Raw genomic sequence first — 113,471 nt, 5'->3', positions numbered from 1 at the left:
GCGATGTGCCAGTCAACCGTGACATGCCCATGTCGCCCACCGTGCGCGAAAAAGAACCTGTGTTGAAGCAGATCTTCATTGGCCGCGGCGCCGATGTGATTGTGCAAGACGCTTTAGAGCGCAAACTGTACGTCATCCGCAAAACAGCCAGTGCCGCCATTCAAAACCTGCAACTCAAGCACAGCGACGAGTACTACATCCCTAGCATGTCTAGCCGGACCGTGGTGTACAAAGGCTTGCTGTTGGCCGATCAAGTTGGCACCTACTATCTTGACTTGCAAGACGAACGCTGCGTGTCTGCACTCGGTTTGGTCCACCAACGTTTCTCCACCAACACCTTCCCAGAGTGGCCTTTGGCTCACCCCTACCGCTATGTGGCGCACAACGGTGAGATCAACACCGTCAAGGGCAACTACAACTGGATGAAGGCGCGCGAAGGCGTGATGTCTTCTCCCGTGCTCGGCCCCGATTTGCAAAAGCTCTACCCCATCAGCTTTGCGGGTCAATCTGATACTGCTACGTTTGACAACTGCTTAGAGTTGCTCACCATGGCCGGTTACCCCATCAGCCAAGCTGTGATGATGATGATTCCCGAGCCCTGGGAAAACCACAACACCATGGACGAGCGCCGCAAGGCCTTCTATGAATATCACGCCGCCATGCTTGAGCCATGGGACGGTCCCGCCTCGATTGTGTTTACCGATGGCCGCCAAATTGGCGCTACTTTGGACCGCAATGGTTTGCGTCCTTCACGCTATTGCATCACCGACGATGACATGGTCATCATGGGTTCAGAAACTGGCGTGCTTCCCATTCCAGAAAGCAAAATTGTTCGCAAATGGCGCCTGCAGCCCGGCAAGATGTTCCTGATCGATTTGGAACAAGGCCGCATGATCGACGACGAAGAACTCAAGTCGAACTTGGCCAGCAGCAAGCCTTACAAGCAGTGGATTGAAAACTTGCGCATCAAGTTGGATGACGTCAAAGAAACCACAGCCAACGCGCCTGCTTCCAGCGAAAACTTGCTCGACTTGCAACAAGCCTTTGGCACCACCCAAGAAGACATCAAATTCTTGTTGGCCCCTATGGCCCAAGCCGGCGAAGAAGCTTTGGGCTCCATGGGCAACGACAGCCCATTGGCTGTTTTGTCCGACAGAAACAAGCCGCTGTACAACTACTTCAAGCAGTTGTTTGCGCAGGTGACCAACCCACCGATCGACCCCATTCGCGAAGCCATCGTGATGTCCTTGGTGTCCTTCATTGGTCCCAAGCCCAACTTGCTCGACATCAACCAAGTCAACCCGCCCATGCGCTTGGAAGTAAGCCAGCCTGTGCTGGACTTTGCAGACATGGCCAAGTTGCGCAACATTGAACAGTCCACACAGGGCAAGTTCAAGAGCGCTACTTTAGACATCACTTACCCAGCCGCATGGGGCCGTGAAGGTGTTGAAGCCAAGTTGGCATCACTCTGCGCTGAAGCTGTTGACGCCATCAAAGGCGGCAACAACATTTTGATCATCAGCGACCGCGGTGTCACGCCCACTCAGGTGGCCATCCCCGCATTGCTGGCGCTGTCGGCCATTCACCAACACTTGGTGCGCGAAGGCTTGCGCACCACTGCTGGCTTGGTGGTGGAAACCGGCACAGCCCGCGAAGTGCATCACTTTGCCGTGTTGGCGGGTTACGGCGCAGAAGCCGTTCACCCCTACCTGGCCATGGAAACTTTGCAAGCTTTGCACAAAGAGTTGCCAGGTGATTTGTCGGCCGACAAAGCCATCTACAACTACATCAAAGCGGTGGGCAAGGGCCTGTCCAAGATCATGTCCAAGATGGGTGTCAGCACCTACATGTCGTATTGCGGTGCACAGTTGTTTGAAGCCATTGGCGTCAACACTGAAACCGTGAACAAGTACTTCACTGGCACACCTAGCCGAGTGCAAGGTATTGGTATTTTTGAAATTGCCGAAGAAGCTTTGCGCATGCACAAAGCAGCGTTTGGCAACGACCCTGTGTTGGCCAATATGCTCGACGCCGGTGGTGAATACGCATGGCGCGCTCGCGGTGAAGAGCACATGTGGACACCCGATGCCATTGCCAAGTTGCAGCACAGCACCCGTGCCAACAACTGGAACACTTACAAAGAATACGCACAGATCATCAACGATCAAACCAAGCGACAAATGACATTGCGTGGTTTGTTCGAATTCAAGATCGATCCTGCCAAAGCCATTCCTGTTGAAGAAGTAGAACCCGCCAGCGAAATCGTCAAACGTTTTGCTACAGGTGCTATGTCTTTGGGCTCTATTTCCACAGAAGCACACGCCACCTTGGCCGTTGCCATGAACCGCATTGGCGGCAAGAGCAACACCGGTGAAGGTGGTGAAGACTCTGCGCGTTATCGCAACGAACTCAAAGGTATCCCCATCAAAAAGGGCGAGACTTTGAAGAGCGTGATTGGTGCCAAAGAAGTGGAAGTCGATATGCCTCTTGAGGCTGGCGATTCCCTCCGCTCCAAGATCAAGCAAGTGGCTTCTGGCCGCTTCGGTGTCACCGCTGAGTACCTGCACAGTGCTGATCAAATTCAGATCAAGATGGCGCAAGGTGCCAAGCCGGGTGAAGGCGGTCAATTGCCAGGTGGCAAAGTGTCCGACTACATCGGCAAGTTGCGTCACTCTGTGCCAGGCGTGGGTTTGATTTCTCCTCCCCCACACCATGACATTTATTCCATTGAAGATTTGGCCCAACTCATTCACGACTTGAAAAACGTGGCGCCGCACAGCGACATCAGCGTCAAGTTGGTGTCTGAAATTGGCGTGGGCACCATTGCCGCAGGCGTGGCCAAGTGCAAGAGCGATCACTTGGTGATTGCCGGTCACGACGGTGGCACTGGCGCATCGCCTTGGTCTTCGATCAAGCACGCTGGCAGCCCCTGGGAAATTGGTCTGGCTGAAACACAGCAAACCTTGGTGCTCAACCGCTTGCGCGGCCGCATTCGGGTGCAAGCCGACGGTCAAATGAAGACCGGCCGCGACGTGGCCATTGGCGCGTTGCTGGGCGCAGACGAGTTTGGTTTTGCTACCGCACCGCTGGTGGTCGAAGGTTGCATCATGATGCGCAAATGCCACTTGAACACTTGCCCCGTGGGCGTGGCCACACAAGATCCAACTTTGCGTAAAAAGTTCTCTGGCAAGCCAGAGCACGTGGTCAACTATTTCTTCTTCATTGCCGAAGAAGTGCGTCAAATCATGGCGCAGTTGGGCATCAAGAAGTTTGACGACATGGTGGGTCGTGCCGATTTGCTCGACACGCGCAAAGGCATTGAACACTGGAAATCCAGCGGCCTTGATTTCAGCCGTTTGTTGGCTGTGCCCGATGTGCCCGCCGACGTGCCCCGTCGCCACATCGATGTGCAAGACCACGGTTTAGACAAAGCCTTGGACAACGTGCTGATTGCCAAGAGCCGGGCCGCCATCGACAAAGGTGAGAAGGTGCAGTTCATGGAAGTGGCGCGCAACGTCAACCGTTCTGTGGGCGCCATGCTCTCAGGTGCCGTCACCAAAGTGCATCCAGAAGGTTTGCCAGACGACACCATTCGCATTCAACTCGAAGGCACCGGTGGTCAATCCTTTGGCGCGTTTGTGGCCAAGGGCATCACGCTGTACCTGATTGGTGAAGCCAACGATTACACCGGCAAAGGCTTGTCGGGCGGTCGCATTGTGGTGCGTCCTAGCCTCGAGTTCCGCGGTGTGGCCAGCCAAAACATCATTGTGGGCAACACCGTGATGTACGGCGCCACCACAGGTGAAGCTTTCTTCGCCGGTGTGGGCGGCGAGCGTTTTGCGGTTCGTTTGTCTGGCGCCACCGCAGTGGTGGAAGGCACCGGGGACCACGGTTGTGAATACATGACCGGCGGTACCGTGGCGGTGCTGGGCAAAACAGGTCGCAACTTTGCGGCCGGTATGAGCGGCGGCATTGCTTATGTGTACGACGAAGACGGTCAGTTTGCTTCGCGCTGCAACACTGCCATGGTCAGCATGGAAAAAGTACTGACAGTGGCCGAGCAAGAAGCGTCAGTGGACCGCAAAGTGTGGCACCGCGACCAAGCCGACGAAACACAGTTGAAGAAATTGCTGGAAGACCACCATAAGTGGACCGGCAGCCAACGCGCTCGTGAGTTGCTGGACAACTGGGCGCAAGCTCGCTTGAAGTTTGTGAAAGTATTCCCGAACGAGTACAAGCGCGCCTTGGGTGAAATCAACGCACGCAAAGCCGCAGCCAAGTCCACAGATTCTGTGGCTGCCAGCTAATTGAGCACAAAGAAATAACAAGGATTGATCATGGGAAAAATCACTGGTTTCATGGAATTTGAGCGCGTCGAAGAGGGCTACAAGCCCGTCGGCGAACGCGTCAAAAACTACAAAGAGTTCGTCATCGGATTGGACGACGCGCAAGCCAAAGCACAAAGCGCTCGCTGCATGGACTGCGGCACACCGTTTTGCAACAACGGCTGCCCTGTCAACAACATCATTCCGGACTTCAACGAGTTGGTGTACCAAGGCGATTGGAAAAACGCCATTGACGTACTGCACAGCACCAACAACTTCCCAGAGTTCACGGGCCGCATTTGCCCCGCACCTTGCGAAGCTGCTTGCACACTGAATGTGGCCGACGATGCCGTGGGCATCAAGTCCATTGAGCACGCCATCATTGACCGTGCGTGGCAAGAAGGCTGGGTCAAGCCCCGTCCTGCAGCGCACAAGACTGGCAAAAAAGTCGCCGTGGTGGGCTCTGGCCCTGCCGGTATGGCTGCTGCCCAGCAATTGGCTCGCGTGGGTCATGACGTGACCTTGTTCGAAAAGAACGACCGCATCGGTGGCTTGCTGCGTTATGGCATTCCCGATTTCAAAATGGAAAAGTCACACATCGACCGCCGTGCAGAGCAGTTGGTGGCCGAAGGCGTGACCATCAAAACGGGTGTCATGGTGGGCGAGTTGCCTGCAGGTTCCAAAGTGACCAACTGGTCGCAAGAAACCATCAGCCCCAAGCAATTGCAAAAAGACTTTGATGCCGTGCTGCTGACGGGTGGTTCTGAGCAATCCCGCGACTTGAACGTGCCTGGCCGTGATTTGGCAGGCATTCACTTCGCGATGGAATTTTTGCCACAGCAAAACAAGGTCAATGCGGGCGACAAGCTCAAAGACCAATTGCGCGCTGACGGCAAGCATGTCATTGTGATTGGCGGCGGCGACACCGGCAGCGATTGCGTCGGTACCTCCAACCGCCATGGCGCCAAGAGCGTCACTCAATTCGAAGTGATGCCCCAGCCCCCCGAAGAAGAAAACCGTCCTTTGACATGGCCTTACTGGCCCCTCAAATTGCGCACCAGCTCCAGCCACGAAGAAGGTTGCACCCGCGAATTTGCCATTTCCACCCAAGAATTCATTGGCGAAAAAGGCAAAGTGACGGGTCTTAAAACTGTTGAAGTGGAGTTCAAAGACGGCAAATTGGTCAACGTCGCAGGCACCGAAAAGACTTACCCCGCCGACATGGTCTTCTTGGCCATGGGCTTTGTGAACCCTGTTGCCACCATCTTGGACGCCTTTGGCGTGGACAAAGATAACCGCGGCAACGCCAAAGCCACCACCGACTTCACAGGCGGCTATGCCACCAACGTGCCCAAGGTGTTTGCGGCTGGCGACATGCGCCGTGGCCAGTCCTTGGTGGTCTGGGCCATTCGGGAAGGCCGCCAAGCAGCACGCTCTATTGATGAGTTCTTAATGGGAACCAGCGACTTACCCCGTTAAAATGACCGCAGACAGGTTTTGTGATTGAAACGGCAACGCTTCACACAAACTTAACCTGAACGCCTTATCCTTCAAAAGCCGGCGACCCCGGCTTTTGTTATTTCACACATGACCCTGCCCAACTCTCCACTGCTGGTTGAACTCAAGAACCTCAGCTTCGGCTATGGGGATCGGGTCATCTTGAACGACATCTCATTTGGTATTCCGCGCGGCAAAGTGACGGCCCTCATGGGTGTGTCGGGTGGCGGCAAGACCACTGTCTTGCGTTTGATCGGTGGCCAATACACAGCTCAGCAGGGGCAGCTGACCTTTGATGGTCATGATGTGGGCCAAATGAACACGGAACAACTCTATGCCGCGCGCAGACGCATGGGCATGTTGTTTCAGTTTGGTGCTTTGTTCACCGACATGAATGTGTTTGACAATGTGGCGTTTCCCTTAAGAGAGCACACCAAAATGTCTGAGCAGATGATTCGCGACATTGTGCTCATGAAGCTTGATGCCGTGGGCTTGCGCGGTGCTAGAAATTTAAAGCCTTCCGAAATTTCAGGGGGCATGGGCCGCCGTGTGGCTTTGGCACGCGCCATTGCGCTTGACCCTGATCTCATGATGTACGACGAACCCTTTGCGGGTCTTGATCCAATTTCTTTGGGCACGGCAGCACGCCTGATTAGAAGACTGAACGACAGCTTGGGCATCACCAGCGTGGTGGTGTCTCACGATGTCGATGAAACCTTTCAAATTTCAGACCATGTGGTGGTCTTGGCCAATGGCAAAGTGGCAGCGCAAGGCACACCTGAAGAGTTGCGCCAAACCACAGATCCGCTCATTCACCAATTTGTCAACGGCTTGAGCGATGGCCCTGTGCACTTTCATTACCCAGCAACGTCTGTTGCAGAAGACTTTTGCAGGGGGCACGCATGATCTTTTTGCACCCTGCTGAACTTGGTTATTTGGTTCGAAAAAAATTAGCCGATTGGGGCTACGGCGCACGTTTGTTGGCCCAGTTGGTGCTGCTGTCTGGCGCTTGTTTAAAACGCTTTAGCTTGGTTCGCGATCAAGTTCATTTTTTGGGCAATTACTCGCTGGCCATCATTACCGTTTCGGGTTTGTTTGTTGGTTTTGTATTGGGCCTCCAAGGTTATTACACCTTGCAACGCTACGGATCTGCTGAAGCTCTTGGCTTGTTGGTCGCGCTCAGTTTGGTTCGCGAACTGGGACCCGTTGTGGCGGCGCTTTTGTTTGCTGGTCGCGCTGGCGCCTCTATCACGGCTGAAATTGGTTTGATGCGTGCTGGTGAGCAGCTCACGGCATTGGAGATGATGGCAGTCGACCCCAAGTTGCGTGTTTTGGCGCCTCGTTTTTGGGGTGGCATCATTGCCTTGCCTATTTTGACGGCGGTCTTCAGCGCAGTTGGTATTTTGGGTGGTTATGCCGTGGGCGTGCTGCTGATTGGTGTTGATGCAGGCGCGTTTTGGAGCCAAATGCAAAGTGGCGTTGATGTGTTCAAAGACGTTGGCAATGGCATGATCAAAAGTGTGGTGTTTGGCGTTGCTGTGACCTTCATTGCTTTGCTGCAAGGTTATGTGGCCAAGCCCACGCCAGATGGTGTGGCTGCGGCAACAACCCGCAGTGTTGTGATTTCTTCATTGTCTGTTTTGGGCCTGGACTTCATCCTCACTGTGATGATGTTCAGTATTTAAGGAGGACGTCATGCAACGTTCAAAAAATGATTTGTGGGTCGGTTTGTTTGTGTTGATAGGCTTGGTGGCGGTGTTCTTCTTGGCACTCAAATCGGCCAATTTGCTACAATACAGTTGGGCCAAGGACTACACCGTGACTGCCAAATTTGACAACATTGGCGGCCTTAAAAAAGGTGCTGCGGTCAAAAGTGCTGGTGTGGTGGTGGGCCGCGTTGAGTCCATTCAGTTTGATGACGAGAGTTATCAGGCCAAGGTCAGCTTGGCATTGCAAAATAAATATGCCTTCCCCAAAGACAGCTCACTCAAAATTCTGACCAGCGGTTTGTTGGGCGAGCAATATGTGGGTATTTTGGCGGGTGCCGATGAGAAAAATTTGGTGGCTGGTGACAACATTGGCTCCACGCAGTCGGCCGTGGTTTTGGAAAACTTAATCAGCCAATTTTTGTACAGCAAAGCGGCCGACTCAAGTACACCTTCAACAGGAACTAAGTAATGAATTTCAAGGGGTTTCGGGCGTCATGGCGCCTGGCATGCATGGTTGTAGCAGTCCTGTTGTTGCAGGGCTGTACTTCCTTGCGCGGCCCCGATCCTGCCGATCCCTTAGAGCCACTCAACCGCAAGGTAACTGCTTTCAACGACGTGGCTGACGATTTGGTGTTGCGCCCTGTTGCGGTCGTTTATGGCGAGTACCTGCCGACTGTGGTTAAAAAAGGCATCAGCAACTTTTTCAGCAACCAAAGTGATGTCATGTCCTTTTTCAATAGCTTGGCACAGTTGAAATTGGATGCGGCAATGAAAAACTTGGCGCGGGTGGGCATCAACACCAGCATTGGCATTGGCGGCATCATCGATTGGGCCACCGAGTTCAAAATTGACAAGCAAAAAGAAGATTTTGGGCAGACGATGGCCTATTGGGGCGTGTCTTCGGGCCCTTACGTGGTCTTGCCGTTCTTCGGTCCTTCCACTGTGCGAGACAGCTTTGGCCTCTGGGTTGACACCAAAACCGATGTGAATCAGCAGTTGACGGATGTCAGTTCGCGCAACGTCCTAACCGTGCTTCGGTTGACGGACAAGCGTGAGCGGTATTTAAGTCTGTCGGATGCTGTCAAGCAGGCTTCTCTCGACCCTTACTCCTTTACCCGAGATGCCTATTTACAAAAGCGAGTGAACGATATTTACGATGGCAATCCCCCTTTGGTGGATGACCTCGAAGAATCTGACGAGCCGACCAAGATGGTGGCGCCCAATCAGATTCCCCCGCCTTGGAAGCAGAAATACAAATAATCCTACAATTCGGACATCATGAACTTATTCATCCGATTTTTTCTAGCCCTCAACCTGGCCCTGGGTTTTTCGATCGCTTGGGCTGCAGACGAAGCACCTGATGCGTTTGTAAAACGCATCACCAACGAAACCTTGGATGCCGTTCGCACCGACAAGTCCCTCAAAGCAGGCGACATCAACAAAATCATGCAGTTGGTCGACAACAAGCTCATGCAGCATGTCAATTTCAGGCGAATGACAGCGTTGGCAACTGGTCCCGGCTGGCGCAAGGCCACCCCCGAACAACAAGAACGCCTTCAAGAAGAGTTCAAGCTCTTGCTCATCAGAACTTACTCTGGCGCATTGACTCAGATCAGCGATCAAACCATCGAAGTGAAGCCCCTGCGCGGCGCCTCTGACGACAAAAACTTGGTCGTTCAAACCGAAGTCAGAGGCAAGGGCGACCCGATCCAGCTTGACTACCGTTTGGAAAAAACGCCAGGCGAGGGCTCTGGCTGGAAGATTTTTGACCTGAATGTCATGGGCATTTGGTTGGTCGAAAACTACCGCTCGCAGTTTTCCAAAGAAATTAATGCTGGCGGCATGGATGGCTTGATCAAAAGCCTGTCAGAGCGCAACAAGTCCAACGCCAAAAAGTCTTAAAACCATGAGCATTGCGCTGTTGACCCTGCCTGCAGACTTGCGTCACAGCAACGCCGCAGCATGCTTGGCGCAATTGCAATCTCAAATTCGCAGCAGTACCGACAAGCAAATAGAAATTCAAGCTGGCGCCTTGTCCGACTTCGATTCTTCGGCGCTGGCCGTGCTCTTAGGTTGCCGCCGCGAAGCCGAAAGTTTGTCCAAATCTTTGCAATTCAAGCAATTCCCGGCCAAATTGCGTGAATTGGCCCTGCTTTATGGGGTCTCCGAGCTCTTGGTCGAAAGCGCTTGACCGTAAAATAGGGGGCTCATGCCCGCCATCTCTTTTCAATCTGTTTCCAAAACATACCCTGCCAAATCTTCTGGCGGTCAGCCTTTCAAGGCGCTCAACGATGTCAGTTTTGACATCGCGGAAGGGGAATTCTTTGGTTTGCTCGGCCCCAATGGCGCCGGCAAAACCACGCTCATCAGTATTTTGGCGGGTTTAAGCAAGGCCACCCAAGGTCGTGTCTTGGTTCACGGCCACGATGTGCAAACCGACTACGTACAAGCCCGTCGCATGTTGGGCGTGGTGCCGCAAGAGCTGGTCTTTGATCCTTTCTTTTCTGTGCGAGAAGCCCTGCGGTTTCAGTCTGGTTATTTTGGTGTGCAAAAGAACGACGCGTGGATCGATGAGCTTTTAGAGCACTTGGGTTTGACAGACAAAGCCAATGCCAACATGCGCCAACTCTCAGGCGGCATGAAGCGACGTGTTTTGGTGGCGCAGGCTTTGGTGCACAAACCGCGTGTCATTGTGTTGGACGAGCCGACAGCAGGCGTCGATGTGGAACTTCGCCAAACGTTGTGGCAGTTCATTGCCAAGCTCAATCGCGAAGGTCACACGGTTTTGCTCACCACCCATTATTTGGAAGAGGCTGAAGCTTTGTGCGGCCGCTTGGCCATGCTCAAGCAGGGCCGCGTCTTGGCATTGGCCAGCACTTCCGAGTTGCTCAAATCTGCTTCTAGCAATGTGCTGCGCTTCAAGTTGGATGGCCAGCTGCCGCCCGAGTTGGCCGCCAAAGCGCGTATCACGGGGCGCATTGTTCAGTTTCCTGCCAACGACGCTTTGGAAATTGAAACCTATTTGGCTGCGGTTCGACAGGCCGGCTTGACGGCCGAAGACATCGAAATTCGCAAGGCCGATTTAGAAGACGTGTTTTTGGATGTGATGGCCGAGGGCAAATCATGAACGGATGGCGCATGCTGTTGTACAAAGAAGTGCTGCGCTTTTGGAAGGTGGCCTTCCAAACCATTGCCGCGCCGGTGCTTACCTCCGTGCTGTACATGATGATTTTTGGCCATGTGCTCGAAGACCATGTGAAGGTCTACGACGCCGTGCCTTACACCGCGTTTTTGTTGCCAGGCCTCATCATGATGAGCGTCTTACAAAATGCCTTTGCCAACAGCTCGTCCAGCTTGGTGCAAAGCAAGATCATGGGCAACTTGGTTTTTCTGTTGCTCACCCCCTTGTCGCACTGGCACTGGTATGTGGCCTATGTAGGCTCGTCGATGCTGCGCGGCTTGGCCGTTGGTTTTGGTGTGTTTGCGGTTACTGTTTGGTTTGCGCCGCTTCAGTACCAAGCGCCCTTATGGATTTTGGTGTTTGCTATTTTGTGCGCAGGTTTGCTGGGCGCCCTAGGACTGGTGGCTGGTTTGTGGTCAGAAAAATTTGACCAAATGGCGGCCTTCCAAAGTTTTGTGATCATGCCCATGACGTTTTTGTCGGGCGTGTTTTATTCCATTCATTCCTTGCCCATTTTTTGGCAAAAACTCAGTCACCTGAATCCCTTCTTCTACATGATTGATGGTTTCAGATACGGTTTCTTTGGCCAAAGCGACGTTTCCCCTTGGATCAGTTTGACGGTGGTCTCAGTCGCATTTTTGGGCGTCAGCACCTTGGCAATTCAATTGCTCAAGACGGGCTACAAAATCAGAGGCTGAGCCTAGAAAGTACACACACCATGACAGCCGAACAAATACAAGCCATGATTGCCGCAGGACTGGCCTGCGACCACCTCGAAGTCAGCGGCGATGGCCGGCATTGGCAAGCCGTGGTGGTGTCTGCCCACTTTGAAGGCCTGCGCCTTATTGGTCGTCACCAAAAGGTGTACGCCACCTTGGGCAACAAAATGCACAACGACGAAGTTCACGCTTTGTCGATGAAAACTTTCACGCCCGCTGAATGGGCCAAAGCCTAAGCCTGATTGGCGCTACAGATTTAACAGCCATGGACAAACTCATTATTCGCGGTGGCCATTCTTTGAATGGCGAGATCGAAATTTCTGGCGCCAAAAACGCGGCCCTGCCAGAACTCTGCGCTGCTTTGCTAACCGATCAAGAAGTGGTGCTGCGCAACGTACCTAAGTTGCAAGACGTCAGCACCATGCTCAAACTCATTCGCAACATGGGCGTGACTTGCGCACATGAAGAAGACGGGACCGTTCGTTTGAATGCAGGTGCGTTGAATAAACCTGAAGCGCCTTACGAAATGGTTAAAACCATGCGGGCTTCGGTGTTGGCGCTGGGCCCCTTGTTGGCCAGGTTTGGCCAAGCACGTGTTTCTTTACCGGGTGGTTGTGCCATTGGGTCTCGCCCTGTCGACCAGCACATCAAAGGTTTGCAAGCCATGGGTGCGCAAATCAATGTAGAGCACGGTTATATGGTGGCCAGTTTGGTCAATGGCCGCACACGTCTCAAAGGCGCGCGCATTGCCACCGACATGGTGACTGTCACAGGCACGGAAAACTTTTTGATGGCAGCCGCTTTGGCTGAAGGCGAAACTATTTTGGAAAACGCCGCCCAAGAGCCTGAAATCCCTGACTTGGCCGAAATGCTCATTCGCATGGGCGCCAAAATTGAAGGCCACGGGACCAGTCGCATCCACATTCAAGGCGTTGAAAAACTGCACGGGTGTGAGCATGCGGTGGTGGCCGATCGCATTGAAGCCGGCACATTTTTATGCGCGGTGGCTGCCACAGGCGGCGATGTCGTTTTGAAACATGCGCGCGGCGATCACCTCGACGCGGTCATTGAAAAACTGCGTGATGCGGGTGCCACCATTGAAGTGGGCGCTGGTTTTGTGCGCGTGAAGGCCTTGGGCCGCATGAAAGCGCAAAGCTTCAGAACCACCGAGTACCCCGGTTTTCCAACCGACATGCAAGCCCAATTCATGGCATTGAACTGCATTGCCGAAGGCACCAGCAAAGTCACAGAAACCATTTTTGAAAATCGTTTCATGCACGTCAATGAATTGGTGCGCTTGGGTGCCAACATTCAAATTGACGGCAAGGTGTCAGTGGTTCAGGGTGTGAAGCAACTCTCGGGCGCCACCGTCATGGCCACCGACTTGCGCGCATCGGCCAGTTTGGTCATTGCCGGCTTGGTCGCAGAAGGCGAGACTGTGGTCGATCGCATTTATCACCTCGACCGTGGCTACGACCGCATGGAAGCCAAGTTGCGCAAGGTGGGTGCGCAAATTGAACGCGCCAAATGAACATTGTGAAATAACAGAAAAGAATCGCAGGAATTGACATGATCACCTTGGCCTTGTCCAAAGGACGAATTTTTGATGAGACGCTGCCCTTATTGAAGGCGGCAGGCATTGAGGTTTTGGAAGATCCCGAAACATCGCGCAAACTCATCTTGCCCACCAACCAAGCCGGCGTGCGTGTGGTCTTGGTCCGCGCCACCGATGTGCCCACCTATGTTGAATACGGCGGTGCCGATTTGGGCGTGACAGGCAAAGACACTCTCATTGAGCATGGCGGCCAAGGCTTGTACCAGCCGCTCGATTTGCAAATTGCCAAGTGCCGCATGAGCGTGGCGGTACGTGCTGACTACGATTACGCGTCGGCCGTTCGTTCTGGTTCGCGACTTAAAGTGGCCACCAAGTACACCAGCATTGCGCGCGAATTTTTTGCGCAAAAAGGCGTGCACGTTGACCTGATCAAACTCTACGGCAGCATGGAGTTGGCGCCGCTCACAGGTTTGGCCGATGCCATCGTTGACTTGGTGTCAACTGGCAGCACGCTCAAAGCCAATCACCTCATTGAAGTCGAACGCATCATGGACATCAGCTCTCGCTTAGTGGTCAATCAAGCTTCGCTCAAATTGAAGCAAGCTTCTATTCGCGCCATCATCGAGGCCTTTGCTGGCGCTGTTGCAGCAGGTGAAGCGGCCAAAGCTGCAAAACCGGCCAAGGCTTGAATCAAGTCACAACCTTAAATAGAGTTCAGCCATGACTGCCCTGCTTGCCAAAGCGCTGCGTTTAAACACCACCGATGCCAATTTTGAAGCCGCGTTTCAACAACGCTTGCATTGGTCCGCCGATGCCGATTCGGCCATTGAGTCGCGCGTAGCAGACATCTTGGCTGACGTTCAAAAACGCGGCGATGCAGCGGTTTTGGAATACACCCAGCGCTTTGATGGCCTCAGTGCCCAAAGCATGCAGCAGTTGGTGCTAACCCAAGCAGAATTGAAAGCCGCCTTTGACGGCTTGCCTGCGGTTCAAAAAGACGCCTTGCAAGCTGCTGCCAAACGTGTGCGCAGCTACCACGAAGCGCAGAAAAAAGCCTCTGGCGAAAGCTGGTCTTACCAAGACGAAGACGGCACGCTGCTGGGGCAAAAGGTCACGCCCCTAGACCGTGTTGGCATTTATGTACCAGGCGGCAAAGCAGCCTATCCTTCCTCCGTTTTGATGAACGCCATTCCTGCGCACGTGGCAGGTGTTGAAGAAATCATCATGGTGGTGCCTACCCCGCAAGGTGTCAAAAATCCTTTGGTGTTGGCCGCAGCGTATGTGGCTGGCGTGTCTCGCGCTTTCACCATTGGCGGCGCTCAGGCTGTGGCTGCATTGGCTTTCGGCACCGACACCGTGCCCAAGGTCGACAAAATTACAGGCCCCGGCAATGCCTATGTGGCCAGTGCCAAGAAGCGTGTTTTTGGCACAGTCGGTATCGACATGATTGCAGGACCTAGCGAAATTTTGGTCTTGGCCGATGGCAGCACACCCGCAGAATGGGTGGCCATGGATTTGTTCTCACAAGCCGAGCACGACGAATTGGCGCAAAGCATTTTGCTGTGCCCCGACGCCGCCTACATCGACAAAGTTCAAGCGGCCATTGACCAGTTGCTGCCCACCATGCCGCGCGCGGCCATCATCGCCAAGTCATTGAACGATCGGGGTGCGCTCATTCAAACGCGCAGCATGGAAGAAGCCTGTGCCATCAGCAACCGCATTGCGCCTGAGCACTTAGAAGTGTCCAGCGCCAACCCGCATGCGTGGGAACCGCTACTCAAACATGCGGGTGCTATTTTCTTGGGGGCCTTTACCAGCGAATCCTTGGGCGATTACTGCGCAGGCCCCAACCACGTGCTGCCCACCAGCGGCACCGCGCGCTTCTCATCGCCCTTGGGCGTATACGATTTTCAAAAGCGTTCAAGCCTCATTGAGGTCAGTGAAAAGGGCGCGCAAAGCCTGGGCAAAATTGCGGCCGAATTGGCTTATGGCGAAGGTTTACAAGCCCATGCGCGCGCCGCCGAGTTGCGCTTGAACCCCGTGCCGCCGCAAAGAGAAACACCATGAGTGCCAATCAACATTCAGACGCCGCAGCCAAGCCCTTAGCTTGGCGCCAACACATTCGCCAAGATGTGCAGTCTATGCATGCCTATGCCATTCAAGATGCAACGGGCATGGTCAAACTGGACGCTATGGAAAATCCATTTGGTTTGTCAGCAGAGCTGCAGACCGAGTTGGGTCAACGCTTGGGTGCTGTGGCACTGAATCGCTATCCCGGAGAGCGCGTCAATACATTGCGCCATGCCTTGGCGAAGTACGCGCAAATGCCGGAAGGCTTTGACATCATGCTGGGCAATGGTTCTGACGAACTCATCACACTGGTGTCGATGGCTTGTGATGTGCCAGGCACCACTTTCTTGGCGCCTGTGCCTGGCTTTGTGATGTACGCCATGAGCGCCCAATTGCAAGGCATTCAGTTTCAGGGCGTACCCCTAACGGCCAACTTTGAGTTGGATGAAGCCGCCATGTTGGCCGCCATTGCTCAGCACAAGCCAGCGGTGGTTTATTTGGCCTACCCCAACAACCCCACCGGCACCCTGTGGAATGCCGATGTCATTGAACGCATTGTGGTGGCACAAGGCCAACAAGGCGGGCTGGTTGTGATGGACGAGGCGTATCAGCCTTTTGCCAGCCAAACCTACATGGACCGCATTGCCCAACATGGCCACGTGCTCTTGATGCGCACCTTGTCCAAGTTTGGTTTGGCGGGTGTGCGCTTGGGCTACATGGTCGGCCCCAAAGCCCTCATTGCCGAAATTGACAAAGTCAGACCGCCCTACAACATCAGCGTGCTGAACTGTGAGTGCGCTTTGTTCGCCCTTGAGCATGCCGATGTTTTTGCTGAACAAGCGGCCCAAATTCGACAAGAACGCCAAAAGCTGACGGATGCTTTGGCAGCTTTGCCAGGTGTTCATGTGTTCCCTAGCCAAGCCAATATGTTGTTGGTTCGTATGCCTGACGCCACAAAGTGCTTCGAAGGTATGAAAACGAAAGGCATTTTGGTCAAGAACGTTTCTAAAATGCACACATTGCTGCACAACTGTTTGCGTCTCACGGTGGGAACCCCCGCCGAAAACGCCCAAATGTTGGCAGCACTCAAGGAATCTTTATGAGCTCACCCCGCGTTGCAGAAGTCACGCGCAAAACTGCAGAGACTCAAATCAGAGTCAAAGTCAACTTGGATGGCACTGGCCAGGCCAAGCTGTCTACGGGCATTGGCTTTTTCGATCACATGCTCGATCAAATTGCACGCCACGGCCTCATCGACTTAGAAATCGATGCCAAGGGCGACCTGCACATTGACGGCCACCACACCGTCGAAGATGTGGGCATCACTTTGGGTCAAGCTGTAGCCCAAGCCGTGGGCGACAAAAAAGGTTTGCGCCGTTATGGTCATGCCTATGTGCCATTGGATGAAGCTTTGTCGCGTGTGGTCATCGATTTTTCAGGCCGCCCAGGCTTGGTCAACCATGTGCCCTTCACCAGCGGCATGGTGGGCGGTTTTGACACGCAGCTCATGCACGAATTTTTCCAAGGCTTTGTCAATCACGCTTTGGTCACTTTGCACATTGACAACTTGCGGGGCGACAACGCGCACCACCAAGCCGAGACCGTTTTCAAGGCTTTTGCGCGCGCTTTGCGTGCTGCCCTCGAAATCGATCCCCGCTCTGTGGGCGTCATTCCTTCTACCAAGGGTTCGCTCTAAGCATGTCTCCCAACTCGGTGGCAGTGGTGGATTACGGCATGGGCAACCTCCGATCGGTAGCCCAAGCCGTCATTCATGCGGCCCAAGATACTGGCGTGGAAGTCAAAATCACGTCCAATCCGCAAGACGTTAGAGATGCCACGCGTGTCGTGTTACCAGGGCAGGGCGCCATGCCCGATTGCATGCGCGAACTGCGTGATTCGGGCCTCATGGAAGCCGTACTAGACGCAGCCGCCAAAAAACCATTGTTTGGCGTGTGTGTGGGCATGCAAATGTTGCTCGACCACAGCGCTGAAGGCAACACGCCAGGCTTGGGACTCATTCCTGGCAATGTGGTCAAGTTTGATTTGGCGGGCAAGCTGCAAGCCGATGGCAGCCGATTCAAGGTGCCCCAAATGGGCTGGAATCAGGTCAAATTTAGCCAACATTCTGGCGCGCAACACCCGGTTTGGGGCGATATTCCCAACGGCAGCTATTTCTATTTTGTACACAGCTTTTTCGCAAAACCCCATAATGCTGGGCATGTAGCGGCCGAAACCGATTACGGTGGCTCCTTTGCCTGCGCCGTTGCCAGAGATAATTTGTTTGCCACGCAGTTCCATCCAGAAAAAAGCGCCGATCAAGGCTTGGCCTTGTATAGAAACTTTTTGCACTGGCAACCTTGATTTTTTTGTGTCACTTTTCTTCCACCCTAGCGCTACCAATTAGCCATGATTCTGATTCCTGCCATTGATCTCAAAGACGGCCATTGTGTTCGCCTCAAACAAGGCGACATGGACCAAGCCACCACATTTGGTGAAGACCCCGCCGCCATGGCGCGGGCCTGGCTTGAAAAGGGCGCAAGGCGTTTGCACTTGGTCGATTTGAATGGCGCTTTTGCCGGCAAGCCCCAAAACTTTGCGGCCATCAAATCCATCCTCAATGCTGTGGGCGACGACATCCCCGTGCAATTGGGTGGCGGTATTCGCGATCTAGACACCATCGAAAAATACATCGATGGCGGTTTGCGCTACGTCATCATTGGTACGGCCGCGGTCAAAAACCCGGGCTTCTTGCGCGATGCCTGCAGTGCTTTTGGCGGTCACATCATTGTGGGCCTCGACGCCAAAGACGGCAAAGTGGCTACCGATGGTTGGAGCAAACTCACAGGTCACGAAGTGGTTGACCTAGCCAAAAAGTTTGAAGACTGGGGCGTTGAGTCCATCATCTACACAGACATTGGCCGAGACGGCATGCTGAGCGGCATCAACATCGATGCAACCGTCAAGCTGGCCCAAGCCCTGACCATTCCCGTCATCGCTTCAGGCGGCTTATCCAACATGGCCGACATTGAGCAACTGTGTGCTGTAGAAGACGAAGGTGTTGAAGGCGTTATTTGCGGCCGTGCCATATACTCTGGCGATCTCGATTTCCAAGCTGCCCAGGCGCGGGCCGATGAACTCAACGACTGATGTTTGGCAAGGCCATGCCGGCTGGCATTGGTCTTTGCCTAATGGCGACAGCGTGTTTGTGGCCCAACAAGGCGCGCATGTTTTGTCGTGGCAAGCGCAAGGCAAAGAACGCCTGTTCTTAAGCCCTCAATCTGTCTGCGATGGCACGACGGCCATTCGCGGCGGCATTCCCGTTTGCTTTCCACAATTCAATCAGCGTGGCAATTTGCCCAAGCATGGCTTTGCGCGCAATATGCCTTGGCGTTTGGTGCCAGAGCGCAGCCAAGGCGCTTCAAAAATTTTTGAGTTATCAGCCAACGAGCACACACTGACTTTGTGGCCCTTTCAGTTCAAAGCTTTTTTGACTGTCAACTTGTCACCCAACAGTTTGCAAATTAGTTTGAGTGTTGAAAACCAAGGCCCGCAAAGCTTGTCATTCACGGGCGCACTGCACACCTACTTTGCGGTGGACCACATTGCGCAAGTGAGTTTGCAAGGCCAAGCCAGTCAGCCCGAATGGGATGCCGTCAAGGACACCCATCAAACCTGCGCCGATCAACTTCGTTTTGAGGCTGAGTTTGACCGGGTCTACGATGCCAACACACAGACGCAACCCACTTGGACTTTGCAAGACGGCAATGCGTCTTTGCAAATTTCTCAAAGCGAGTCTTGGGGCCAAAGTGTGGTCTGGAATCCTGGCGCAGATAAATGTGCCCAACTCAATGACATGCCTGCCAACGGCTACCAGCACATGCTGTGCGTTGAAGCGGCGCGTGTCACGTCTTCTATCGAGGTGCCGCCCGCGCAGACTTGGGTCGGCTGGCAACTTTTGAAAATCTAATCACCATGCTTGCCAAACGAATCATTCCTTGCCTTGACGTCACCGGCGGCCGTGTGGTCAAGGGCGTCAATTTTGTTGAACTGCGCGACGCTGGCGATCCCGTCGAAATTGCGGCCCGTTACAACGAACAAGGTGCCGACGAACTGACGTTCTTGGACATCACTGCCACCAGCGATGGTCGCGATCTCATTCTTCACATCATTGAAGCTGTGGCCTCGCAGGTCTTCATTCCTCTGACGGTGGGCGGCGGTGTGCGCACGGTAGACGATGTTCGCCGTTTGCTCAATGCGGGTGCCGATAAAACCAGTTTCAATTCAGCGGCCATTGCCAATCCCCAAGTCATTCGCGAAGCTTCCCAAAAATATGGCGCCCAATGCATCGTGGTGGCCATCGATGCCAAGCGTCGTCAAGGCGAAGACCTTCAAACCCGCGGTGAAGGCTGGGATGTCTACAGCCACGGGGGCCGCAAAAACACAGGACTTGATGCTGTGCAGTGGGCCGCCCAAATGGCCGAACATGGTGCAGGCGAAATTTTGCTGACCAGCATGGACCGCGACGGCACCAAATCAGGTTTTGATTTGGCCCTTACCAAAGCGGTCAGCGATGCCGTTCAGGTGCCTGTCATCGCCTCGGGCGGCGTGGGCAACTTGGATCATTTGGCCGACGGCGTGCAACAAGGCGGCGCCGATGCCGTATTGGCTGCCAGCATTTTTCACTATGGCGAGTACACCGTTCAGGAGGCCAAGCAGCGCATGCGCGAGCGAGGCATTCCGGTTCGTTTGTAAAAGTGTCATCAGCAAGTGGTAGATTCACCTCATGACATGGCTTGATCAAATTAAGTGGGACGCACAGGGCTTGGTGCCCGTGATTGCGCAAGAGGCCAGCACCGGCGATGTGCTGATGTTTGCCTGGATGAACCGCGAAGCCCTTGAAAAAACCGCAGAACTCAAACGCGCGGTGTACTTCAGCCGTTCGCGCAACAAGCTGTGGTTCAAGGGAGAAGAGTCGGGTCATGTGCAAACTGTGCACGACATGCGCCTCGATTGCGACAACGACGTGGTGCTGCTTAAAGTCACGCAGTTGGGCCACGAACCTGGTATTGCTTGTCACACCGGCCGTCACAGTTGTTTCTTCCAGCAGTACCAAAATGGTGAGTGGACTGCCACCGAACCGGTCTTGAAAGACCCCGAATCTATTTACAAGTGAGCACTCGTTGCCAAGATCATGAGTTCAACCGATGCTTTGGCCCGCTTAGCGGCCGTGATTGAAAGTCGCAAACCGGCCAACGGCGGCGACCCCGAAAAAAGCTATGTCGCGCGCCTGCTGCACAAAGGCCCCGACGCCTTTTTGAAGAAAATTGGCGAAGAAGCCACCGAAACGGTGATGGCGGCCAAAGACATGGACCATGGCGGCGAAGCCCACAAATTGGTGGGTGAAGTGGCCGATTTGTGGTTTCACAGCATGATTGCCTTGGCCCACTATGGCCTAACGCCAGCCGATGTGGTGGCCGAACTCAGCCGCCGTGAAGGCCTCAGTGGTCTGGAGGAAAAAGCCCTCCGCAAAGCCGAACAACGTGAACGATCAGGTGAATGATGCACGACCCAAACTGCCTTTTTTGCAAAATCATTGCCGGAAAAATTCCTTCCAAGAAGGTTTATGAAGACGAGCATGTGTTTGCTTTTCACGACATTGCCCCTTGGGCGCCGGTGCATTTTTTGATGGTGCCCAAGCTGCACATTCCGTCGATGGCGCAAATTACCCCAGAGCATTCGGCCTTAATTGGGCATCTAATGTCCTTAGCGCCTAAACTGGCTTTGGAGCAGGGTTGTCGCCCTTATCCTGAAGGTGGCTACAGAATTGTCACTAACACGGGGGCAGAGGGTGGCCAAGAAATTCACCATTTGCATTTCCATGTCATGGGCGGTCCCCGCCCTTGGCTGCGTGGTTAAGCGCTTAGAATCCGAATTAATTGTTAGGAGATATTCATGGGATCGTTCTCAATTTGGCATTGGCTCATCGTCTTGCTCATCGTGGTCATGGTGTTTGGCACCAAGAAGCTGAAAAACATTGGCTCTGACCTGGGTGGCGCGGTTAAAGGCTTTAAAGATGGCATGAAAGATGCCAACGGCAACCCCGTGACAGAAGAAAAGCCTGCTGGCCAAGTAGCCGCTTCGGCCACGGCAGAAAAAACCACGATCGACGTGGAAGCTAAGACAAAGTCCTGATTTGATCGATCTTGGAATTTCAAAAATTGCCCTGATCGGGGTGGTGGCGTTGATCGTCATCGGTCCCGAGAAGTTGCCGCGCGTGGCGCGGACCATGGGCAACCTCTTGGGCAAGGCCCAGCGTTACATCTCGGATGTCAAGGCTGAGGTCAATCGTTCCATGGATTTGGAAGAGCTCAAGAAAATGAAAGAGTCGGTAGAGGGCGCTGCCAGAGATGTTGAAAGCTCTGTTCAAAGCACGGCCATCGACTTTGAGAAGCAATGGGAAGAGACCACGGCCGGCCTTGCCAACGACCCCAATACGCCTAGGTGGGAGCCGCCACCGCCCACGTACAAACATCCGGGTAAAAAGTTTCGTTTGAAACAAGCCGCGGTACCGCAGTGGTACAAAGCCCGCGCAGGGGTAAGAACCAAAACATTGTCGGGTGCTGCCAGAGTGGCCCGTTACCGCCCCACCAAATTAGGTAGTTACTAAGTGTCCGACCCCTCTCCAAAGCCCGAAGACGAATTGGCGGGCACTGAACAACCTTTTGTCACGCACCTCATGGAATTGCGCGACCGCTTGGTTCGCGCCATGGCCGCCATTGGCGTGGCGGCTGGCGTTTTGGCCCTGTTTCCTGGCCCTGGCGAACTCTACGATTTGTTGGCGGCACCTTTGGTATCGCATTTGCCGGCTGGCACCACCCTGATTGCCACATCGGTCATCTCGCCGTTCATGGTGCCGCTCAAAATCTTGTTGATGGCTGCATTTTTGTTGGCTTTGCCAGTGGTTTTGTACCAAGTGTGGGCCTTCATTGCCCCGGGCTTGTACACGCACGAAAAACGGTTGGTCATGCCCTTGGTCATTTCCAGCACCTTGTTGTTTTTCATTGGCGTGGCCTTTTGTTACTTCTTTGTGTTTGGCCAGGTCTTTGCCTTCATCCAAAGCTTTGCGCCCAAAAGCATCACGGCCGCACCTGACATTGAGGCCTATTTGGGCTTTGTGCTGAACATGTTCTTGGCATTTGGTTTGGCTTTTGAAGTGCCTATTGCTGTGGTGGTCTTGGCTCGTTTGGGCATTGTGACCATCGAAAAACTCAGAGATTTTCGCGGTTATTTTGTGGTCTTGGCCTTTGTCATTGCCGCCATCGTGACACCCCCTGATGTGGTGTCTCAATTGGCGCTGGCCATTCCCATGTGCTTGCTCTATGAGCTGGGCATTTGGGCGGCTCAAATTTTCATCAAGCACACCCAAGCGCCCAAAGAAGACGCTTCAGAAGACGAAGCCTCCAAATCGGCTTAATTTCTACAGGGTCTCATCACGGTCTAATGGGGCGAGTGCCTGGTGTCACTCGCAGTTCTAAAGTTTTGCCGTTTCTCAAGACCAACAAATTGGCCGTTTCTCCTGGCTTTAACCCCGCTACACCAGACAACATCTCGGGCACATCGGACACAGCTTGCCCCGCCACTTGCATGATCAAATCGCCTGGCTGAATACCGGCTTTGGCGGCAGGGCTGTTTTGCAACACGCCGTGAATCAAAACCCCTTTGGGCAAGGCGCCCGTTGTTTTGTCTTTGGGAATGCCAAAGCTCTCGGCCAGTTCGGAATTCAAGGGGCGCGGCTCTACGCCAATCCAACCGCGTGTCACTTTGCCGTCTTTAATGAGCGCGGCCATGATTTGGGTGGCGGTGGACACCGGCACGGCAAAGCCAATGCCCATGTTGCCGCCTGAGCGGGAATATATGGCGGTGTTGATGCCCATCAACAAGCCATTGGCATCCACCAACGCGCCACCCGAATTGCCGGGGTTGATGGCAGCATCGGTTTGAATGAAATTCTCAAAGGTGTTGATGCCCAACTGTTTGCGGCCCAGCGCGCTCACAATGCCCGAGGTGACGGTTTGGCCGACGCCAAAGGGATTGCCAATGGCCAAAACGGCATCGCCCACTTGCAAGGTTTCCATTTGACCCAAGACAATGACGGGCAGCTTGGGTAGGTCTATTTTGAGCAGTGCCAAATCGGTGTCAGGGTCGGTGCCAATGACCTTGGCCAAGGCATTGCGACCGTCGTGCAAATTGACCTCAATGGCTTCTGCGCCTTCAATCACATGGTGGTTGGTGAGGATGTAGCCTTCGGGGCTGACAATGACGCCGCTGCCCATGCCGCCGCTGGGTGAGTCTTCCTCGGGCTCATCAAAAAATCGAAACCAAGGGTCTGCACGCCTGGCTTTGGCGCGTGACTTTTGTTGCACCGTGATGCTAACCACGGCAGGCGAAGCCTTTTGCGCAGCTTGCCTGAAGCTGCCGCCAGGTGATGCACTTGAATTGCCGTCCAAAATGGCCTGCGTGAAAGAAACTTTTTGAGGGTTGTTGGTGCCGCGCAGCCATGTGGGTTGAAGGGTGGCCACGACAAACCAAACGGCCAGCAGCACCGTGACGGTTTGGGAAAAAAGAATCCAGATTTTTTTCATACTTTCTATTGTGGCGTATTCAACTCAATGCTGCGCAAGTCATCGCAGAATCCGTTTGAATCGTTGACAATAGCGTCATCTACCAACGAGATTGACATGACAGATTTCAAGACGCTGCTTCAGGCGTTTGACCAACTGCTGCAAGCCGAAAAATTCAAGGATTACGGCCCCAATGGGCTGCAGGTCGAGGGCAAGCGTCAAATTCAAAAAATTGTGTCGGGTGTCACCGCCAGTCGTGAATTGATTGACGCCGCCATTGCCGCCAAAGCCGATGCCGTGTTTGTTCACCATGGTTTGTTTTGGCGCGGCCAAGATGGCCGCGTGGTGGGCTGGATGAAAGAGCGCCTGCAAAGGCTATTGGCACACGACATCAATTTGTATGCCTATCACTTGCCTTTGGATGCACACCCCGAGTTGGGCAACAACGCCCAATTGGGCAAGGTGTTGGGTCTGAAGGCCGATGCTTGGTGCGGCGATCAAAACTTGGTGTGTGTGGGTCAACCGCAAGGCGCGTTGGCATTTGAAAATGCAGCCGCATTGTCGGCGCACTTAGAGGCTTGTTTGGGCAGAGCCGTTACCTGCATCGCGCCGCAAGACAAACCCCTCAAGCGCATCGCTTGGTGCAGCGGCGGCGCGCAGTCTTATTTTGAATCGGCCATTGCACAGGGTGTTGATGCTTTCATTACGGGCGAAATTTCAGAACCTCAAGCGCATATTGCCAAAGAAACTGGCGTGGCTTTTTTAGCATGTGGTCACCATGCCACTGAGCGTTATGGAGCGCCTGCTGTGGCTGCACATGTGGCCGCTTCTTTGGGCTTGGTGCACGAGTTCATCGACATCGATAACCCGGCTTGAAAGTTTTTCAAATCAAGATCAACCCAATGTCCCAGTCCAGAGTCATTGCCATCACACCAGGAGATCCTTGCGGCATCGGACCGGAAATCATTGCGCGCGCTTTCTTGGATGATTTCAAGGCGACCTCGCAGCGCAAGGCAGATGAACAGATCACGCGCCATTGTTTTGTGGCGGGCGATGTTGGCTTGATGCAAAAGGCGGCACTGTTGGTGGACCCGGGTGGTCTTCAACTGAAAGTGGTCCAAATTGCAAAAGCTTCAGAGGCTTTGACGCAACCCCCAGGTGTTTTGCCGGTATTGCAGGTGGCCAGCCTTGAGGCCAATTTGCCTTGGGGACAAGTTGATGCGCGGGCAGGTCGTTTTGCGGGTGAATGTGTCATGTGGGCCACTCAAGCCGCCTTGAAGAAACAAATTGCGGCGCTGGTCACAGCCCCGCTTCATAAAGAAGCTTTGTCGGCAGCTGGCGCTCCCTTCGATGCATTTCCGGGTCATACAGAACTGTTGCAATCGGAGGCGGCGCGCCATGTCGGGGTGCCCTTGGCGCAAATGCCCGTTCGCATGATGTTGGCCAATGACGAGCTGCGCACCGTGTTGGTCAGTATTCACGTGTCCCTGCGCCAAGCACTGGACGCCGTCACTTACAACAATGTGCTGGAAAGTTTGCGAATTACCCACCAATCTTTGAGCTTGGTCTTGGACCGACCGCCAAAAATAGGCGTGGCGGGTCTCAACCCCCATGCCGGAGAGGGCGGTTTGTTTGGTCGCGAAGAAATTGAAATCATCGAGCCCGCCCTGCAAACTGCGCGGGCAGAAGGCATTTTGGCCATGGGGCCCTATGCACCAGACACCGTTTTCATGCGGGCCCGCAAAAAATCCGATGGCGCGGCAGAATTTGACGTAGTTTTGGCCATGTACCACGACCAAGGGCTGATTCCGGTCAAATACATGGGCTTGGACCAGGGGGTCAACGTCACTTTGGGCCTGCCTTTGGTCAGAACCAGCCCCGACCATGGCACCGCCTTTGACATTGCCGGGCAAGGCGTGGCCGACGCCGCCAGCATCAGAGCTGCCATTCGCATGGCAAGACAACTCTCCGACTAAGGAGACTTTAAAAAGCCCCTCGCAGTCGGCTACAATCGGCGGTTAACCCTGATACCGATTCGCTAGAGGATTCTCATGAGTGATACCCCAGTCGACAGCAGCAAAAGGACGTGGCTGATTGCCTCTACTTGTGCTGGCGCCGTAGGCGCAGGCTTCGTCGCCACCCCCTTCGTCAGCACTTTCCAGCCTTCCGAGCGCGCCAAAGCCGCCGGTGCCGCTGTTGAAGTCGATATTTCCGACGTCAAACCCGGTGAAAAACTCACCGTCGAATGGCGCGGCAAGCCCGTGTGGATCATGCGCCGCACCACTGAACAAGTGGAAGCCTTGAAGAAATTAGATGGTCAACTGGCCGATCCAGCGTCTGACCGCCAGGCCTATCCCACCCCCGAATACGCCAAAAACCCCCACCGCTCTATCAAACCAGAGTTCATGGTGGCGGTTGGCATTTGCACCCACTTGGGTTGCTCGCCAGGCGACAAATTCCAAACCGGCGCTCAGCCTTCTTTGCCTGACGATTGGCAAGGCGGCTTCTTGTGCGCTTGCCACGGTTCAACTTTCGATTTGGCCGGCCGCGTGTTCAAAAACAAACCCGCCCCCGACAACTTGGAAGTGCCACCGCACATGTACCTGTCCGACAGCAAGTTGCTGATCGGTGAAGACAAGAAGGCTTGAGGCAAACCACCATGGCTGAATTCAAGGAAATTTCCCCTAACGCCTCTGCTGGCGAAAAGCTTTTGAACTGGGTTGACAACCGTTTCCCAGCTTCCAAGCTCTACAAAGAGCATTTGAGCGAGTATTACGCGCCCAAAAACTTCAACATGTGGTACATCTTCGGATCCTTGTCACTGTTGGTTTTGGTGATCCAAATCGTCACCGGTATTTTCTTGGTGATGCATTACAAACCTGATGCCAATCTGGCGTTTGCCTCCGTTGAGTACATCATGCGCGATGTGCCTTGGGGTTGGCTTATTCGTTACATGCACTCCACTGGCGCATCTGCGTTTTTCATTGTGGTGTATTTGCACATGTTCCGTGGCCTCATGTACGGCAGCTACCGCAAGCCTCGCGAGTTGGTCTGGATTTTTGGTTGCGCCATCTTCTTGTGCCTGATGGCTGAAGCCTTCATGGGTTACTTGTTGCCTTGGGGCCAGATGTCCTACTGGGGCGCCCAGGTGATCGTGAACTTGTTCTCTGCCATTCCCTTCATTGGCCCTGATTTGGCTTTGCTCATTCGCGGCGACTTCGTGGTCGGCGATGCCACCTTGAACCGCTTCTTCAGCTTCCACGTCATTGCAGTGCCTTTGGTTCTTTTGGGCTTGGTTGTGGCGCACATCATTGCGTTGCACGAAGTGGGCTCTAACAACCCAGATGGCATCGAAATCAAAGGCCCCAATGCGCCTAAAGATGCACAAGGTCATCCTTTGGATGGTGTGCCATTCCACCCTTACTACTCAGTTCACGACGTTTTTGCGGTCAGCTTGTTCTTGATGGTTTTCTCAGCCATTATTTTCTTCGCACCCGAGTTTGGTGGTTACTTCTTGGAATACAACAATTTCATTCCAGCTGACCCCCTCAAAACGCCTTTGCACATTGCACCTGTTTGGTACTTCACACCTTACTACTCTATGTTGCGTGCCATCACCAGCGAGATGATGTACGTCCTCATCGTTTGCGTGTTGTTGGGTGCTGTTTTGGCTGTCAAAAACAACACCTTGCCTAGCATGCTCAAAATGGGTGTCATCGGCGGTGCTGTGGTGATCTCTGCACTCATGCTTGGCATTGATGCCAAGTTCTGGGGCGTGGTGGTCATGGGCGGCGCAGTGGTCATCATGTTCTTCTTGCCTTGGCTCGACAACAGCCCCGTCAAGTCCATCCGATACCGTCCCGACTGGCACAAGTATGTGTACGCCGTGTTCGTGATCAACTTCTTGATCTTGGGCTACTTGGGCGTTCAGCCACCTTCACCCATCGGTGAGCGTGTTTCACAAGTGGGCACATTGTTTTACTTTGGCTTCTTCTTGTTGATGCCATGGTGGAGCAAGTTGGGTACACCAAAGCCTGTACCTGACCGCGTTACTTTCGTTGCGCACTAAGCCCAGGAGTATTTGAAAATGAAATCAATTCAAAAATTTGCACTGGGTTTGTGTGTTGCTTTGGCGGCTGTCACTGGTGTTCAAGCAGCCGGTGGCAACACCATTGCATGGGACAAAGCCCCAATTAAAACCAACGACCTCGGCTCTTTGCAAAACGGCGCCAAGTTGTTTGTCAACTATTGCTTGAATTGCCACTCTGCGGCATTCATGCGTTACAACCGTTTGCAAGACATCGGTTTAACCAACCAACAGATCAAAGACAACCTCTTGTTCACCACTGACAAAGTGGGCGACACCATGAAGGCCAACATTGATCCCAAGCAAGCCAAAGACTGGTTTGGTGCTGTGCCACCCGATTTGACATTGGTGGCTCGTTCACGTTCAGGTCATGGCGGTACCGGTGCAGACTATCTGTACACCTACCTGCGCACCTACTACCGCGACGAAACCAAGCCAACTGGCTGGAACAACTTGGCTTTCCCTAACGTGGGTATGCCCAACCCCCTGTGGGAATTGCAAGGTGAGCGCGCGCCCGTTTATGAAGAACGTCAAGAGCACGGTCACGCTGTCCAAGTCTTCACAGGTTGGAAGCAAGTCAAGCCTGGCGCTATGACACCTTTGCAATACGATCAAGCCGTTGGCGATTTGGTCAACTACTTGCAATGGATGGCCGAGCCTGCGCAAAATACCCGCGTTCGCATTGGCGTGTGGGTCTTGATTTTCTTGTCTATCTTTACTTTCATTGCTTGGCGCTTGAACGCTGCTTACTGGAAAGATGTCAAGTAAGAACTCGTGATTCGGACACCTGTCCGAATTGATGGAGTGGGCAGGCCAGCCAACCCGGTGGCTTCCCACTCTTTTTGATTTTTAGGAGCCTTCACCATGATGGTGCTTTACTCAGGAACTACCTGCCCTTTCTCTCACCGCTGCCGCTTTGTGCTGTTTGAAAAAGGCATGGATTTTGAAATCCGCGATGTCGATTTGTACAACAAGCCCGAAGACATCAACGTCATGAACCCCTACGGCCAAGTGCCGATCTTGGTTGAACGTGATCTGATTTTGTACGAATCAAACATCATCAATGAATACATCGATGAGCGTTTCCCACATCCTCAACTGATGCCTGGCGATCCTGTTGACCGCGCACGTGTTCGCTTGTTCTTGCTCAACTTCGAAAAAGAGTTGTTCACGCATGTGGCCACTTTGGAAAATCGCACGCTCAAGGGCAACGACAAAGCTTTGGAAAAAGCCCGTTCACACATTCGTGATCGCTTGACCCAATTGGCGCCTGTGTTCTTGAAAAACAAGTTCATGTTGGGTGACAACTTCTCCATGCTCGACGTGGCCATTGCGCCATTGCTTTGGCGCCTCGACTTTTATGGCATTGACCTCAGCAAAAATGCTGCGCCTTTGCTCAAGTACGCAGAGCGCATCTTCTCGCGTCCTGCTTACATTGAAGCACTCACGCCTTCAGAGAAGGTCATGCGCAAGTAATTGCCAAGCCAAAAGGCAAACGCGAAATACATTCTCATGGTGATGAACGCACTGGAATCTCCCTCTACACGCCCGTACCTGATTCGGGCGATGTACGAGTGGTGTACCGATCACTCTTTCACGCCCTACGTGGCGGTCAAAGTGGACGGCTCCGTGCAAGTGCCCCGTGAATTTGTGCAAGGTGGTGAGATTGTTCTCAACATCAGTTTTGATGCCACCAGTTCTTTGCAATTGGGCAATGAGTTCATCGAATTCAAAGCCCGATTTGGCGGCAAGCCGCGTGACATCATGGTGCCCATCCACCGAGTGATGGCCATCTATGCGCGCGAAAATGGTCAAGGCATGTCATTCCCCGTCACCGACTCACCCTTGGGTCAAACGGTGATGGGCATGGACAAGCTGGCCAGTGTGCCTTCTTCATCGGCTTCATCACCAACTGCCTCGGAGCAGGACGATCAGCCTGTGCCACCCACGCCCACACGCCCCACACTCACTCGAATTAAATAAGCAGTATCAAAAACTGCTTGAGTTGCTGAAAAGCACCCAATTTTGATTTAAAATTCAGCCCGTGCCGCTTTAGCTCAGTTGGTAGAGCACTCGCCTTGTAAGCGATAGGTCGTCAGTTCGAATCCGACAAGCGGCACCATTTTGAAAACCAGCCTCAGTTCACATTGGGTTGGTTTTTTTTCGTCTGTACTTTGCCGATGAAGTGGCCTGCGAGCTCTCAGCCTTGCAAGATCTTGAGGCGAATTTTTTCCACCGCATGGCCGTGGCTGTTTAGGTGGGCCAGAAGTGCGGGCAGCATTTGACGCAATTTGGCGGCAGCAGCGTTGGAGCTGACCAACAAACACCATTCTGTGCCATCGATGGGGCCGGCTTGGATGGCATTTCGAAGGGGGCCAGGAATGAGCGTGTGGAGGGTTTTCAGTCGAAGAGTGGATTCACGCGTCAGCTGCGTCAGTTGGGCCAAACTGGGCGACGCCTGAGCTGCTTCCATGAGGGTGACTGCCTGATTGATTTTTGCCATGCCGCCATTATGCGAGAGCCCCGAACGAATGGGGGAATTTGGCCCAAACTAAGGCCGCGCAGCAGTTAAAATGGCGCGTTCACTTGCGCCTTGTGCGCTCGTACTTTTGAATCCACTTTAAGACAGGATTTTCGGGCTAGTCTTTGCAATTTTTGGCAATCTCAGACCCGTGTCACTATGGCGATCAATTTTCTGACCAAACTCTTCGGCAGTCGCAATGACCGCTTGATCAAGCAATACCGCAAAACCGTGGTGCAAATCAACGCGCTTGAAGCCGAATACGAAGCCCTGAGCGACGAACAACTGCGCGCAAAAACCGATGAGTTTCGCCAACGTGTGGCGCAAGGCGAGACCTTAGACCAAATTCTGCCTGAAGCTTTTGCGGTGGTTCGTGAGGGCTCAAAGCGCGTCATGAAGATGCGTCACTTTGATGTGCAAATGTTGGGTGGTATTTCGTTGCACAACGGCAAAATTTCTGAAATGCGCACGGGTGAGGGTAAGACCCTCACAGCAACGTTGGCGGTTTACCTCAATGCCTTGGCCAACAAGGGCGTGCATGTGGTCACGGTCAATGACTACTTGGCCAGCCGCGATGCGCAGTGGATGGGCAAGCTCTACAACTTCCTGGGCATGAGCGTTGGCATCAACTTGCCCCAACTTTCACGCGAAGAAAAACAAGCCGCTTACAACTCGGATATCACGTACGGTACCAACAACGAATTTGGTTTTGACTACCTGCGCGACAACATGGTGTACGAAGCCAAAGACCGCGTGCAGCGTGGCCTTAACTACGCCATCGTTGACGAGGTCGACTCCATCTTGATTGACGAAGCGCGCACACCGCTCATCATCAGTGGTCAAGCCGACGATCACACGGCCCAGTACCAAGCCATGAACCAAGTGGTGCCCATGTTGACCCGTCAAGAAGGCGAAGCCGATCCCCGCACAGGCGAAGGCATCACCAAGCCTGGCGACTTCACGGTGGACGAAAAATCCAGTCAAGTGTTTTTGACCGAACAAGGTCACGAAAACGCTGAACGCATTTTGGCCAGTGCGGGCCTAATTCCTGAAGGCGCTAGCCTTTATGACCCCGCCAACATTGCGCTCATGCACCACCTCACGGCTGCTTTGCGCGCCAACCACATCTATCACCGCGATCAACATTACGTGGTGCAAGAAGGCGAGATTGTGATTGTTGACGAATTCACTGGCCGCCTCATGACAGGTCGCCGTTGGAGCGATGGTTTGCATCAAGCCGTGGAAGCCAAGGAAGGCGTGGCCATTCAGGCAGAAAACCAAACCATGGCCTCCATCACCTTCCAAAATTACTTCCGTTTGTACGGCAAGCTGGGTGGTATGACGGGTACGGCCGATACCGAGGCCTACGAGTTCCAAGAAATTTATGGTTTGGAAACGGTGGTCATTCCGCCCAATCGCATCAGCCGCCGCGAAGACCAACTCGACCGCGTCTACAAATCAAGTCCTGAAAAATACAACGCAGCCATTGCGGACATTCGGGAATGCTACGAACGCGGCCAGCCCGTGTTGGTCGGCACCACCTCCATTGAAAATTCAGAACTCATTTCTGAAATGCTGACCAAGGCTCAGTTGCCGCACCAAGTGCTCAATGCCAAACAGCACGCACGCGAAGCCGACATCGTGGCCCAAGCAGGTAGCCCTGGCATGATCACCATTGCCACCAACATGGCCGGTCGCGGTACTGACATTGTGCTGGGTGGCAACATTGAAAAAGACATTCAAGCCATTGAGGCCGACGAATCTTTGGATGAGCAAGCGCGCCAAGACAAAGTCGCGGCCAAGCGAACTGAATGGTTGGCTGTGCACGAAAAGGTCAAGGCCTTGGGTGGCTTGCGCATCATTGCCACCGAGCGCCATGAATCACGCCGCATCGACAATCAATTGCGTGGCCGTTCAGGCCGTCAGGGCGATCCTGGTTCTTCCCGTTTCTACTTGAGCTTGGACGATCCGCTCATGCGCATTTTTGCGGGCGATCGCGTGCGGGCCATCATGGACCGCCTCAAGATGCCTGAGGGTGAAGCCATTGAAGCGGGCATGGTCACGCGCAGCATTGAAAGCGCCCAGCGTAAAGTTGAAGCGCGCAACTTTGACATGCGCAAGCAATTGCTCGAGTACGACGATGTGTCCAACGATCAGCGCAAGGTGATTTACCAACAGCGCAATGACATTTTGGATGCGACCGAAATGGATGCCCAAATTAAGGCTTTGCGTGAGGGCAGCTTTACCGATTTGGTTCGCCAATACGTGCCAGAAGAAACCGTCGAAGAGCAATGGGACTTGGCGGCTTTAGAGCGCATTCTGAAAGACGAATGGCAAATTGAATTGCCATTGCGCGAAAAAGTCGCTGCAGCCACAGCCATCACCGACGATGAAATTCTGGAGATGGTCTTGCATGCTGCCAACGAATCATTCAAGGTCAAGCTCGATGCCGTAGGCGTAGAAAACTTTGTGCCGTTTGAGCGAGTCGTGTTGCTGCAGAGCATCGACACCCACTGGCGCGAGCACCTCAGTGCTTTGGACTATTTGCGTCAAGGTATTCACTTGCGCGGCTATGCCCAAAAGCAACCCAAGCAAGAATACAAACGCGAAGCCTTTGAGTTGTTTGGTCAATTGCTCGACTCTGTCAAAAACGAAGTCACACGCGTTTTGATGAACGTCAAAATTGAGTCAACCCAGCAAATTGAAGAAGCGGCCCAAGTGTTGGAAGAGCGCGCTGAAAATATCAGCAACGTGACCTACACCGCACCCGATGAGCAAGGTCAAGCGCAACAAACTCAACCAACGCCTGGTGAATTCCAAAGCACCTTGATTGCGCCTGTGGGTCGCAACGATCCCTGCCCTTGTGGCAGTGGCAAAAAATACAAGTTCTGCCACGGCAAGTTGGCATAAGAGGTTCACATGACGGTTAATCTTCAAGCCCCCAACCCTGCCAACATTTTGCCGGTGCCAGGTGTTCGTTTAGGCATCACGGAAGCTGGCGTTCGCAAAGTAGGCCGCAAAGATTTAACCGTTATTTTGTTGGACGAGGACTCGGCGGTTGCTGGGGTGTTCACGCAAAACAGATACTGCGCTGCACCTGTGCAAGTTTGCAGAGAGCATTTGTCACACGTTCAAGCTTCTCAAGTCGACACCCAAATTAGGGCCTTGGTGATTAACACGGGCAATGCCAATGCAGGCACTGGTGCCAAAGGCTTGGCCGATGCGCGTGCCACTGCGGACGCCATGGCTGCCTTGCTTAAAGTGAAGCCGCAGCAAGTTTTGCCTTTCTCCACTGGCGTCATCATGGAGAACTTGCCTGTCGATCGCATTGTGGCTGGCATGCCTGCCGCCATTGCCGATGCGCAAACCGCTCACTGGGCAAAAGCCGCAGAAGGCATCATGACCACCGACACGGTGCCCAAGGCCTTCAGTGCGCAAGTGGTGTTGTCTGGCCAAACCGTTACCATCACTGGCATCAGCAAAGGCGCGGGCATGATTCGCCCCAACATGGCCACCATGCTGGGTTTCTTGGCCACCGATGCCAACATCGACGCCAGTTTGTTGCCTGCCTTGGCCACCGATTTGGCCAACTCGTCTTTCAATCGCATCACCATCGATGGCGATACCTCCACCAATGACTCGTTCATGGTGATGGCCACGCGCAAAGCCGCGCATCCAGTTATTTCTAACTGGGACTCAGTCGATGGCAAAGCCTTGCGCGCAGCCATGATGTCCGTAGCTCAGCAATTGGCCCACGCCATTGTTCGCGACGGCGAAGGCGCTACCAAGTTCATCACCATTCGCATTGACGGTGGCAAGACTTCAGAAGAATGCCGTTTAGCGGCATACGCCATTGCGCATTCACCCCTGGTTAAAACCGCTTTCTTTGCCAGTGACCCCAACTTGGGCCGCATCTTGGCGGCGGTGGGATATGCCGGCATCAACGATCTAGATCAAGACCTCATTGCCATGTACTTGGACGATGTGTGCGTGGTTCAAAACGGCGGTCGCAATCCTGCTTATCAAGAAGCCGATGGTCAGCGGGTCATGAAGCAAAGCGAAATTACCATTCGCATTGACTTGGGCCGCGGCACAGCCACAGACACCGTCTGGACGTGCGACCTCAGCCACGACTACGTGTCCATCAACGCAGACTACCGCTCATGAGTACTCAAATTGAAAAACTCTTAGAGCGCGCCGTGCTCATGCTGGAGCGCCTCGAGCGTGTGCTGCCCCAGCCCCTGAGTCAGCCCGAATGGCATGAGGCCATTGCATGGCGCTACAGAAAGCGTGCCTCTGGCCATGGTGTGCTGGAGGGTGTTCGCCATGTGTCCGACATGGGCCTTCAAGACTTGCAAGAAATTGACGGTCAAAAAGAAAAGCTCCAACAAAACACTTTGCAGTTTGTGCAAGGCTTGCCCGCCAACAACGTGCTGCTAACGGGTTCACGCGGTACGGGCAAATCGTCCCTTATTAAGGCCTGCTTGAATGCTTATGCATCGCAAGGCTTGCGCCTCATTGAAGTGGACAAAGAAGACCTGACCGATTTGCCAGACATCGTCGATGTGGTGGCCGGTCGCCCAGAGAAATTCATCATTTTTTGTGACGACCTGAGCTTTGAAGATGGCGAAGGTGGTTACAAAGCTTTGAAGTCGATTCTGGATGGCTCGGTGGCAGCTTCTACGCCCAATGTGTTGATTTACGCTACCAGTAACCGACGTCATCTGTTACCAGAGCACATGAAAGACAACCTCACCTACACGCACACCGAAGACGGTGAAGTGCACCCTGGTGAAGTGATTGAAGAAAAAATTTCTTTGTCTGAACGTTTTGGTTTGTGGATCAGTTTTTATCCGTTCTCGCAAGACGAATACCTCAGCATCGTGGCGCAGTGGTTGCGGTCTTTGGGTGCCAGTGAGGCTGTCATTCAAGCCTCTGGCCCTGAGGCCTTGGTTTGGGCCTTAGAACGCGGTTCACGCAGTGGCCGAGTGGCGTATCAATTTGCGCGCGATTATGTGGGCCGCATGGGTCAAGGCGCCACCACACAACGTTCACTATGAGTTCAGCTTCAGCAGGTCCATCCCTGCTGGTGGCCGACGCCCATCTGCAGCGTGAAGGTGGACAAGATCGCAAAACGGTGGACGTAGCGGTTGGCATTTTGATCAATGCCGAGCAGCAATTCTTGCTGACCTCCAGACCCCCAGGCAAAGTCTACGAAGGCTATTGGGAATTTCCTGGCGGCAAACTAGAGGCCAACGAAACGGTCGCGCAGGCTTTGGCTCGCGAACTCGAAGAAGAGATTGGCTTGAAGATTGAAGACGTTCAACTTTGGCGTCAGCAATTGGTCGACTATCCGCATGCCTTGGTTCGTTTGAACTTTTGCAAAGTGACGCGTTGGCAGGGCGACTTACAAATGCGAGAAGGTCAAAACTTTGCTTGGCAAAGCTTGCCTGTGCAAGTGGTGCCGGTATTGCCTGGTACCATTCCCGTTTTGACTTGGTTGGCTGAGGAACAAGGTTTTGTAGGGCCTACGCACCAGACGCCCTCTGCACATCCAACTCAGCCCTAAGCGCTGTTCAATGCCACTTATTGCAACTTATTGCAATTTGGGATCGCCAAAATTGTCTTGATCGGGCGGTGTCTCTTCAGGCACCCTGAAGCTCTCGTTGGCCCATGCGCCCAGATCGATACCCTTACAGCGCGCGCTGCAAAAAGGGCGGTAGGTGTTTTGGGGGCTGAATAAACTGGGGCCGCCGCAGGTGGGGCACTTGACTTGTTTGGGTTTGACCAAAGGCTCGCTCATCTCACACCCCAAATTAAGCGCAAAGCGTCATTTCAAAGGGGGTGTCGTCTTTGCTGGCAATGAGCTTGCCATCAGCCTGTTGTTGCATCAGGCGAATGACCACCAGCAGGCGGTTGCAACTGATTTCGGGCGTGAGGTTTAAGCTGTCGTCAATGCGCAAGCGCAGCAGTTGAAAGTTGCGACCCTGTGGCAGGTTTTGTTGCAACTGTCCGGCCGTGGCCATGACTTTTTGGGTGCTGCCCGATTCACGCATCATTTTTAGCATGAGTTGAATGGAGTTGGCCAGGGGGCCAAAGTGCTGCGACCATTCGAACAAGTTGGCTTGTCTGGCCGCTGGCTCGTGATGTTGCCAGGCATGGTAAGCGGGCAGGTCAAACTCACAAGTGCCGCCTGGAATAGCCGAGCGGCTTTTGATGCTGTTTAAAAATTCGCTCTCGCCCAAGGCGCTGCCCAATTTGCCAGCCATGGTGTTGAGGGCTTCAAAGCGTTGGTCCAATTGCTCAATGATGAGGTCGAGGGCTTTTTCTGAAATAGAAGGATTGCCGCGATAGCCATTGAGCATTTGTTTGTGGCGCTCGATGTCTTTGAGAATTTCAGACTTGAGCTCAGACCGCGACGCCACTTCCATGATTTCAAAGATGGTGGTCAGGGCGTAATGGTGATCGATGGCATCGGAGCGCTGGGTGAGCTTGTTGAAGCGCGCAAACAAATGCTGCAGGCGCAAATAAGTCCGGATGCGTTCGTTGAGGGGGTATTCGTAAAGTATCACGCTGCGTCTTTCATTGGCAAGATCATAGCCCGAAGCTGGCCCACATTTCACGCACTTTGGTTTGGAGTTGGGTCAAATCAATACCGTCGTTCAAAATGACCACATCGGCGCAGGCTATTCTTTGTTGGCGAGTGGCTTGTTGCGACATGATGCGTTCAATTTCTGGACGGCTGAGCTGGCTGCGTGCCATGACCCTTTGGATTTGAGTTTCGGGCGTGCAGTCGACCACACAGATCTTGTCCACTTGGGGCCGCCACCGCTCAATGCCTTCTACCAACAAGGGCACATCAAAGACCAAGCAAGGTGCGCCTTGTTGAATGGCAGTTTGGGCTTGCTCTTGAAGCACCAAGCTGACCAAGGGGTGAATGATGCTTTCGAGCTGGCGCTTGCTGTCGGGGTTGGTAAAAACCAAGCTGCGCATGGCGTCGCGGTTGAGCGCGCCTTCGGGGGTGATCATGGTTTCGCCAAACTGAGCAAGTAAGGCGGGGATAGCCCGCCCGCCCACTTGGGTAAGCGATCTGGAGATGGCGTCGGCGTCTAGAACAGCTGCACCGGCGTCAGCCAAAAAGCTGGCAACGGTGCTTTTGCCGCTGCCAATGCCGCCTGTCAGGCCCAGTCGAAGAGGCTTGTGCATCAACGGCTTAGGCTCCCATGGAAATTCCTAAAAAGAAACATGCGAATCCAGAAAGGGCTAAAAAAGGTCCAAAAGCGAAGTGTCCATTGTGACCCAGTTGACCCCGAAATTTTTGGACGATACCAAAAATCAGTCCAGAAATAGAAGCCAACAAAATCAAGGGCAGCAAGCTCCAGACACCCACCCACGCACCCAAACCTGCCAGCAGTTTGAGATCGCCTTGGCCCATGCCCTCTTTGCCAGCCAACTTTTCAAAGCCCCAACTGACCAGCCACAAAAGCCCATAACCCAAGACCGCGCCACCGAGTGACTGCAACAGCGGGGTGTGAGTCAATGACAGCGCACTGCCAATGAGGCCCACCCACAAGAGCGCTTGGGTGAGGATGTCTGGCAGCAGAAAAGTTTCTGCATCGATCCAAGCCAAGGCCAGCAAGGTGGCGCAGAAAAAACAAGCCGCCAAGGCTTGAAGCGTGAAACCATATTGATGCAAGCACAAGAGGAACAAGGCCGCGGTGACCAGTTCAACCACTGGGTAACGCATTGAAATGCTTTGTGCGCAGTGACGGCAGCGACCTTTTAAAAAAACATAAGAAAACAAAGGAATGAGTTCGAACCATTGCAAGCGGTGGTGGCAGTGAGGGCAATGCGAACGCGGCGTCATTAAGTTGAATTCAGAGGCGGGGTTGTCCTCTGATGCCAGGATCATGACAGGCAGGCGATGGATGAGTACATTTATAAAGCTGCCCACAATGAGTCCCAACAGGGCAAACACAAGGATGGCTTCAAAGCTCAGTGAGCTTAGATGTGTGAAAGACATTAAAAAACCTGACCAATGTTGAAAATGGGCAAATACAGCGCGATCAAAATACCGCCGATGAGTGTGCCCAGCACCACCATCAGAATGGGTTCTAGCAAAGTAGACAAGTTACCAAGGCCTTGGTTCACATCGGATTCCATGAGTTGAGCTGCGCGCAGCAGCATGTTGTCGAGTGATCCGGTTTCTTCGCCAATGGCACACATTTGAACCAGCATGGGTGAAAACAAGCCCGATTTTGACATGGCCTTGTGCAAACTGTTGCCCTCTTGAAGTTGTTTGGCCAAAAGAGGCGTGAAGGACTGAATGTTGGGCGATAGGGTGGCGCCGCCAGCAGGAAATACTGCATCGGCCAAAGGCATGCCGGCCTCTAGCAAAGCAGACAAACTGTGAGCCCACCGGACATTCATGGCTGCTTGGCAGAGGGGGCCTAAAACAGGCAATGCAAACATGGCTTGCTCGGAGGCCATTTGAAATGCCAACCATCGGGTGTGCAATTGTTGGCTCAATAAAGCCAGCAGAGCCATGGCTAAACCAATGGCCCAAGCCCATTCTGAAACAAGGTGACTGGCATCGACCAAACACTGTGTTGCCCATGGCAAGCTAGCGCCCATGCTTTTGAAAACTTCTTCAAAAATGGGAATGACCCACAGCATGATGACCGTGATAACCCCACATGAAACGACCAAAATGCTGAACGGGTAAATGATGGCGTTTTTGAGTTTGGCTTTGAGCAATGCTTGGGCTTCTAGGGTGTCTGCCAAACGGCTCAGTACTTTTTCTAAAATGCCTGCGCTTTCGCCTGCGTGCAATAGGTTGCAATAAAGTGCATCAAATACCTTCGGGTGTTTTTGAAAAGCCTTGTGAAGCGATTGACCCGATAAGACATCGGTGCGCAGACCTTGCAAAGTGCTAGCAAAGTGTTTGCGTACGCTGCTTGAACCTACCGCGCTTTGACTCAAGAGATCGAAAGCTTGGGCCAATGGAATACCTGCTCGCATGAGGGCAGCCCATTGACGGGTGAAGACATTGAGGGTCTTGCTAGGCACTTTTTTGGAGGACGCGATTTGCGCTTGCAATGGCTGGCGCCTTGCCAAGGCTCGTCGCATGGCCAAGTCGTTGGAAGCCATGACCTTGGAAGTCAAACTCGGCGTTGCCAAGGCGCTGGCGTTTTTAATGGACATCTGTGTGCGCCAATACTTCAGAAATAGAAGTGATACCCAATGCCGCTTGTACCAAACCGCCATGCCGAAGTGACATGACCCCCTCTTTGTCAGCTTGAGCAGCCAGGGCGCTGCGGCTGGCGTCTTGCAAAATGAGGTGTTGGATGACGGGTGAGATGGGCATCAATTGAAAGATGCCAATGCGGCCCCAATAGCCTTTGTGACATTGCGTACAACCCTGCGCTGAATAAAACTGGCGCGGTTTTTCTGTATGAACATGTTGTGCTTGCCACCCTAAATCTTTGAGCAAGGTGCTGGAGACCATGATGGGTACTTTGCAATGACTGCACAGGCGGCGAACCAGTCGTTGGGCCGATATCAAACTGATACTAGAGGCTAAGTTGTAGGTGGCAATGCCCATGTTTCTGAGTCTGACCAAGGCGCTTGGCGCATCTTGTGTGTGCAAAGTAGACAAGACCAAGTGGCCTGTTTGAGATGCTTTGATGGCCATGTCGGCGGTTTCGTGATCGCGAATTTCGCCCACCATGAGCACATCGGGGTCTTGCCTTAAGAAAGCCCTCAAGGTGGTGGCAAAGTTAAGGCCAATTTTTTCTTTGACATTGACTTGATTGACACCTGGCAGTTGAATTTCTGAAGGGTCTTCAACTGAGGCAATGTTAATTTCGGTTTTGTTGAGCAAATTGAGGCAGGCATACAAAGACTGCGACTTGCCTGAGCCTGTTGGCCCCGTGACCAAAATCATGCCGTGGGGCTTTTGCAGCGACTCGCGCAATTGATGCTGATCAGAAGTTGCATAACCCAAGCGGTCAAAATTGAGTTTGTCGAGGTCGCTGGACAAAATGCGAACCACCAATTTTTCGCCAAACAGGGTGGGTAGGGTGCTGATGCGCAAATTGAGACGGGTTGCATTTTGAAGGCCGATGCTCATGCGGCCATCTTGGGGCAGGCGTTTTTCGGCAATGTCTAAGCTGGCCAAAACCTTGATGCGTGATGCAATGTGCTCCCGAAACTCAAAGGGAGGTGGCGTTATTTCTTGCAGAACGCCGTCGATGCGCAAGCGTACTCTGTAAAAATGCTCAAAGGGCTCGAAATGAATGTCGGAAGCACGCAGTTCTGAGGCAGTTTCAAAGGTTTGCTGCAAGTAATGAACTGCAGGGGCCTCTGAATGCGCAGGGCGAGTGCTTGTAGAAATTGTTGCCATTGATGCGCCCCAGGATGGAAGAAAGGACTTCCATGATGAACTTGATTGGCGCGGAAATACGGCGGAGATTGATTTGCAAGTACTTGTGAGTCTTATTCGAATTCGCTTTTCCAGTGGGCTTGATCTTCTGTGTCTTTGAGCACGGCCAAACTCTTGCGGCTTGCTGATGCGCCATTGCCAAGCCAATGCACAGGCGACCTGCATCGGATATCAAAACTTGATTAATTTGTTAATTATTATTGACATAATGTTAAAGAAAATTAACATTAAGTGCTTTAGACAGCTTGCTTTGAGGATTTGAGAATGCATTCAAATGAGAGAACTGCTTGGGCTTGGCTCATTTGCCTGTTGACTGCCCCTTTGATTTATTTTTCTAAACTCAATCACTTTGAATGGGTTCAGGGCAATAGTGAACTGAGTCGTCTGGCTGCCTTGTCCATGCCATTGATCGTCATGGCTTTGGTGGCCTTGGGGGTTCGCACTTACAACATGATTCAGGCACGACAGCGGGGACATGACTTGGTGGATGAACGCGATCAATTGATTGAGTTGAAATCCTCATCCGTTGCCTATCAAGTGATGATGGTGGGCATGATTGTGGTGGGCATGGTGATGCCATTTAGTGCCACGCGCTGGGAATTGATTGACACCGCGTTTTTCGTCATTGTGCTGGCAGAGGTGGTCCACAGTTCTTTAACGATTCGTGCCTACCGCAAAGGCACTGATGCTTAAGCGGCGCTTGACAAACAAGGTCAAGACCTTTCGCTTCTTGGCCAATGAAATGACGCAGTCTGACTTGGGAGAGCAAGTAGGTGTAACCCGTCAAACTATTGCTGCCATTGAGGCCGGCAAATATTCACCTAGCCTGGAATGCGCCTTTAGAATTGCAGAAGTTTTAGGTCAACCCCTACAAGAAGTTTTTCACTGGGAAGACTGAGCAATTTTTAAAGAAATGCTCAATTAATCCGATTTGTTTTGATTCGGCATTCAGAACAAAATCGAATGTGGTTCAATGCATCAACTGTGAGGCGTCCATGAAATTCATCTTTATCTTGGCCATGCTGTTGGTGTTCAACGCGCAGGCCAGCGATCCACCCAAGGGCGATGGCAAAAAGCCTGAAAGATCGGCAGTGCCCGAGCGCATCACACGCCCCAAGCCGAAGCCCTCTGATTTGCCGCAAGCCGTAGAAAAGGACAGCACCCCTGGTGCTTGCCCCAAATTTGAGTACAAAGAGAAGCCCGCAAAGATTGTGTGCATGGAGAAAGCGACAGGCCCTGAAAAGCCTAAGCCTGCGGCGAAGTAACTCAAATTAAGTTTACTTTCGTCGTTGAAGCGTGAGATTGATGTCAGCCCACCTAAAGAAGTGAAAAAATAAAAGCTGGCACTTTGGGGTCATCCTCCCAAAGTGCCAGCTTTTTTATGGCTGTTAAGTCTGGTAGTTATCTAATAAAGTACAAGTTGTCCATGTAAACAGTTGTACCAGGGGTTGGAGAAACGAGTTTGATCTGAATGATTGCGGACTTGTCGCCAGCGGTATAACTTGAAAGTGGAATATTGATACTCTTCCATGTTGATGCGGTCAAAGGAACTCGCACAGAAGACTCAGCGCCGCCACCTATGATGTAAACATCGACAGCTGTTGCATCGTCTGACCACAAGTCGATGTGCAGTGAAGTAAATGTAGAAACGTTGACTGGACTGCTTGCAAAGTCAATGCCTTGGTAGTTGAAGTTTGTATATTTCTGGGTCAAATTACCAGCAACAGTTGCGGTTGTTGTCAGAGTATTTTGTCCCCAATTTGGGTTTGTATCTAAACCAACTTTACCTGGATAAGAGTCGCTGTATATTGAAATAACATTGGCTGCCAAATCTGTTGGCGTAGGCGCTGCTGTTGATGGCACCCCAGCGACCGGTGCGTCTGGACAATTCAGTGAAACACTTGATGAACCAATGAATTTCAAGTCGTCAACATAGAAAATTCTGGCCGTTGAAACAGTTGTTCCAAAGTTAGGAAATACGCTGGCTTTATTGAATGTGTAACTTGTGTTTAGTGCAGCAGTTCCGGAGACCTGATTTGAAAAATCAAATGTTAAAGTTTCCCATGTATTGGCCGCAGTAACATTAACTTCAGCTTCAACACTGTGCGTGGAGTCTGAGGCATCTTCAAGTTTCATGCGGACTGGTATACCGGCAACGGGTGAATAGACACGCAATGATACTTTTTTGTTGGTAGTGCTCAACGGCAAAGTAGGAATAGTACCAATTTTGCCTGCTCCGCAAGTGTTGATAGTACCGCCGGCCCAAGTCTCGCCATTCGTTGGTTTGACTAACTGAAGTACCTTATTGGTCGACACATTAGGATCTGTAATGACAGCAGCATCCATGTTTCCAAAGCCAGTCGCTGTTACTCCAGTTTCGCTGAAGCTTGCAATAGTTGTGGCAGGCAAGCTGACTGTAATCTCTCTAGAAACTTGTGGGGCTGCCGCGTAGCTTGAATTGCCAGCCTGATCTGCTTTGACCGAGCAAGTGCCAGCAGCTAACAAAGTCAATGAATTGCTGCTGATAGTGCAAATACTTGTAGTGGAAGAAGTAAAGCTAACAGTTAAACCTGAACTGGCTGTCGCAGACAGCGTGATAGGTGTCCCCACATTCCCGGTAGTTTCAGGTGAAAAAGTGATTGTTTGATTTGTAAGTGCTGGTGCACTGGACCCACCACCGCAGGCTGCTAAAAAAACTGCAGTACTTATGGTTCCAATGGCAAGGCAAATCCGTTTAGGGCTAAATTGCATGGTTATCTCCTTTGTGAAATTATTGAGAAAGCGTTTTCTGAAAGCGCTTTCATTTGAAAATATTCTATTGAATGCGATTTATATCGGACACTAGGATTTACCCTTTGTCTTATATGTTTTGAAAAATCAGAGTGCTTGGTAGACCCGCACATGCTCAATCTGCATCTCTACAGGGAAAATGCTGTCGTCCACAGCGCCCCCCAAATCGCCTCCAATGGCAATATTGAGTAAGAGATACTGCGGCCGATCAAAAGGCCAAGCGCTTAGGTCACTATTTTTAGGATTGAGATATTCAAAATAGATACGATCGTCGACTCCAATGCTGATCTTGTCAGCAGTCCAAGTCAGTTGGTAATTATGGAATGCAGTACATGCATCGGGTACAGAGGCAATGCGCGTTGTTGGCTGAATGCCTCCCCGCCAGTTGTATTTGCCGTTGTGGACTGTTGCAGATACTTCGTTGGGTTTGCTGCCAACAAATTCCATGATGTCAATTTCGCCATCGTCTGGCCAAACCATGCCCCCAGGTCCACCAACGCCAAGCGTCCAAATTGCGGGCCATGTACCGCGTCCACAAGGCATCTTGGCTCTAATTTCAAAAAATCCATACGTCCAACTGGCTCGTCCACGAGTGACAAGTCGAGTTGACGTGTAGTTTTGACCGCCAAAATCAGAAGCGGACGTCAACCGCTCTTTCCGAGCAGTCAAAATTAATTTTCCATTTTCAACTCGCGAATTTTCTAAACGATTTGCAGCGTAGTACTGTTTCTCGTTGTTGAACCAACCACTTCGGTTGTGGTCAGTGTCATAGGCCCACTTGCTAGGATTGGGTAGCCCATTGGCGTCAAATTCATCAGACCATACGAGATCCCAGCCTGGCTTGGTGTTGGAGGTGTTGACTTGCACGGTGTTTTCCGTTGTGTTGAAGTTAGTCGGTGTGGGGCTAGAAGAGCCGCCACCGCATGATGCCAATGGCAGAATGAAAAGTGCCATCCATAGTGTGTAAATCTTAGAATTCACGCAACAATTTTCCAGGTTTCACTGTCATGCTTTTGCCATCACTGAATTGAACTTTAAGGTCAGATTGGCCGGCATTGAAAGCCAAGTAAGTTTTGACGCCTTTAGCGTTTTTAAAGACTGAATAAAAAGTTGTATTGGCCGTGACACTGAAATCGGGTGTGCCCATTGAGTTCAGGCTGTAAAGCCAATGCAGGGCATGTGTGCGTGTCTCACCCAGCTCAAAGGAACCCCATCTTTTCCAACTTGCAAGGCCTTGCTGCGGGTCGGCCAGGGCCAGGTACTTGGCAAAGATGTCTTGCCAAATATCAGGCGGATTTGCATATTTGCCACGTGATGCAAATATTGCAGTTTCTGGCCCCAACGTTGCCACGCTGCGACGAACATGATCGGGCGCGCGTCCGAGATACAGAGAGGATGTGGTGATAGGCAGCAAATTGATCCCCTTAATTTGCCGGGGTTCATCGGTCCACCAAGTGTTGTGAGCGTATTTGCCACCAAACAACATGCTCACTTCAGCGTTCTTATAGGCCTTGGGTAAAACGATACCGTGGCTGTCAAACCAATAGTGATGAATCGCTTCAATTTCTGTGGTGTAAAGGTACAAACCCAAATCACGAAGTGGGGTGTTGCCCGTAATTTCAGCCCATTGAATGATGCCCGCCCACGCATTGATAGCTTCAGAGGAAGACTCTTGATTGTTGCCGTGTGCACCCAGGCCAACACCGGATGCCCAAGAGTGACCTTCGTAGGGATCAAAGTTTCTCAAGAAAGGAAAATCAGGGCGTCCTCTTTCACCTGTAGCAATGTCTGAAATCAGCAGATTCACCATGCCCCCCCATTGCTCAGCACTGGCCCATTTGGGATCTCGCAAAGCAATATCGGCCATGGTTCTAATCCAGTAGCCATAATGAAAATGGTGATCATTCATTTGCTCAATGCTGAAATATTCTTCAGGGTAAGCAATGACCGTTCCCAATGTGCGATCTAGATGAAAGTATGTCTTATTGTCTTTTCCAGAAAACCATTGTTCAATGCGAGTTTTAAGCAATGTCAACAAGGCGTCTCTGGCCTCGATGTCGCCTTGTTGCTCGGCCACATCCATCAATTTGCTGATGCGCTGTAAACCTTTGCCTTGCCAGTAGGGTCCGACGCCAATCTCAAGCATCATCCTTCTGGCATTACGAAGGTCGGTTTTGTAAATGTCGCGCAGTTCCTTGGCTTGAGTTTCGTCTGAAATACCAGGCCAAAAAGGCACATAGCCGTTGTATGTTGCAGTTGTTTTGAATGTATCCGAGGCCAGCAGTTTGATGGGTCCTCTGAGTGTTTGATAAGCGCCTGTTAATTTGCCTGTAACGTCAGAATTTTGATGCCAATGGTGCGGGTACAAGCCTAAAAGGGGCGGAACTCTCGGGCCCTCCATCACCTTGCTGCTGGCTTTGAATTGCGTCACAACTTGGCTTTTTGTTTGATTGAATTGCCAGTCTACTTTTGTGTCTGTGATGAAGGCGTATGCGTGTTCTTTGATGCGATTGAAAGCTACTAAGGAGTTTTCAGGTAATACAGAGGCAGACAAAAAACCTTTTCCGTCTGGCAGGCGAGCGGTCCATTTTTTGTCGTTCAGTTTCTCCCAGACGACTCCTGTAGGCCCAAAAAATACAAAAATTTGTCCCTGCGAATCCAATACCAAATGCCGAGGATCAGAGGGCAATGGCGTACCCGCTATTTCATACAAACGCGATGCAGCTGCAGGCGTTACGATGTGCAAATTGCCACGATTCACTTGGAAATAAACATAGGGGCTGCCATGCGAAACGGTTGTTAACAACTGGTCCTGTGCAATGGCTTGGCTAATGTCAATGGACCAATCACTTATTCTGGCTAATTTGGCTTTGCCGGTTTCAAATGTTGCGCTTGAAATCAGGACTGGATTTTTGTGGGCGTAATGAATCTCAACATCTTGCCTTTCGGTCGGAATTACCTCTTGCTGCGGTAGTGCCACTTCGATACCCGTCGATGTGGCTTTAACGCTTAGTGGATGTGCAAAAAGAGCTTCAGGTTTCTCATGAAAAATGAGTGTGGAATACCACTGGTTGGTAGGTGCGGCTTGGTTCAGTAAGTTTGCTGTTCTGAAAGGCGCAGCAGGAGGGCGGGGATCTCTGCCTTTAGGTTGTTGCGTATAACTTCCTGCCCCCAATGCAATATTTTGTGCCTCGGATTGTGCAGGCATCAGAAAGCCAACCAACAGCACAGCGCTGAAGGCGATATTTGAGATGTGGATAAAGAACTTCATGGCGTCGCAGACCGTTGGTCCAAAATGAAAGTAGACAGATGATAATGAAAGCGCTTTCAAAAAACCAGCGCGGGTTTTCCCATGCATTGATTTTTTTAAAATTAGGGTAAACCAGAATCACTGATCCTTGACCATTTGTTACCGACTATTTAAGATTATGAAAGCGCTTTCAAATAAATGCCATTATGAAAAAATTTACAACTTCACCTGCTATTCGATTGACCTCAGTGTTCAAAGCAGGCGCGTTCGCCATTTTGCTGAGCTCGCAAGCGGTCAGCCACGCCATTGATTTTGGTCCTGATGGCATGTTCAGCTTGACCGGCTTTGCCAAAGCGGAAGCGCAGCGAGGCAGCAACCATTGCAATGATTGCCAAAAGTTTCCCGCCGAAAATAAACAAAGACTTTGGGCAGACGAATTGGTTATCGGCAAGCCTTATGGCACCAGCAACACGCATGTCACTTTGTTCCAACCTTGGCTAGGCGCTAAATACGATTTAGGCCAAGGCTTTAAGTTCAATGCTTTGGTGAGTCAACGATGGCGCGATGGTAAAGAGGATATTCCTGGCTTTTGGTATGAGAAAAATGCAGCCATCAGTCATGACGATTACGGCAGTATCCGAATTGGCGCAATGACAACAAGGACCTGGAGCATTGCCGATTATCCTTATGGAACCAACATTGGTGTTGCAGACGTTTGGGGTTCAAGCGGTGCCGGATATGGATTGTTGACAAAAGCTGTACGCTACACATCACGAATCATGGACGTAGCCAATGGCGATCTTGTGCTTGAAGCAAGTTACGACCAAGGCAATCGCGATTTTAAAATTAATCAACCCAAATTCTTAGAGCTTTATGCGCAATACCGCCAAGGCGATTTGGTGGTTGATGCGATGTTCCAAGACTCCCGCAATGGCAATCCTCAAGCTTGGAGCCATGGGCCTTTTACAAGTTTGACCCCGAATATTGCCGATGATGCAAAGCTGGGCGGGTCGGGTCAGTCAATTGGCATGGTCATGGCGCGTTACCAGTGGGATGCACGTCTTGAGTTAACCGGTGGTATTCGACGAAATCGATGGAGTGGCGCCTATGCAGTGATCACCGTCCCTGGTGATCCAGCCCAATGGAACAATATGTTTAACGTTGATTGGAATGGCTCATTGAATGGTGTAGCCAATCCTGGCTACGCCTCCACATCAAACGATGCCATGGTGGGCGCACGTTACCGGATGGGTCAATGGACGGCTCACACAGGTATGGCCTACCTAGGTAAAGCCAGTACCCAAAATCCAAGTGAGCGCGGTCAGAGCAATTCTGCTTTGGTTAATACGTTGGGCTTGGGTTACGACATGGGCAATGGATTGCAAGTTTATGGGTTTGTCGGCATGGTTCGCTATGGCCGACTAGGCTTAGCACCGATGTCAATGCCAGGTAACGCCGCCTTTACCAATGTAGATTCACGTGTTACTCGTTCAGGCAATTGGGCTGGCCTTGGTGCCGTCTATGTGTTCTAAGTTAAAGAACAGCTATGAAAAACTTTAATAACTTCATCATGACAACTTATATAAACAGAGGTCTGGCATTTCTCATTTCTCTTGGCATGTCGTTCGCTTTGGTTGCCTGTGGAGGGGGAGGTGTCGTGCCATCCAATGGTGTTCAAATTAGAACGTTAAGTTCAGATTTTGGAACACGAAAAGCAGTGTCTTATGCTCCTTACCGGAGTACAACGTCAGACGCTACCAATTTTCAGAATGAACAAGTCACCACTGCCAATGTGTTGCAAGACTTGCGATTGTTACAGGAGGGCGGGTTCACGCTAATTCGCTTGTTTAACAGCAGTGATGCCATGGCTAAAGTTGTTCTTGAAACCATTAGGGATAACAATTTGGACATCAAGGTCATGTTAGGCGTATGGATTCAGTCTGGCAGTGATGCCGCAAACCAAGCAGAAATTGTCCGCGCAGTCTCATTGGCCAACAGTCATCGCTCTACAGTTTTGGCGCTCAGTGTGGGCAACGAAACCATGGTCAATTGGTCTTTCAATCCAGTACCAGTAAACGATATGGTGCGTTACATCAACTCAGTCAGAAGCCAAGTAACTCAGCCTGTGACCACAGACGACAATTGGGCATTTTTTGCAAAGGCTAGTGGCAATCAAGATCCCAAAGCCATTCTGAATGCAGTCGATTTTGTGGCAATGCACACCTATCCGTTAGCTGACTCTATACATGATGCAAATAAATGGAATTGGCAACAAGTCAATACGCCTGCAAATCAAAGAGCTGCAGCAATGATGGATGCTGCAATTGCAGCGGCACAGAGTGACTTTTCAGCGGTCAGAACTCACATGGATAGCTTGGGCCTTAACAATGTGCCTATCGTTGTGGGAGAGACAGGTTGGAAAGCAGTTGCATCAGGTAACGAAAATTTCCGTGCACATCCAGTTAACCAAAAGATGTACTTTGATCGCTTAACTGCATGGCTAAGCGCTTCGTCTGCGTCCAAACCGAAATCCATCTTTTACTTTGAGGCTTTCGATGAGCCATGGAAGAGGGCAGACGATAAATGGGGCCTGTTCAACGTCAATCGACAAGCTCGCTATGTTGTTCAGTCACTGTACTCGAGCGACAAATGGGAATCAGGTTCTTACTCAGCCACTGACGCGGTCTACTTCATACCCACTCAAAGCAATGGCACTGTTTCTGCGAATCGTTACACCGTATTCGCGGATACCGTTACCGCCAACGAAGTTCGTCCTACCGAAATCCCATTCTGGGTGGGTTGGGACGCAACACCAACAGCATATGCTGGCTCAAGTGCACTGAGTTATGTAACAGGTGATGGCCCTAATTCGCTTGAAATCACGCCCGCACCTGCAAGTTGGGGATGGGGTCTAATTGCAGCATTGCAAACCACCTCAGATGATCTCTCGCAATTTGCAAGCAGTGGCAATTTGAATCTGAGTATTAAAACTACCTACCCTGGGAAAATCGAAATTGGATTCTTAACTGGCACTACTGCCGCTAGCAGCGCATACGATGTTTATTTAGTCGTTGATCCTAACAACAACACTTATGGTTATCGCAACGATGGCAATTGGCACAATGTCACTATTCCTATTCGAGACATCACACCTCAAGGTGCAAGAGCTTTTGGTCTAGAAAGCTCTGCCAATTCGAGGTTGGATCTCAGCAGAGTGACCAACCCGCTGGTGATTGCCGACCGCTATGCGAAGACTGGTAAAGCCAATAATTACAACGACCGCACCAAGCTTTACATCGATAACGTTTACTGGTCTAAATAAATCCGCCTGACAAAAAGCCCGGCGTTTGGACTTCCAAACGCCGGGCTTTTTATTCCGTTGCAATGGTCTAATGAATACGCAGACCTTGTCCGTTAAAAGCCAAAATGCCATTGGCATTGATTTGTAGATGTAGGTGATCGCCATTTTGAAAATGCGATCCTGAACTGCTTTTTACATTTAGCAACGCAGAAAACCCCTCCACTTGGCAGTGGTAGATGGATGCATCTCCCAAGTGTTCTGCCAGCACCACGGTTGCAGATAGGCCGCTACCATCTTTGACAATATCAATGTGTTCGGGACGGATGCCCATGGCGTGCGGTTCTACCTTGAAACTCTGGGTGTGTTGTTGCCACCATTGCTTAACTTGCTCGTTAGCGCTGTGTGCCAACGGTTTCTCAATCAGATTGATTCGCGGAGCACCCAAGAATGTGGCTACAAAAGTGTTGCACGGTTGGTTGTACAAATCGAGAGGCGCACCAAGCTGTTCAATTTTCCCTTGATTGAAAACAGCTATTCGGTCTCCCATGGTCATGGCTTCCACTTGGTCGTGGGTGACATAAATCATGGTGGTTCCCAATTCTTTATGAAGCCTAGACAATTCAATTCGCATGTTGACGCGCAAAGCGGCATCTAGGTTAGACAAAGGTTCATCGAAAAGGAAAACTTTGGGTTTGCGAACAATGGCTCTGCCTATGGCAACGCGTTGCCTTTCGCCGCCAGACAACTCTTTGGGATACCTGGCCAACATGTGATCGATTTTTAATACTTCTGCAGCCTGACGAACTTGAACTTCTCGATCTTTGCGACTCATTCCAGACATCTTCAGAGAGAAGCCCATGTTTTCTTCGACGGTCATGTGTGGATAGAGGGCATAACTTTGAAAGACCATTGCCACACCTCGGTCGGCAGGGTGAGTGTGCGTGCTTTGAACGCCATCAATTGTTAGCTGTCCAGAGGTAATGTCTTCAAGGCCCGCGATCATGCGCAAAGTCGTTGATTTTCCACAGCCGGAAGGTCCAACAAATACCAAAAATTCGCCATCTTTTACTTCGAGATTAACGCCTCGAATGACTTCGTGCTGGCCATAGCTTTTGTGAATTTCTTCAAGTACTACACTTCCCATGACTTTAGCTTTCTTGGGGTAAATCAATTTTTGGGGCTGTGGCGTGATCCGTGTCCAACTTAGGAAGTTTAAGGAATTGTTGGTACCATTTTGCGCTGTCCTTTAAGGTTCGAGCCTGTGTCTCAAAGTTGACGTGCACAATGCCAAAGCGTTTTTCATAGCCACTGGCCCATTCAAAGTTGTCCATCAAGCTCCAAACCATGTAGCCTGCTACAGGTACGCCCTGATCGATTGCTGAGGCTACAGCAGTGATGTGATCTTTCAGATAATCTACCCGTTGTTTGTCATGCACAAGACCCTTGACTGCTTCATCTTTAAACGCTGCGCCGTTCTCAGTAATGTAAATGGGGGGTACTTTGTAATCTTTGTGTATGCGGGTCAACAACTCAGTAAGACCTTGAGGATAAATTTCCCAATTCATGTCGGTTAAGGGCAAGCCACCCTTTGCAACATCCCATGTACCTTCGGCGGTGACCACTGAGCGTGAGTAGTAATTGACACCTAAGAAATCTAATGGTTGTTGAATGTTGAGTAAATCACCTGAATGCATTTGCGGCGCATCTGTACCTAAAAAATCTAAAACATCTTCGGGGTAATGACCTTTTAAGAGGGGGTCTAGGTACCAGCGTAAAAGACGTCCATCTTCGATTTTTGTCTTCTTCAGGTCAGCAGGCGAAGGCGACGCTGGGTGCATGGGCGCCAAGTTCAACACAATGCCTAACTTGGCATTGCATTGATCAGCCCTGATAGCCTGTAATGCAAGGCCATGACTTAGCAGCAGGTGATGTGATACTTGTGTCGCAATGCCTCTGTGCTTGATGCCAGGTGCAAAAATGCCCGATTCATGCCCAAGATGCGAGATAACCCAAGGCTCATTGTGAGTTGTAAAGCTGTAAACCCGATCGCTCAGCTTACTGGCAACGTTTCGTGCGTAATCCACAAAACGGTGCACTGTGTCGCGATTGGCCCAACCGCCAATTTGTTGAAGTGAGTCAGGCAAGTCCCAGTGATTAAGCGTCACGGAAGGCGAAATATTTTTCTCCAACAGGCGGTCAATCAGTCTTTCGTAGAAGTCCATACCCTTGTCATTCCAAGCGCCTTGCCCGTCAGGCTGAACCCGTGGCCAAGATACGGACAGTCGATAGGTATTGACACCCAGATCGGCAATCATTTGAATATCTTGCTCCCACCTGTTGTAGTGGTCGCAGGCATTCATTCCGTCGCTGCCATCGGCAATGACGCCTGGTTGTTCGCAAAATTTATCCCAAATGGAGAGGCCTTTGCCGTCTGATTTTCCAGCGCCTTCAATTTGAAATGCGGAGGTTGCCACGCCCCATGCAAAATTTGTGGGAAATTTTTTTTTGAGTTCAGAGAGATTTAAATCGGTCATTTTAAAAATGGAGGTTCAGGTTGAAATTATTTGACGGCGCCTGTAGTCAGACCTTCAATCAATCGTTTGGAAGAAAAAGCAAATAAAACCAAAAGTGGCACAGTTGCAATGGCGGAACCTGTCATAAGCGCCCCCCACTCTGTGTCCACTGGGCTTTGCATGCTGCGTAAGGCCAATGGCAAGGTGTACATCTCGGGCGATCGCATCACGATCAATGGCCCAATAAAGTTATTCCATGAGGCAATGAAAGTGATCAACCCCAGTGTGCCCAAAGCCGGTTGTAGCAATGGCAAAACGATTCTTATGTAAATTCCCAGTTCAGTGCAGCCATCCATTCGTGCGGCTTCGATCAAGTCTTTAGGAATAGAGGTCAAAACAAATTGACGCATCAAAAAAATGCCAAAAGCACTTGCAGCGCCAGGTATATAAAGCGCTCGTGGTTGATCAATCCAGCCTAACGCATCCATGATCATGAAGCTAGGAATCATGCCTAGGAAAGAAGGGATCAGCATGGTGCCCATGACCAGCAAGAACAATGATTTTTTGAACTTGAATTCAAACATGGCAAAGGCGTATCCGCCCATGGAACAAAAAATAAGCGTTAAAAAAGTAGAGGCCAGCGCGATATAGAGACTCCAACCTAAACTGTTCCAGAATTGAATTTTTTCAGTCAGAATTTTCAAGTTATCAAATAACGCGGAGCCTGGCCAAATGGGCGGGGGTAGCGTAAATATTTCAGTTTTAGTGTGAGTGGCAAACACAAACATGAAATAAAAAGGCGCCAGCATAATGAGGCTGCCTAGGCCCACCAAAATATAGGCAGATCCAACTTGCATGCCTGGTATTGTTGACCTTGTGTGATGTCGCCCAGTCATTGCTCCCCTCCCTTGGGCTTAAACGCCAAATTGGTTAACCACGTGAGGACGGCCACAAAGACAAAAAGAATCCACGACAAGGCGCTGGCTGTTCCAAAGTCATTGAAATCAAAGGCTGTTCTGTACATGTACATGGCGGTGGTCATGCCTGATTGATCTGTGCCACCTCTACCACCCGTCAAAATAAATGGCTCTTCAAACAATTGAAGTCCGCCGATAAGAGTTAATGTCACGCCAAAAAATATCATTGGCTTGAGACTTGGTAGGGTGATGTACCAAAATTGTTTCCAGCTATTTGCGCCATCCATTTTTGCGGCTTCATACATGTCTTTTGGAATTGTTTGAAGAGCCGCTAAGTACAAAACTGTATTGAAACCCACATATCGCCAAAACACCACGAAAGAAATGGCGGGTTTGATGTGACTGGCTTCACCAAGCCAATCGATGGGGCTTTGGGGTAAAAAATGACCGATGACTGGCCATTGGGCAATGCGCGTAATCATCATATTGATCAGACCGTAATCGGTAGAAAACAAGGTGCTGAACATCATGGCGATGGCCACTGTTGAAGTGATGTATGGCAAGAAGTAAACACCAATGGTTGCGTTGCGTGTTCGTATAAATAATGCGTGAATGACACAAGCCAACGGAATTGCGATTAGATGTTGTGGAACACCTGAAACAATCGCCAACCAAAATGTGTTGTACATAGATTTCCAGAACCACTCATCTTCCAGCGTGAAGATGAAGTTGTCGAGGCCGACAAAGGTCATGCTGCTGAGACCAGAAGTTGGCTCCCAACTTTGGAAAGCTAGAAACAATGAAAAGAGCAATGGGAATAATCCAAACACTAGAAATAAAATGACAAACGGCGCCAGCAGGACATAGGGAACACTGCGTGAGCTCAAACGCCAGCGTTTTTTGACTTTCAGTGTGGAACTTTCAGTTGACATGGTTCAACGCCTTGCTCGACGTTCTAATAATCGATGCGCATCTTGAAGAGCCAACGAAATATCTTTTCCCTGATCTAACACTTTGTCTAATTCAGTATTGACCACTTCATCTGCAAAAGTATCTAATTTGTGTACTTTGGCTGCTTGAATATGACGTGTAGCTTCTCGCCATAACAACCTGGCTTTTTGATCTCCCAAAAATGAGATGGGTTGATTGAAAAAGTCATCTTGGTGAACGCCTATTAACGCAGGAAAAGCATCTTGGGCTTTAAATGCTTGGAGTTGCTGTGCGGGGTCCAGCGTCATCAGTTGAATCAGGTCCCATGCCAAAGCTTTGTGTGTTGCTGTTTTGGGGATGGCATAAAAGCTACCGCCCCAAGCTGCCCATGTGTTTTCGGGCAATTGCGCAGCACGCCACAAGCCCCGCGTTTCAGGTGCTAGCCAGTTGTTTAAGTGCCCCGCAAGCCATGCTCCAGACATTTGAGTTGCAACATGGCCACGTCGAAAGCCTTCAGCCCACTCGTTAGACCATGCCGCAATTTTGCCATCGAGCTTTTGATTCCGAATACGTTTTGCCAATTCAAACGCTTTGACAAACCGTTCTGAATTGATAATTGATTTGCCCGCAGCATCAAAGTAAAGACCTTCCCCAGATTTAACACTGCTGCGAATGATTAAGTCTTTCACGTCTCTGGCATGCGCCACCAAATAGGCGCCAGTCGCTCTCTTGAGGATCACACCAGAGTTGACGTAGCTGTCCCAAGAACTTGTGAGATCAGATTCTTTGAGGCCTGCCCTTTGTAGCAAATCGTGCCTGTACAAAAGGGTGCCTGGGCCAATGTCTGTTGGCACCGCAACCAATTGCCCCGATGCAGATCGGGCTTGGTCTATTGAAAAACCAACAAATTGCGTGGTTTTGCTGTCAAGCCCGTAGGGGGCGGCGCCTAAGTTTTCTAGACCGCCGCCTGTAGCAAACCGAGCGACATAACTAAATTCCAAAACCATCACATCAGGTGGTTTCGATGAGGTTGACAGCGCGGTGGTCATGGCCGTGTGATGGTCAGCATACGCACGACTGATGATTTTGACTTCAACGTCTGGATGTTTTTGACGCCATTGAGGTAGCGCTGCTTTCACAATGCTGTCCACTGCTGGATAGGCGGCCACAGTCAAGACTTTTTGTGCCAACGCCAACGATCCGCTCATGCCAAGCATGATTGTCATTGCGAGGTGTATCCAGGTCAGTCGCATGATCCTTAGCAGATGAGAATGAGGTTAAGAAAAGTCAAAAATCGGTATTTATGAAAGCGCTTTCAAGAATTATAGTAACCCAACATGAAAAGATGTTGAGGGTTATCCCTAGCCTGTTTGAGGCGGCTGAATTAGGCTTTGGCTGTTGAGTCGCGAACAATCAACTCTGGGCCGGGCATCACAGAGGTCGGTTTGTTGCCTGCCAACATTTGCAAAATGGAAGAGGCGGTGAGACGTCCTAACTCGTAGGCCGGTTGATGGATAGTACTTAAAGGTGGCGCTGCATACAAAGAGTGCGACAAATCATCGAATCCAATCAGTGAGACATCTTGAGGAATTCGAAGCCCTTTACGGTGTAAACACAAAGCCGCGCCATAGGCCATTTGATCGTTGGCTGCAAACAAGGCAGTAAATTTCCGACGGCTAGACAGTAGTTTTTCTGTGGCTTGCTGGCCCGTGATAACTTGGTAGTCACCGGGCATTACGAGTTGAGGATCAAACGCGATACCAGCCTTTTTTAGAGCATCTGTGTAACCGCGAAATCGCTCATTGGCATCGGGGTGTGCTGCGTCACCCGTGATGAATGCGATTCGTCGATGACCCAGAGCAACCAAGTGTTCAGTAGCAAGCAAGCCGCCTGTGTAGTTGTCAAAATTAAGGGCAAACAAGCCCGGGCCTTTGATGGCACGCCCAGTGACGACGATGGGTAAATGTTTGGCTGTTGCTTTCAGTGCTTGATCACTCAAGCTACCATTAAGGACGATCAGACCATCAACTCTTCTCGAACGAAGGACGTCTATACAACGAGCTTCTGACACAGGATCCCAGTGCGCACTCACGAACAATGGGCTGTAGCCTGCGCTGTCAAGTTCGTCCTCAATGCCGCGCAGTGCAGGCCCGTAAAAGGGACTGTCAATGGCTTGAGTTACAACACCAATACTGAGGGTACGCCCACCGGCTAGTCCTCTCGCGACAGGGTTAGGGATAAATCCAAGTTTGGCAATAGCTTCATCAATGGATTTTCGTTTTTCTTCACTGACTACGGCAGTGCCATTCAAGATTCGAGAGACTGTGCTGGGAGAGACGCCAGCTAGCTTGGCAACACGTGCAAGTGTGACAGGCCCAGACTTATTGCTATCTGCGCGTTTGGTTTTCATAGATCTGACATTAAATTCAAGCGACAGCTTATATTGAAAACGCTTTCATGGCAATTGCACATATCGTTAATTAGTGCTGCAAGCAGGAAGTTTTTAAGCGCCCAAACCCACAAACACATTCTGCACATCGTCATTGCCATCAATGGCTGCTAAGAAGTTTTCAACTTCTTCAAGCTGCTCCGCACTCAAGTTAGCGGGGTCAACAGGATTCTTGGGTTTGTAACCCAACTTGTTAGACAGCACGGTGAATCCGTGCTCTGGCAAAGCTTTACTTACCAAGTCTAAATCGGTGGGGTCGGTAATGAACACCGTCACACCGTCTTCATCGGCAGGCTCAAAATCTTGAGCGCCCGCTTCAATGGCGGCCAGTTCGGCATCGGCGCCGGTTTGAGCCGACTCAGCTTCAATCATGCCCACATGATCAAAGTCCCATGACACAGAACCAGACGATCCCAGTTGACCTTTGCGAAACAGCACGCGAACTTCAGAGGCAGTTCGGTTTAGGTTGTCCGTGAGAGCTTCCACCATGACGGGGACTTGGTGCGGCGCAAAGCCTTCATAAATGACGCGTTCAAACTGAACGGGGTCGCCCAGCAACCCAGCGCCTTTTTTGATGGCTCGCTCTAGGGTGTCTTTGGGCATTGACACCTTGCGCGCTTGTTCAACCACCAAGCGCAGGCGTGAATTGGCGGCAGGATCGGCGCCACTTTTGGCGGCCATCATGATGTCCTTGGCCAACCGGCCAAACAATTTGCCTCTGGCATCGGCAGCCTGTGCCTTGCCTTTTGCTTTCCACTGCGCGCCCATTTGATTTGCTTTCTAGTTAATCAGAATGTCTGATTTTAGGCCAGTGGCGCGGCCTTCTCCTCGCCATGTCTCAACAATGAAGCCCCCTCTGCAGCACAGGGACTTGTTGGATGCAGTCAAGAGCCGTTAAAGTCATCGACATGTCTCAATATTTACCCACATTCACGGATGTTCTGGCGGCCGCAGAGCGTCTCCAGGGTGTTGCCCACAAAACACCAGTCCTTCAATCTAGTACCTTGAACGCACAAATGCAGGCTGAAGTTTTCATCAAGTGTGAAAACTTTCAGCGCATGGGGGCCTTTAAATTCAGGGGGGGCTTTAACGCGCTCGCCAAACTAAGCCCATTGCAAAAACAAGCCGGCGTGGTGGCATATTCCTCCGGCAATCATGCACAAGCCGTTGCACTGTCTGCACGCATTTTGAAAATGCCCGCCACTATTTTCATGCCGCATGATGCATCGCCTTCCAAACTGGCTGCTACAAAAGCTTATGGCGCTAAGGTCATTGGCTACGATCGTTACTCAGAGGATGCAAGTGCATTGGCCGCTCAGTTGGCGCAAGACCAAGGCTTGAATTTCATTCCGCCGTTTGATCATCCCGATGTGTTGTCGGGCCAAGGCACTGCGGCTTTGGAGTTGTTTGAAGAAGTGGGTGAGTTAGACGCCTTGTTTGTCTGCTTGGGCGGCGGCGGACTGTTAAGTGGCAGTGCCTTGTCAGCCAAAGCCAAATCACCCTTGTGCCAAATTTATGGCGTTGAGCCCGAAGCTGGCAACGATGTTCAGCAGTCGTTTCGCAAAGGAGAGCGCGTCAGAATTCCAACGCCCATCACCATTGCCGACGGCGCACAAACGCCCATGGTGGGGGCCATCACTTTTGAGCTGATCAAAAATTTGGTCGATGACATTCACACAGTCAGTGATGCGCAACTGATTGAGGCTATGCGCTTTTATGCAGAACGCATGAAGATGGTTGTGGAGCCAACGGGGTGCTTGTCGTTGGCTGCCGCACTTCAAGCGAAAGCTTCTTTGAAAGGGCAACGCGTAGGTGTCATCATCAGTGGTGGCAACATCGACATGGCCCGCTTTGCCGAGCTTTTGGCCCGTTAAAACCCTTTGGGCTTAGGTGCGACGCTCTAGCAGTTGAGAGGCCAGTGCCGTCAAGGCTTCTTTGTAAGGCCCAGCCGGCAAAGTTTGAATGGCATCGATGGCCCGTTGAGCCTCGGCCATGGCGGCTTGGCGGCTGCCTTCCAATGCGCCTGTTTCTCGGACAATGGCAATCACGCTGCTGAGTTGATCGACAGAGCCTGTTTCGATGGCTTTTTGAATCAATTCTCTTTGATCGGGTGTGCCGCGCTGCATGGCCAAAATGAGGGGCAAGGTGGCCTTGCCTTCGCGCAAGTCGTCACCTAAGTTTTTACCCATCTCGGCGGCATTGCCTTCGTAGTCCAAGACATCGTCAATGACTTGGAAAGCTGTACCCAAGGCTTGACCGTAGGTGGCACAAGCTTCTTCAATGGCGGAATTCGATTGGGCCAAGATGGCGGCCAAGCGGGCGCTGGCTTCAAACAGCTTGGCTGTTTTAGAGCGGATGACCAACAAATAGGCCGCTTCGTCCAAGGAAGCGTCGTGCATGTTCATCAGTTGCAACACTTCGCCTTCAGCAATGATGTTGGTGGCATCGGCCAAGACTTGCATGATGCGCATGCTGCCGGGTTCCACCATCATTTGGAAAGCACGTGAGTACAAAAAGTCGCCTACCAACACACTAGCAGGGTTACCAAAATTTTCGTTGGCTGTGGGGCGGCCGCGCCTTAGCGTGGACTCGTCCACCACATCGTCGTGCAACAAAGTGGCGGTGTGAATGAACTCGACCACGGCGGCCATGCTGAATTTGTGGGCATCTTGGTAGTTCAAGGCGCCGCAAGTCAGCAACAAAATAACAGGGCGCAGGCGCTTGCCGCCAGCCGAAATGATGTACTGGGCCACTTGCCCCACCAAAGGTACACCCGAGCTAAGCCGGTCGGCAATGACCGCATCCACTTGGGCCATGTCTTGCGCCACCAAGGCCAATGCAGTGGCTTGGGAGGAGACTGTTGGGGCGGTTGCGGTGGACAAAATGGCTTAATTCAGTAGGCGTTCAGGGCAGAAACCTGCAAAAAACGGCGTTTTTGGGGGTGGATTCTGAGCACTGGCTCATTATAGAGAGCGAACATGTCACTCTATGGGCCTCTAGGGCGTAATTTTGGGGGGCTTGGCAAGTCCCAAAAGTCCGTGCTAAAATCCGCGGTTCCTTAGGGTTCGTCCTATGGAACTTCCATTGAAGATTTCGGAAATTTCGAAAAGGTCATTATGTACGCGGTCATAAAAACCGGCGGCAAACAGTATCGTGTTGCTGCTGGCGAAAAAATTAAAGTAGAACAGATTGCTGCGGACGTGGGCCAGGAAATCGTGATCGACCAGGTTCTGGCAGTCGGCAACGGCGCAGATATCAAGGTTGGCACGCCCCTGGTGTCCGGCGCCACTGTTAAAGCCACAGTGTTGGCACACGGCAAGCACGACAAAGTGCACATCTTCAAGATGCGCCGTCGCAAGCACTATCAAAAACGTCAAGGTCACCGTCAGCAGTACACAGAACTGCAAATCGGTGCAATTGCAGGCTAAGGAGCTTAGGTCATGGCACAGAAAAAAGGCGGCGGCTCTACGCGAAACGGGCGCGATTCAAAGCCCAAAATGCTCGGTGTAAAAGCTTTCGGTGGTGAACTCATCAGCGCTGGCTCCATCATTGTTCGTCAACGTGGCACCAAGTTCCACGCTGGCACCAATGTCGGCATCGGCAAAGACCACACATTGTTCGCTTTGGTTGACGGCCACGTGTCGTTCGGCATCAAAGGTGCTCTGAACAAGCAAATGGTGAATGTGACTGCTGCTTAAACAGCGTCAGCCATTGCGCAAAGAGCCCCGCCCAGTCGGGGCTTTTTTGTTCCAGAGCCCCTCATTAAAAAGATAAACTGGCATACAGACCGGATCGATCATGAAATTTGTTGACGAAGCCTACATTGACATCGCCGCGGGCGATGGCGGGAACGGCTGCGTCTCGTTCCGGCATGAAAAGTACAAAGAGTTTGGCGGCCCCAATGGTGGCGACGGTGGCCGAGGTGGTCACGTGTTTGCTGTGGCCGACCCCAACCTCAACACCTTGGTTGACTACCGTTATTCGCGTCGTCACGAGGCCAAGCGCGGTCAGCACGGCATGGGCTCCGACATGTTTGGCGCCATGGGCGACGATGTCACGCTCAAAATGCCTGTAGGCACCATCATCACCGACGCCGAAACGGGCGAGGTTTTGTATGAGTTGCTCAAGCCGGGCGAGGTCATCATGATTGCCAAAGGCGGCGATGGTGGCTTTGGCAACATGCGCTTCAAGAGCGCCATCAACCGCGCGCCACGCCAAAAAACACCTGGCTGGCCTGGTGAGAAAAAAGAACTCAAGCTTGAATTGAAGGTTTTGGCAGATGTTGGTTTGCTGGGCATGCCCAATGCGGGCAAGTCCACCCTCATTGCTGCTATTTCCAATGCTCGCCCCAAAATTGCCGATTACCCTTTCACCACTTTGCACCCTAACTTGGGTGTGGTGCGTGTGGGCCCAGAGCAAAGCTTTGTGGTTGCCGATGTGCCAGGCCTCATTGAAGGTGCCTCAGACGGCGCTGGCCTAGGACACTTGTTTTTGCGCCATTTGCAGCGCACGCGTTTGCTGTTGCACATCATTGACTTTGCACCGTTTGACGAAGCCGTCGATCCTGTGGCACAGGCCAAAGCCATTGTGGGAGAACTCAAAAAATACGACAAAGCCTTGTACGACAAGCCGCGTTGGTTGGTGCTCAACAAGCTGGACATGGTGCCCGCCGAAGAGCGTGAAGCACGCGTTAAAGATTTCATCAAGCGCTTCAAATACAAAGGCCCAGTTTTTGAAATCTCAGCCCTCACGCGTGAAGGTTGTGAGCCTTTGATCAAAACTATTTTCCAACACATCAAAGCGCAGCAAATTCAAGAACAAGAGCCCGTCTATGTGGATCCCCGCTTTGTGGAAGAGCCACCCCAATAATCGACAGCCTCCTCGGAGTTTCCGAACGTCTCCTTAGATTGAACACCATGAGTCAGCCCTTCACATCTACTGTTCTGCGCGATGCCCGCCGCATCGTGGTGAAGGTTGGCTCTAGCTTGGTGACCAATGAAGGCCGTGGCCTCGATGAAGCCGCCATCGGTGAGTGGTGCCGTCAAATGGCTTTGTTGGCGCAAGACGGCCGCGAAGTCATCATGGTGTCTAGCGGTGCCATTGCTGAAGGCATGAAGCGTTTGGGATGGGCTACGCGCCCTCAAGAAATTCATGCCTTACAAGCAGCCGCAGCTGTTGGGCAAATGGGCTTGGCCCAAATGTACGAAACCAAATTGCGTGAAAACGGTTTGGGCAGTGCTCAGGTCTTACTGACACACGCCGACTTGGCTGATCGCGAGCGTTATTTGAATGCGCGTTCGACCTTGCTCACCTTGTTGCAACACAAGGTGCTGCCGGTCATCAATGAAAACGACACGGTGGTCAACGACGAAATTAAGTTTGGCGACAACGACACATTGGGTGCACTGGTGGCCAACTTGGTGGAAGCCGATGCCTTGGTCATCTTGACTGATCAAAAAGGCTTGTACACCGCCGACCCTCGCAAAAATCCAGCTGCCGAATTTGTGCATGAAGCACGCGCCGGTGACCCCACGCTAGAGGCCATGGCCGGTGGCGTAGGTTCCAGCATTGGCAGCGGCGGCATGATCACCAAAATTCTGGCGGCCAAACGTGCTGCAGGCTCTGGCGCTTCAACCGTCATTGCATGGGGCCGTGAACCCGATGCCCTGATTCGCTTGTGCAAAGGCGAAGCCATCGGCACCTTGTTGGTGGCGCAAACGCAAAAGCAGCAAGCCCGCAAGCAATGGATGGCCGATCATTTGCAGTTGCGCGGTGCTGTGACCGTCGATCCAGGTGCGGCATCCAAACTTCAAGCCGAAGGCAAGAGCTTGTTGGCCATTGGCATGACCCAAGTTGAAGGTGACTTCTCTAGGGGCGATGTGATTGCCATTCGCGATGGAAGTGGCCAAGAAATTGCCCGCGGTTTGGCCAATTACGCCAGTGCCGAAGCGCGTCTAATTTGTCGCAAGCCCTCTTCAGAGTTTGAAGGTTTATTGGGCTACATGGCAGAGCCTGAGTTTGTGCACCGCGATAACCTGATTTTGACGCGCTAATCCTTTAGATTTTTTTGCGGATCGGGATCAAAGCTGCCACCGGGCGGTAACTCCATGTGAATTTGAGTTTGAACAAAACCAAACTGTAGGGTCAAGTTGACTTCTGTGCCTTGAGAGCCCGTGTCGTCATTGTCATTTTGACGCGGCCTCTGAGGACCTCTGTAAGGACGGCTGCGGTTGTCGTAGCGAGGCAGAAACCTGGACAGCTCGGTGAGCGCCATTTCGTAAACGCCGCGTTTGAACTCCACCACCACATCGAGTGGCACCCAAAAATCGTTCCAACGCCAAGCGTCAAACTCGGGATGGCTGGTGGCGCGCAGGTTGATGTTCCAGTCGGGCTCTACCAGCTGGAGTAAATACCAAATCTGTTTTTGGCCCTTGTAATGGCCCCTGGCATCGCGCCGGATGAAACGATCCGGCACTTCATAGCGCAACCAATCTCGGGTACGGGCCACGATGCGCACATGCTCCGGCAGGAGCCCCACTTCTTCGTGCAGTTCTCGGTACATGGCCTGCTCGGGGCTTTCGCCTCGGTCAATGCCGCCCTGCGGAAACTGCCAGCTGTGGGTTCGGATGCGCTTGCCCCAAAACACCTGATTTTTCTGGTTGAGCAGAATGATGCCGACGTTAGGCCGAAAGCCTTCGCGGTCAAGCATAATCAAACCCCAAATTTTTAAACTGTGTCCATTATGCACGGACAGATCTGTGCAACATTAGGACTCACCCTGAGAACGCTTGGAATAGCCCATGAAAGCCAGTCAATTTTTAATTTCCACCCTCAAAGAAGCGCCTGCCGACGCTGAGGTGGTCAGCCATCAACTGATGATGCGCGCCGGCATGATCAAGCGCTTGGGCGCTGGCATTTACAACTACATGCCCATGGGCCTGCGCGTCATTCGTAAAGTCGAAGCCATCGTGCGTGAAGAAATGGACCGCGCGGGCGCCATTGAAATGACCATGCCAGTGGTGCAACCCGCCGAGCTGTGGCAAGAAACCGGTCGCTTTGAAAAGATGGGCCCTGAGCTGCTCCGCATCAAGGATCGCCATGGCCGCGACTTTGTGGTGCAACCCACCAGCGAAGAAGTGATTACGGATGTGGCGCGCCAAGAACTGCGCAGCTACAAGCAATTGCCCAAGAACTTCTACCAAATTCAAACCAAATTCCGTGACGAGCGCCGTCCGCGTTTTGGCTTGATGCGCGGACGTGAGTTCATCATGAAAGATGCCTACAGCTTTGACCGCGACCAAGTGTCGGCCAAGCAAAGCTACAAAATCATGGCCGATGCTTATCGCAAAATCTTTGACCGCTTTGGCTTGAGCTACCGTGCAGTTGCTGCCGACAGCGGTGCCATTGGTGGTGATTTGAGCGAAGAGTTCCAAGTGATTGCGGCTACTGGCGAAGACGCCATCGTGTATTGCCCCAACAGCGATTACGCCGCCAACATGGAAAAGGCCGAGGCATTGGCGCCTGCCCAAGCTCGCCCCGCTGCTTCCAAACCTCAAACCCTCACGCCCACACCTGGCAAGAGCACTTGCGAAGATGTGGCCGCATTGCTGAATGTGCCTTTGTCCACGACGGTCAAATCCTTGGTTTTGGCCACGGACGAAACTGACGAGCAAGGCAACATCAAAGCTTCCAAAGTTTGGCTGCTGCTGCTGCGTGGCGATCACGACATGAATGAAGTCAAAGTGGGCAAGTTGCCTGGCCTGAATGCGGGCTTCCGCTTTGCCACCTTGGCTGAAATTGACGAACACTTTGGTTGCAAGCCTGGCTACCTTGGTCCTTTGAATTTGAAGAAGCCCTTGAACATCGTGGCCGACCGCGATGTGGCGGTCATGGCCGATTGGATTTGCGGTGCCAACCAACTCGATCATCACATCACCGGTGTCAACTGGGGCCGTGATTTGCCAGAGCCCATGATGGTGGCCGACTTGCGCAATGTGGTGGCGGGCGACGCATCACCCGATGGCAAAGGTCCTTTGGCCATTGAGCGCGGCATTGAAGTGGGTCACGTGTTTTATTTGGGCACCAAGTACAGCCAAACCATGAACGCCACGTTCTTGGACGAAAACGGCAAACCTCAATTCTTAGAAATGGGCTGCTATGGCATTGGCGTGACGCGCCTGCCCGCAGCTGCCATTGAGCAAAACCACGATGCCAAGGGCATCATTTGGCCCGATGCCATTGCGCCTTTCACGGTGGTCATTTGTCCCATTGGCGCAGACCGCAGCCCCGACGTCAAAGCGGCTTCAGAAAAGCTCTATGCCGATTTGATGGCCGCTGGGGTCGATGTGTTGCTGGACGATCGCGGTGAGCGCCCTGGCGCCATGTTTGCCGATTGGGAGCTCATTGGTGTGCCGCACCGCGTCACTTTGGGCGACCGTGGTCTCAAAGAAGGCAAGGTGGAATACCAACACCGCCGAGATGAAGCGGCCACGGCTGTTGCACCTGCCGAAATTGCCGCCTTTGTGCTGGCCAAACTCGGCAAGTGAGCTTTCAACAGTTCTGCTGAAGGCAAGGCGCGCATGAATTTGCAAAGACGCAAATTTTTGCGCCAAGCGCAGCAGGGTGGTGCGGGCCTTGCGGTGGGTGTTTTTGCTTCGGCCACTTGGATGGCCGCTCTGCATTTGCCAGCCCAGGCCGGCAATCAAGCCGAAGAAGAACTTTCCGATTCGGTTCGCACCGCACTCAGCCAAGCGGTTCAGCAAAGTGGTCCGCCAGTGCCCGTCTTGCCAACCCCACGGGACCAAGAAGAATTCAACGCTTGGTTGGCTATCGCTTCGCACCGATTGCGTCAATGGATGAGCCATGCAGACGATCGACAAGAGTTTCTGCACACCCTTTGGTACGAAGCCAGGCGCGCCGGTTTGTCATTGTCTTTGGTGCTTGGCCTCATTGAGGTAGAAAGCGCTTTTAGAAAATACGCTATCTCTAGTGCGGGTGCGCGTGGCTTCATGCAAGTGATGCCATTTTGGACGCGCAGCATTGGCGATGGCAATGAGAGCACACTGTTTCATACCCAAACCCAATTGCGTTTTGGCTGTGTCATCTTGCGTCATATGTTGGCTCGCGAAAACGGCAATTTGTTCCTTGCTTTGGGCCGTTACAACGGCAGTCGCGGTCAAGCGGCCTATCCAAACGCTGTACTGGCCGCCCAAAAAAAATGGCTTCAGTCGGTTGACTGAAGCCTTTGGGTTCAAGCTTCAGACAGAAGCTTGAGTGCACACGCTGCGTGTGATTATTCTTTGGGGGTGGTGCCCAACACTTGGAGCAGTTCGCCTGATTCGTACATCTCCATCATGATGTCAGAGCCGCCAATGAACTCGCCCTTGACATACAGCTGAGGGATGGTGGGCCAGTTGCTGTATTCCTTGATGCCTTGGCGAATTTCTGCATCGTCCAGCACGTTGACCGTTTTGATGGCTTTGGGATCGACGCCGCAGGCTTTCAAAATTTGAATGGCGCGACCAGAGAAACCGCACATGGGAAAACTGGCGCTGCCTTTCATGAACAGCATGACTTCGTTTTGTTTGACCAAATCGTCGATGCGGGCTTGGGTATCACTCATGTCAATTCCTCTTTCAAATTCGGGTGTCTTCAGATGGGGGGATTATTTCATGTTGCATGGGCTTGTGCTTCATAGGGTCTATTTTTGTCCCCCAGAGCACCGCTCGATGCCTGCCAAGTCCAATTTGGACTGGACATTTTGGTAGCCAGCAGCCGCCAAAAGGGCCCTGACCGCAGATGCCTGTTGCCACCCATGTTCAATCAGCAGCCAGCCCCCTTGGACCAAATGCATGGGCGCATTGTCGATGATTTGTCGGATGTCCTCCAGCCCATCTTGGCCGCTGACCAAGGCTGCAAGGGGTTCATGATGGAGGTGCGCCAAATGAGGGTCACTGGCTTCAATGTAGGGTGGATTGCTCACGATCACTTCAAATTGGCCTTTGACTTGGGCCAACCAATCGCTTTCTAAAAACGACACAGCCAAGGACAAGCGCTTGGCATTTTGACCCGCCAAGCTGAGTGCTTCAGGGCTGGCGTCGACCGCCGTCACTTTGGCTTGTGGACGTTGAGACTGAATGGCCAGGGCAATGGCGCCGCTCCCTGTTCCCAAATCTAAAAATCGGGGCTCTGCAAACGATGCGGCGCAAGCCAAAGCCCATTCCACCAAAACTTCGGTATCGTCCCTTGGGTCTAGAACCCGTTTGTCAATTTTGAGAGTGAGTCCAAAAAATTCTTTTTGACCCACGATGTAGGCAATGGGTTCATGGAGCAGTCTGCGCTGCACAAAGCCTTCAAAAGTAGCCACAGCAGTTGGCGCGAGTTCATCGGTGTCATGCGCCAATAACCACGCCCGATCGTGCAGCGGTCTGCTCAAGGCGTGCAACAGCAAAATTTGCGATTCAAGTCTAGGCAGACCTAAGTCGTGGCCTCGCGTTAGGCATTGAACAATATTCATGACCTGCTTAACCTGATTTAACCCGGCAAACTGGATTCAAGCTCAGCCAATTGCTCGGCCTGCCTTGCATTCTGCAAGGCTTGTGTCACTTCTTCCAAATCACCTTCCATGATGAAACTCAGCTTGTACAAAGTGAGGTTGATTCGGTGATCGGTTAGGCGGCCCTGCGGGAAGTTGTAGGTGCGAATGCGATCAGAGCGATCGCCGCTGCCAATCAGACCCTTGCGCAAGGCTGCATCTTTGGCTGCGCGCTCGCTACGCTCTTTTTCTTGAATGCGCGCCGACAGCACTTGCAGCGCCTTGGCTTTGTTGCGGTGTTGACTTCGATCGTCTTGGCACTCAGCCACAATGCCCGTCGGAATGTGGGTGATGCGAACCGCTGAATCTGTTTTATTAATGTGCTGACCACCGGCACCGCTGGCGCGGTACGTATCGATGCGCAAATCGGCAGGGTTGATGGTCACCGCTTGGGCCTCATCGGGTTCGGCCAGCACAGCCACTGTGCATGCGCTGGTGTGAATGCGGCCTTGTGTTTCGGTGGCCGGCACGCGTTGCACCCGGTGGCCGCCCGATTCAAAGCGCATGGTGCCAAACACGTTGTCGCCTTCCATGCGAATAACGACTTCTTTGTAGCCGCCCAATTCGCTGGGCGATTCCGACATGATCTCAGCGCGCCAGCCTTTGCGTTCACAAAACTTGGTGTACATGCGCAATAAGTCGCCAGCAAACAAGGCCGACTCGTCGCCGCCTGTGCCTGCGCGAATTTCTAAGTAAGCAGGCCGTGCGTCGTCGGGGTCTTTGGGCAGCAACATGCGTTGCAACTCAATTTCAAGCTCGGCCATTTCTTGCGAAGCATTCTGAATTTCTTCGTCGGCCATGGCTTTCATCTCGGGGTCTTCAGAACTGCTGTCTGCTAAGGCGTGGCCTGCTTCGAGGTCTTGACGTCGTTCTTGGTAGCGGACATAGCGCTTGGCCACTGCGCTCACATCAGCATGTTCGCGTGACAGTTTTAAAAACTGACCCATGTCGGCCATGATGTCTTCGCGAGATAGCAAAAAATCCAACTCCTCGAGTCGCTGGACGTAACGTTCTAATTGCTGAAGTAAAAAAGGTTTCATGGCACACATCAAAGAGGGAAGCGTGCATTGGACGGGGTCCAATGCGCAAAGCGAAAGTCGTGAGAGTCGCTAGCGCTCTTTGCGCAGGAACATGCGTTGCACCGCGTGGGTGGCTTGCGCCACATGTTCAGGGTCTGCTTCGCGCAATTCGGCCATGGCGCCATGCAGCATTTTTTGAGTCAGGCCTCGAGACAGTACCTCTAAGACTTTTTCGGGGTCTTCACCCTTGGCTAACAATTTGCGGGCGCGGACCATTTCGGCTTCGCGCCATTCATCCACTTGGGCGTTCAACTGCTGGATGAGCGGCACACTGCTTCTTTGAACCAGCCAATGCATGAAGCTTTGAACGCCTGCATCGATGATGACTTCGGCTTCGGCTACGGCAGCTTGCCGGTGTGCTTGGCCTGTTTGAACCACATTGGCTAAATCGTCAACGGTGTACAAGTAAACGTCTTCGAGTGACTTGACCTCAGGCTCAATGTCGCGTGGTACTGCCAAATCGACCATGAACATGGGGCGGTTGCGACGTTTTTTAAGGGCCCGGGCTACGGCGCCTAAGCCAATCAAGGGCAGGGTGCTGGCCGTGCAACTGATGACGGCATCGAACTCGTGCAAACGATCGGGCAGGTCCGACAAGCGCATGACTTCGGCGCCAAACTGGGCGGCAAGCTTTTCGCCGCGGTCCATGCTGCGATTGGCAATGGCCATGCTGTGTGGATTTTTGGCTGCAAAGTGCGTCACCACCAGCTCAATCATTTCGCCAGCGCCCACAAAAAGCACTTTGATTTTGCTGAGGTCTTCAAAAAGCTGACCCGCCAAACGAACGGATGCTGCCGCCATGCTGATGGAGTGGGCGCCAATCTCGGTGGTGGACCTGACTTCTTTGGCCACCGCAAAGCTGCGCTGAAAGAGCTGGTTCAGGGTGCTTCCCAAGGCGCCCGCTTCATCGGCGGCGCGCACAGCGTCTTTGAGTTGACCCAAAATTTGGGCTTCCCCCAAGACCATGGAGTCAAGACCGCTGGCCACCCGAAAAGCGTGACGGGCCACATGCCCTTCCTCGAGCAGGTAAGTGTGCGCGCGAAGCTCCTGGATGGGGACGCCACCTGTTTGTGCCAACCACTTCAAGGTGTCTTCTGTGGCCATTTGATCTGCGGCACAATAAATTTCTGTGCGATTGCAGGTAGAGAGAATGGCCGCTTCGGGCTCGCGTTGGGTTTGAGCGGCCAGATTGCCACGCAGATGGTGTAGGGTAGGGGGCAATTGGTCCACGGCAAACGCAAACCGCCCGCGCAAATCGAGCGGAGCTGTTGTGTGGTTTAACCCCAATGCCCAAACTGCCATGGCTGGATTATAAAACCTTGTCTTGAAAATAAAGGAATTGGATGAGTTGGGACGATGTCTTCTGGCATGTGATGAATTTTCTGCTCCCTGCATGGGCGCTTGCCTTGGGCATCACCGCCTGGGGTTCGCTGCAATTCAGGCGCCAAACTCAAATTCGCTGGATTTGGCGTTGGTTGATCAATGCCTTGGCCGGCATGGGGGTGTTGGTGGCTGGCTTGGTGCTGACCGGCAACGACGGCAAGATGGCCACCTACGGCGCTTTGGTCTTGGTATGCGCCACCGTCGAGTGGCTGCTGCAGATGCGTTTTAGGCAGCGGGGCTAAACAGGTCCACGCGGTCGGTGATGATGCCGTCTGTGTCCAAGTTCAGTAGGTGCTGTGCGGCCCATTCGTCGTTGACGGTGTAGCTGAGGCATTTCAGACCCGCTTGATGTGCCGCTTGCACCATCTCAGTCGTCCACAAAGCGTAGTGGCAGACCACTGCACTGCAGGCCAATGTTTGGGCCGTTTCCAGCCAAGCCTCTGGCAATGTGTGGAGCAACAAGCCCCTCGGCAAATGGGGTGCTGCTTTGAGAGCGCCTTTCAAAGATTCAACTTGAAACGAGGTGAGCAGCGGCGGCACTTTTTCGTTTTGCCAAATGTGCGCGGCTTCCTTGGCCACCAACTCTCCTGTTTTCAATTCAAGGCCGGGCGTCGGCTTGATTTCAATGTTGAGAAAGTAATGGTTTCGGATGCAAAACTGAGCCACATGGGCCAGAGTCGCCAGAGGCTCGCCAGCATAGGTTCTTGAGTGCCAACTGCCAGCGTCCAGTTGAGAAAGCTCTTTCCAATTGAGATCGCCACCTGTGCCTTGGCCGTTGGTGGTGCGCTGCAAGGTGGCATCGTGCATTAAAAACGCCACATCGTCAGCGCTCAATTTGGCATCGCATTCAAACATGCGGTAGCCATGTTCAGCACCTTTGCGAAATGCCGCCAAGGTGTTTTCAGGGGCCAACGTGCCTGCGCCGCGGTGCGCAACCCAACGGGGATAAGGCCAAGCTTGAGAACTGCGGGTCACAAACGTTTTCCAGTTTCGGCGTTGAAGTGATGCAAGCAGCCTTCTTTGGGCGTTGCATGAAAAGTTTGGCCCGTCGTGGGCGCGTTCAAGCTGGCATCTAGGCGCAAGGTAAGGGTTTCAGTGCCCAAGTGCGCATGCACCAAGCGCTCGGCGCCTAACAATTCGACGGTATCCACTTTCATTTCCCAGCCTGTGCTGCTGAGTTCGAGGTGTTCTGGCCGAATACCCAGAATTTGTCCGGCAGCAAGTCCTGGCGCTTGTTTGAGCAAGTTCATGGGGGGTGAACCAATGAAGCTGGCGACAAAGGTGCTGGCCGGGCGGTTGTAAACCTCTTCAGGGGTTCCGAACTGTTCCATGACGCCGCCATTCATGACGATCATGCGTTGCGCCAAAGTCATGGCCTCGACCTGATCGTGTGTCACGAACAAGGACGTGATGCCCAATTCGCGGTGCAATTTTTGAATTTCCAAGCGGGTTTGGGCGCGCAGTTTGGCATCCAAATTGGACAAAGGCTCGTCAAACAAAAAAACTTGCGGCTGGCGCACAATGGCGCGGCCCATGGCCACCCGCTGGCGTTGACCGCCAGACAGCTCGCGCGGTTTGCGCTGCAACAAGTGGCTCAGTTCCAAAATACCCGCTGCTTTGTCGACGCGTTTTTTGATGTCTTCCGAGGGAAGCTTGGCAATCTTCAAGCCATAAGCCATGTTGTCAAACACGCTCATGTGCGGGTAAAGCGCATAGTTTTGAAACACCATGGCAATGTCGCGCTCGGCGGGCTCTAGGTCGTTGACAACGCGGTCGCCAATTGAAATGTTGCCGCCTGTAATTTCTTCAAGGCCTGCCACCATGCGCAGCAGTGTCGATTTACCACAACCTGAAGGGCCCACAATGACCACGAACTCGCCGTCATTTATTTGCGCGTTGAGGTTGTGAATCACGGGCACCGCTTTGGCGCCTGTGCCGTATTCTTTGACGATGTTTTGAAGTGTGATGGAAGCCATTATTTTTCAGTATCAACCAGGCCCTTGACGAACCATTTTTGCATCAAGATCACCACGAGGGCGGGTGGGAGCATGGCCAAAATAGCAGTGGCCATGACAACATTCCATTCGGTATAGGCTTCTCCCGCCAGCATGCGTTTGATGCCCATCACAACGGGGTACATGTCTTCGTTGGTGGTGACCAGCAGCGGCCACAAGTATTGGTTCCAGCCATAAATGAACTGGATCACAAACAGGGCAGCAATGTTGGTGGCCGACAAGGGCAACAAAATATCTTTGAAGAAACGCATGGGTCCCGCGCCGTCCATGCGCGCCGCTTCTACCAATTCATCGGGTACCGTGAGAAAAAATTGCCGCAACAAAAAGGTGGCAGTAGCTGATGCAATCAATGGCACGGTCAGACCGGCATAGGTATTGAGCATGCCCAAATTGGCAACCACTGCATAGGTGGGGCTGATTCGAACTTCGACGGGCAACATCAAAGTGATGAAGATCATCCAGAAGAATAAATTGCGAAATGGAAACCGAAAATAAACCAGTGCAAACGCAGACAACAAAGAGATGGTGATCTTGCCAATGGAGATGACCAAAGCACTGATCAAGCTGGTTTGCATCATGGGCCAAACTGCCGGCACCTTGCTGCCTAGCGAAGTCTCGCCACCAAACAAGGCCAGGCGATAGGACTCCCAAAAGTTGTTGCCAGGCATCATCGACATGGGGATGCTTCTGGAAATTTGCTCAGCTGTTTGGGTGGAAGCCACAAAGGTGAGGTAAAGCGGAAAGGCCACAATCAACACGCCGATCAGCAAGATCACATGCGACAAGAGGTCGAGGCCAGGGCGTCGTTCGATCATGTCAGTACTGCACTTTCTTTTCGACGAAGCGGAACTGCACCACCGTCAGGGCCACCACAATGACCATCAAAATAACCGACTGGGCAGCAGAGCCGCCCATGTCGAGTGCCTTGAAGCCATCGTAGTAAACCTTGTAAACCAAGATGGCGGTTTCTTTGCCTGGGCCGCCGTGGGTGGTGGCGTCGATGATGGCAAAGGTGTCAAAAAAGGCGTACACCACGTTGATGACCAACAAGAAAAAGGTGGTGGGCGAGAGCAAGGGGAACACAATGGTCCAGAAGCGATGCCAAGGCGATGCGCCGTCAATGGCCGCCGCTTCAATCAATGACTTGGGAATGGATTGCAAGCCGGCCAAGAAAAACAAGAAGTTGTAGGAAATTTGTTTCCATACAGCGGCCATGACAATCAATGCCATGGCGTGGTTGCCATTGAGCAAATGGTTCCAATCAAAGCCCAAGCTGCGCAAAAAATAAGCGACGACGCCCATGGGCGATGCAAACATAAATAGCCACAAAACGCCAGCCACCACAGGGGCCACAGCGTAGGGCCAAATGAGCAGTGTTTTGTAAAGGCCTGCACCTTGCGCCACGCGGTTGGCCATCACGGCCAATAACAAAGAGATGGACAAGCCTGAGGCTGCAACCAAAACAGAGAAGAAGGCGGTGGTCTTGAACGATGCCAAATAACTGGTGTCGCTAAACAGCCGGTTAAAGTTTTCCATGCCCACAAATTGAACGGAACCGCCAAACGCATCTTCTGTCAAAACGCTTTGGTACAAGGCTTGGCCAGCGGGCCAAAAGAAAAACACCAGCACCACCGCCATTTGAGGCGTGATGAGTAGCCAAGGGAGCCAAGCTGATTTGAAGCGTACGCGCTTTTCCATGAAATTCTTTGTGAAACTTCAGTCGGTTGAAATGCAAAAGCAGAGGCTGAGTCCTCTGCTTTTGTTTTGCTTTTCTGGCGGCAGTCAAACATCATGTTTGACACTTGCCACCCAACTGCATGCGATGAGTTTACTTGTTGGCTTTTTCAAAGCGTTCAAGTTGCTCATTGCCACGTTTGATGGCCAAGTCCAAAGCTTCTTTAGGTTGCTTTTTACCGCTCCAAACGCCTTCCAATTCCTCATCAATGATGGTGCGAATTTGAACAAAGTTGCCCAAACGCACGCCACGTGATTTGTCGGTGGTTTTGCGAATCATCTGCGTCACAGACACATCGGTCCCTGGGTTCTTTTTATAGAAACCAGATTTGTCGGTTAATTCAAAAGAGGCCTTGGTGACGGGCAAATAACCTGTGCGCTGATGGCTCTTGGCGGCTATCTCAGGCTGCGACAGGAAGGCGAAGAACTGGCCAACACCTTTGTACTCTTCGGCTTTCTTGCCGCTCATGACCCACAAGCTGGCGCCGCCAATGACGGTGTTTTGGGGTGCGCCATTGACATCAGGGTAGTAAGGCAAGGCGCCAATGCCATAGGCAAATTTGCCGTTGCGCGTCACGTTGCCGTACAAGGCTGAAGAGCCGGTGGCCATGGCGCATTCGCCAGAAACAAAAGTGGCATCAGCTGCATTGCCACGACCCTTGTAGATGAACAAACCGCTCTTGGCCATGTTGGCCAAGTTTTCAATGTGGCGTACATGCAATGGGGTGTTGAATGACAAACGGGCATCTATTCCGCGCATGCCGTTTCCCTTGGTGGCAAATTCGGTGTTGTGCCAAGCCGAGAAGCTCTCGAGCTGGGTCCAGCTGATCCAGCTGGTGGTGAAGGGGCACTTGTGGCCGCTGGCTTTCAATTTGGCTGCGGCCAAAGCTACTTCGGGCCAAGTTGTGGGGGGCTTCTCGGGGTTCATGCCCGCTGCCTTGAAGGCATCTTTGTTGTAGTGAAAGACGGGTGTAGAGCTGTTGAAGGGGAAGCTCAGCATTTGGCCATTGGGGGCCGTGTAATAACCTGCAACGGCAGGCACGTAAGCATCCTGATCAAATTTCAAACCAGCATCTTGCATGACTTTGCCAACTGGAACGATGGCGCCTTTGCTGGCCATCATGGTGGCCGTACCCACTTCAAAAACTTGCAAGATATGGGGGGCGTTACCGGCACGGAAAGCCGCAATGGCTGCCGTCATGGACTCGTCGTAGCTGCCCTTGAAAGTAGGCACAATCTTGTAGTTTTTTTGACTGGCATTGAAGTCTTTGGCTTGGTCATTCACCCATTCACCCAAGGCGCCGCCCATGGAGTGCCACCATTGAATTTCGGTTTGGGCTTGTGCACCCACGCTAAAAACTGCAATTGCAAGAGCAGCCAAAGATTTTTTATAATTCATAAGTACTCTAAAATTTGAGATATCAGTGAGTTGGAAAGCCTGTCTTCTACATCGTATTACAGCCGCATGACCATTTGGTGACAACCCGGGGTTTCCATGACGTGTCTCAATGTGACGTGTCTGCCCCCACCCGCGGTGCGTGATTGCCCCCCTGAAGTAAAATCTGGCTCATACCTCATGAATGCACCCACCACGCTCCAACACCTTCTGCAAGCAGACGATTCGTCACCCCGCTTGCGCGAAATTCCTTACAACTACACCAGTTTCTCGGACCGAGAAATCGTGATCCGTTTGTTGGGGTCTCGCGCCTGGGATTTGCTGAATCAACTCAGGGACGAAAGACGCACGGGTCGCTCCGCCCGCATGCTTTACGAAGTGCTGGGCGATATTTGGGTGGTTCAGCGCAATCCGTACTTGCAAGACGACTTGTTGGACAACCCTGACCGCCGCAAATTGTTGGTGGACGCTTTGCAGCACCGTTTGGGCGAAGTTCAAAAACGCCGCACACCCGATGCCGATGCACTGCGTGACGGTTTGGTGGGCGAATTGTTGGTGTTGGCCAAAGCTGCGGTTAGCAGTTTTGACCAAAATTTCTCAGACATGGCCGCTTTGCGTCGCAAGTCGCAAAAAGCCTTGGGCAAACTCACCGCCAAAGACAACATCAAGTTTGATGCGCTCTCGCGTGTGAGCCACGTCACCGATGCCACCGATTGGCGTGTTGAGTACCCCTTCGTGGTCTTAACGCCCGACACCGAAGCCGAAATGGCCAATTTGGTCAAAGGTTGCTTCACCTTGGGCTTGACCATCATTCCAAGGGGCGGCGGCACAGGCTACACCGGCGGTGCCGTTCCTCTGACTTGGAACAGCGCGGTCATTAACACCGAAAAACTCGAGGCCATGACCGGCATCGAGATGCTTAAGTTGCCAGGCTTGGACAAAGAAGTCCCTACCATTTGGACCGAAGTGGGCGTGGTGACGCAGCGCGTTGCCGATGCAGCCGATCATGCGGGATGGGTCTTTGCGGTCGATCCCACCTCCGCTGAAGCCAGTTGCATTGGCGGCAACATTGCCATGAATGCCGGCGGCAAAAAAGCCGTTTTGTGGGGCACTGCGCTCGACAACTTGGCCAGCTGGCGCATGGTCACACCCGATGCACAGTGGCTAGAAGTCACACGATTGAACCACAACCTCGGCAAGATTCACGACGTCGAGATGGCCAGCTTTGAGCTCAAATATTTTGAAGCCAATGGCACCACACTGGTTCGCGAAGAACGTCTCGATATTCCTGGTTCCGTCTTCCGTAAAGAAGGCTTGGGCAAAGACGTCACCGACAAGTTTTTGGCTGGCTTGCCGGGTATTCAAAAAGAAGGTTGCGATGGCCTGATCACCAGCGCGCGCTGGGTCTTGCACCGCATGCCAGACCACACGCGCACGGTGTGCATGGAGTTTTTTGGCAATGCCAAAGATGCCGTGCCCAGCATTGTTGAAATCAAAGACTTCATGTTTGCTGAACAAAAACGCTCAGGCGTTTTGTTGGCAGGTTTAGAGCATTTGGATGACCGCTATTTGCGCGCGGTGGGCTACACCACCAAATCAAAACGCGGCGGCTTTCCCAAGATGCTTTTGTTGGCAGACATTGCGGGCGACAACGCCGACGATGTGGCCAAAGTCACCTCTGAAGTGGTGCGCATAGCCAACTCACGCAGTGGCGAAGGCTTCATTGCCATCAGCCCCGAAGCGCGCAAAAAGTTTTGGCAAGACCGAAAAAAAACAGCCGCCATCAGCCGCCACACCAATGCCTTCAAAGTCAACGAAGACGTGGTCATTCCCTTGCCCCGCATGGCGGAGTACACCGACGGCATTGAGCGCATCAACATTGAACTGTCCATGCGCAACAAGATCAAGTTGTGCAATGAGCTTGAACACTTTTTAAGCAAGGGCAATTTGCCTTTGGGCAAAGACGATGACACCAGCGAAATTGCTTCCGCTGAGCTGCTAGAACAACGCGTTGGCCAGGCCCTGGCGGTGGTGCGCGATGTGCGCGACTTGTGGCAGGGTTGGTTGCAGGGCGTGGACACTTTGTTCCCTCAATTGCAAGACCACACCTTGCGTGCCAGTTGGAAAACGCAAATCAAAGCGCCGTTCCAAAGCATTTTTTCGGGTGCGGCATTCCAGCCCATCTTTGACGAATGCGTGGCCATTCACAAGCGCGTGCTCAAGGGTCGTGTGTGGGTGGCTTTGCACATGCACGCCGGTGACGGCAATGTGCACACCAACATTCCGGTCAATTCAGACAACTACGAGATGCTGCAAACCGCGCACGAAGCGGTGGCGCGCATCATGGTGTTGGCCCGCAGCCTAGATGGCGTCATTTCAGGTGAACACGGCATTGGCATTACCAAGCTTGAGTTTTTGAGCGATGCCGAACTTAAGCCTTTCGCCGATTACAAACAACGCATTGACCCTGAAGGTCGATTCAACAAAGGCAAGTTGATGCGTCAGGCCGCTGGCGCTGGCGGTCCAGCCATTCACGCAGACTTGACCAACGCCTACACCCCCAGTTTTGGTTTGATGGGCCACGAGTCGCTCATCATGCAGCAGTCCGACATTGGCGCCATTGCCGACAGCGTCAAAGACTGCCTGCGCTGCGGCAAATGCAAACCCGTGTGCGCCACACACGTGCCCCGTGCCAATTTGCTGTACAGCCCGCGCAACAAAATTTTGGCCACCTCGCTTTTGGTTGAAGCCTTCTTGTACGAAGAGCAAACACGCCGCGGTGTGTCCATCAAGCACTGGCAAGAGTTTGAAGATGTGGCCGACCATTGCACGGTGTGTCACAAGTGCCTCTCACCTTGCCCGGTCAAAATTGACTTTGGCGAAGTGTCCATGAACATGCGCAATTTGCTGCGCAAAATGGGCCAGAAAACATTCCGCCCTGGCAATGCTGCGGCCATGTTCATGCTGAACGCCACCAACCCTGACACCATCAAGCTGGCACGCGCTGGCATGGTGGGCGTAGGCATGAAGTTGCAGCGTTTTGCACACGATTTGCTCAAAACTTTTGCACGCAAGCAAACCAAAGCACCACCCGCCAGCATTGGTGCGGCGCCCATCAAAGAGCAGGTCATTCACTTCATCAACAAGAAGATGCCTGGCGGCTTGCCCAAGAAAACGGCGCGCGCCTTGCTTGACATTGAAGATCAAGAATACGTGCCGATCATTCGCAATCCGAAGATCACCACACCCGAAACCGAGGCGGTGTTTTACTTCCCCGGTTGTGGCTCTGAGCGATTGTTCAGCCAAGTAGGTTTGGCCACGCAGGCCATGTTGTGGCATACCGGCGTGCAAACTGTGTTGCCGCCTGGCTACCTGTGCTGTGGCTACCCGCAAAAGGGCAGTGGTCAGTTTGACAAGGCCGAGAAAATCATCACCGACAACCGCGTGTTGTTCCACCGGGTGGCCAACACCCTGAACTACCTCGACATCAAAACGGTGGTGGTCAGCTGCGGCACCTGCTACGACCAGTTGCAGGGCTACGAGTTTGACAAGATTTTCCCAGGTTGCCGCATTGTGGACATTCACGAGTACCTGCTTGAAAAAGGCATGACGCTCAATAACAACGGCGCGTACCTGTATCACGACCCTTGCCACAGCCCCATGAAGTTGCAAGACCCCATGAAGACCGTCAAGTCTTTGCTGGGCCCGCAAGTTTTGAAGTCAGATCGCTGCTGCGGCGAGTCGGGTACTTTGGGCGTGACGCGCCCCGACATTGCCACCCAAGTGCGCTTCCGTAAGGAAGAAGAAATTCGCAAGAGCGAAACTCAAATGCGCGACAGCGGCATGGTGGGCGAAAAAGAAAACATCAAGGTGTTGACCAGCTGCCCTAGCTGTTTGCAAGGCTTGTCACGCTATGGTGATGATTTGCAAAATGGTTTGTTAGAAGCAGATTACATCGTGGTGGAAATGGCCAAACACATTTTGGGCGAGCAGTGGATGCCCGAGTATGTGGCCGCTGCCAACGCAGGCGGCATTGAACGCGTTTTGGTTTAACGACAGCATCACGAAAGAAAGCCTTATGGCCGGATTGACAGCAGGCGCCCCGTCGCCCACAGCCATTACCTTACATGGTCAAAGCCGTGTTTTGGAGGTGGGTTTTTCGGATGGCAACACGTTTCGCATTCCCTTTGAGTTGATGCGCGTCTACTCTCCCTCTGCCGAAGTGCAGGGCCATGGCCCAGGGCAAGAAGTCTTGCAAACAGGCAAACGCGAAGTGGACATTATGGAAATGGCTCAGGTTGGCAATTACGCAGTCCAGCCCACATTTTCAGATGGTCACAACAGTGGCATTTTTTCTTGGGACTACCTGTACTACTTAGGTTCAGAACAAGACGGTCTCTGGTCCCAATACAACGAACGCTTGCAAGCCGCTGGTGTGGCGCGTGACGATCCCATGCCTGTAGCTGGTGGCGCCTCGTGTGGCCATTCACATTGAACGGAGTGATGCCATGAGTTCCACCCATTTCGGATTTAAGACGGTTGATGAACAAGAAAAGGCCAAGCATGTGCGCGGCGTTTTCGATTCGGTCGCGTCCAAGTACGACATCATGAACGACCTGATGTCGGCGGGCCTGCACCGTGTTTGGAAGGCCTATACCGTTCAGCTTGCCAATCTCAAAGAAGGCGATCAGGTACTCGACATTGCGGGTGGCACTGGCGATTTGTCCTTGGCGTTTTCCAAAAAAGTCGGCGCAACGGGCCGTGTGGTTCACACCGACATCAACGAAGCCATGCTACGGACCGGCCGCGACCGCCTGGTCAACGAAGGGGTGGTTTTGCCCACCTTGGTTTGTGATGCCGAAAAGTTGCCTTTTCCCAACGACCATTTCAATGTGGTCAGCGTGGCGTTTGGATTGCGCAACATGACCCACAAAGACTTGGCTCTCAAAGAAATGTGTCGCGTGCTGAAGCCGGGTGGCAAGTTGCTGGTCTTGGAGTTTTCCAAAGTGGCCAAGCCCCTCGAGAAAGCCTACGACTGGTACTCTTTCAACATCCTTCCCAAACTGGGCAAATGGGTGGCAGGCGATGACGCCAGCTACCGATATTTGGCCGAGTCTATTCGCATGCATCCAGGACAAGAAGAGCTGAAAGCCCTTATGAAAAATGCCGGATTTGGACATGCTGAATTTCACAATTTAAGTGCAGGGGTGGTAGCCTTACACGTCGGCATCAAATGTTGATTGTTTTTTTTCTGAATTTCTCGGAGACAAAGTGACTAAATTTTTCGGCCTCATCTTGACCTTGTTTTTGGCTCTCAGCTCTTTGAATGCTGAGGCTGCACGCCGCATGGGCGGTGGCAAATCAGTCGGACAACAATCCAACAACGTGTCGCAACGCGAAGCGGTTAAGCCTGCTGCGCCTGCGGCACCTAGCCAGGCGGCTGCACCCGCAAAACCTGCGCCAGCTGCAGCACCTGCTACGGCACCCGCCAAGCGTCCATGGGGCGCTATGTTGGGTGGTTTGGCCGCTGGCTTGGGCTTGGCTTGGTTGGCCAACAGCTTGGGCATGGGAGAGGCATTTGGCAACATGCTGATGTTTGCTTTGTTGGCCATGGTGGCCGTCGGCGTCATTGGTTATTTCTTGCGTTCACGCAAGGGTGGCGCAGCAAACCAAGGTGGCTTGGCCTACCAAGGAGCTGGTCAAACCCCAGAAGCGCCAGCCACGTTGCGTCAATACAACCCCGAAAAAGTGGGCAACGATTCATCTGCCAGGCCTTGGGAGTCACAAAGCACACGCTTTGATTCAACGCCTGAAGCCAATCCTCAAACGGGCGGCTCCATGATTGGATCTGCCATTGGTAGCGGTGTGTCTCAGGTAGCCACTGAAGGTGCCTCTGCACTTCAAGGCTCACAGACTTGGGGCGTGCCTGAAGGCTTTGACAGCAACAGTTTTGTAGAAGCGGCCAAACGCAACTTCATCACTTTGCAAGATGCTTGGGACCGTGCCGACATGGGCTCACTCAGGGCCATGATGACCGACAGCATGTTGTCTGAAATCAAAACCCAATTGGCAGAACGCGAAGCCAACTTCCCCGGTCAACCCAACAAGACCGAAGTGGTCAAGTTGGATGCACAGTTGCTGGGCATCGAAGAATTGCCCGAGGTTTACATGGCCAGCGTCGAGTTCAATGGCGTCATCCGTGAAGAAGCTGAGGCAGCGCCAAGCCCCTTCCGTGAAGTTTGGAACATGACCAAGCCCAAAAACGGCAACAGCGGCTGGTTGGTTGCAGGCGTTCAAGCCTTGCAATAATTAAAGACATTCTTGTTCTAAGGCTGGCGAAAGCTAAGCTTTCGGGAATAATTGGGGACTATGGCAACACAGTCCCCTTTTTCTTTGGTGAGCGATGCGCTAGCGCAATTTGTCTCCAACACACAGCCCCCCGTTTGGTTGATCGACGAGTCTGTCAATCGCTTGGTTTTGCTTTTGAACCACGTCATTGGCCAAGAGCCCGAGGCTCAGAACAGACTCAAGCGACAAAAGGGTCGTTGCATTCAATTGCAGTGGCAAGACAAACTCATTCAACTATCGACCACACCTGCGGGTTTGCTTGAGCGCGTTTCAGATCAAAAATTCGATCTCAAATTAACCCTCACCGACAACTCACCGATCAGCATGGCCTCTGCAGTTTTCAAAGGCGAAAAGCCGGGCGTTCACATTGAAGGTGACGTCCAATTGGCCGCCGAAGTCAATTGGTTGATTGACCATGTGCGCTGGGATTTTGAAGAGGACTTGTCCAAGTTATTGGGCGATGCTGCGGCCCATACTTTGGTCACGGGTGGCCGTCAAATGTGGCAGGCGCTGCAAAAATTTGTGGGCAAATCTGCTGGCACCACCGATCTACACAGGACAACGCCATGAACCGATTTTTTCGGGGAGCCTTCATTGTTTGGACCGTCTGGCGATTTGGATTGCATGAAATCATGCTGTCCAACTTCAAACAGCCTTGGTTGAGACTTCTGTCGCGTGTTCTTAGCTTTGGCCGCGTGCACCAAGTATCTCGCGGCGAGCGTTTGCGTTTGGCCCTTGAAGGCTTGGGGCCCATTTTTGTTAAGTTTGGACAAGTCATGTCCACTCGGCGCGACCTCTTGCCAGATGACATTGCGATTGAATTGGCCAGGTTGCAAGACCGCGTGCCACCCTTCAGTTCGGACATTGCCGTGGCCACCATTGAGCGTGCTTTTGGCCGCTCTGTGGGAGAAATTTTCGAGTCTTTCGACCACTTGCCCGTGGCCAGTGCTTCGATTGCTCAGGTGCACTTTGCGCTGCTAAAGAACAAAGAAGGCTTGGTGCAAGAAGTGGCCGTCAAGGTACTTCGCCCCAACATGCTGCCAGCCATTGAAAAAGATCTGAACCTCATGCGCATGATGGCGGGTTGGCTTGAAAAAGTCAGCGCCGACGGCAAACGCTTGAAGCCACGCGAAGTGGTGGCCGAATTTGACAAGCATTTGCACGATGAACTGGACTTGGTCCGAGAAGCCGCCAATGCCGCGCAATTGCGCCGCAACATGCAAAGCCTCAACTTGGTCCTTATTCCAGAAATGTATTGGGACTACTGCCACCCTGAAGTCATTGTGATGGAGCGCATGAAGGGTCTGCCGATTAGCCAGGTCGATGCCCTTCGAAACGCAGGTGTCGACATTCCCCAATTGGCCAAAGATGGCGTGACGCTTTTCTTTACACAAGTTTTTCGCGATGGCTTCTTCCATGCCGACATGCACCCCGGCAACATTCAGGTCAGCATCGAGCCAGAAACTTTGGGACGCTATATCTCCCTCGACTTTGGCATCGTGGGCACACTGACAGAATACGACAAAGAATATTTGGCGCAAAACTTCAGCGCGTTTTTTAGGCGCGATTACAAGCGGGTGGCCGAGTTGCACATTGAGTCGGGTTGGGTGCCCAGCACCACACGCGTGGACGAACTTGAATCGGCTATTCGCTCAGTGTGCGAACCTTATTTTGATCGGCCCCTCAAAGAAATTTCTTTGGGCATGGTGCTGATGCGCTTGTTCCAAACATCGCGCCGCTTCAATGTAGAAATTCAACCGCAACTGGTGCTGCTGCAAAAAACCTTGCTCAACATCGAAGGCTTGGGCCGACAGTTAGACCCCGAACTCGATTTGTGGAACACCGCCAAGCCGTTCCTTGAGCAGTGGATGATTGACCAGGTAGGCCCCAAACGCTTCTTCCAGCAACTGCGTGAGCAGGCGCCGCAATACGCCAAGATATTGCCTCAGTTGCCGCGCCTGATGCACGACTACATGAAGCAAGCCACCACCCATGCGCACGAGCGCAATCAACTGGCGGCTTTGTTGGCAGAGCAGCAAAGAACCAACCGTTTGCTGCAAGCCATTGTCTATGTGGCCATTGGTTTTGTGTCCACCCTCATCGTGCTTCAAGCGTTCGAAAGATTCCACCAAATCTAAGGAGTGTTGTTGTGTTACTGACATTGGTCATCGCTTACTTGCTTGTCACCATTGCCATTGGTTTGGTTGCGGCCAAACGCGTCAAGAGTTCGGCCGACTTTGCCATTGCAGGGCGCAACCTGCCCTTGGCCATGATTGTGACCACCACCTTTGCCACGTGGTTTGGCTCTGAGACGGTGTTGGGAATTCCTGCCAAGTTTGTTAACTCTGGCCTCAATGGTGTGGTGGAAGACCCGTTTGGTGCAGGCAGCTGTTTGATTTTGGTCGGCCTGTTCTTTGCGGGCAAGCTTTACCGCATGACCCTGTTGACCATCAGTGACTATTACCGTGAACGTTATGGCCGTTCTGTCGAAGTCATGTGCTCCATCATCATCATGGTCAGTTACTTGGGCTGGGTTTCAGCACAAGTCACAGCCCTTGGTTTGGTCTTTAACTTGTTGTCGGGCGGGGTCATCAGCATGCCCGTGGGCATGGTCATTGGCGTTGTGTCGGTATTGGCTTACACCTTGTTTGGCGGCATGTGGTCGGTGGCCATCACTGACTTCATTCAAATGATCATTTTGGTGGTGGGCTTGGCCACTTTGGCGGTGTTTGCAGGCAACCAAGCCGGCGGCGCAGACAAAGTGATTGCGCTGGCCGTCAGCCAAGATATGTTCAAGTTTTTGCCAGAACCCGAATTGAAAGAAATCTTGTTCTTTGTGGCAGCCGCCATCACCATCATGTTTGGCTCCATTCCCCAGCAGGACGTTTTTCAGCGCGTCATGTCGGCCAACAGTTTGAGCGCCGCCACCAAAGGCCCCATCATTGGCGGCATTTGTTACATCTTGTTTGCCTTCGTGCCCATGTTCTTGGTGGTCAGTGCGCTCATCATCATGCCCGAGAAGGCTGCCCAGCTCATTCAAGAAGATCCGCAAAAGGTGCTTCCCACCTTGGTCATGGAGCAAATGCCGTTTGTCATGCAAGTGCTGTTTTTTGGCGCTTTGTTGTCGGCCATCAAATCTTGTGCGTCTGCTACCTTGTTGGCGCCTAGCGTCACATTCACCGAGAACATTTGGCGCCAGTTTTTTCCGCACCAAGGCGACAAACAAGCCCTGTTTGCGATGCGAGTCACGGTCTTGGTTTTCAGTGCTTTGGTCTTGGCTTACGCCATTGCCATGCAGGGCAGTTCCATTTATTAAATGGTTTCGGGCGCCTATCAAGTGACCTTGGTGGGCGCTTTCATTCCCTTGCTTTTTGGCTTGTATTGGTCCAAAGCCACCACCCAAGGGGCTATTTTTTCCATTGTGATGGGCTTGGTGGCTTGGCTTTTGTTCCTTCTGACCCCTGCAGGCGAGGAATTTCCAGCCCAGTTGGCGGGCGTTTTGGCCAGTTTGACGGGCATGTTGATCGGCTCCCTTGGCCCCCAAGCCCTTAAGAACAAGCATGGCGCACACCATGCATTGCAAGGGAGCGGCCTATAATTGAAGGTTTTGTGATTACCACGCGAGAATCTTCAACATGCCCATCTACGCCTACAAGTGTGATTCCTGTGGCCATGCCAAGGATGTTTTGCAAAAAATGTCAGATGACCCGCTGACAAAATGTCCATCCTGTGGTGCGCCCACTTTTAACAAACAACTGACCGCAGCGGGCTTCCAGCTCAAAGGCTCCGGTTGGTATGCCACTGACTTCAAGGGTGGTGCTGCCAGTACGTCTGCCCCTGCTGTGGCGGGTGCGTCCGGCGCGGCAGGCCCGGCTGTGGCTTCTCCTTCTTCTGACGCGGGTGGCTCGACACCTTCAGCAGAACCCAGTGCCTCTGCTGCGCCTGCAGCTTGCGGCACTTCATGCGCTTGCCACTGAGATCGCCTCAATGAACTTGAAACTCCGTCACTACTTCTTGACCGGCATGCTGGTTTGGTTGCCCATGGGTGTCACCGTGTGGCTGCTGACTTGGTTGGTCGGCACCATGGACGGCATCTTCTTGGCCGTCTTGGGTGCCCTAGACGCCATCATTCCTGGTATGCACGCCATCGCTGTGTCTTTGCGTAACGTGCCAGGTTTGGGCGTTGCACTGGTGGCTTTGGTCATCTTTGGCACGGGTGTGTTTGTGGCCAACATTTTTGGTCAATGGTGGCTGCGTCAATGGTCAAGGGTCATTACGCGCATTCCGGTGGTCAACAGCATTTACTCCAGCGTCAAGCAAGTGGCAGACACTTTGTTTTCTGGCAGCGGCAATGCATTCTCTAAAGCTTTGTTGGTTCAATATCCCCATCAGGGTTCATGGACCATTGCGTTCCTAACAGGTGCACCCGGCGGCCAAGTGGCGCGTCATTTGCCCAACGATTGCGTCAGTGTGTACGTGCCCACCACGCCCAACCCCACTTCTGGCTTCTTTTTGATGATGCCTAGAAGCAGTGTGGTCGAGTTGGACATGAGTGTTGACGACGCCTTGAAGTACATCATCTCCATGGGCGTGGTGGTGCCAGGTGGCCCAGATAGCCTGCCCACCAAAGCTAACCCTGCTCCAACAGTTTGAATTGGCTTTGCGCCAACAGAATATTTTCAATTGAAAGAACTTTCCATGTCTATGCGTTCACATTACTGCGGTCTTGTCACCGAAGCCCTGATGGGCCAAACCGTCACCTTGTGCGGTTGGGTCAATCGCCGTCGTGACCACGGTGGCGTGATCTTCGTCGACGTGCGCGACCGTGAAGGCTATGTGCAAGTGGTGTGCGACCCCGATCGCGCCGACATGTTCAAAACGGCCGAAGGTTTGCGCAACGAGTTTTGCATTCAGATCAAAGGCTTGGTCCGTGCACGCCCCGATGGCACCACCAACGACAACCTCAAAAGCGGCAAGATTGAAATCTTGTGCCACGAACTGACGGTGCTCAACCCATCCGTCACGCCACCTTTCTTGTTGGACGACGACAACCTGTCTGAAACCACCCGCCTCACACACCGCGTGTTGGACCTGCGCCGCCCCTATATGCAAAACAACCTGATGCTGCGTTACAAAGTGGCCATGGAAGTGCGCAAGTTCTTGGACGAAAACGGCTTCATCGACATCGAAACCCCCATGCTGACCAAGAGCACGCCCGAAGGCGCGCGCGATTACTTGGTACCCAGCCGTGTGCACGATGGACAGTTCTTTGCCTTGCCCCAGTCGCCTCAGTTGTTCAAGCAGCTGCTTATGGTGGCCGGCTATGACCGTTACTACCAAATCACCAAGTGCTTCCGCGACGAAGACTTGCGCGCCGACCGTCAGCCCGAATTCACGCAGATTGATATTGAAACGTCCTTCTTGGGCGAGCAAGAAATCCGCGACATGTTCCAAGGCATGATCAGCAGCGTGTTCAAGAAAGTTTTGAACATCGACCTGGGAGTCTTCCCTGTCATGGCTTATTCAGAAGCCATGCACCGCTTTGGTTCTGACAAGCCCGACCTGCGCGTCAAGTTGGAGTTCACCGAACTGACCGACATCATGGGCGATGTGGACTTCAAGGTGTTCAGTACACCTGCCACCACGCCCGGTGGCCGTGTGGTGGCATTGCGCGTGCCTGGTGGCGCGGACATCAGCCGCGGCGAGATCGATGGTTACACCGAGTTCGTCAAAATTTATGGCGCCAAAGGCTTAGCTTGGATCAAGGTCAACGAAGTGGCCAAAGGTCGCGACGGTTTGCAAAGCCCTATCGTCAAGAACTTGCACGATGCGGCCATCGCCGAAATTCTGAAGCGCACCAACGCCCAAGACGGCGACATCTTGTTCTTCGGCGCCGACAAAGCCAAAGTGGTCAACGATGGCATTGGTGCTTTGCGCCTCAAAATTGGTCACAGCGAATTTGCCAAAAAATCGGGCTTGTTCGAAAACCGTTGGGCCCCAATGTGGGTGGTCGACTTCCCCATGTTCGAATACGACGAAGAGTCACAGCGTTATACCGCCGTGCACCACCCCTTCACTGCGCCCAAAGACGGCCACGAAGATTGGATGGTCACCGCCCCTGAGAAGTGCATTGCCAAAGGCTATGACATGGTCTTGAACGGCTGGGAAATTGGCGGTGGTTCTGTGCGTATTCACCGCGCCGACGTGCAGCAAAAAGTGTTTGACGCTTTGAAGATCACGCCCGAAGAAGCCCAACTTAAGTTTGGTTTCTTGCTCGACGCTTTGCAGTATGGCGCGCCACCTCACGGCGGCTTGGCTTTTGGTTTGGACCGCATCATCACCTTGATGACCGGTGCCGAGTCCATTCGCGACGTGATTGCCTTCCCCAAAACACAACGTGCTCAGTGCTTGCTCACCCAAGCCCCAAGCCCTGTGGACGAGAAGCAATTGCGCGAATTGCACATTCGGGTTCGCAACCCCGAAGCCGTCAAGGCTTAAAGCAAAAAGGCCGCTTGAAGCGGCCTTTTTTCATGATGGCATGAGGCCATCTTACAGATTGGAATATGCAGACTACTTGGCAGCCAAACGCCATAAAGAAGTGACTTCAGCAGCCCTAGCGGCATGCAAGGGATCGTTTTCGTCTTGAACCTTCTTGTGCTCAGCCTTGGTGTCGAGTTTGTCGATCACTTTGAGGCCACCAGCCGCAATCCATTCTTCGAGTTCTGCACGGGTGCGCAGTCCCAAATGCTCCGCCAAGTCTGACAAGATCAACCAGCCTTCGCCCTTAGGCGTTAGATGCGCTGCCAAGCCCGCCAAGAAGCCTTTCAGCATGGCGCTGTTCTCATCGTAGATGGCCCGCTCGATGGGCGCGCTGGCGCGTGCAGGCAGCCAAGGGGGGTTGCACACAACCAAGGGTGCTTTGCCTACAGGGAAGAGGTCGGCTTGGGTCAACTCAACTTTGCCTTGAAGTCCTAAGCGCTGAATGTTTTCTTTGGCACAAGTCAAAGCCCGGGTATCTAGGTCGGTGCCCACCACGCGCTTCACGCCACGCTTGGCCAGTACAGCAGACAACACACCCGTGCCCACACCAATGTCAAAAGCCAATTCGGTGCTGGGCAAGGGCGCATCGGCCACCAGTTGAATGTATTCGCCCCGCACCGGCGAAAACACGCCATAACTGGGATGAATGCGGTTGTGGGGGGCGCTACCTAGGGCAGAGATTTCCATGCCTTTTTGGTGCCACTCATGCGCACCGACCAGGCCCAGCAATTCACGCAGTGAGGTGACGCAGCCGGTGGTGCCCGCAGGACCCCAAGCTTCCTTCATGGCCTCGCGCCAATCAGGCGCCCGGCGCAGACTGATCTGTCGGTCTGGATTGACCTGAATCAAGATCATGCTCAAGGTGCGTGCGCGTTGCGATTGGGCTTGGCGGTGCAAATGGAAGTTCTCTTGAGGAGAGTGCGTTACCTCGGGATTGGTTTTGGACGCGCGACGAACTTTCTTGGGCGCATCGCAACGGCGCGCCAGGGCTTGGAGCAGCAAGCGAGCATTTTGAAAATCGCCACGCCAGAGCATGCCTGTGCCTGCGCAGGCCAAGCGATATGCGCTGTCGGCGCTCAGGGTGTCATCGGCCAGAACCACACGCTTGGGCGCAGGCGCACCTCTTTCGCTGCGCCACTCGTCCTCACAGTGGTGGCCGTTTTCTTGCCAGATAAGGTGGGTCAAGGACGTCGATACCGAACTTGTTGAAGGAGAGCTTGAGGAAGAACTTTGCATAGGGTGATCATAGGCGTTTGTGGCGCCAATGCCCGCGAAGTCAAATCAGCCGGCAACATCATGCAGAATGTGAGTGTCATGAATGCCCGAACTTACAAAATTCCTCAGTCCGTTTTGGTGGTGATTTACACCCCGGCTGCCGATGTTTTGCTCATTCGCAGGGCCGATGCAGGCACTTGGCAATCAGTCACAGGCAGCAAAGACTTTGAGGCCGAATCTTGGGAAGCTACGGCCGTACGAGAAGTCAAAGAAGAGACTGGCCTTGATGCCATAGACCCTGCATTCAAGTTAACCGATTGGGCCTTAGAAAATGTGTACGAAATTTATCCGGCCTGGCGTTATCGCTACCCACCCGATGTGAGCCACAACACTGAGCGAGTGTTTGGCTTGGCTTTGCCCGCACGGCAGCCCATTCAATTAAGCCCTACGGAGCACACAGAATTTAAATGGGTGCCTTGGCAAGAAGCTGCAGACGAATGTTTTTCGCCCTCCAATGCGGAGGCTATTCTGATGTTGCCTAGGTGGCTTTCATGCCCTTAAGCCAACTAGAAAAACACGCCTATTTGAAGGTGGCCACCTACAACATTCACAAGGGTGTTCAAGGTTTAGGCCCTGTGCGGCGCTTAGAGATTCACAACTTGGGCTTGGCCATTGAGCAATTGGACGCCGACATTGTTTGCCTTCAAGAAGTTCGCAAAGTGCACCGACGCGAGGAAAAGTATTTCAAGCATTGGCCAGAAATGCCCCAGGCTGAATTTTTGGCACCACCAGGTTATGAGGCCATTTACAAGACCAATGCCATTACCAAACATGGCGAGCATGGCAATGCTTTGTTGTCGCGCTGGCCCGTGGTGACGCACCGACATGAAGACATGTCCGATCATCGCTTTGAACAACGTGGTCTGCTGCATGTTGAAATTCAAGTCGGTCACGCCACTGAAGCCCATGGGGTGAATGAGTTGCAAGCTAAATTTCCTGCACACCATGCTCAGATGAATGGGCACGTGAATGTGCATGTGATTGTGGTGCACCTGGGGTTGATCCCTGCTAGCCGCATTCGCCAGGTTAAGCAATTGCACCACTACATTGAACGTGAAGTGCCTGCTGACGCACCTTTGTTGGTGGCGGGTGACTTCAACGATTGGGGCAACCGAATTTCCAACATGATGCGCGAACAAACTTTGAATGAGTGGCATGCTGGCAAGCATCTGACTTACCCCTCCAGAATGCCCATTGTTCAGCTAGACCATGTCTATGCAAAAGGGTTGAAACCCATGGGCCAAATGGTGCCTCATGGCAAAATTTGGCGACGCATGTCGGACCATTTGCCCTTGTTGGCCTTGTTCGATTTATGAAACACCAACCGCTGTTGCGTGATGGTCATCAGGTTAAGCTGCTCCAAGGCAGTGCTGAGTTTTTTCCAGAACTGATTCGTGCTATCGACGCTGCCCGGTCGCATATTCAATTTGAAACTTATATTTTTGATTTCCATGGGCCTGCGGCACAGGTGGCCTTCGCGCTAGAGCGCGCTGGCATTCGCGGCTTGCGCGTTTGGATTGTGGTCGATGGCGTAGGCACACCCCAACTTAGTGAAGATTGGCGATTGCGTTTTGACAAGGCAGGCGTCGAATGGCGAACCTATTCGCCTTTGGGTGCATTGGGTTTACTCATTCCCAGTCGGTGGCGCAGACTGCACCGTAAGTTGTGCGTGATTGATGGCCAATTGGCTTTTTGCGGTGGCATCAATATTTTGGATGACTTGTACGATCCGCAATATGGCAGCCTGAAAGCGCCGCGCCTAGATTTTGCAGTGTGCGCCACAGGCGCTCTGGTGCAGCAGGTTCAGGAAGCATGCACGCAACTGTGGTGGCGCCTGCAAGCCGTTAAACACGTTCGGCAACAAAATTTTCCAGAAGCCTTCAGCTCCTTCAAAGCAGCTGGGGTGCATTTTCCATGGTTGCACCATTCAAATTCACAAGCGCAGCAATGGGTGGCTCGTGCAGGCTTGCTGTTAAGAGACAACGTGCTTCATCGGAGCCAAATTGAAAAGGCTTATCTCAAAGCCATTGCCACGGCACGTCATGAAATTGTGATTGCCAACGCTTATTTTCTGCCTGGCCGCAAGCTGCGTCAGGCGCTGGTAATGGCGGCGGCGCGGGGTGTGAAAGTTCGCTTGTTGTTGCAAGGTCGCTACGAATATTTCATGCAGTACCACGCAGCACGTCCGGTTTATCGGCAAATGTTGGATGCGGGTGTGGAAATTTTTGAATACACCCAAAGTTTTTTGCATGCCAAGGTGGCCGTGGTGGATGCCCATCATGAACGGCCATGGGCTACGGTGGGCTCTTCCAATTTGGATCCGATTAGTCTTTTGTTGGCTCGCGAGGCCAATGTGGTGGTGGCCGATGGGCATTTTGCCCAGAACTTGCACGACGCATTGACGCTGGCCATGGCACAGGACAGCCTTCAAATCCTGCCGCAAACCCTGAAAGAGCGGTCTCAGTTTTTGAGGGCGCTGGATTGGATGGCCTTTGGCTTGATGCGATTTGCCATTTGGCTCACAGGCAACCGGTACTGAACCCGTCGATCAACCCAGGCTCAGGGCATCCCCACACTGAGTCAAATGACATCAATCACTGGTAGGATTGGGTTTTGATATTTCCACTCAAAAGCATATGACCGCACCCGCTCAATTGCCCGCAGACGACAACGGTACGCCGATGTCCGTCAAGATTCGCGAGCGCATCTTGGCAGCACGCAAACGCTTCAACGCCAACGACAACATTGCTGAGTTCATTCAACCCGGTGAACTCGATCATTTGTTGGACGAAGTCAGCGCCAAAATGCAAACCGTGTTGGACAGCATGGTGATCGATACGCAAAACGATCACAACACCCAAGACACAGCCCGCCGTGTGGCCAAAATGTATTTGAAGGAAGTCTTCAAAGGCCGCTATGTTGAAGGCCCCGAAGTCACAGAATTTCCCAATGCAGAGCACCTGAACGAGCTCATGATTGTGGGTCCCATCACGGTTCGCAGCGCTTGCAGTCACCACCTGTGCCCAGTCATCGGTCAAATTTGGATTGGTGTGATGCCCAACGAACACACCAACGTCATTGGCCTGTCCAAGTACGCACGCCTGGCCGAATGGATCATGGGCCGCCCCCAAATTCAAGAAGAAGCCGTGGTGCAATTGGCCGACTTGATTCAACGCAAGACGCAGCCTGATGGCTTGGCCATCGTCATGGAAGCCAGCCACTTTTGCATGGGCTGGCGAGGTGTCAAAGACATGGACAGCAAAATGATCAACTCGGTCATGCGCGGTGTGTTTCTCAAGGATGCCAATTTGCGCCGAGAGTTCTTGTCATTGATTCCCAGAAAGGCCTGATCATGTTGGTTCGTTTACTTTACGCCAGCCGCGCAGTTGATCCTCATCCCGATGTCATTGAATCTATTTTGGCCCAGTCCAGACAATTCAACCCCAGTACAGGCATCACGGGCATCTTGGTCTATGGCGGCGGTATCTTTTTGCAGGCCATCGAAGGTGGCCGTGAGGCTGTCAGCGATTTGTACGGCCACATTCAAAAAGATGCTCGTCACAAACAAGTGGTGCTCTTGCACTATGAAGAAATTTCTGAGCGGCGCTTCAGCGGCTGGACCATGGGGCAGGTGGATGTGTCTCGCGTCAACACCAGCATTCTCTTGAAATACTCCGAGCGTGCAGAGCTCGACCCCTACAGTGTGTCTGGCTCAGTTTCTTTGGCCTTGCTAGAGGAACTCATGGCCACGGCTTCGATCATTGGGCGCGCCTGAGGTTTCTGCCACGTGTTTGATGGGCTGCGATTTTTCAAGCAGCCCGTCCAAACGCAAGCCTATAGTCGTTGCCGTCGGGCGCCTGCATCGTGGCGCGGTGCAATTAGACCGTTTGAATTTCTTTCAAACGCTGCCCGAGTTTTTAGAGTTCCTTCAACAACCAAGTCCCACCAACGCCCCATGCGTTGCCGGCTTTGATTTGCCATTTGGCTTACCCCGCGCATTTGTGGTGCACATGAACTGGCCGACATCATGGCCAGAATGCATGGACCAATTTGCATCGCATACGCGAGAAGAATTAAGACAATTTTTCAAAGCCTTTTGTGATGCGCGGCCCGTAGGCGCCAAATTTGCGCACCGTGCAACCGACTTACCTGCAGGCTCCAGTCCTTCCATGAAGTGGGTCAATCCGCCAGTGGCTTGGATGATGCATGCAGGCGTGCCTTTGCTGCGAGCAGCTGGTTGGACCTTGCCCCACATGCAAGCAGGCGACGGTCAGCGCATTGCACTTGAAGCCTACCCAGGTTTGTTGGCGCGTGAATTGGTGGGGCACAGAAGCTATAAAAGCGATGACAAGTCAAAGCAGACGCCAGACAGATGGCTAGCCCGCAAAGACATTTTGCATGCTTTAGACATGGGCCAAACCAAGTTGAGCCTGCGATTAAAACTGAGTGCTGCCCAGCACGACACTTTGCTGGCCGATGGGTCTGGCGATGCCTTGGACGCTGTGTTGTGCATGGTGCAAGCGGCGTGGGCTAGCCTGCAAAATGAAGCCAACTACGGACTTCCTGAATTTGATCCCTTAGAGGGCTGGATTGTGAGCGCTTAAGGCTTTAAAGTCGGCGCAGAAACTAGATGGCCATGCCTGCAATATCGTTGGGCAGGGCTTGCAAAGAACGCAAAGCGACCAAGGCCTCCGCATCGGTTCTGTACAGGTGTACGCCATCTTCTGATTTGAGTTCACCCGCCAAACGCAGCGCCTTTTCGACAGGCAGTTTGATGCCGCTGATGTGCAGTTGAATGCCGCGCGAACCTAATTGCTTTCTCAATTGTTGAAGGGTCTCAACGCCGGTTGCATCAATTCGGTTGATGGGCTGCGCAAACAAACATACGTGTTGAATGTGAGGCAATTCTCGAAGGTGTTCGGTCAGGTATTTTTCAAAACTGCTGGCCGCTGCAAAATCAAGCTCTGCATCCATGCGCACTGCAAACACGTCGGAAGCAAGGGGCGGTAAATGCCACAAATGACGGTCTCTTAAACTGCCGTCATCGTGCAAGCCCACCTCGATGATGCGGGGGTGTAGGTGGGTATGCAGAAAATGACTCAACCCCATCAGAACGCCTGCCAAGACGCCCCAATAGATGCGCGGTGCACTTAGCAAGGTAATGCCAAAGGTCAGCAAGGAGGTGGTGGCCTCGACGCGAGAAATTTGCCAGAGTTTGACAAAGGCCATGGGCTTGAGAAGGCTCGAAACGGCCAAGATCACAATGGCGGCCAACACGGCGCGTGGCACATGAAAAAGTGCTGGCGCCGCAAACAATGACAAGCCCACAAATGCGCAGGTGGCAACGACAGACCAGCCTGTTTTGGCACCGGCTTCCAGTGCAATAGCAGATCTAGAAAACGAGATGCTGGTGGCAAAACTGCCACTGAAAGCAGAAGCTATTTTGGCCAAGCCTTGTCCCATCAAGTCTTGGTTGTCTTGCCAGGTGGTGCCTGCCTTTTGATTGGCAGTTTTGGCGCTGGAGGCCGCCTCTAAAAAACTGACGAATGCAATGAGCACGGCAGGACCCACCAGTTGGGCCAAGACCGAGCCGTCTAGCCAAGTTGGCACAATGAGACGAGGCAGGTCGGAAGGCAGTGCGCCAATGACAGCCCCGCCCGAGTCTGCAAAATGAAACAGATAACTTAACAAGCCCATGATGGCCACCACCAGCATGATGCTGGGCCATCGTGGTGCCCATTGTTTGGCCATCAACAACAGCAACAAACTGCCCAAACCAAATGCCAACTCAGGCACATTGAAACTGGTGCCGCCTTGCCATCCAGTTAGGGCTGGCAATTGGGAGGTGATGATCAACAGGCCCGCGGCCTGCGTGAATCCCGTCATCACGGGTGAGCTGATTAAATTCAACAACCAGCCATTCTTAAAGGCGCCCATCAACAGTTGAAGGCAGCCAGCCATCAACGCCAGCCAAATGGCCATGTCCACCCACAAGGGCGAGCCTGGTTCTGCCAAGCCCGAAAGGGTGGCGCTGATCAGCACACAGGTCAATGCGGTGGGGCCCGTCGACAAGCGAAGTGTGCCGCCCCACATGACGCCCACCAGGGCAGGTAGCAAAGCCGCATACAGCCCAGTTACCAAGGGCATGCCGGCCAATGCGGCATAGGCCACCGACTGGGGCACCATGAGCAATGCCACGATAAATCCGGCGGACACTTCACTCTTGAAAAGCTCAGGTGTTAGTTTGGGCCAATTGAGGAAAGGCAACCAAGTCGAAAGAGGCTTCATGCTATGAACGGTGGGCGCTGCAAACGGGGCATTGCACATGGCGATGCGTTTGAAGTGTTTGCCACTCCATGAATTGCGCGTTGAAAAGAATCAGTTGGCCCGTCAAACTGGCGCCCATGCCGCTGAGAATTTTCAGCGCTTCGGTGGCTTGAAGGCTGCCAATGATGCCAACCAATGGGGCCAAAACGCCCATGGTGGCGCATCGCGTTTCTTCAAATTGTTGAGTCGGCGGAAAGACGCAGGCGTAGCAGGGTGCTTGGCTTTGGCGGATGTCATAAACCGCGACCTGACCGTCCATGCGCAAAGCAGAGCCTGACACCAAAGGCTTATTGTGTTGCACGCAGGCCAGGTTGATGGCATGCCGCGTTTCAAAGTTGTCTGTGCAATCAAGGACCACATCGGCCAGAGCCACGTGGTGATTGAGTAAAACCGAATCTGCGCGCTGCGCGATGCATTGAACTTGAACTTCAGGATTGATTTGTTCAATGGCTTTTTTCAAAGATTCAACTTTGAGTTGGCCTACACGATCTTGGGTGTGGGCAATTTGCCTTTGCAAATTGGTGACGTCGACCACATCGTGATCGATCAGGGTGATCTGGCCAACGCCGGCACTGGCCAGGTACAAGGCCGCGGGAGAACCTAATCCGCCTGCACCCACAACAAGCGCATGCGATTGAGAGACTCGCTCTTGGCCATCCACGCCCCATTCATTTAAAAGAATATGGCGTGAATAGCGCAGCAGTTGGTCATCCCTCATGCGCGATCACTTGTCTTTTTTGTCTTTGCTGTCTTCTTTGCGCTCAGCCAAAGTGGTGCTGACTTTGACAGGCAAACCCTTGAGTTGGTTCAAAGCCTGATTCAGTTGGAAATCTTTGGCAGAGCCAAATTCAGGGGGCCGTCTTTCTGATTCAGGTTTCTTGGCATCCGCTTCCAACTTTTTCAAAGCTTCTTCGCGTGCTTTTTGGCGAGCTTCATTTTTCTTTTCTTCTTCTTGGCCGTTGCCCAAGTGTTTTTCTAAGTCGGCCTCACGCGTGCGCAATGCTGCAAATACATTGCCGTTTTCGGTTTCATCCAGCATCACATCGGGCAAGATGCCTTTGGCTTGAATGGTGCGGCCATTGGGCGTGTAGTAACGCGCAGTGGTGAGCTTGAGGGCTGTGTCGGGGCCGAGTTGGCGAACGGTTTGAACCGAGCCTTTGCCAAAAGTTTGACTGCCCATGACGATGGCGCGCTTGTGGTCTTGCAAAGCGCCAGCCACAATTTCGCTGGCGGAGGCAGAGCCTTCATTGACCAGCACCACCAGCGGAATTTTTTTCAATTGGCCTTGGGTGTTTTGTGTGAGGCGCTGAATGGGGTCGCTGTCTGAACTGCGACGCCAAAACTGCGGCGCTGCTTTGTAAACAAACTTGCTTTCTTCCAATTGCCCGTTGGTTGAAACCACAATAGCGTTCTCGGGCAAGAAGGCTGCAGACAAAGCCACTGCCGCATCCAAAAGGCCACCGGGATCGTTGCGCAAATCAAGCACCAAGCCTTTGAGTTTGGGGTCTTGTTTGAACAAGTCTTCTAGTTTGCGAGAGAAGTCTTCAACGGTTCTTTCTTGGAATTGAGAGACTCGAATCCAACCATATCCAGGTTCAATTAACTTGGACTTGACCGATTGAGTTTTGATTTCTTCCCGAACAATGGTGACCGTGAAGGTGCGACTCTCGTCTTTTCGGAAGATGGTCAAAAACACTTTGGTATTGGGCTCGCCACGCATGCGCTTGACGGCATCGTTCATGGACAAGCCTTTGACAAAGGTCTCGTCAATTTTGGTAATCAGATCGTTGGGCTTAAGGCCAGCACGATCGGCCGGTGAGCCTTCAATGGGGGAGACCACCTTGACCACGCCTTCTTCTTGCGTGATTTCAATGCCAACGCCTACAAAACGACCAGAGGTGCCTTCGCTGAATTCTTTGAAGCTCTTTTTGTCGAAGTACTGTGAGTGCGGGTCGAGGCTAGAGACCATGCCAGAGATGGCCTCAGTGATCAGTTTCTTCTCGTCGACTTTTTCTACATAGTCACTTTTGACCATGCCAAAAACCGCGGCCAGTTGTTGCAATTCTTCTAAAGGCAATGGGGCAAAGGTTCCCCTGGCGGTGGTTTGGAGCGAAATGGTGGTGAGGGCACCCGCCAAGGCACCGACACTTAACCAGCCCACAATTTTCAATTTATGTCCCATGTTCATTGACCCAAAGGGCCTCCTTTAGAGTCAATATACACCCTTCGCTTAAGCCTTGCCTTGGCTAGCGACTGCGGCAGCAGCTTTGGCGGCGGCTTCTGCATCACCCAAGTAGTAGTGCTTGATGGGCTTGAGGTTGGCGTCCAATTCGTAAACCAATGGAATGCCGTTGGGAATGTTCAAATTCACAATGGCGTCGTCCGAAATGTTGTCCAAGTATTTGATGAGGGCGCGAATGGAATTGCCATGGGCGGCCACCACAATGCGTTTGCCCGCCTTGATAGCGGGCGCCATGGAATCGTTCCAGAAAGGAATGACGCGTTCCACGGTGTCTTTCAGGCACTCCGTCAGGGGAATGTCGGCAGGGTTTAGTTTGGCGTAGCGCAGGTCGGCTCGTTCACTGCGGGGGTCTTGTGGCTCGAGGGCTGGGGGCGGTGTGTCATAGCTGCGGCGCCACACCAACACTTGCTCATCGCCAAATTTTTTGGCGGTTTCGGCTTTGTTCAGGCCTTGCAATGCGCCGTAGTGACGCTCGTTCAGGCGCCAGTTGTTGTGCACGGGCAGCCATTGACGTTCCATGGCGTCCAAGGTGTGCCACAAGGTGTGAATAGCGCGTTTGAGCACACTGGTGTAGGCCAGATCAAACTCATAGCCTTCGGCTTTGAGGAGGCGGCCAGCGGCCTTGGCTTGTTCAATGCCCGTTGGCGTGAGGTCGACGTCGGTCCAGCCAGTGAAGCGGTTTTCTAAATTCCAAGTGGATTCGCCGTGACGAATAAGAACTAATTTGTACATGGTTAAAGGTTTAATCGATCAAAAAATACAAGTTGATGTTTCGCATTTTAGAATTCGAATCTGGCATGCGGCTTATAAATTGGCTGCAGATGAACTTTTTAAGGGTTTTTTGTGAATTTTTTGATTGAAAACTGGATGTTGGTGGCGGTTGCTGCTGGCTCGGCCTTGGCCTTGTTTCTACCCACGCTGACCCAAGGTGCCGCGGGTGGTGTTGTACCGACCGAGGCGGTTTTGCTGATGAACCGCGAAAAAGCGGTTTTGATCGACGTGTGTGAACCCAACGAATTTGCCCAAGGACATGCGGTGGGTTCTAAAAACATTCCTTTGGCGCAGCTTGAGGCCCAATTGCCTTCGGTGGTTAAAAACAAAAGCGTGCCTGTCATTTTGGTGTGTCAATCAGGCGGCCGTGCTTCTCGCGCAGCATCCCAAGCCAAAAAGCTGGGCTACGAGCGCGCCCAAGCCTTGGCGGGTGGTCTGAAAGCCTGGCGTGAAGCCAGTTTGCCCACAGAAAAAGCCTAATTTCGGTTTTCGACAAAATTTGGAGTTGCCATGTCCCCCGTGAAGATGTACACCACTGCCGTCTGCCCTTATTGCGTTCGTGCCAAACAAATATTGAAGGCCAAGGGTGTGGCCGAGATTGAAGAAATCAGGATCGACCAGTTACCCGAAGCCCGCGAGCACATGATGAACATCACTGGGCGCAGAACCGTGCCCCAAATTTTCATTGGCGACACCCATGTGGGCGGCTGTGATGACCTGATGGCCTTGGATGCCAAAGGTGGGCTGATGCCTCTGTTGCAGGCATAAGTCAGCATTGCCGCCAAATTAAGCCAGTATCCATCGGTCATAATCTAGCTTGGCCCAAGGTTCAAGCTAGATCTGGCAACCGATGGGAAGATTACTTTCAACTCAAGAGTTTTTATGTCCGAAGAAAACAACCCCGTGTTCCAAATTCAGCGCGTTTACTTGAAAGAAGCGTCTTTGGAACAGCCCAATTCACCTGCTATCTTGTTGGAGCAGCAACAACCCGCAGTGGATATTCAGTTGGGTGTTGAAGCCAACCAGGCCGCCGATGGTGTTTTCGAAATTTGCGTCACAGCCACTGTGCACACCAAAATTGAAGACAAAACAGTCTTCTTGGTGGAATGCAAGCAAGCGGGTATTTTCGAAATTCGCAATGTGCCAGAAGACCAAATGGGTGCCATCATGGGCATCGCTTGCCCTCAAATCGTGTACCCCTATTTGCGTGGCAACGTGGCCGACTTGGTTACGCGCGCTGGCTTCCCGCCTGTCCATTTGGCCGAAATTAACTTCCAAGCCATGTACGAGCAACAGCAAGCAGAAGCGGCCAAGCAAGCTGCCGCTGCACCGCAAGTTCAGTAATCTTTCAGAGCCTCTAGCTTGAGCCTGAAGATTGCGGTCATCGGGGCAGGTGCTTGGGGCACAGCGCTGGCCATCAGTGCCAGTCGTCACGCGGCCGGTCATGTTGTTCAGTTGTGGACGCGTGACGCGGCAGTGGCCAAGGACATGCAAACGCAGCGTGTCAATGCGCGTTATTTGCCTGGCATACAACTCCCTCCTGCATTGCAAGTGCTCAGCACGCCCCTGCTAGATGTGTCTGCATGGGCCTGCCAACATGATTTGATTGTGGTGGCAACGCCCATGGCCGCGCTCAGAGCCATGCTTCAAACTTTGAGCGCCGCACAAGTGCCTGTGGCCTGGTTGTGCAAGGGTTTTGAAGCGGCATCGGAAGGCATCGAGTCGGGTGCCATGCCTCATGAAGTTTGTCAGCAGGTTGCGCCTCACTTGATGGCGGGTGCCCTTAGTGGTCCTAGCTTTGCTTTAGAAGTGGCTCAAGCCCAGCCAACCGCTTTGGTGGCTGCCAGTGCACACCAGCAGGTGCGTCAAATTTTGGTGGATGCATTTCACAGTCCCAGTTTGCGCATTTATGCCAATGAGGACATGGTGGGTGTTGAGGTGGGTGGCGCTGTTAAAAATGTGTTGGCCATTGCCACGGGTTTGTGCGATGGCCTCAATTTGGGTCTCAATGCACGCGCAGCGCTCATTACGCGGGGCTTGTCTGAAATGACCCGATTGGGCGTGGCTTTGGGCGCCAAGCCCGAAACCTTCATGGGCCTGTCTGGGCTGGGCGATTTGGTGCTCACGGCCACTGGCGATTTAAGTCGCAATCGCAAAGTCGGTTTGTTGCTGGCGCAAGGCATGGACCTTCAGCAGGCCGTTCAGTCTTTGGGCCATGTGGCCGAAGGTGTTTACAGCGCGCGCACGGTGCTCAAACGGGCACAAGCCTTGGGTGTTGAGATGCCCATTGCACAGGCGGTGGTGGCTTTGTTGGATGGCCAACTCAAGCCTGCCGAGGCGGTTGCGGCCTTGATGGGACGCGGCGCCAAGGGCGAGCTTGCTTAAGTTAGCAAGCTGCCAAGTACATCAAACCGGCGTGAAGGCCAAGCGCACATAGATGGGCGCAAAGGCTTCGGCTTGGGTAATTTCAATCAGTGTCTCTTTGGCCAACTCAAGCAAAGCAATGAAGGTGACCACCAGCACGGGCGTGCCTTTGCTGGGGTCGAACAAGTTTTCAAACTCGACAAACTTGCGGCCTTGCAGGTGCTTCAACACAATGCTCATGTGCTCGCGCACGCTGAGTTCTTCTCGACTGATTTTGTGATGCTGAACCAGCTTGGCGCGTTTCAAAATATCTTGCCAGGCATCTTGCAGTTCAACCAAATGCACATCGGGGAAGCGAGGTTGCAAGCTTTGCTCGATGTAAACCTGTGCCTTTAAAAAGTCGCGACCGTACTGGGGCACATTGCCCAATTGCATCGAGGCCAATTTCATTTGCTCGTACTCGAGCAAACGGCGAACCAATTCGGCACGGGGGTCTTCGGGCTCTTGGCCTTCGGCCACTTTTTTGGGCGGCAACAACATGCGTGATTTGATTTCAATCAGCATGGCAGCCATGAGCAAATACTCTGCGGCCAACTCTAAGTTGTGCTCACGAATTTCATCGACATAACTCAGGTACTGGCGCGTGACCGCGGCCATGGGAATGTCGAGGATGTTGAAGTTTTGCTTGCGAATCAGGTACAACAACAAGTCCAGAGGACCTTCGAAGGCCTCTAGAAAAACCTCCAAGGCATCCGGTGGGATGTAGAGGTCGTTGGGCATGGAAAACAAAGGCTCGCCATACAGGCGTGCCACGGCCACGTGGTCGATGACCTCGGGTTGGCCCGCCGGATTGTCAACCGCAGGCAGAACCTCAATGGGCGCGAGTGTGTTTTCCAAAGACTTCAGCCTTTGGTCTGGTAGACGTAAGGTTTTTGAGCCACTTTGCCAGCGTTGAATTCTTTCAAGACATGGCGGTCGACAGATGCGTCCCACAAAAGCGCGCGTGCTTCTTGTTGAGCGCCGTCTAAATGAGGACGGTCTACTTTGAGTTGATCAATGAACTGGGTAGCGTCTGAACGGTAGTCAGGGCGACGGAAAAAATGCAAGAGCGACATGACAAAGCGCTTTCAGTTGAATAGAGGCATATTTTAGCGGGGTGTCACGCCTGTTTGACTGACAAAAGGGCCGTATCGAGGCCTGATTCGTAGTCCTGCAGAACATTTTGACCCACCAACTCTAGGAATCCTGTTCTGCGGGCAATGTCCAAGGGTTGATGACTCAGCCCGCATACGATGAGCCGTACCTGTTTCTTGTGGCAAATGCGCGCCAAGGCCATCAGTGCATCGGCCCCTGATGAGTCGATGTAAATGAGATTTTTAAGGTCCAAAACCAGTGTTTTTTCAGGCAGCTTGTCTTCAATGGCCTCCACCAGTTTGACCGCGCCAAAGAACAGGGCGCCATACAAGCGATAGGCGCTGATCTGGCCTTCTTGCTGTGCCAGTTTGGGGGTGTCTTTGCTGGTCAGCGCTTCAATACGGCTGAGGTTTGAAATTCTGTAAATGAAGGTGACGCAGGCTGCAAACAAGCCAAACTCAACAGCCACCGTGAGGTCGACCATGACCGTCAGAAGAAAAACAGCCAACAAGGTAATTCGGTAGGGAAGTCGAAACTGCTTGAGGTCGGTAAAGGCGTGCCATTCGCCCATGTTCCAAGCGACAAACATCAAAATGGCGGCCAATGTGGCCAGCGGAATGTGATTGGCCAGAGGCGCGGCTACCCAAACCACCAACAACAAGGTCAGGGCGTGGACCATGCCCGCGATGGGTGAGCGGCCGCCACTTTTGACATTGGTCACGGTGCGGGCAATGGTGCCGGTAGCAGGCATGCCGCCAAAGAAGGGCGTCACAAAATTGGCCACGCCTTGGGCCATCAATTCTTGGTTGGGGTTGTGGCGGTCGCCTATCAAGCCGTCGGCAATGCGTGCACAGAGCAAGGACTCAATGGCGCCCAGCAAGGTCAAGGTCAAGATGGGCATGCTCAAGTGCTGCAAACTGGCCAAGCTGAATTCTGGCCAAACCAAACTGGGTAACTCAGAGGGAATGCCGCCAAATTTGCTGCCGATGGTTTCAACTGGCAAGTTCGTCGCTTGGGTTAACCAAGTGGCAAAGACCAGCGCCACGATGGAGCCGGGAATGATTTTCAAAAATCCTTGCAGGCCTGACTGGGTGTTTGGGTTGGCACGATTTGTCACCAAGCGCTGCCACACCACGATCAAAATCAAGGAGCCCAAGGCCAATGCAAATGGAGTGGCTTTAAAACTGGGCAAGGCTTCATGCAAGGTGCGCAACATGCCAAAGAAATCGGCGGGCATGTTGTTGACTTTGAGGCCCAGAAAATCTTTGGCCTGGGACAACATGATGAGCACCGCAATGCCATTGGTGAAGCCAATGACCACAGCCACCGGAATGAAGCGGATGAGGGTGCCCAATTTGAGCAAGCCCATGATGAACAAAAGCACGCCAGATGCTGCTGTGGCAATGATCAAATTGGCCAAGCCATAGCGCTCCAAGATGCCATACACAATGACAATGAAAGCGCCCGCAGGACCCCCAATTTGAACCCTGCTGCCGCCCAGTGCAGAAATTAGGAAGCCTGCAATGATGGCAGTGAACAAGCCCGCTTCGGGTTTGAGGCCTGAAGCAATGGCAAACGCCATGGCCAAGGGCAAAGCCACCACGCCCACGGTGATGCCTGATGCGATGTCGGTGCCCAGTTGCTCGCGCGTGTAAGCCTTTAACGAGTCAACGAGCTTGGGGCGAAAGAAAAAGGCCATGCGTCAGTGTAGCGCTGAGAGCGGCCTAGTGCATGACCTTTTGAATGATCCCGATCAGTGAATGCGCATGCCGGGCTTTGCACCTGGCCATGGATTCAAGACATAAATACCTGGCTCGGCTTTTTCGTCTGCATGGCTGGCGGCCAGCACCATGCCTTCGGACACGCCAAACTTCATTTTGCGCGGTGCCAAATTGGCCACCATGACGGTGAGCTTGCCCACCAAGTCTTCGGGCTTGTAGACACTGGCAATACCGCTGAACACGTTGCGGTGTTTGCCTTCGCCCACATCCAAGGTGAGGCGCAAGAGTTTGGTGGAGCCTTCCACGGCTTCGCATTGCACAATTTGCGCAATGCGCAAATCGATCTTGGCAAAGTCGTCGATAGAAATGGTGGGGGCAATGGCTTCGCCGCCGGGCAGAGGAGCAGCCTCCACCACGGGCTCGGGCGCTTCGAACAATGAATCGAGCATGGCCACATCCACACGCTGCATCAAGTGCTTGTAATCGTTGATGGCATGACCTGCACCTAGTGAAGCCTTCACATCTGTGAAGTTCATGGCTTCAATGTTCAAGAACTTTTCAACGTTGCTGGCCAAAGAAGGCAGCACGGGTTTGAGCATCAGGCTGAGCAAACGGAAGGCTTCAATGCAGGTGGTGCACACGTCGTGCAGGCGTGTATCCATGCCTTCTTGCTTGGCCAATTCCCAAGGTTTGTTTTGGTCAACGTATTCGTTCACGCGGTCGGCCAAGAGCATCACTTCGCGCAAGGCTTTGGCGTAATCGCGTTCGTCATACAGTTTGGCAATGGGCGCTACGCCTTCGTGCAATTGCTTCAGCAAAGCTTGGCCGTCGGCCGATACCGTGCCCAACTTGCCACCCAAACGCTTGGCAATGAAGCCTGCGGCGCGAGATGCGATGTTGATGTACTTGCCCACCAAGTCGGAGTTGACGCGGGCCATGAAGTCTTCGGGGTTGAAGTCGACGTCTTCGTTGCGGCCATTGAGTTTGGCGGCAATGTAGTAACGCAGCCACTCAGGATTCATGCCCAGTTTCAAATACTTGAGAGGGTCGAGGCCAGTGCCGCGGCTCTTGCTCATCTTCTCGCCACTGACGGTTAAGAAACCGTGCACATACACCGCGTTGGGCGTTTTGCGGCCGCTAAAGTGCAGCATGGCGGGCCAGAACAGCGTATGGAAATACGTGATGTCTTTGCCAATGAAGTGGTACTGCTCAACCTTGGGGTTGTTGATGTAGGCGTTGTAGTCCACACCGATCTTGCCCAAATAATTTTTGAGCGAGGCCAAATAGCCAATGGGCGCATCGAGCCACACGTAGAAATATTTGCCGGGTGCGTCTGGAATTTCGATGCCGAAGTAAGGTGCATCTCGGCTAATGTCCCAGTCGCCCAAGCCGCCTTGACCTTCTTCGTCTTTGGCAAACCACTCTTTGATTTTGTTCAGCACTTCGGGCTGCAAGCGGCCTGACTCGTGTGTCCATTTTTCTAAGAACTCAACGCAGCGTGGGTCGGACAGTTTGAAGAAGTAGTGCTCGGATTGTTTAAGGACAGGCGTTGCCCCAGACAAAGCAGAGTAGGGGTTCTTAACTTCGGTGGGCGAGTACACCGCACCACACGATTCGCAGCTGTCGCCATATTGGTCCTTGGCGCCGCACTTGGGGCATTCGCCTTTGATGAAGCGGTCGGGCAAGAACATTGACTTTTCGGGGTCAAAGAATTGCTCAATGGTTTTGGTGGCAATCAGGCCCGCAGCTTTGAGGTCGCGGTAAATTTGTTGGGCCAGTTCGTGATTCTCTGCACCGTCTGTGGAGTGCCAGTTGTCAAATGCAATGTGAAAACCGTCGAGGTAAGGCTTGCGACCTGCGGCAATGTTGGCCACAAACTGCTGGGGTGTGATGCCTGCTTTTTCGGCGGCAATCATGATGGGGGCGCCATGCGCATCGTCTGCGCACACAAAATGCACCTCATGGCCTTGCATGCGTTGCGCGCGAACCCAGATGTCGGCCTGGATGTACTCCATGATGTGACCGATGTGGAAATTGCCATTGGCATAAGGCAAAGCGGTCGTGACAAAAATTTGTCGCTGGGCAGCAGTGGGGTTCGAAACAGGCAAAGCAGGCATGAGGGGACGGTTTGTAGGGGAATCCTCGATTTTATGGGCTTCGGCCGCCCGATGTCGCTAAACTTCTGGCCATTCGCAGAAAGTTTCACATGTCGACCTCAGAACAACTCCAAAAAGCCCTCGAATCCGTCATCGACCCCAACACTGGCAAAGATTTTGTCTCTACCAAAGCCCTTAAAAACCTGGTGGTCGACGGCGGCAATGTGGCCTTTGACGTTGAGTTGGGCTATCCCGCCAAGAGTCAAATTCCTGGCTTGCGCAACGCACTCATCGCTGCCGCCAAGCAGGTGCCCGGCGTGACCAATGTGTCGGCCAATGTCACCACCAAAATTGTGGCCCATGCAGCTCAGCGCGGCGTGGCCTTGTTGCCTCAGGTGAAAAACATCGTGGCCGTTGCCTCTGGCAAGGGCGGCGTAGGCAAGAGCACCACCGCCGTCAACTTGGCGCTGGCGCTGGCCGCAGAAGGCGCCAGTGTGGGCCTGCTCGATGCCGACATTTACGGCCCCAGCCAGCCCATGATGATGGGCATTGAAGGCCGCCCCGAAAGCGAAGACGGCAAAACCATGGAACCCATGGAAAACTATGGCGTTCAAGTGATGTCGATCGGTTTCTTGGTGAACCAAGACGAAGCCATGATTTGGCGCGGCCCCATGGCTACGCAGGCACTCGAGCAGTTACTGCGCCAGACCAACTGGAAAGATTTGGACTACTTGATCATCGACATGCCGCCAGGCACCGGTGACATTCAACTCACGCTCAGCCAGCGCGTGCCCATGACGGGTGCCGTGATTGTGACCACGCCCCAAGACATCGCTTTGCTGGATGCCAAAAAGGGCATCAAGATGTTTGAAAAGGTCGGCGTGCCGATCTTGGGCATTGTGGAAAACATGGCGGTACACGTGTGTACCAACTGTGGCCACGTGGAACACATTTTTGGCGCCGATGGCGGCAAGAAAATGGCCGAGAACTACCAGATGGACTACTTAGGCGCTTTGCCCTTGAACATGCAAATTCGTTTGCAGGCCGATAACGGTAAACCCACGGTGGTGGCCGATCCCGATGGCGAAGTGGCAGGCATTTACAAGTCGGTGGCGCGCCAAGTGGCCATCAAAATTGCGGCCAAGGCCAAGGACTTTTCGGCTAAGTTCCCAACCATCACTGTGTCAAAAAACACTTGATGCAAAAAGCAGTGGCCTCTGATTGAGGCCACTTCGCAAAGGCTTGAAGGCTTAGGCTTTCAAGCCTTTTTGTTTTCCATATCGCGAAGACGGAAACGTTGAATTTTGCCGGTGGCAGTCTTGGGCAATTCGCTCACAAACTGAATGAAGCGTGGGTATTTGTAGGGTGCCAAACGCTCTTTCACAAAGACTTTCACTTCTTCCTCGGTCAAGCTTTGACCGGCCTTCAGCACAATGAAGGCTTTGGTTTTGGTCAGGCCATCTGCGTCTACTTTGCCAATGACGGCCGCTTCCAAAATGGCGGGGTGCTGCACCAAAGTCGATTCCACTTCAAAGGGCGACACATAGATGCCGCTGACCTTCAGCATGTCGTCATTGCGGCCAGCATAGGTGTAGTAGCCATCGGCGTCACGCGAGTATTTGTCGCCACTTTTGGTCCATTCGCCTTGGAAGGTGTCGCGTGATTTTTCGCGGTTGTTCCAGTACATCAAGGCCGCTGAAGGGCCTTTGATGTAAAGGTCGCCAATCTCGTCATGAACGGTCAATACTTCACCTTGTTCACCGCGCAATTGCACTTCGTAGCCCGGTACAGGTTTGCCTGTGGTGCCGTAGCGCACATCGCCTGGGGCGTTTGACAAGAACACGTGCAACATTTCTGTGGAGCCAATGCCGTCAATGATTTCGCAGCCATATCGAGCGGTCCAACGCTCGCCAATGTCAGCCGGCAAGGCTTCGCCCGCAGAGGAGCAAAGACGCAATGCCACTTGATCTTTGGTGGGTAAGTCAGGGCTTGCCAACATACCGCCGTAACCGGTGGGCGCACCGTAAAACACGGTGGGCTTGTGATCGACTAAGCGTTTGAAAGTGGCTTGCGGTGTGGGGCGTTCGGCCATCAGCACCACGCTGGCACCCACGCTTAAGGGAAAGGTGAGGGCATTGCCCAAGCCATAGGCAAAGAACAATTTGGCGGCCGAGAACACCACATCGTTGGAGGTCAAAGCCAACACGCCTTTGCCATACAACTGCGCAGTCCAATACAAGTTGCCTTGGGTGTGCACTGTGCCCTTGGGGTTGCCAGTGGAGCCGGAAGAGAACAGCCAGAAGGCGGGCTCGTCGGCATGTGTTTCGGCAGGCAAGCTAGGACCCGAGGCGGAGGCCAACAATTCTTTGAAGTGCATGTTGGGGGCGGGCAAGTCGCCCTCATGGCGCGACACCACCACGTGCTTGATGCTCTTGGTGCCTTGTGCAATGGCGGCATTCAAAGTGCCCAGCAAAGCCGACGACACCAGGGCCGCTTGCGCGCGGCTGTTGTTGATCATGAAGGCGTAATCGTCTGCCGTTAACAAAGTGTTAACGGCAACAGGCACCACACCTGCATACAACGCACCTAAAAAAGAGACGACCCAATCGGTGCTGTCTTGCATCAGCAAAAGCACGCGCTCTTCGCGTTTGAGGCCCAATTTTCGAAGGCCCGCAGCGCAGGCTCTGATTTGATCGCCCATCTCGCCATACGTCAGGCTGCCTGCATCGTCGATGAGTGCCGTTTTGTCTTTGCGGCTGTTGTTGGCAGCAATCAAAAATTGCGCGAAATTGAATTGTGCGGGTGGTGCTGAAGGCAGAGCCATGGCGATCTCCGTGATCTGGGTCAAAAATGTGAGGGGTCTGCACTAAAACGCTTGGGCTTTAAGGCAACTCGCGGTATAAATGCACTATCTTGCTTGCGGACGAGTATGCAGTAAAGTGCATGTTTTGTCTGCACCCTAAATCTAGGGTTTTCCCTTGAATTTGTGGAATTCAGCATGCTCAATTCATTGTCTTGGAGACTTCGGTGACCGAATCATCGACCGCATTTGTTGAAGTGGGTAGCTCGCTTGAGCCCCTGCGCAGCCCCTTTTTGATGGCGCTGGGCGATCGTGTGCGCAACTTGCGTTCGCGCAAGGGCATGACCCGCAAAGCGGTGGCTTTGGCCGCAGATGTTTCAGAGCGTCATTTGGCCAATTTGGAATATGGCACCGGCAATGTTTCTGTCTTGGTGTTGTTGCAAGTCTCACATGCATTGCAGTGTTCGTTGGCAGAGCTGTTGGGTGATATCAGCACCAGCTCACCCGAATGGTTGTTGATTCGTGAGTTGCTCGGCAAAAGAACTGAAGCCGATCTGCGACGTGCACGGGTGCAACTGACGGAAATGTTTGGTGAGAGCGGTGATGCCACAGCGCGACGCACACGCATTGCCCTCATTGGTTTGAGAGGCGCTGGCAAAACCACGCTGGGCCAGCGTTTGGCCGACGATTTAGGATTTACGTTCATTGAACTGAGCCGCGAAATTGAAAAATTTGCGGGCTGCCAAATCAGTGAAATTCACAATTTGTATGGCGCCAATGCTTACCGCCGATATGAGCGCCGTGCACTCGAAGAAGCCATTCAAATTTACCCCGAAGTGGTCATTGCCACGCCAGGTGGGTTGGTCTCCGATTCGGCCAATTTCAATTTGTTGCTGACGCACTGCACCACCGTGTGGCTGCAAGCCAGTGCCAACGATCACATGTCGCGCGTTGCGGCACAGGGCGACTTGCGGCCCATGGCCGCCAGCCCAGAAGCGATGGAAGATTTGAAGCGTATTTTGGAAGGTCGTTCGGCTTTCTATTCCAAGGCCGACCTGAGCTTTGATACCAGCGCACAAGGTGCTGATGAAAGTTTCCAGCGCTTGAAAACGGAAGTTCGCAAAGTCATTCAGTGGGTTGAGTAAGGGCGGAAGAAATTTCTCAAAACCTAGGGTAAATACTTAATAATTGCATTAAATTGCATGTTGAGTGTCTGAATCGAATGCAATAAACTGCATGTCAGCGCGGTTCGATTGATTTCAAAGTCTCGAACCAGAGATTCAGACCCTACAAAGCCCTTCATTGGAGACCCAAATGACAACAGCGCCCATCGTCAATTACCAAACCAACCCAGAAAACTACAAGCACATCAGCTTGGCCTTTGACGGTGCAGTGGCCACCTTGTCGATCAACATCGACGAAAACGCCGGCATTCGTCCTGGCTACAAATTGAAACTCAACTCCTACGACTTGGGCGTGGACATTGAATTGCACGATGCTTTGCAGCGCATCCGCTTTGAGCACCCAGAAGTTCGCTCTGTGGTGGTTACTAGCTTGAAAGACCGCGTGTTCTGCTCTGGCGCCAACATCTTCATGTTGGGTGTTTCTACACACGGCTGGAAAGTGAACTTCTGTAAGTTCACCAACGAAACACGCAACGGCATCGAAGACTCCAGCAAACACTCTGGTTTGAAATTTGTCGCTGCATTGAACGGCGCTTGCGCTGGCGGTGGTTATGAACTGGCCTTGGCCTGCGACGATATCGTGTTGGTCGATGACCGCTCTTCTTCAGTGTCCTTGCCTGAAGTGCCCTTGCTTGGCGTGTTGCCAGGTACCGGTGGCCTCACCCGCGTGACCGACAAGCGCCACGTACGCCACGACTTGGCCGATATCTTCTGCACCAGCGTGGAAGGTGTTCGCGGTCAAAAAGCCGTCGACTGGCGCTTGGTCGATGCCATTGCCAAGCCCAACCAATTTCAACAAGTGGTTCGCCAGCGTGCTGACAACTTGGCCGCAAAAAGCGATCGCCCAGCGACAGAAAAAGGTGTGGCGCTCACACCGATTCAGCGCAACATTGCCGCCGATCAAATTAGCTACAACAACGTGACTGTTGAAATCGATCGCGCCAAGCGCTTGGCCACGTTCACCGTCAAAGCACCTGCATCTGCACAACCTACAGACATCGCAGGCATCTTGGCCGCTGGCGCTCAGTGGTGGCCTTTGCAAATGGTGCGTGAACTGGACGACGCTATTTTGCACATGCGCACCAACGAGCTCGACATTGGCACATGGTTGCTGAAAGCAACGGGCGATGCCAAAGCCGTGTTGGCCAGCGACGCTACTTTGTTGGCCCACAAAGACCACTGGTTCGTGCGCGAAACCATTGGCCACTTGCGCCGCACTTTGGCACGTTTGGATGTGTCTTCACGCAGCATTTTTGCGGTGATCGATCAAGGCACTTGCTTTGTGGGTACCTTTGCCGAATTGGCATTCTGTGCCGACCGCACTTACATGTTGGCCTTGCCCGATGACGCAGACAAAGCGCCTACCATTCAATTGAATGAGTTCAACTTTGGCTTCTACCCCATGGTGAACGATCAGTCGCGCTTGGCACGTCGCTTCTACGAAGAAGTGCCTGCCATGGAAGCCGCTCGCGGCGCCATTGGCAAAGCTCTGGATGCAGATGCTGCATTGGCCTTGGGCTTGGTGACAGCTGCTCCAGACGACATCGATTGGGAAGACGAATTGCGCATGTGCTTGGAAGAGCGCGCAGCCATGTCGCCAGACGCCCTGACAGGCCTCGAAGCCAACCTGCGTTTTGCCAGCCAAGAGAACATGCTCACACGTATTTTTGGCCGCCTCACAGCATGGCAAAACTGGATCTTCCAGCGCCCCAATGCCGTGGGTGAAAAAGGTGCCTTGAAGGTGTACGGCAAAGGCGAAAAAGTGCAGTTCGACATGAACCGCGTTTAAGCCTCAACGTACAAAAAGTTTTTTGAAAGTGTTGTGCAGCAAGGTTCCCGGTGGTCTTTGCTGCAACCAAAATTTGACCCCACCGTTGCTTTAATTTCTGGAGACTCACATGTCCGGTATCAACTACAGCGAAAAAATTCCTAACAACGTCAACTTGTCTGAAGACCGTACGTTGCAACGCGCCTTGGAACAATGGCAGCCCAACTTCATTAACTGGTGGGATGACATGGGCCCCGAAGGTTCAACCGACATGGACGTTTATTTGCGTACCGCGGTCAGCGTTGACCCACAAGGTTGGGCACAGTTTGGCCACGTCAAAATGCGCGACTACCGTTGGGGCGTGTTTTTGAACCCAGGCGAGCAAGACCGTCAAATTCACTTCGGCGATCACAAAGGCGAAAAAGCTTGGCAAGACGTGCCTGGCGAACATCGGGCCAACCTGCGCCGCATCATCGTCACACAAGGCGATACCGAGCCAGCATCTGTTGAGCAGCAGCGTCACTTGGGCCTCACAGCGCCCAGCATGTACGACCTGCGCAACCTGTTCCAAATTAACGTCGAAGAAGGCCGTCACTTGTGGGCCATGGTGTACTTGTTGCACAAATACTTTGGTAGAGACGGCCGTGAAGAAGCCGATGCTTTGTTGCAACGTAACAGCGGCAACGAAGACAATCCCCGCATCTTGCAGGCCTTCAACGAGAAGACCCCTGACTGGTTGTCCTTCTTCATGTTCACGTACTTCACAGACCGTGACGGCAAGTTCCAGTTGTGCGCTTTGGCCGAATCTGCATTCGATCCATTGGCCCGCACCACCAAGTTCATGTTGACCGAAGAAGCACACCACATGTTTGTGGGTGAGTCTGGCGTCAGCCGCACCATCCAACGTACTGTGGACGTCATGAACCAACTCAAAACCGACGACGTGGCCAAACTGCGCGCTGCCGGCGTGATTGATTTGCCCACCATCCAGCGTTACATCAACTTCCACTTCTCCGTCACCATCGATTTGTTCGGTGCCGATGAGTCTTCCAATGCCGCCACCTTCTACAGCTCTGGTTTGAAGGGCCGCTATGAAGAAGGCAAGCGCAACGACGATCACGTGTTGAAGGGCAACACTTACAAGATCTTGGCTGTTGAAAATGACAAGCTGATTGAAAAAGAAGTGCCGATGTTGAACGCATTGAACGAAGTTCTGCGTGACGACTACATCGTTGATTCCAAAGGCGGTATTGAGCGTTGGAACCGTGTGATTGAAAAGGCTGGCATTCCCTTCAAATTGACAGCCCCGCACAAAGCTTTCCACCGCAACATCGGTTCTTTGTCTGGCGCCAAAATCACGCCCGATGGCCGTGTGGTGACAGCCGAAGAGTGGATGGCCAAAGTGGGCGAGTGGTTGCCAACCAACGAAGACCGCGCTTATGTGGGCAGCCTGATGGGCCGTGTCACAGAGCCAGGCAAGTTTGCCAACTGGATTGCCCCTCCTGTCATGGGTATCAATCGTCAGCCTGTAGACTTCGACTACGTTCGTTTTAACTGAGATCTGACAAGATCTCAACCACACGCCATGACCACAGAAGCCGTTTTAATTCAGCAACACCTGATTGACCCAGAGATCTGCATTCGTTGCAACACCTGCGAGGCCACTTGCCCTGTTGGTGCCATCACGCACAATTCTCGCAACTACGTGGTTGATGCTGATAAATGCAATCTGTGCATGGCCTGTGTGCCACCTTGCCCCACAGGCTCGATTGACAACTGGCGCAGCATGCCCAAGGCCAAGGCCTATTCCATTGAAGAGCA

The 113,471-nt window shown here is 52.7% G+C and carries 112 protein-coding genes, 1 tRNA gene and 2 pseudogenes (2 of these 115 cut by a window edge); 76 read left to right on the top strand and 39 right to left on the bottom strand.

What is annotated here, in order from left to right:
• The 26 genes from AMM03_RS05535 to tatC form a co-directional block, all read left to right on the top strand.
• Window positions 1–4,307, top strand: partial view of a glutamate synthase-related protein gene (locus AMM03_RS05535; protein WP_090129486.1) — the 3' portion only. Its footprint begins 394 nt before the window's first position; 4,307 of the gene's 4,701 nt are visible here — the last part of the coding sequence; the start codon falls outside the window, past its left edge; its stop codon occupies window positions 4,305–4,307.
• Between the two features lie 30 nt (window positions 4,308–4,337).
• Window positions 4,338–5,804 carry a glutamate synthase subunit beta gene (locus AMM03_RS05530; protein WP_090129485.1) on the top strand — a complete coding sequence of 489 codons (1,467 nt, stop codon included), beginning with the start codon at window positions 4,338–4,340 and terminating at the stop codon, window positions 5,802–5,804.
• Window positions 5,805–5,912: 108 nt separating this feature from the next.
• Window positions 5,913–6,728, top strand: coding sequence for an ABC transporter ATP-binding protein (locus AMM03_RS05525; RefSeq protein WP_090129484.1), 816 nt, complete (start codon window positions 5,913–5,915; stop codon window positions 6,726–6,728).
• Entirely contained in the window at window positions 6,725–7,507 is a 783-nt protein-coding gene (mlaE, locus tag AMM03_RS05520; protein ID WP_090129483.1) for a lipid asymmetry maintenance ABC transporter permease subunit MlaE, read from the top strand. The genes AMM03_RS05525 and mlaE overlap by 4 nt, the downstream gene beginning before the upstream one ends.
• A 10-nt stretch (window positions 7,508–7,517) precedes the next feature.
• Window positions 7,518–8,000 (top strand): outer membrane lipid asymmetry maintenance protein MlaD, encoded by a 483-nt coding sequence (gene mlaD, locus AMM03_RS05515; protein ID WP_090129482.1) that lies wholly within the window; start codon window positions 7,518–7,520, stop codon window positions 7,998–8,000.
• Between the two features lie 41 nt (window positions 8,001–8,041).
• Window positions 8,042–8,791, top strand: coding sequence for an MlaA family lipoprotein (locus tag AMM03_RS05510; RefSeq protein ID WP_228764581.1), 750 nt, complete (start codon window positions 8,042–8,044; stop codon window positions 8,789–8,791).
• 18 nt (window positions 8,792–8,809) lie between these two features.
• On the top strand, window positions 8,810–9,433 hold the full coding sequence (locus tag AMM03_RS05505; RefSeq protein ID WP_090129480.1) for an MlaC/ttg2D family ABC transporter substrate-binding protein: 624 nt from the start codon (window positions 8,810–8,812) through the stop codon (window positions 9,431–9,433).
• 4 nt (window positions 9,434–9,437) lie between these two features.
• Complete coding sequence (locus AMM03_RS05500; RefSeq protein ID WP_228764580.1) at window positions 9,438–9,722, top strand: STAS domain-containing protein; 285 nt, start codon at window positions 9,438–9,440, stop codon at window positions 9,720–9,722.
• An 18-nt stretch (window positions 9,723–9,740) separates the two neighbouring features.
• Window positions 9,741–10,658: an ABC transporter ATP-binding protein gene (locus AMM03_RS05495; protein WP_090129479.1), complete on the top strand. Its 918-nt coding sequence runs from the start codon at window positions 9,741–9,743 to the stop codon at window positions 10,656–10,658.
• Window positions 10,655–11,410: an ABC transporter permease gene (locus AMM03_RS05490; protein ID WP_090129478.1), complete on the top strand. Its 756-nt coding sequence runs from the start codon at window positions 10,655–10,657 to the stop codon at window positions 11,408–11,410. Before AMM03_RS05495 ends, AMM03_RS05490 begins: the two co-directional genes overlap by 4 nt.
• A gap of 20 nt (window positions 11,411–11,430) precedes the next feature.
• Window positions 11,431–11,667, top strand: coding sequence for a BolA family protein (locus AMM03_RS05485; protein ID WP_090129477.1), 237 nt, complete (start codon window positions 11,431–11,433; stop codon window positions 11,665–11,667).
• A 29-nt stretch (window positions 11,668–11,696) separates the two neighbouring features.
• Window positions 11,697–12,962 carry a UDP-N-acetylglucosamine 1-carboxyvinyltransferase gene (gene murA / locus AMM03_RS05480; RefSeq protein WP_090130622.1) on the top strand — a complete coding sequence of 422 codons (1,266 nt, stop codon included), beginning with the start codon at window positions 11,697–11,699 and terminating at the stop codon, window positions 12,960–12,962.
• A 38-nt stretch (window positions 12,963–13,000) separates the two neighbouring features.
• Window positions 13,001–13,675 carry an ATP phosphoribosyltransferase gene (gene hisG, locus AMM03_RS05475; protein WP_090129476.1) on the top strand — a complete coding sequence of 225 codons (675 nt, stop codon included), beginning with the start codon at window positions 13,001–13,003 and terminating at the stop codon, window positions 13,673–13,675.
• A gap of 31 nt (window positions 13,676–13,706) precedes the next feature.
• A complete protein-coding gene (gene hisD / locus AMM03_RS05470) occupies window positions 13,707–15,053 on the top strand; it encodes a histidinol dehydrogenase (RefSeq protein WP_090129475.1) in 1,347 nt (448 codons plus the stop codon).
• Entirely contained in the window at window positions 15,050–16,159 is a 1,110-nt protein-coding gene (hisC, locus tag AMM03_RS05465) for a histidinol-phosphate transaminase (protein ID WP_090129474.1), read from the top strand. The genes hisD and hisC overlap by 4 nt, the downstream gene beginning before the upstream one ends.
• Window positions 16,156–16,752 (top strand): imidazoleglycerol-phosphate dehydratase HisB, encoded by a 597-nt coding sequence (gene hisB / locus AMM03_RS05460; protein ID WP_090129473.1) that lies wholly within the window; start codon window positions 16,156–16,158, stop codon window positions 16,750–16,752. The genes hisC and hisB overlap by 4 nt, the downstream gene beginning before the upstream one ends.
• A gap of 2 nt (window positions 16,753–16,754) precedes the next feature.
• The gene (gene hisH / locus AMM03_RS05455; RefSeq protein ID WP_090129472.1) at window positions 16,755–17,417 is read left to right on the top strand and encodes an imidazole glycerol phosphate synthase subunit HisH; all 663 of its coding nucleotides are present in this window, start codon (window positions 16,755–16,757) and stop codon (window positions 17,415–17,417) included.
• Window positions 17,418–17,462: 45 nt separating this feature from the next.
• On the top strand, window positions 17,463–18,203 hold the full coding sequence (gene hisA / locus AMM03_RS05450) for a 1-(5-phosphoribosyl)-5-[(5-phosphoribosylamino)methylideneamino]imidazole-4-carboxamide isomerase (protein WP_090129471.1): 741 nt from the start codon (window positions 17,463–17,465) through the stop codon (window positions 18,201–18,203).
• On the top strand, window positions 18,187–19,023 hold the full coding sequence (locus AMM03_RS05445) for a D-hexose-6-phosphate mutarotase (protein WP_090129470.1): 837 nt from the start codon (window positions 18,187–18,189) through the stop codon (window positions 19,021–19,023). The genes hisA and AMM03_RS05445 overlap by 17 nt, the downstream gene beginning before the upstream one ends.
• A gap of 5 nt (window positions 19,024–19,028) precedes the next feature.
• Entirely contained in the window at window positions 19,029–19,808 is a 780-nt protein-coding gene (hisF, locus tag AMM03_RS05440; protein ID WP_090129469.1) for an imidazole glycerol phosphate synthase subunit HisF, read from the top strand.
• A gap of 22 nt (window positions 19,809–19,830) precedes the next feature.
• Window positions 19,831–20,229 (top strand): phosphoribosyl-AMP cyclohydrolase, encoded by a 399-nt coding sequence (gene hisI, locus AMM03_RS05435; RefSeq protein ID WP_194942834.1) that lies wholly within the window; start codon window positions 19,831–19,833, stop codon window positions 20,227–20,229.
• Between the two features lie 18 nt (window positions 20,230–20,247).
• Window positions 20,248–20,616 (top strand): phosphoribosyl-ATP diphosphatase, encoded by a 369-nt coding sequence (locus AMM03_RS05430; protein WP_090129467.1) that lies wholly within the window; start codon window positions 20,248–20,250, stop codon window positions 20,614–20,616.
• Complete coding sequence (locus AMM03_RS05425; protein WP_194942791.1) at window positions 20,613–20,972, top strand: histidine triad nucleotide-binding protein; 360 nt, start codon at window positions 20,613–20,615, stop codon at window positions 20,970–20,972. The genes AMM03_RS05430 and AMM03_RS05425 overlap by 4 nt, the downstream gene beginning before the upstream one ends.
• Before the next feature lie 36 nt (window positions 20,973–21,008).
• Window positions 21,009–21,248, top strand: coding sequence for a Sec-independent protein translocase subunit TatA (gene tatA / locus AMM03_RS05420; protein ID WP_090129466.1), 240 nt, complete (start codon window positions 21,009–21,011; stop codon window positions 21,246–21,248).
• Between the two features lies 1 nt (window position 21,249).
• Window positions 21,250–21,723: a Sec-independent protein translocase protein TatB gene (gene tatB / locus AMM03_RS05415; RefSeq protein ID WP_090129465.1), complete on the top strand. Its 474-nt coding sequence runs from the start codon at window positions 21,250–21,252 to the stop codon at window positions 21,721–21,723.
• Window positions 21,724–22,530, top strand: a complete 807-nt coding sequence (tatC, locus tag AMM03_RS05410; RefSeq protein ID WP_194942790.1) for a twin-arginine translocase subunit TatC — start codon at window positions 21,724–21,726, stop codon at window positions 22,528–22,530.
• A 16-nt stretch (window positions 22,531–22,546) separates the two neighbouring features.
• Here the strand turns inward: tatC and AMM03_RS05405 are convergent, their stop codons facing one another.
• Entirely contained in the window at window positions 22,547–23,698 is a 1,152-nt protein-coding gene (locus AMM03_RS05405) for a trypsin-like peptidase domain-containing protein (RefSeq protein WP_090129464.1), read from the bottom strand.
• A 96-nt stretch (window positions 23,699–23,794) separates the two neighbouring features.
• On the opposite strand from AMM03_RS05405, the gene AMM03_RS05400 reads away from it, so the two are divergent.
• The 8 genes from AMM03_RS05400 (at window position 23,795) to AMM03_RS05365 (ending at window position 29,886) form a co-directional block, all read left to right on the top strand.
• A complete protein-coding gene (locus AMM03_RS05400) occupies window positions 23,795–24,553 on the top strand; it encodes a Nif3-like dinuclear metal center hexameric protein (RefSeq protein WP_090130613.1) in 759 nt (252 codons plus the stop codon).
• Between the two features lie 26 nt (window positions 24,554–24,579).
• Window positions 24,580–25,653, top strand: coding sequence for a 4-hydroxythreonine-4-phosphate dehydrogenase PdxA (pdxA, locus tag AMM03_RS05395; RefSeq protein WP_090129463.1), 1,074 nt, complete (start codon window positions 24,580–24,582; stop codon window positions 25,651–25,653).
• Window positions 25,654–25,728: 75 nt separating this feature from the next.
• Window positions 25,729–26,325: a ubiquinol-cytochrome c reductase iron-sulfur subunit gene (gene petA, locus AMM03_RS05390; RefSeq protein ID WP_090129462.1), complete on the top strand. Its 597-nt coding sequence runs from the start codon at window positions 25,729–25,731 to the stop codon at window positions 26,323–26,325.
• A gap of 11 nt (window positions 26,326–26,336) precedes the next feature.
• Window positions 26,337–27,746 (top strand): cytochrome b, encoded by a 1,410-nt coding sequence (locus AMM03_RS05385; RefSeq protein ID WP_090129461.1) that lies wholly within the window; start codon window positions 26,337–26,339, stop codon window positions 27,744–27,746.
• An 18-nt stretch (window positions 27,747–27,764) separates the two neighbouring features.
• Window positions 27,765–28,532, top strand: coding sequence for a cytochrome c1 (locus AMM03_RS05380; protein WP_090129460.1), 768 nt, complete (start codon window positions 27,765–27,767; stop codon window positions 28,530–28,532).
• Between the two features lie 96 nt (window positions 28,533–28,628).
• A complete protein-coding gene (locus AMM03_RS05375) occupies window positions 28,629–29,240 on the top strand; it encodes a glutathione S-transferase N-terminal domain-containing protein (RefSeq protein WP_090129459.1) in 612 nt (203 codons plus the stop codon).
• Window positions 29,241–29,282: 42 nt separating this feature from the next.
• Entirely contained in the window at window positions 29,283–29,747 is a 465-nt protein-coding gene (locus AMM03_RS05370) for a ClpXP protease specificity-enhancing factor (RefSeq protein ID WP_194942789.1), read from the top strand.
• A gap of 63 nt (window positions 29,748–29,810) precedes the next feature.
• Window positions 29,811–29,886: transfer RNA gene (locus tag AMM03_RS05365), tRNA-Thr, on the top strand.
• Window positions 29,887–29,964: 78 nt separating this feature from the next.
• On the opposite strand, the gene AMM03_RS05360 is transcribed toward AMM03_RS05365, so the two are convergent.
• Window positions 29,965–30,267: a DciA family protein gene (locus AMM03_RS05360; protein WP_090129458.1), complete on the bottom strand. Its 303-nt coding sequence runs from the start codon at window positions 30,265–30,267 to the stop codon at window positions 29,965–29,967.
• 177 nt (window positions 30,268–30,444) lie between these two features.
• Between AMM03_RS05360 and secA the strand changes: the two genes are divergently transcribed.
• The 4 genes from secA to AMM03_RS05340 are packed head-to-tail and all read left to right on the top strand — an operon-like array spanning window position 30,445 to window position 35,854.
• A complete protein-coding gene (gene secA, locus AMM03_RS05355) occupies window positions 30,445–33,195 on the top strand; it encodes a preprotein translocase subunit SecA (RefSeq protein ID WP_090129457.1) in 2,751 nt (916 codons plus the stop codon).
• 9 nt (window positions 33,196–33,204) lie between these two features.
• Window positions 33,205–34,452 carry a bifunctional glutamate N-acetyltransferase/amino-acid acetyltransferase ArgJ gene (gene argJ, locus AMM03_RS05350; RefSeq protein ID WP_090129456.1) on the top strand — a complete coding sequence of 416 codons (1,248 nt, stop codon included), beginning with the start codon at window positions 33,205–33,207 and terminating at the stop codon, window positions 34,450–34,452.
• On the top strand, window positions 34,449–35,345 hold the full coding sequence (locus AMM03_RS05345; RefSeq protein ID WP_090129455.1) for an ATP-binding protein: 897 nt from the start codon (window positions 34,449–34,451) through the stop codon (window positions 35,343–35,345). The genes argJ and AMM03_RS05345 overlap by 4 nt, the downstream gene beginning before the upstream one ends.
• On the top strand, window positions 35,342–35,854 hold the full coding sequence (locus AMM03_RS05340; RefSeq protein ID WP_090129454.1) for an NUDIX domain-containing protein: 513 nt from the start codon (window positions 35,342–35,344) through the stop codon (window positions 35,852–35,854). The genes AMM03_RS05345 and AMM03_RS05340 overlap by 4 nt, the downstream gene beginning before the upstream one ends.
• A gap of 27 nt (window positions 35,855–35,881) precedes the next feature.
• On the opposite strand, the gene AMM03_RS05335 is transcribed toward AMM03_RS05340, so the two are convergent.
• From AMM03_RS05335 to AMM03_RS05310, 6 genes are read right to left on the bottom strand one after another with little or no spacing between them, the layout of a single operon-like run.
• A complete protein-coding gene (locus AMM03_RS05335) occupies window positions 35,882–36,088 on the bottom strand; it encodes a DNA gyrase inhibitor YacG (RefSeq protein WP_090129453.1) in 207 nt (68 codons plus the stop codon).
• Window positions 36,089–36,101: 13 nt separating this feature from the next.
• On the bottom strand, window positions 36,102–36,857 hold the full coding sequence (gene zapD, locus AMM03_RS05330; protein WP_090130611.1) for a cell division protein ZapD: 756 nt from the start codon (window positions 36,855–36,857) through the stop codon (window positions 36,102–36,104).
• A 22-nt stretch (window positions 36,858–36,879) separates the two neighbouring features.
• Window positions 36,880–37,491 (bottom strand): dephospho-CoA kinase, encoded by a 612-nt coding sequence (coaE, locus tag AMM03_RS05325; RefSeq protein WP_090129452.1) that lies wholly within the window; start codon window positions 37,489–37,491, stop codon window positions 36,880–36,882.
• A gap of 7 nt (window positions 37,492–37,498) precedes the next feature.
• The gene (locus AMM03_RS05320; protein ID WP_090129451.1) at window positions 37,499–38,308 is read right to left on the bottom strand and encodes a prepilin peptidase; all 810 of its coding nucleotides are present in this window, start codon (window positions 38,306–38,308) and stop codon (window positions 37,499–37,501) included.
• Window positions 38,308–39,489, bottom strand: coding sequence for a type II secretion system F family protein (locus AMM03_RS05315; protein ID WP_194942788.1), 1,182 nt, complete (start codon window positions 39,487–39,489; stop codon window positions 38,308–38,310). Before AMM03_RS05315 ends, AMM03_RS05320 begins: the two co-directional genes overlap by 1 nt.
• Window positions 39,479–40,690: a GspE/PulE family protein gene (locus AMM03_RS05310; RefSeq protein ID WP_090129449.1), complete on the bottom strand. Its 1,212-nt coding sequence runs from the start codon at window positions 40,688–40,690 to the stop codon at window positions 39,479–39,481. The genes AMM03_RS05315 and AMM03_RS05310 overlap by 11 nt, the downstream gene beginning before the upstream one ends.
• A 303-nt stretch (window positions 40,691–40,993) precedes the next feature.
• On the opposite strand from AMM03_RS05310, the gene AMM03_RS05305 reads away from it, so the two are divergent.
• From AMM03_RS05305 to AMM03_RS05295, 3 genes are all read left to right on the top strand, one after another.
• Window positions 40,994–41,422 (top strand): DUF2178 domain-containing protein, encoded by a 429-nt coding sequence (locus AMM03_RS05305; protein ID WP_090129448.1) that lies wholly within the window; start codon window positions 40,994–40,996, stop codon window positions 41,420–41,422.
• A gap of 7 nt (window positions 41,423–41,429) precedes the next feature.
• The gene (locus tag AMM03_RS05300) at window positions 41,430–41,627 is read left to right on the top strand and encodes a helix-turn-helix transcriptional regulator (protein ID WP_228764579.1); all 198 of its coding nucleotides are present in this window, start codon (window positions 41,430–41,432) and stop codon (window positions 41,625–41,627) included.
• A gap of 97 nt (window positions 41,628–41,724) precedes the next feature.
• Window positions 41,725–41,994: a hypothetical protein gene (locus tag AMM03_RS05295; protein WP_090129446.1), complete on the top strand. Its 270-nt coding sequence runs from the start codon at window positions 41,725–41,727 to the stop codon at window positions 41,992–41,994.
• A gap of 136 nt (window positions 41,995–42,130) precedes the next feature.
• On the opposite strand, the gene AMM03_RS05290 is transcribed toward AMM03_RS05295, so the two are convergent.
• From AMM03_RS05290 to AMM03_RS05280, 3 genes are all read right to left on the bottom strand, one after another.
• Complete coding sequence (locus tag AMM03_RS05290; protein WP_194942787.1) at window positions 42,131–43,480, bottom strand: hypothetical protein; 1,350 nt, start codon at window positions 43,478–43,480, stop codon at window positions 42,131–42,133.
• Window positions 43,481–43,606: 126 nt separating this feature from the next.
• Window positions 43,607–44,500, bottom strand: coding sequence for a glycoside hydrolase family 16 protein (locus tag AMM03_RS05285; protein ID WP_228764578.1), 894 nt, complete (start codon window positions 44,498–44,500; stop codon window positions 43,607–43,609).
• Window positions 44,490–46,790 carry a glycosyl hydrolase gene (locus AMM03_RS05280; protein WP_194942786.1) on the bottom strand — a complete coding sequence of 767 codons (2,301 nt, stop codon included), beginning with the start codon at window positions 46,788–46,790 and terminating at the stop codon, window positions 44,490–44,492. The genes AMM03_RS05285 and AMM03_RS05280 overlap by 11 nt, the downstream gene beginning before the upstream one ends.
• Before the next feature lie 185 nt (window positions 46,791–46,975).
• On the opposite strand from AMM03_RS05280, the gene AMM03_RS05275 reads away from it, so the two are divergent.
• Window positions 46,976–48,301 carry a porin family protein gene (locus AMM03_RS05275; protein ID WP_090129442.1) on the top strand — a complete coding sequence of 442 codons (1,326 nt, stop codon included), beginning with the start codon at window positions 46,976–46,978 and terminating at the stop codon, window positions 48,299–48,301.
• Between the two features lie 14 nt (window positions 48,302–48,315).
• A complete protein-coding gene (locus tag AMM03_RS05270; protein WP_090129441.1) occupies window positions 48,316–50,091 on the top strand; it encodes a glycosyl hydrolase family 17 protein in 1,776 nt (591 codons plus the stop codon).
• Between the two features lie 67 nt (window positions 50,092–50,158).
• Here the strand turns inward: AMM03_RS05270 and AMM03_RS05265 are convergent, their stop codons facing one another.
• The 7 genes from AMM03_RS05265 to AMM03_RS05235 all read right to left on the bottom strand — a co-directional run bounded on the left by AMM03_RS05265 (window position 50,159) and on the right by AMM03_RS05235 (window position 57,647).
• Window positions 50,159–51,214, bottom strand: coding sequence for an ABC transporter ATP-binding protein (locus tag AMM03_RS05265; RefSeq protein ID WP_090129440.1), 1,056 nt, complete (start codon window positions 51,212–51,214; stop codon window positions 50,159–50,161).
• 4 nt (window positions 51,215–51,218) lie between these two features.
• Window positions 51,219–52,604 (bottom strand): GH1 family beta-glucosidase, encoded by a 1,386-nt coding sequence (locus tag AMM03_RS05260; RefSeq protein ID WP_090129439.1) that lies wholly within the window; start codon window positions 52,602–52,604, stop codon window positions 51,219–51,221.
• Window positions 52,605–52,630: 26 nt separating this feature from the next.
• Window positions 52,631–53,440: a carbohydrate ABC transporter permease gene (locus AMM03_RS05255; protein ID WP_090129438.1), complete on the bottom strand. Its 810-nt coding sequence runs from the start codon at window positions 53,438–53,440 to the stop codon at window positions 52,631–52,633.
• Window positions 53,441–53,475: 35 nt separating this feature from the next.
• The gene (locus AMM03_RS05250; protein WP_228764577.1) at window positions 53,476–54,252 is read right to left on the bottom strand and encodes a carbohydrate ABC transporter permease; all 777 of its coding nucleotides are present in this window, start codon (window positions 54,250–54,252) and stop codon (window positions 53,476–53,478) included.
• Window positions 54,253–54,435: 183 nt separating this feature from the next.
• Entirely contained in the window at window positions 54,436–55,656 is a 1,221-nt protein-coding gene (locus AMM03_RS05245; RefSeq protein ID WP_228764576.1) for an ABC transporter substrate-binding protein, read from the bottom strand.
• A 158-nt stretch (window positions 55,657–55,814) separates the two neighbouring features.
• Complete coding sequence (locus tag AMM03_RS05240) at window positions 55,815–56,840, bottom strand: LacI family DNA-binding transcriptional regulator (protein WP_090129435.1); 1,026 nt, start codon at window positions 56,838–56,840, stop codon at window positions 55,815–55,817.
• A gap of 93 nt (window positions 56,841–56,933) precedes the next feature.
• The gene (locus AMM03_RS05235; protein WP_090129434.1) at window positions 56,934–57,647 is read right to left on the bottom strand and encodes a YebC/PmpR family DNA-binding transcriptional regulator; all 714 of its coding nucleotides are present in this window, start codon (window positions 57,645–57,647) and stop codon (window positions 56,934–56,936) included.
• A gap of 140 nt (window positions 57,648–57,787) precedes the next feature.
• Between AMM03_RS05235 and AMM03_RS05230 the strand changes: the two genes are divergently transcribed.
• Window positions 57,788–58,753, top strand: coding sequence for a threo-3-hydroxy-L-aspartate ammonia-lyase (locus AMM03_RS05230; protein ID WP_090130610.1), 966 nt, complete (start codon window positions 57,788–57,790; stop codon window positions 58,751–58,753).
• A gap of 12 nt (window positions 58,754–58,765) precedes the next feature.
• On the opposite strand, the gene AMM03_RS05225 is transcribed toward AMM03_RS05230, so the two are convergent.
• The gene (locus AMM03_RS05225) at window positions 58,766–59,695 is read right to left on the bottom strand and encodes a polyprenyl synthetase family protein (RefSeq protein ID WP_090130608.1); all 930 of its coding nucleotides are present in this window, start codon (window positions 59,693–59,695) and stop codon (window positions 58,766–58,768) included.
• A gap of 300 nt (window positions 59,696–59,995) precedes the next feature.
• Here AMM03_RS05225 and rplU point away from each other — a divergent pair, with 300 nt between their 5' ends.
• From rplU to proB, 4 genes are all read left to right on the top strand, one after another.
• Window positions 59,996–60,307: a 50S ribosomal protein L21 gene (gene rplU, locus AMM03_RS05220; RefSeq protein WP_090129433.1), complete on the top strand. Its 312-nt coding sequence runs from the start codon at window positions 59,996–59,998 to the stop codon at window positions 60,305–60,307.
• A gap of 12 nt (window positions 60,308–60,319) precedes the next feature.
• The gene (rpmA, locus tag AMM03_RS05215) at window positions 60,320–60,577 is read left to right on the top strand and encodes a 50S ribosomal protein L27 (RefSeq protein ID WP_090129432.1); all 258 of its coding nucleotides are present in this window, start codon (window positions 60,320–60,322) and stop codon (window positions 60,575–60,577) included.
• Window positions 60,578–60,677: 100 nt separating this feature from the next.
• Window positions 60,678–61,748, top strand: a complete 1,071-nt coding sequence (gene cgtA, locus AMM03_RS05210; RefSeq protein WP_090129431.1) for an Obg family GTPase CgtA — start codon at window positions 60,678–60,680, stop codon at window positions 61,746–61,748.
• A 47-nt stretch (window positions 61,749–61,795) separates the two neighbouring features.
• On the top strand, window positions 61,796–62,932 hold the full coding sequence (proB, locus tag AMM03_RS05205) for a glutamate 5-kinase (protein ID WP_090129430.1): 1,137 nt from the start codon (window positions 61,796–61,798) through the stop codon (window positions 62,930–62,932).
• A 172-nt stretch (window positions 62,933–63,104) separates the two neighbouring features.
• Here proB and AMM03_RS05200 read toward each other — a convergent pair.
• A pseudogene (locus AMM03_RS05200) lies at window positions 63,105–63,588 on the bottom strand (RNA pyrophosphohydrolase); the annotation flags it as partial.
• Between the two features lie 91 nt (window positions 63,589–63,679).
• Here AMM03_RS05200 and AMM03_RS05195 point away from each other — a divergent pair.
• Together AMM03_RS05195 and AMM03_RS05190 are read left to right on the top strand one after the other, a co-directional pair.
• On the top strand, window positions 63,680–65,425 hold the full coding sequence (locus AMM03_RS05195; protein ID WP_090129428.1) for a proline--tRNA ligase: 1,746 nt from the start codon (window positions 63,680–63,682) through the stop codon (window positions 65,423–65,425).
• Between the two features lie 33 nt (window positions 65,426–65,458).
• Complete coding sequence (locus tag AMM03_RS05190; protein WP_194942785.1) at window positions 65,459–66,118, top strand: lytic transglycosylase domain-containing protein; 660 nt, start codon at window positions 65,459–65,461, stop codon at window positions 66,116–66,118.
• 53 nt (window positions 66,119–66,171) lie between these two features.
• On the opposite strand, the gene grxD is transcribed toward AMM03_RS05190, so the two are convergent.
• The 4 genes from grxD to hemA form a co-directional block, all read right to left on the bottom strand.
• Window positions 66,172–66,501 (bottom strand): Grx4 family monothiol glutaredoxin, encoded by a 330-nt coding sequence (gene grxD / locus AMM03_RS05185; RefSeq protein WP_090129427.1) that lies wholly within the window; start codon window positions 66,499–66,501, stop codon window positions 66,172–66,174.
• 78 nt (window positions 66,502–66,579) lie between these two features.
• A complete protein-coding gene (gene prmC, locus AMM03_RS05180; protein WP_090129426.1) occupies window positions 66,580–67,395 on the bottom strand; it encodes a peptide chain release factor N(5)-glutamine methyltransferase in 816 nt (271 codons plus the stop codon).
• Between the two features lie 17 nt (window positions 67,396–67,412).
• Window positions 67,413–68,513, bottom strand: coding sequence for a peptide chain release factor 1 (gene prfA / locus AMM03_RS05175; protein WP_090130603.1), 1,101 nt, complete (start codon window positions 68,511–68,513; stop codon window positions 67,413–67,415).
• A 69-nt stretch (window positions 68,514–68,582) separates the two neighbouring features.
• Window positions 68,583–69,854, bottom strand: coding sequence for a glutamyl-tRNA reductase (hemA, locus tag AMM03_RS05170; protein ID WP_090129425.1), 1,272 nt, complete (start codon window positions 69,852–69,854; stop codon window positions 68,583–68,585).
• 71 nt (window positions 69,855–69,925) lie between these two features.
• Between hemA and AMM03_RS05165 the strand changes: the two genes are divergently transcribed.
• Entirely contained in the window at window positions 69,926–70,177 is a 252-nt protein-coding gene (locus AMM03_RS05165) for a hypothetical protein (protein ID WP_228764575.1), read from the top strand.
• Here the strand turns inward: AMM03_RS05165 and ugpQ are convergent.
• From ugpQ to ugpB, 5 genes are all read right to left on the bottom strand, one after another.
• Entirely contained in the window at window positions 70,161–70,910 is a 750-nt protein-coding gene (ugpQ, locus tag AMM03_RS05160) for a glycerophosphodiester phosphodiesterase (protein WP_090129423.1), read from the bottom strand. The two genes, AMM03_RS05165 and ugpQ, sit on opposite strands and share 17 nt — an antisense overlap.
• On the bottom strand, window positions 70,907–71,911 hold the full coding sequence (gene ugpC / locus AMM03_RS05155; protein ID WP_090129422.1) for a sn-glycerol-3-phosphate ABC transporter ATP-binding protein UgpC: 1,005 nt from the start codon (window positions 71,909–71,911) through the stop codon (window positions 70,907–70,909). Before ugpC ends, ugpQ begins: the two co-directional genes overlap by 4 nt.
• Window positions 71,911–72,765 (bottom strand): sn-glycerol-3-phosphate ABC transporter permease UgpE, encoded by an 855-nt coding sequence (gene ugpE, locus AMM03_RS05150; protein ID WP_090129421.1) that lies wholly within the window; start codon window positions 72,763–72,765, stop codon window positions 71,911–71,913. Before ugpE ends, ugpC begins: the two co-directional genes overlap by 1 nt.
• A gap of 1 nt (window position 72,766) precedes the next feature.
• Window positions 72,767–73,648, bottom strand: a complete 882-nt coding sequence (gene ugpA / locus AMM03_RS05145) for a sn-glycerol-3-phosphate ABC transporter permease UgpA (RefSeq protein WP_090129420.1) — start codon at window positions 73,646–73,648, stop codon at window positions 72,767–72,769.
• Window positions 73,649–73,778: 130 nt separating this feature from the next.
• Window positions 73,779–75,083, bottom strand: a complete 1,305-nt coding sequence (gene ugpB / locus AMM03_RS05140; protein WP_090129419.1) for a sn-glycerol-3-phosphate ABC transporter substrate-binding protein UgpB — start codon at window positions 75,081–75,083, stop codon at window positions 73,779–73,781.
• Window positions 75,084–75,260: 177 nt separating this feature from the next.
• Between ugpB and AMM03_RS05135 the strand changes: the two genes are divergently transcribed.
• From AMM03_RS05135 to aspS, 10 genes and pseudogenes are all read left to right on the top strand, one after another.
• Window positions 75,261–79,133: a DUF3683 domain-containing protein gene (locus AMM03_RS05135; protein WP_090129418.1), complete on the top strand. Its 3,873-nt coding sequence runs from the start codon at window positions 75,261–75,263 to the stop codon at window positions 79,131–79,133.
• 25 nt (window positions 79,134–79,158) lie between these two features.
• Entirely contained in the window at window positions 79,159–79,575 is a 417-nt protein-coding gene (locus tag AMM03_RS05130; RefSeq protein WP_090130601.1) for a gamma-butyrobetaine hydroxylase family protein, read from the top strand.
• 13 nt (window positions 79,576–79,588) lie between these two features.
• Entirely contained in the window at window positions 79,589–80,320 is a 732-nt protein-coding gene (gene ubiE, locus AMM03_RS05125; RefSeq protein ID WP_090129417.1) for a bifunctional demethylmenaquinone methyltransferase/2-methoxy-6-polyprenyl-1,4-benzoquinol methylase UbiE, read from the top strand.
• A 31-nt stretch (window positions 80,321–80,351) separates the two neighbouring features.
• A complete protein-coding gene (locus AMM03_RS05120; protein WP_228764574.1) occupies window positions 80,352–81,389 on the top strand; it encodes a Tim44 domain-containing protein in 1,038 nt (345 codons plus the stop codon).
• Window positions 81,390–81,449: 60 nt separating this feature from the next.
• Complete coding sequence (locus AMM03_RS05115; RefSeq protein ID WP_090129416.1) at window positions 81,450–81,998, top strand: hypothetical protein; 549 nt, start codon at window positions 81,450–81,452, stop codon at window positions 81,996–81,998.
• Window positions 81,995–83,566 (top strand): ubiquinone biosynthesis regulatory protein kinase UbiB, encoded by a 1,572-nt coding sequence (gene ubiB / locus AMM03_RS05110; protein WP_090129415.1) that lies wholly within the window; start codon window positions 81,995–81,997, stop codon window positions 83,564–83,566. The genes AMM03_RS05115 and ubiB overlap by 4 nt, the downstream gene beginning before the upstream one ends.
• 11 nt (window positions 83,567–83,577) lie before the next feature.
• A pseudogene (locus AMM03_RS05105) lies at window positions 83,578–85,026 on the top strand (sodium:solute symporter family protein).
• Between the two features lie 37 nt (window positions 85,027–85,063).
• Window positions 85,064–85,405: an FmdB family zinc ribbon protein gene (locus AMM03_RS05100; RefSeq protein ID WP_090129414.1), complete on the top strand. Its 342-nt coding sequence runs from the start codon at window positions 85,064–85,066 to the stop codon at window positions 85,403–85,405.
• A gap of 10 nt (window positions 85,406–85,415) precedes the next feature.
• A complete protein-coding gene (locus AMM03_RS05095; protein ID WP_194942784.1) occupies window positions 85,416–86,081 on the top strand; it encodes a DUF502 domain-containing protein in 666 nt (221 codons plus the stop codon).
• Between the two features lie 45 nt (window positions 86,082–86,126).
• Window positions 86,127–87,926, top strand: a complete 1,800-nt coding sequence (gene aspS / locus AMM03_RS05090) for an aspartate--tRNA ligase (RefSeq protein ID WP_090129413.1) — start codon at window positions 86,127–86,129, stop codon at window positions 87,924–87,926.
• A gap of 72 nt (window positions 87,927–87,998) precedes the next feature.
• Here the strand turns inward: aspS and AMM03_RS05085 are convergent, their stop codons facing one another.
• Complete coding sequence (locus tag AMM03_RS05085) at window positions 87,999–89,153, bottom strand: 50S ribosomal protein L11 methyltransferase (RefSeq protein ID WP_228764573.1); 1,155 nt, start codon at window positions 89,151–89,153, stop codon at window positions 87,999–88,001.
• Between the two features lie 129 nt (window positions 89,154–89,282).
• On the opposite strand from AMM03_RS05085, the gene nudB reads away from it, so the two are divergent.
• The 6 genes from nudB to AMM03_RS05055 all read left to right on the top strand — a co-directional run bounded on the left by nudB (window position 89,283) and on the right by AMM03_RS05055 (window position 93,847).
• Complete coding sequence (gene nudB / locus AMM03_RS05080; RefSeq protein ID WP_090130594.1) at window positions 89,283–89,744, top strand: dihydroneopterin triphosphate diphosphatase; 462 nt, start codon at window positions 89,283–89,285, stop codon at window positions 89,742–89,744.
• Complete coding sequence (locus AMM03_RS05075; RefSeq protein WP_090129411.1) at window positions 89,735–90,559, top strand: endonuclease/exonuclease/phosphatase family protein; 825 nt, start codon at window positions 89,735–89,737, stop codon at window positions 90,557–90,559. The genes nudB and AMM03_RS05075 overlap by 10 nt, the downstream gene beginning before the upstream one ends.
• Complete coding sequence (gene clsB / locus AMM03_RS05070; protein ID WP_090129410.1) at window positions 90,556–91,782, top strand: cardiolipin synthase ClsB; 1,227 nt, start codon at window positions 90,556–90,558, stop codon at window positions 91,780–91,782. Before AMM03_RS05075 ends, clsB begins: the two co-directional genes overlap by 4 nt.
• A 97-nt stretch (window positions 91,783–91,879) precedes the next feature.
• Window positions 91,880–92,593 carry a GTP cyclohydrolase I gene (gene folE, locus AMM03_RS05065; RefSeq protein ID WP_090129409.1) on the top strand — a complete coding sequence of 238 codons (714 nt, stop codon included), beginning with the start codon at window positions 91,880–91,882 and terminating at the stop codon, window positions 92,591–92,593.
• A gap of 2 nt (window positions 92,594–92,595) precedes the next feature.
• The gene (locus tag AMM03_RS05060; protein ID WP_090129408.1) at window positions 92,596–93,018 is read left to right on the top strand and encodes a BLUF domain-containing protein; all 423 of its coding nucleotides are present in this window, start codon (window positions 92,596–92,598) and stop codon (window positions 93,016–93,018) included.
• Between the two features lie 19 nt (window positions 93,019–93,037).
• The gene (locus tag AMM03_RS05055; protein WP_090130592.1) at window positions 93,038–93,847 is read left to right on the top strand and encodes a DUF429 domain-containing protein; all 810 of its coding nucleotides are present in this window, start codon (window positions 93,038–93,040) and stop codon (window positions 93,845–93,847) included.
• A gap of 22 nt (window positions 93,848–93,869) precedes the next feature.
• On the opposite strand, the gene AMM03_RS05050 is transcribed toward AMM03_RS05055, so the two are convergent.
• From AMM03_RS05050 to gpmA, 4 genes are read right to left on the bottom strand one after another with little or no spacing between them, the layout of a single operon-like run.
• Window positions 93,870–95,531, bottom strand: coding sequence for a SulP family inorganic anion transporter (locus tag AMM03_RS05050; protein WP_228764572.1), 1,662 nt, complete (start codon window positions 95,529–95,531; stop codon window positions 93,870–93,872).
• Between the two features lies 1 nt (window position 95,532).
• Window positions 95,533–96,288, bottom strand: coding sequence for a HesA/MoeB/ThiF family protein (locus tag AMM03_RS05045; RefSeq protein WP_090129406.1), 756 nt, complete (start codon window positions 96,286–96,288; stop codon window positions 95,533–95,535).
• 6 nt (window positions 96,289–96,294) lie between these two features.
• On the bottom strand, window positions 96,295–97,752 hold the full coding sequence (locus tag AMM03_RS05040) for a S41 family peptidase (RefSeq protein ID WP_090130590.1): 1,458 nt from the start codon (window positions 97,750–97,752) through the stop codon (window positions 96,295–96,297).
• Window positions 97,753–97,800: 48 nt separating this feature from the next.
• The gene (gpmA, locus tag AMM03_RS05035) at window positions 97,801–98,544 is read right to left on the bottom strand and encodes a 2,3-diphosphoglycerate-dependent phosphoglycerate mutase (protein ID WP_090129405.1); all 744 of its coding nucleotides are present in this window, start codon (window positions 98,542–98,544) and stop codon (window positions 97,801–97,803) included.
• A 111-nt stretch (window positions 98,545–98,655) separates the two neighbouring features.
• Between gpmA and AMM03_RS05030 the strand changes: the two genes are divergently transcribed.
• The 4 genes from AMM03_RS05030 (at window position 98,656) to AMM03_RS05015 (ending at window position 100,968) form a co-directional block, all read left to right on the top strand.
• Window positions 98,656–99,063: a rhodanese-like domain-containing protein gene (locus tag AMM03_RS05030; RefSeq protein ID WP_090129404.1), complete on the top strand. Its 408-nt coding sequence runs from the start codon at window positions 98,656–98,658 to the stop codon at window positions 99,061–99,063.
• 30 nt (window positions 99,064–99,093) lie between these two features.
• On the top strand, window positions 99,094–99,351 hold the full coding sequence (gene grxC, locus AMM03_RS05025) for a glutaredoxin 3 (RefSeq protein ID WP_090129403.1): 258 nt from the start codon (window positions 99,094–99,096) through the stop codon (window positions 99,349–99,351).
• Between the two features lie 114 nt (window positions 99,352–99,465).
• Complete coding sequence (gene secB / locus AMM03_RS05020; RefSeq protein ID WP_090129402.1) at window positions 99,466–99,927, top strand: protein-export chaperone SecB; 462 nt, start codon at window positions 99,466–99,468, stop codon at window positions 99,925–99,927.
• A gap of 24 nt (window positions 99,928–99,951) precedes the next feature.
• Window positions 99,952–100,968: an NAD(P)H-dependent glycerol-3-phosphate dehydrogenase gene (locus AMM03_RS05015; RefSeq protein WP_090130589.1), complete on the top strand. Its 1,017-nt coding sequence runs from the start codon at window positions 99,952–99,954 to the stop codon at window positions 100,966–100,968.
• A 21-nt stretch (window positions 100,969–100,989) separates the two neighbouring features.
• Here the strand turns inward: AMM03_RS05015 and AMM03_RS05010 are convergent, their stop codons facing one another.
• The 4 genes from AMM03_RS05010 to metG are packed head-to-tail and all read right to left on the bottom strand — an operon-like array spanning window position 100,990 to window position 105,919.
• Window positions 100,990–101,844 (bottom strand): segregation and condensation protein A, encoded by an 855-nt coding sequence (locus AMM03_RS05010; RefSeq protein WP_369793666.1) that lies wholly within the window; start codon window positions 101,842–101,844, stop codon window positions 100,990–100,992.
• A 5-nt stretch (window positions 101,845–101,849) separates the two neighbouring features.
• Complete coding sequence (locus AMM03_RS05005; RefSeq protein WP_090130585.1) at window positions 101,850–102,053, bottom strand: DUF3460 family protein; 204 nt, start codon at window positions 102,051–102,053, stop codon at window positions 101,850–101,852.
• 53 nt (window positions 102,054–102,106) lie between these two features.
• On the bottom strand, window positions 102,107–103,780 hold the full coding sequence (locus AMM03_RS05000) for a SulP family inorganic anion transporter (protein ID WP_090129401.1): 1,674 nt from the start codon (window positions 103,778–103,780) through the stop codon (window positions 102,107–102,109).
• A gap of 54 nt (window positions 103,781–103,834) precedes the next feature.
• Window positions 103,835–105,919 (bottom strand): methionine--tRNA ligase, encoded by a 2,085-nt coding sequence (metG, locus tag AMM03_RS04995; RefSeq protein ID WP_090129400.1) that lies wholly within the window; start codon window positions 105,917–105,919, stop codon window positions 103,835–103,837.
• Window positions 105,920–106,008: 89 nt separating this feature from the next.
• Here metG and apbC point away from each other — a divergent pair, with 89 nt between their 5' ends.
• Window positions 106,009–107,097, top strand: a complete 1,089-nt coding sequence (apbC, locus tag AMM03_RS04990; RefSeq protein ID WP_090129399.1) for an iron-sulfur cluster carrier protein ApbC — start codon at window positions 106,009–106,011, stop codon at window positions 107,095–107,097.
• 59 nt (window positions 107,098–107,156) lie between these two features.
• On the opposite strand, the gene AMM03_RS04985 is transcribed toward apbC, so the two are convergent.
• The gene (locus AMM03_RS04985) at window positions 107,157–108,722 is read right to left on the bottom strand and encodes a benzoate-CoA ligase family protein (RefSeq protein WP_090129398.1); all 1,566 of its coding nucleotides are present in this window, start codon (window positions 108,720–108,722) and stop codon (window positions 107,157–107,159) included.
• Between the two features lie 203 nt (window positions 108,723–108,925).
• Here AMM03_RS04985 and AMM03_RS04980 point away from each other — a divergent pair, with 203 nt between their 5' ends.
• From AMM03_RS04980 to boxA, 4 genes are all read left to right on the top strand, one after another.
• Window positions 108,926–109,843, top strand: a complete 918-nt coding sequence (locus AMM03_RS04980) for a helix-turn-helix transcriptional regulator (RefSeq protein WP_228764571.1) — start codon at window positions 108,926–108,928, stop codon at window positions 109,841–109,843.
• 169 nt (window positions 109,844–110,012) lie between these two features.
• Window positions 110,013–111,671, top strand: coding sequence for a 2,3-epoxybenzoyl-CoA dihydrolase (boxC, locus tag AMM03_RS04975; protein WP_090129397.1), 1,659 nt, complete (start codon window positions 110,013–110,015; stop codon window positions 111,669–111,671).
• Between the two features lie 109 nt (window positions 111,672–111,780).
• Window positions 111,781–113,208, top strand: coding sequence for a benzoyl-CoA 2,3-epoxidase subunit BoxB (gene boxB, locus AMM03_RS04970; RefSeq protein WP_055359882.1), 1,428 nt, complete (start codon window positions 111,781–111,783; stop codon window positions 113,206–113,208).
• A gap of 27 nt (window positions 113,209–113,235) precedes the next feature.
• On the top strand, window positions 113,236–113,471 hold the beginning of the coding sequence (gene boxA, locus AMM03_RS04965; protein ID WP_090129396.1) for a benzoyl-CoA 2,3-epoxidase subunit BoxA. 1,039 nt of this gene lie beyond the right edge of the window; the window shows 236 of its 1,275 coding nt (coding positions 1–236); the start codon lies at window positions 113,236–113,238; the stop codon falls past the right edge of the window.

It is taken from the genome of Limnohabitans sp. Rim11 (assembly GCF_001269365.1).
Classification (GTDB): Bacteria; Pseudomonadota; Gammaproteobacteria; order Burkholderiales; family Burkholderiaceae_C; genus Limnohabitans_A.
The sequence above is the reverse complement of the archived record's forward strand: the minus strand, read 5'-3'. Positions and strand labels throughout refer to the sequence as shown.

What these genes read in the sequence shown, in the direction of transcription:
- AMM03_RS05505 (WP_090129480.1), top strand. Translation starts at nt 8,810, where the DNA reads ATGAACTTATTCATCCGATTTTTTCTAGCCCTCAACCTGGCCCTGGGT.
- pdxA (WP_090129463.1), top strand. Translation starts at nt 24,580, where the DNA reads ATGTCCCAGTCCAGAGTCATTGCCATCACACCAGGAGATCCTTGCGGC.
- murA (WP_090130622.1), top strand. Translation starts at nt 11,697, where the DNA reads ATGGACAAACTCATTATTCGCGGTGGCCATTCTTTGAATGGCGAGATC.
- AMM03_RS05050 (WP_228764572.1), bottom strand. Translation starts at nt 95,531, where the DNA reads ATGAAGCCTCTTTCGACTTGGTTGCCTTTCCTCAATTGGCCCAAACTA.
- AMM03_RS05530 (WP_090129485.1), top strand. Translation starts at nt 4,338, where the DNA reads ATGGGAAAAATCACTGGTTTCATGGAATTTGAGCGCGTCGAAGAGGGC.
- AMM03_RS05375 (WP_090129459.1), top strand. Translation starts at nt 28,629, where the DNA reads ATGATGGTGCTTTACTCAGGAACTACCTGCCCTTTCTCTCACCGCTGC.
- AMM03_RS05100 (WP_090129414.1), top strand. Translation starts at nt 85,064, where the DNA reads ATGCCCATCTACGCCTACAAGTGTGATTCCTGTGGCCATGCCAAGGAT.
- hisG (WP_090129476.1), top strand. Translation starts at nt 13,001, where the DNA reads ATGATCACCTTGGCCTTGTCCAAAGGACGAATTTTTGATGAGACGCTG.
- AMM03_RS05445 (WP_090129470.1), top strand. Translation starts at nt 18,187, where the DNA reads ATGAACTCAACGACTGATGTTTGGCAAGGCCATGCCGGCTGGCATTGG.
- AMM03_RS05340 (WP_090129454.1), top strand. Translation starts at nt 35,342, where the DNA reads ATGAGTTCAGCTTCAGCAGGTCCATCCCTGCTGGTGGCCGACGCCCAT.
- AMM03_RS05075 (WP_090129411.1), top strand. Translation starts at nt 89,735, where the DNA reads ATGCCCTTAAGCCAACTAGAAAAACACGCCTATTTGAAGGTGGCCACC.
- AMM03_RS05305 (WP_090129448.1), top strand. Translation starts at nt 40,994, where the DNA reads ATGCATTCAAATGAGAGAACTGCTTGGGCTTGGCTCATTTGCCTGTTG.
- folE (WP_090129409.1), top strand. Translation starts at nt 91,880, where the DNA reads ATGACCGCACCCGCTCAATTGCCCGCAGACGACAACGGTACGCCGATG.
- argJ (WP_090129456.1), top strand. Translation starts at nt 33,205, where the DNA reads ATGACGGTTAATCTTCAAGCCCCCAACCCTGCCAACATTTTGCCGGTG.
- AMM03_RS05345 (WP_090129455.1), top strand. Translation starts at nt 34,449, where the DNA reads ATGAGTACTCAAATTGAAAAACTCTTAGAGCGCGCCGTGCTCATGCTG.
- AMM03_RS05255 (WP_090129438.1), bottom strand. Translation starts at nt 53,440, where the DNA reads ATGCAAGTTGGATCTGCCTATATTTTGGTGGGCCTAGGCAGCCTCATT.
- hisB (WP_090129473.1), top strand. Translation starts at nt 16,156, where the DNA reads ATGAGCTCACCCCGCGTTGCAGAAGTCACGCGCAAAACTGCAGAGACT.
- AMM03_RS05135 (WP_090129418.1), top strand. Translation starts at nt 75,261, where the DNA reads ATGAATGCACCCACCACGCTCCAACACCTTCTGCAAGCAGACGATTCG.
- proB (WP_090129430.1), top strand. Translation starts at nt 61,796, where the DNA reads ATGAGTCAGCCCTTCACATCTACTGTTCTGCGCGATGCCCGCCGCATC.
- AMM03_RS05195 (WP_090129428.1), top strand. Translation starts at nt 63,680, where the DNA reads ATGAAAGCCAGTCAATTTTTAATTTCCACCCTCAAAGAAGCGCCTGCC.
- hisA (WP_090129471.1), top strand. Translation starts at nt 17,463, where the DNA reads ATGATTCTGATTCCTGCCATTGATCTCAAAGACGGCCATTGTGTTCGC.
- mlaD (WP_090129482.1), top strand. Translation starts at nt 7,518, where the DNA reads ATGCAACGTTCAAAAAATGATTTGTGGGTCGGTTTGTTTGTGTTGATA.
- AMM03_RS05320 (WP_090129451.1), bottom strand. Translation starts at nt 38,308, where the DNA reads ATGTCTTTCACACATCTAAGCTCACTGAGCTTTGAAGCCATCCTTGTG.
- AMM03_RS05335 (WP_090129453.1), bottom strand. Translation starts at nt 36,088, where the DNA reads ATGAGCGAGCCTTTGGTCAAACCCAAACAAGTCAAGTGCCCCACCTGC.
- AMM03_RS05040 (WP_090130590.1), bottom strand. Translation starts at nt 97,752, where the DNA reads ATGGGACATAAATTGAAAATTGTGGGCTGGTTAAGTGTCGGTGCCTTG.
- hisF (WP_090129469.1), top strand. Translation starts at nt 19,029, where the DNA reads ATGCTTGCCAAACGAATCATTCCTTGCCTTGACGTCACCGGCGGCCGT.
- hemA (WP_090129425.1), bottom strand. Translation starts at nt 69,854, where the DNA reads ATGGCAGTTTGGGCATTGGGGTTAAACCACACAACAGCTCCGCTCGAT.
- AMM03_RS05265 (WP_090129440.1), bottom strand. Translation starts at nt 51,214, where the DNA reads ATGGGAAGTGTAGTACTTGAAGAAATTCACAAAAGCTATGGCCAGCAC.
- AMM03_RS05510 (WP_228764581.1), top strand. Translation starts at nt 8,042, where the DNA reads ATGGTTGTAGCAGTCCTGTTGTTGCAGGGCTGTACTTCCTTGCGCGGC.
- AMM03_RS05260 (WP_090129439.1), bottom strand. Translation starts at nt 52,604, where the DNA reads ATGACCGATTTAAATCTCTCTGAACTCAAAAAAAAATTTCCCACAAAT.
- AMM03_RS05275 (WP_090129442.1), top strand. Translation starts at nt 46,976, where the DNA reads ATGAAAAAATTTACAACTTCACCTGCTATTCGATTGACCTCAGTGTTC.
- hisC (WP_090129474.1), top strand. Translation starts at nt 15,050, where the DNA reads ATGAGTGCCAATCAACATTCAGACGCCGCAGCCAAGCCCTTAGCTTGG.
- AMM03_RS05245 (WP_228764576.1), bottom strand. Translation starts at nt 55,656, where the DNA reads ATGACAATCATGCTTGGCATGAGCGGATCGTTGGCGTTGGCACAAAAA.
- ugpE (WP_090129421.1), bottom strand. Translation starts at nt 72,765, where the DNA reads ATGATCGAACGACGCCCTGGCCTCGACCTCTTGTCGCATGTGATCTTG.
- boxC (WP_090129397.1), top strand. Translation starts at nt 110,013, where the DNA reads ATGACAACAGCGCCCATCGTCAATTACCAAACCAACCCAGAAAACTAC.
- AMM03_RS05405 (WP_090129464.1), bottom strand. Translation starts at nt 23,698, where the DNA reads ATGAAAAAAATCTGGATTCTTTTTTCCCAAACCGTCACGGTGCTGCTG.
- nudB (WP_090130594.1), top strand. Translation starts at nt 89,283, where the DNA reads ATGAATGCCCGAACTTACAAAATTCCTCAGTCCGTTTTGGTGGTGATT.
- AMM03_RS05490 (WP_090129478.1), top strand. Translation starts at nt 10,655, where the DNA reads ATGAACGGATGGCGCATGCTGTTGTACAAAGAAGTGCTGCGCTTTTGG.
- hisD (WP_090129475.1), top strand. Translation starts at nt 13,707, where the DNA reads ATGACTGCCCTGCTTGCCAAAGCGCTGCGTTTAAACACCACCGATGCC.
- ugpB (WP_090129419.1), bottom strand. Translation starts at nt 75,083, where the DNA reads ATGAATTATAAAAAATCTTTGGCTGCTCTTGCAATTGCAGTTTTTAGC.
- petA (WP_090129462.1), top strand. Translation starts at nt 25,729, where the DNA reads ATGAGTGATACCCCAGTCGACAGCAGCAAAAGGACGTGGCTGATTGCC.
- AMM03_RS04985 (WP_090129398.1), bottom strand. Translation starts at nt 108,722, where the DNA reads ATGGCTCTGCCTTCAGCACCACCCGCACAATTCAATTTCGCGCAATTT.
- ubiB (WP_090129415.1), top strand. Translation starts at nt 81,995, where the DNA reads ATGAACCGATTTTTTCGGGGAGCCTTCATTGTTTGGACCGTCTGGCGA.
- AMM03_RS05425 (WP_194942791.1), top strand. Translation starts at nt 20,613, where the DNA reads ATGATGCACGACCCAAACTGCCTTTTTTGCAAAATCATTGCCGGAAAA.
- AMM03_RS05385 (WP_090129461.1), top strand. Translation starts at nt 26,337, where the DNA reads ATGGCTGAATTCAAGGAAATTTCCCCTAACGCCTCTGCTGGCGAAAAG.
- AMM03_RS05230 (WP_090130610.1), top strand. Translation starts at nt 57,788, where the DNA reads ATGTCTCAATATTTACCCACATTCACGGATGTTCTGGCGGCCGCAGAG.
- ugpA (WP_090129420.1), bottom strand. Translation starts at nt 73,648, where the DNA reads ATGGAAAAGCGCGTACGCTTCAAATCAGCTTGGCTCCCTTGGCTACTC.
- gpmA (WP_090129405.1), bottom strand. Translation starts at nt 98,544, where the DNA reads ATGTACAAATTAGTTCTTATTCGTCACGGCGAATCCACTTGGAATTTA.
- prfA (WP_090130603.1), bottom strand. Translation starts at nt 68,513, where the DNA reads ATGAAACCTTTTTTACTTCAGCAATTAGAACGTTACGTCCAGCGACTC.
- AMM03_RS05370 (WP_194942789.1), top strand. Translation starts at nt 29,283, where the DNA reads ATGAACGCACTGGAATCTCCCTCTACACGCCCGTACCTGATTCGGGCG.
- AMM03_RS05495 (WP_090129479.1), top strand. Translation starts at nt 9,741, where the DNA reads ATGCCCGCCATCTCTTTTCAATCTGTTTCCAAAACATACCCTGCCAAA.
- AMM03_RS05290 (WP_194942787.1), bottom strand. Translation starts at nt 43,480, where the DNA reads ATGCAATTTAGCCCTAAACGGATTTGCCTTGCCATTGGAACCATAAGT.
- AMM03_RS05400 (WP_090130613.1), top strand. Translation starts at nt 23,795, where the DNA reads ATGACAGATTTCAAGACGCTGCTTCAGGCGTTTGACCAACTGCTGCAA.
- grxD (WP_090129427.1), bottom strand. Translation starts at nt 66,501, where the DNA reads ATGAGTGATACCCAAGCCCGCATCGACGATTTGGTCAAACAAAACGAA.
- ugpC (WP_090129422.1), bottom strand. Translation starts at nt 71,911, where the DNA reads ATGGCTTCCATCACACTTCAAAACATCGTCAAAGAATACGGCACAGGC.
- hisH (WP_090129472.1), top strand. Translation starts at nt 16,755, where the DNA reads ATGTCTCCCAACTCGGTGGCAGTGGTGGATTACGGCATGGGCAACCTC.
- coaE (WP_090129452.1), bottom strand. Translation starts at nt 37,491, where the DNA reads ATGCACAAGCCTCTTCGACTGGGCCTGACAGGCGGCATTGGCAGCGGC.
- AMM03_RS05315 (WP_194942788.1), bottom strand. Translation starts at nt 39,489, where the DNA reads ATGTCCATTAAAAACGCCAGCGCCTTGGCAACGCCGAGTTTGACTTCC.
- secB (WP_090129402.1), top strand. Translation starts at nt 99,466, where the DNA reads ATGTCCGAAGAAAACAACCCCGTGTTCCAAATTCAGCGCGTTTACTTG.
- prmC (WP_090129426.1), bottom strand. Translation starts at nt 67,395, where the DNA reads ATGAATATTGTTCAATGCCTAACGCGAGGCCACGACTTAGGTCTGCCT.
- AMM03_RS05060 (WP_090129408.1), top strand. Translation starts at nt 92,596, where the DNA reads ATGTTGGTTCGTTTACTTTACGCCAGCCGCGCAGTTGATCCTCATCCC.
- AMM03_RS05055 (WP_090130592.1), top strand. Translation starts at nt 93,038, where the DNA reads ATGGGCTGCGATTTTTCAAGCAGCCCGTCCAAACGCAAGCCTATAGTC.
- clsB (WP_090129410.1), top strand. Translation starts at nt 90,556, where the DNA reads ATGAAACACCAACCGCTGTTGCGTGATGGTCATCAGGTTAAGCTGCTC.
- secA (WP_090129457.1), top strand. Translation starts at nt 30,445, where the DNA reads ATGGCGATCAATTTTCTGACCAAACTCTTCGGCAGTCGCAATGACCGC.
- aspS (WP_090129413.1), top strand. Translation starts at nt 86,127, where the DNA reads ATGTCTATGCGTTCACATTACTGCGGTCTTGTCACCGAAGCCCTGATG.
- mlaE (WP_090129483.1), top strand. Translation starts at nt 6,725, where the DNA reads ATGATCTTTTTGCACCCTGCTGAACTTGGTTATTTGGTTCGAAAAAAA.
- boxB (WP_055359882.1), top strand. Translation starts at nt 111,781, where the DNA reads ATGTCCGGTATCAACTACAGCGAAAAAATTCCTAACAACGTCAACTTG.
- AMM03_RS05235 (WP_090129434.1), bottom strand. Translation starts at nt 57,647, where the DNA reads ATGGGCGCGCAGTGGAAAGCAAAAGGCAAGGCACAGGCTGCCGATGCC.
- AMM03_RS05000 (WP_090129401.1), bottom strand. Translation starts at nt 103,780, where the DNA reads ATGGCCTTTTTCTTTCGCCCCAAGCTCGTTGACTCGTTAAAGGCTTAC.
- AMM03_RS05190 (WP_194942785.1), top strand. Translation starts at nt 65,459, where the DNA reads ATGAATTTGCAAAGACGCAAATTTTTGCGCCAAGCGCAGCAGGGTGGT.
- AMM03_RS05280 (WP_194942786.1), bottom strand. Translation starts at nt 46,790, where the DNA reads ATGAAGTTCTTTATCCACATCTCAAATATCGCCTTCAGCGCTGTGCTG.
- rpmA (WP_090129432.1), top strand. Translation starts at nt 60,320, where the DNA reads ATGGCACAGAAAAAAGGCGGCGGCTCTACGCGAAACGGGCGCGATTCA.
- cgtA (WP_090129431.1), top strand. Translation starts at nt 60,678, where the DNA reads ATGAAATTTGTTGACGAAGCCTACATTGACATCGCCGCGGGCGATGGC.
- AMM03_RS05430 (WP_090129467.1), top strand. Translation starts at nt 20,248, where the DNA reads ATGAGTTCAACCGATGCTTTGGCCCGCTTAGCGGCCGTGATTGAAAGT.
- metG (WP_090129400.1), bottom strand. Translation starts at nt 105,919, where the DNA reads ATGCCTGCTTTGCCTGTTTCGAACCCCACTGCTGCCCAGCGACAAATT.
- AMM03_RS05310 (WP_090129449.1), bottom strand. Translation starts at nt 40,690, where the DNA reads ATGGCAACAATTTCTACAAGCACTCGCCCTGCGCATTCAGAGGCCCCT.
- AMM03_RS05270 (WP_090129441.1), top strand. Translation starts at nt 48,316, where the DNA reads ATGAAAAACTTTAATAACTTCATCATGACAACTTATATAAACAGAGGT.
- AMM03_RS05225 (WP_090130608.1), bottom strand. Translation starts at nt 59,695, where the DNA reads ATGGCCCAAGTGGATGCGGTCATTGCCGACCGGCTTAGCTCGGGTGTA.
- AMM03_RS05130 (WP_090130601.1), top strand. Translation starts at nt 79,159, where the DNA reads ATGGCCGGATTGACAGCAGGCGCCCCGTCGCCCACAGCCATTACCTTA.
- AMM03_RS05500 (WP_228764580.1), top strand. Translation starts at nt 9,438, where the DNA reads ATGAGCATTGCGCTGTTGACCCTGCCTGCAGACTTGCGTCACAGCAAC.
- AMM03_RS05250 (WP_228764577.1), bottom strand. Translation starts at nt 54,252, where the DNA reads ATGACCTTTGTCGGCCTCGACAACTTCATCTTCACGCTGGAAGATGAG.
- AMM03_RS05525 (WP_090129484.1), top strand. Translation starts at nt 5,913, where the DNA reads ATGACCCTGCCCAACTCTCCACTGCTGGTTGAACTCAAGAACCTCAGC.
- AMM03_RS05095 (WP_194942784.1), top strand. Translation starts at nt 85,416, where the DNA reads ATGAACTTGAAACTCCGTCACTACTTCTTGACCGGCATGCTGGTTTGG.
- AMM03_RS05295 (WP_090129446.1), top strand. Translation starts at nt 41,725, where the DNA reads ATGAAATTCATCTTTATCTTGGCCATGCTGTTGGTGTTCAACGCGCAG.
- apbC (WP_090129399.1), top strand. Translation starts at nt 106,009, where the DNA reads ATGTCGACCTCAGAACAACTCCAAAAAGCCCTCGAATCCGTCATCGAC.
- AMM03_RS05115 (WP_090129416.1), top strand. Translation starts at nt 81,450, where the DNA reads ATGGCAACACAGTCCCCTTTTTCTTTGGTGAGCGATGCGCTAGCGCAA.
- grxC (WP_090129403.1), top strand. Translation starts at nt 99,094, where the DNA reads ATGTCCCCCGTGAAGATGTACACCACTGCCGTCTGCCCTTATTGCGTT.
- AMM03_RS05165 (WP_228764575.1), top strand. Translation starts at nt 69,926, where the DNA reads ATGAATTTTCTGCTCCCTGCATGGGCGCTTGCCTTGGGCATCACCGCC.
- rplU (WP_090129433.1), top strand. Translation starts at nt 59,996, where the DNA reads ATGTACGCGGTCATAAAAACCGGCGGCAAACAGTATCGTGTTGCTGCT.
- AMM03_RS05380 (WP_090129460.1), top strand. Translation starts at nt 27,765, where the DNA reads ATGAAATCAATTCAAAAATTTGCACTGGGTTTGTGTGTTGCTTTGGCG.
- AMM03_RS05485 (WP_090129477.1), top strand. Translation starts at nt 11,431, where the DNA reads ATGACAGCCGAACAAATACAAGCCATGATTGCCGCAGGACTGGCCTGC.
- AMM03_RS05360 (WP_090129458.1), bottom strand. Translation starts at nt 30,267, where the DNA reads ATGGCAAAAATCAATCAGGCAGTCACCCTCATGGAAGCAGCTCAGGCG.
- ubiE (WP_090129417.1), top strand. Translation starts at nt 79,589, where the DNA reads ATGAGTTCCACCCATTTCGGATTTAAGACGGTTGATGAACAAGAAAAG.
- tatA (WP_090129466.1), top strand. Translation starts at nt 21,009, where the DNA reads ATGGGATCGTTCTCAATTTGGCATTGGCTCATCGTCTTGCTCATCGTG.
- AMM03_RS05240 (WP_090129435.1), bottom strand. Translation starts at nt 56,840, where the DNA reads ATGAAAACCAAACGCGCAGATAGCAATAAGTCTGGGCCTGTCACACTT.
- AMM03_RS05045 (WP_090129406.1), bottom strand. Translation starts at nt 96,288, where the DNA reads ATGAGGGATGACCAACTGCTGCGCTATTCACGCCATATTCTTTTAAAT.